Origin of the sequence: Bradyrhizobium sp. I1.14.4, assembly GCF_050435825.1 — a bacterium.
In the GTDB taxonomy this organism is placed as follows: domain Bacteria; phylum Pseudomonadota; class Alphaproteobacteria; order Rhizobiales; family Xanthobacteraceae; genus Bradyrhizobium.
The window spans coordinates 115,344-228,821 of the sequence record NZ_JBNDLA010000004.1 but is presented as its reverse complement, the minus strand read 5'-3'; the positions used below and the strand labels follow the sequence as shown (position 1 = coordinate 228,821).

The window sequence follows — 113,478 nt, the reverse complement described above, 5'->3', positions numbered from 1 at the left end:
AAGCCGAGCACGGCATAGGACACCCGCCCGCTCTTCTTGTCGATCATCACGCGTTCGATCGAGCCGATCCTGCGCTCGTCGGATCCATAAACCGCGGTCCCCTCGACCTTGTCGCTGCCGATCAGGTTTCCGAGCTCCTTCTCGCCCATCGCCATGTCAATTCTCCATTGATCTTCGAGGGCCAACGGGGGAGCTGGATCATCGTTCCTTCCGCGTTGCCGCGGTTGCTGCACAGCGAAAAGCCGCTCAGCCTGGCGGGGGATCGCCGCGATCGTCTGATGTCAGCCGAATCCCCGAGGCTTGTCCGCGTCGTTCACTTTCGGATCGTGCATCGCTTCGCGCGTTCCATTTTCGCGGATCGGTCTGGTGGGCGGTCTGAGCGCGCTCCTTGTCGGTCGGCTGCTCCTGACCTTTGGTGTCCTTCACGATGCCCTGATTGGAATGTGCCATTACGATATCCCTGGCTGGCTTCCCTAAAGACATGCGGGCCCCGGCGATGAAATTCGCCGAGGCCCGTCACCGGAACGGTCCGCCGTTTTCGGGGAGCAAAGCAGCGAACGCATGGATGTTACGCGTAGCGCCGGGGATCGTTCCTGCGAGCGCGACGACGATTTCGACCGACCATTGTCATGGGTTAACGACCGCATCCGGGGACCATGCCTAGTATTGCGGGCTCCGGTTCGGAGACCACATGATCAAGAAGGAACGGAACAGGTCGCGACCTTCCGGATCGTTTGAGCATGCTTGCAAAAATTCGCCGAAGATGCGCGCATTGCAGCACAAAAGCTCCCCGGGAGGGGAACGTGAGACACTGATGAAGAAGGCAAGGCGACCGAGACTGTAATGGAGGTCAGCGACTTGCTGATGCAACGCAAAATAGCTGGGCCTCGGACGAGGCCGACGAGGGACAGCTATGATGATCGAAGAAAGATTTGATTCACGCACGCTTGCCGCCATGAACCTTGCACTCGATCGCGTATGCGCCGATGCGGTTCACGGCGAGGAACATGACACCCGCAAGCGCGTTGCCAGATACATCATCAAGTGCGCCAAGAGCGGCAGGACGACGCTTCCCGACCTGATCGAGGCCGGGCAGCAGGCGCTGGCCAAGGTCATCGCCGCGGCGTAATCGCCAACGTCAGCTTGCTCCGCTGCTCTCGGCCTTCGGCGGAGGCAGATACGCATGCGCGTCGCAATCAGCATCGGCCTGCTGGCCTTCTTGGTCGCCGTCGGCGCCTACGCCTATGAGGGGCTGACCGTAGATGCTCCGATCCCGACCTATGGCATCGTCATGTTCACGATCGGAATTGCAGTTCTGGGCGCGGTCTGTATCGGCCTGATGGGCCTGCTGTTCTATTCCAGCCGCCGCGGCTACGATGAGCCGCCGCACATCAAGCGGTAGATTGCGGCGCTGGCAATGCCCCAGACCCGTTCCCGCGCAAAGGCTTCGCCTTTGTCGCTGGAGGCGCTCGCGCGGCAACCGGTCGCCGAGCTCCAAATTCCTTCAACCCGACGCCGCCGCCGGCGCCCGCGCGCGAATCTCCGCGATCTTGCGCTTCAGCGCGACCTGCCGCGGATCGGGCATGATGGCGGCGCGGGCCTCGGTGATGGCGCCGGCGAGGTCGGGCAGCACGAGCACGCCGTCGAAGGTCGGCTTGACCAGTCCGTCGATGATCACGTGCCAATCCGCGATGCCCTGGCGATAGGGGTCGCCGTAGCCCTGGATCATGGTGGCGGTCTGCACGACCGCCGAGGCGGCGGCCGGCTGCTTGGTCAGGCTGCGGTCGATCATGTGCAGCCAGCGCTCGACCCAGATGCGCTCCTTGGCGTAGCGCCCCGAGAACAGCCGCCAGCGCTTCAGGCCCGCCTCGATCCTGAGCCGGCGAACGCTGAAGCGGTTGTTGGCGCTGAAGCGGATGGAGACCCGGCGACGCCGCCAGCCGAACTGATCGAGCACGGCAAGGATCGGATCGGCGACCATCGCCGGCAAGGCGTCGATCAACTCGTCGAGGCGGAGTTTCTTGACGTCGTCGGCCGAGCGCGCCGCGAGACGGCCCGCCGCATTGACGTCGCCAAGCTTGAGCTGCGCGATGCGGATCGCGTCCTCATAGGCCATGCGCTCCGCCATCAGCCGCGCGATCTCGGCGAGCAGCGCATCGTCAACGCCGCGGCGGCCGACGAAGCGCTTGAGCCGATCGATATAGAGCTGGGCGTAGCTCGTGCTCTGATAGGCGATCAACAGATGGATGGCGTCGGTGACCGCAGGCCCGAGATGATCCGGGCAGGCCTCAGGCAGCACCGGCGGCCCCTCGTCCTCATCGCCGATGACATCGGCAAAGAGGTAACGGAGCGAAGCCAGCAGACTGTCGTCATCCGGCACTGCGGCGCCTCCAGGACTCGTCGCGGGGCTCATGCAGGCTTTGGCTCCGCGACCTGCGGGGTGGCGTGCTGCGCGAGCCGCTGCTCGAGCGTCGAGATATTCTGGAACAGGCGGGCGCTGAACAGACGCAGGAGATAGAAGCCGAACGCCGGGTTCTGGACGTAAAGCTGCTCGACCTGGTCATAGGTCACCGACAGCACCATGCCGGTTTCGACGCACTCCAGCGTCTGGGTTCGCGTGTTCGACGGCGACAGCATGCCGAACTCGCCGACGAGGGAGCCGACCGGCAGCTCGATGCCCGATTCGACCAGGCGGAAGCGGCCGCTGACAATGTAGAACATGCTGTCAGCCTTCTCGTCCTTGTAGAACAGGACTTCGCCGGCCGTGCATTTGCGTTCCGTCGTGAACGGCCTGAGCCAATCCATCGACAGATCGCTGCTGACCGATCTCTTCACGTTGCGGACCAGCTGCAGCATCTGGTGCAGACGATAGGTGTTCACCGGCAACAGCACGGCGTGCAGGATCAGCGTCGCGTAATTGTGGGTCGGGACCGCGGTCGCGATCAGGATGATGTTGGTCAGGATGGCGAACACGCGCAACGGGATCATGGTCCGCATCGACAGCGTGGCGACCACGAAGATCGATGCGAAGAAACTGCCGGCGGCGCCGGCGTGCTCCGCGAGATGTGAGGTATCCATCGGAAACCAGCCAATTCTCAGGAAGTGAATAAGATCGTCTTGTTAGTCGCTTCATTCCGGCCAAGGTCGCATCGGCGGGCCAGCATCCCTGATATAAGGCGAAAAAGCGACGATTTGTCTGATTTCTCACATTCGCGGGCGCAAAAACGGGCCAACATGGTTAGGCCATTTGTCCAACATCTGGGACTTTCGCCGCGATCATCCCACCACCGCCTGCGCGTTGACGGCCTCAATCGGGAGAGGCAGGTTGTGACCTCGGCTCCGCCGCTCGCAGGGCCTCAATTCCAGCAGTTGATCGACAGGCAAGCTCCGTTCCGATGTCCAAGCGGCTCGTCCTTCCGGCTTTGACGCGCTTCGTTTCCGCCACCGCCGGCCGCAACATGACCACGGCGGCCTATGTCGCGGTCGCGGCCGGTGTTGCCATGATGACGCTGCTGACGGTCGCGCCGGCCTATGACGCGGTCCCGCGCTGGGTCGATGCGCTGCTGTGGGCCTGCCTTGCCTATTTCGTGTTTGAATGGCTGGTGCGGCTGCGCCATATGCGGCGGCAGGACAAGCTCTGGTTCTACGCGCTATCAAGCGCAGGGGTAGTCGATGCGATCGGCGCGCTGGCGGTGCCGCTGGCCCTGCTCTGCGGCGCCGAGCCGAAAACCGCATGGCTGCTCGGCGTGCTCTGGGTGCTCAAGGTGGTGCCGGGCATTCCCGGCCTGCGCCAACTCCGGCGCGTGCTCGTGGTGGAGTCCGGCCCGCTGCTCAGCGTGCTCGTGATCTTCCTGATGGTGGTGTTCCTGGCCTCCGTCGCCGAATACTTCCTGGAGCGGGACGTCCAGCCGCAGACCTTCGGCAGCGTACCGGCGGCGCTGTGGTGGGCGGTGGTGACGCTGACCACCACCGGCTATGGCGACGTGGTGCCGATCACCCCGCTCGGCCGCATGGTCGCCGCCATGGTGATGATCTCGGGCCTCGGCGTGTTTGGGCTGTGGACCGGTATTCTGGCGACCGGCTTTGCCGCGGAAACCCGCCGCGACAATTTTCTGAGAACCTGGGAGACCGTCAGCAAAGTGCCGTTCTTCGCGCATCTCGGCCCGGCCGCGATCGCCGACGTCACCCAGGTGCTGCGGACCATGGACCTGCCGCCGCGCACCATGATCATCCGCAAGGACACCAACGGCGACTGCATGTATTTCGTCGCCGCCGGCGAGGTGGAGGTCGACCTGCCCGGGCGCAAGGTGAAGCTCGGCGAGGGCGCGTTCTTCGGCGAGATGGCGCTGCTCGGCAACGCCAAGCGGGGCGCCAGCGTCTCGACCAGCAAGGTGACCAGGCTGTTGGTGCTTGACCTCGTCGATTTCCGCCTGTTGATGGCAAGGCATCCCGATCTCGCCGAGACCATCGACGCCGAGGCGAAGCGGCGCGAACGCGAGAATCAATGATGGAGACTGATATGGCCGAGTTGGCCGACACTGCCAGCGGACCCGTGCTCGAGATTGCCGGCGCACGCGCCACGATCCGCCTCAACCGGCCGAAGCACCTCAACCGCCTGCAGGCCGAGGACCTCGGCGAGCTCTTAAAACTGTTCGACCGGATCGAGGCCGATCCTGCGATCCGCGTGCTGGTGCTGACCGGAACCGGCCGCGCGTTTTCTGCCGGCTACGACCTCAACTCGGTGGCCGAGCGCGCGGCGAGCGCGAGCGAGCAGCAGAGCGCGGGCTCGGCCTTCGAGGTCGTGGTCAACCGGCTCGAGGATCTGAGCGTGCCGACGATCTGCCGGCTCAATGGCGGCGTCTATGGCGGCTCGACCGACCTCGCGCTCGCCTGCGACTTCCGCATCGGCGTCGATACCGCGGAGATGTTCATGCCGGCGGCGCGTCTCGGGCTGCACTACTACACAAGCGGCATCAGGCGGTACGTCACACGCCTCGGCGTCGACAATGCCAAGACGCTGTTCCTGACCGCCTCGAGGATCACCGCGCCGGAGATGCTGCGGATCGGCTATCTCACCGCGATGGTGTCGCTCGACCTGCTCGACGAGGAGGTCGACAGGCTTGCCACGATCCTGGCCGGCAATGCGCCCAAGGCGATGGCCGGCATGAAGCGCGCGATCAACGAATTCGCCCGCGGCGAGCTCGACGAGGCCGCCGCCGACGCCCGCCACCGCGACAGCATGCGCGGCGACGAGATCAAGGAAGGCATCAAAGCATTCGCCGAGAAGCGGCCGCCAAGGTTTTAGCGATCGGTCGCCCTGCACAGCCGATACCGTCACCCCTGAGGAGCGCGGAACGCGCGTCCCGAAGGGTCGACGGCCCCGGCTGGTGGCCGTGCATCCTTCGAGGCTCGCTCCGCTCGCACCTCAGGATGACGGGACTAGCTGCGCGCGAATCGGCGCGATCATTCGCCACCGCTCACGCGCGCTTGCTCCGCATCGCACGAACCTGCGCGACCTCGGGGTTCGCGGCGAGCGCCTGGTAGCGCTTGCTGTCGACGGCGTAGAGCGCGATGCGGCCTTCGGCGTCGGCGTGGACGCCCCAGCCGAAACGCTTGCCGAGCGGCGAGGCGCGCATGCAGGCCTGGCCGCGCGAGAAGAACGTCTCGCGGGCGAGGCTGCGCTCTTTCTTCGCCGCCTTCGCACCGAGCGCGCGGCCGGCCGACGATGTCGCGAACACCACGTCATCGGATGTATATTTGTACGGCGCGCCTGATAACATCCGGTATTGCAGCACGGCGACCGTCGGTTGGCCGCCGCGCAGCTGCGGCTCCTCGCCGCTCCGCGCCGGGCAATCCTCGGCGACGCGGATCAGCGTGTTGAAGCAGTTGGTGCTGTGAAGCGCGTTGTGCAGTTTCATGGCCATCGCAATACTCGTATCACACTCCGGCGGCCGCGGCATGCTGCGCCGCCATCTCGTCGTCGGCCTTCGAGATCCGTATGAAAGACGGGCGCGCAGCGATGCGTTCGGCGTAGCGAACGAAGACGTCCCTTTTGGGCACGATGCCGAACATCATGGTCCAGCTGAACGCGATGCCCCAGAGAATGTCGGCCGCCGTGATCTGCTCACCGAGCAGATAGGGCCCCTTTGCCAGCTGTGCCTCGAGCGCGCCCAGCATCGTGTCGTAATCGGAATAGGGCGACTGCGTGATCGGCGCCGGCTCGCGCTTCATGAAATGGTCGATCACAGCCGGCTCGAACGACGAGCCGTAATAGGCGATCCAGCGCAGATACGGGCCGCGGCGCGGGTCGTTCAGCGCCGGCGTGAGGCCGACCTGCGGAAACAAATCGGCGAGATAGATGAAGATCGCGACCTGCTCGGTCACCAGCGCGTCGCCGTGGCGGATCGCCGGCACCTTGCCGAGCGGATTGATGGCGAGATAGGCGTCCTTGCGCTGCTCGCCCGCCTTCATGTTGAGGACGTTCAGGTCATAGGGTGCCCCGAGTTCCTCCAGCAGCACGCGGGTGCCGGTGGCGCGGCTCTGCGGCGAGTAATACAGCGTGACGCGGTCGGTGGGTGCAGCGGTGGTCATCAGCGGGTCTCCTTGCGCCGTCAGGGGCGTAGCCTCCTTATGTCCGCCTATACCTGACATCTTGTGTCAGGTATAATCACGCCATGCGCGCGAGCCGGCTGTTTTCCATCCTCACCACCCTGCAGGCGAGGGGGCAGGTCACCGCGCCCGAACTGGCCGAGGCCTGCGAGGTCTCGGTGCGCACGATCTATCGCGACATCGATGCGCTCTCGGCCGCCGGCGTCCCCGTCTATGCCGACCGCGGCGCCGAGGGCGGCTACCGCCTGCTCGACGGCTATCGCGTGCGGCTGAACGGCCTGTCGCAGGGCGAGGCCGAGGCGCTGTTCATGGCGGGCCTCCCCGGCCCCGCCGCCGCACTCGGCCTCGATGCCGCGATGGTGGCGGCGCAGACCAAGCTGATGGCGGCGCTGCCCGAGAATCTGCGGTCCAACGCCAGAGGGATGCAGCAGCGCTTCCATCTCGACGCGCCCGGCTGGTTCGGCGAGACCGAGGAGCCGCAGCACCTGCGCGCCATTGCAGCCTCCGTGCTGCGCGAAAATCTGATCGAGATCCGCTACCAGAGCTGGAAGGCAGAGAAGCGGCGGCGCGTGGCCCCGCTCGGCCTCGTGCTGAAGGGCGGCAGCTGGTACCTCGCGGGACTCGTCGACGGCAATGTGCGCACCTACCGGGTCGCCCGTGTGCTGGATTGCACCGCGCTGGAGACGCCGTTCGCGCGGCCGGCGGAGTTCGACCTCGCCGCCTACTGGCGTACCTCGATCGCGCGGTTGGAGGCCGAGCTGCATCCGAACGAGGCCACGGTGCGGCTGTCGCCGTTCGGGCTGAAACTGTTCGATGGGTTGGCCCATCCTTACGTGAAGGCACGCATGCGGCTTGCTGAAGCCGCCGACGCCGACGGCTGGCGGGTCGCCACCATGCCGGTCGGCAAGACGATGTGGCATGCGGCGACCGAGCTGCTGCGGCTCGGCGCCGAGGCCGAGGTGATCGCGCCCGAGGGGCTGCGCGAGAAGATGGCCGAGCTGACCGGCGCGATGGCCGCGCGCTATGCCGACGCACCGCCGCGTCACGCTGCCCGCCGTTAATACCGGCTGTCGGAGCTGATGACGAAGCGGTCGACAAAGTTGACGGGCAGGATTTCGAACCGGTCCAGCGTAAGCGTAATCCCGGTCACGAAGTCTACGCCCTTGATCGTGCCATGGAGATCGATCCGCCGACCGCGGCGCAGACCGCGCGTTTCCGGATGTTGCTCGATGTCGATATAGGCGTAGATCGGATTGTCGAGCCGCGCATGGCGGTGCCAGCCGCGTTGCAGGAAGCTGAATTGCAGCACCGAGCCCGCGCCCCAGTCGATCACATCGAAGAAGCGGGTCTTCCAGGCGACGGGCTGTCCCAGATAATGCGCGGCGACGAACGCGTCGCGCTCAAGCGCAGGGAGACGGTGCAGCTGCCAGCTGATCTCAGCTGGCGTCAGGGAGGCGTTATTCGCCATTGTTGTTCTTGACGCTTTTCTTGTCGCTTCTTCTTTTCCTCGGCGGGAGAATCAAGTCCCGCCTTGAGGAAATTATACATCCACAAATGTGACGGTATCCGCCACGGTCGCGCGCGACGTGCGGTAGCTGTTCACCTTGTGCGCGTTATCCGCATAGCCGAACGAGATACCGCAGACAACCCGGCGATCCTCGGCCAGGTTGAAGTGACGGCGGATCAGGCCGGAATGACGCGCGATCGCGGCCTGCGGGATGGTGCCGAGCCCGAGCGCTTGCGCGGCCAGCATGAAGTTCGAGACATAGCCGCCGCAGTCGATCGCACCATAGATGCCGAGCGCCTCATTGGTGTGGATCACGGCAATGTGTGGCGCGCCGAAGAAATTGTAGTTCTCCAGCGCCTGTTTTGCATAGGCCGCCTTGTCGCCGCGCGCGATGCCGAGCGTGTTGTAGAGCTGAAAGCCGCTTTCGCGGCGGCGCTCCAGATAGACCCCGACATATTCGCGCGGCGGCGTGAAGTCGTAATCCTCGCCGAGACCGCGCGACGCCTCGGCATAGATCGCCTTGCGGAAACGTTCCTTGGCCTCGCCGGAGACGATCAACACTTCCCAGGGCTGGCTGTTGCACCAGGACGCGGTGCGCTGCGCGGTCGCCAGCACATGCCCGATGATTTCGCGCGGCACCTCGCGCGGCTGGAAGGCACGCACCGAGTAGCGCTCGTTGAGCAGCTCCTCAAGCGCGCCGATGCGATCGTCCGTCGCGTAACGCGGCTTGGTCACGGCATCCATGTTTAGCGCCCCTTGGTCGGGATCTTGTTGTAGGGCACCTCCTTGTCGACGCGGATATCGCCCGGCAGACCCAGCACGCGCTCGGCGATGATGTTGCGCAGGATCTCGTCGGTGCCGCCGGCGATGCGCATCGAGGGCGAGGACAGCAGCATCTGCTGGAACTGGCCGTTCGCCTGCTCCTCATCGGTGCCGGTGAGGCTGCCCGCGGCGCCCTCCAGGTCCATCGCATAGGTCGCGATGTCCTGCAGCATCAGGCCGGAGACGAGCTTGCCGATGGAATTTTCCGGACCCGGCCGCTCGCCCTTCGACAGCGCCGAGATCGCGCGGTAGCTGGTGTATTTCAGTCCGCTCGCCTTCACCGCCCAGCTCGCGAGCTTCGAACGCACCGCCGGATCGTCGATCGCGAGGCCGTCTTCCAGCATCAGGTTGGAGCAGAACTCGAACATCTCGGGCACGCCGGTCGCGAGCCGCGAACCGATCGACATACGCTCGTTCATCAGCGTGGTCAGCGACACGCTCCAGCCCTCGCCGACCGCGCCGAGGCGCTGGCTGTCCGGGATCACGACGTCGCTGAAATAGACCTCGTTGAACTCCTGCATGCCATTGGCCTGCTTGATCGGCCGGACCTCGACGCCGGGGCTCTTCATGTCGAGAAAGAACATCGTGAGGCCCTTGTGCTTGGGCACGTCAGGATCGGTGCGCGCGATCAACAAGCCGTAGTCGGAGTAATGCGCGCCGGAGGTCCAGATCTTCTGGCCGTTGACGAGCCAATTGTCGCCCTTCTTCTCGGCGCGGGTGCGCAGGCCCGCGACGTCCGAGCCGGCCGACGGTTCGGAGAACAGCTGGCACCAGATCTCCTCGCCCGAGGCGAGTTTTGGCAGATAGCGCCGCTTGGCGTCTTCAGAGCCCCAGGCCATCACGGTCGGGCCGCACATGCCCTCACCGATCTGGAACGGCTGGGTCAATTTGCCGTAGACGCCCTCTTCCTGCTGCCAGATCACGCGCTCGATCGGGGTCGCGCCGCGGCCGCCATATTCCTTCGGCCAGTGCAGGCAGGCCCAGCCGCCCTCGGCCTTCTTCTTCTGCCAGGCCTTGCCGACCTCGACCATGTCGTGCCTGGCGAGCCTGATACGGCCGAGCGACGACTTCGAGAGTTCTTCCTCGAACTCCTTCGGCGCATTGGCCGCGATCCAGTTGCGGGCAATGGCGCGGAATTCGGCTTCCTGCGGCGTGTCATCGAAATTCATGGCGACCTCTTTTGATTTTCTGCGCGCTTACGCGCGGCCCTTGGTCGGGATCTTGTTGAAAGGAACGTCCTTGTCGACCCTGATGTCGCCGGGCAGGCCCAGCACCCGCTCGGCGATGATGTTGCGCATGATCTCGTCGGTGCCGCCCTCGACGCGCGTACCGGGCGCACGCAGCAGCATCGCCTGGAATTTGCCGGCGACCTCGGCATCCCCGGGTCCGTTCAGCGCGCCTGCGGCGCCCTGCAGGTCGAGCGCGTAAGTTGCAACGTCCTGGATCATCGAACCGGCGACCAGCTTGCCGATCGAATTCTCCGGCCCGGGACGTTCGCCGCGCGACAGCGCGGAGATCGCGCGCATGCTGGTGTATTTCAGCCCGCTCGCCCTCACCGCCCAGTTCGCAAGTTTCGAGCGCACAGCGCGGTTCTCGATCGCGGGGCCATCCTCCAGCATCAAACTGTTGCAGAAATCGAACAGCTCGGGGAAGCCGGTGGCGACGCCGGCGCCGATCGACATGCGCTCGTTCATCAGCGTGGTCAGCGATACGTTCCAGCCGTCATTGACATTGCCGAGCCGCTGCGAGTCCGGAATGCGCACGTCGGTGAAATAGACCTCGTTGAAGTCGGAGGCGCCGCTCGCCTGCTTGATCGGTCGCACCTCGACGCCCGGGCTCTTCATGTCCAGGAAGAACATGGTGAGGCCCTTGTGCTTCGGCACGGTCGGATCGGTGCGGGTCAGCAGGATGCCGTAGTCGGAATAATGAGCACCCGAGGTCCAGATCTTCTGGCCGTTGATCACCCATATGTCGCCATGCTTCTCGGCGCGGGTGCGCAGGCCGGCGACGTCGGAGCCGCCGGCCGGCTCGGAGAACAGCTGGCACCAGATCTTCTCGCCCGAGGCGAGCGGCGGCAGATATTTGCGCTTCTGCTCCTCGCCGGCGAACGCCATCATGGTCGGGCCGCACATGCCGTGGCCGATGATGAACATCGCGCTGAGGCGGCCGAACGGGCCCTCCTCCTGCTGCCAGATCACGCGCTCGATCGGCGAAGAACCGCGGCCGCCATACTCCTTCGGCCAGTGCAGGCAGGCCCAGCCAGCATCGGCTTTCTTCTTCTGCCAGGCTTTCGCGACCTCGAGAATATTGGCGCCCTTGAGCTGAAAGCGACCGAGCGAGGCCTTGCGCAGCTCGTCCTCATATTGCTTGGGCGCATTGGCCGCGATCCAGGCTTTCGCCTCGGCGCGGAATGCGGCCTCCTGCGGGGTGTCGTCGAAATTCATGACGGTCCCCCGCTTACGCCGCGTTCTTCTTGCGCATGCGGTCGATCAGCGCGTCTTCCCAATAGGACAGACTGCCGAGGCCGAGCGCCACCGCGTTGGCGCGGCGATAGTACATGTGGCAGTCGAACTCCCAGGTGAAGCCCATGCCGCCGTGAACCTGGATGTTGTTCTTGGCGCAGTGCTGGAACGCCTGCGTCGCGCTGATGCGCGCGGCAGCCGCCGCTTCCGGCAGTTCGCCGGCATTGGTCGAGAGCGCCCAGGCGCCGTAGTAGCAGTTCGAGCGCGCCAGGGTCGCCGACACATACATGTCGGCCAGCATGTGCTTGACGGCCTGGAACGAGCCGATCGGACGGCCGAACGCGATACGGTCGAGCGCGTAGTCGCGGCCCATCTCCAGTGCACGGTCGGCGCCGCCGACCTGCTCGAACGCGGTCAACACGGCCGCACGATCCAGCACCTGGGTGATGACGCTCCAACCCTCGCCGGTGGCGCCGAGCGGCTCGGCCTTGCAATCCTTGAAGGTAATCTCGGCCTGGCCGCGGGTGAGATCGATGTTGGTCAGCGACTTGACCTCGACACCGCCGGCCTTGAGATCGACAATGAACAAGGAAATGTCGGAATCACGCCCGCTCGAGCCGGTGCGCGCGGCCACCACGGCGAAATCGGCGATCGCGCCGTCGGCGACCGGCTTCTTGACGCCATTGAGCACGCCGCCATTGGCTGACACCTTGATCGCCTTCGGCGAAGGATTGCCCTTGCCCTCGAACAGCGCCAGCGTGCCGATGGCATCGCCGGAGGCGATCTTCGGCAGCCACTTCTGCTTCTGCGCGTCACTGCCTGCGATCAGGATCGCCTCGGCGGCGAGATAGACCGTCGAGGAGAACGGCACCGGCGCCAGCGCGCGGCCCATTTCCTCCGCGATCACGCAGAGCTCGAGATGGCCGGCCCCCGCGCCGCCGAACTGTTCCGGGATCGCGACGCCGAGGAAGCCCATCTCGGCGAGGCCCTTCCACAGCGCCTTGTCGTAGGGCGCCTTGCCGTCGAGCACCTCGCGCACGGCCTTCGGCGGGCATTGTTCGGCGAGGTACTTCCGCGCCTCGTCGCGCATCTGCTTCTGTTCGTCGGAGAAATCGAAATTCATGGCGTTTACCTTTTGGTTCTTGTCGTTTCAATTCGCCGTCATTCCGGGGCGCGCGAAGCGCGAGCCCGGGGTCCATAACCACGATCGGGAGCATGGATTCCCCGATGCACAATTGCGCATCTGAGGCCTACGCCCAAGTGGGCGCATCCCGGAATGACGAATGGAGAGAGCATCAGCTTCATCACAGCATGATCACCTCGTCGCCGGGCTTGCCGGCGTAGAGTTGCTCGACCAGTGCGGCGCGACGTTCGAGGCCGGCGCGCTGGTTGATGTAGCCCTTGTCGGTGAGCTCGTTGCCGTCGATCGACGGCGGCTCGGCCATCAGCATCGCACGCGCGATGCGCATGCTGCTGCCGGTGGTAGATGCATTGTGCGCCTGCAAGCCCTTCCTGAGACAGGCGACCACCTCGGGATGCCGGATCACGTCCTCATAGCTGGCGTCCGCGTTGCCGACGAGCTGGCGGCAGGCATGCAGGTTCGGCCAGCACAACAGGCCGATGAACTCACGGTCCTGCCCCGCGACCAGCGCGTCATGCACCACCGGCGTCGCGGCTGATATCGCATCGGTGCGCAGCGAGCCGACATGGACGAAGGTGCCGGTGGTCAGCTTGAAATCCTCGACCACGCGGCCGGAAAAGATGATGCCCTGCAGCGGGTCCGCAGGGTCCACGAACACGCCGGCGTCGCCGATGCAGTAGAAGCCTTCCTCGTCGAACATCCTTGCCGTGAGGTCGGGCTGGCCGAAATAGCCCGGCGTGACGTTGACGCCGCGCAGCCGCAATTCGTATTTCGAGCCACACGGCACCATCTTCAGCTCGACGCCGGGGAACGGCAAACCGATCAGGCCGACGCGCTCGGTGTCCCAATAGGTGCCGGTGGAAGTCGGCGCGGTCTCGGTCGAGCCCCAGCCGGTGTAGAACACGATGCGCTCGCCTGTGGTTTTCACCGCCAGCGCCTGCATGCGATCATAGAGATCGTCGGGCAGCCGGGCGCCGCCATAGGCCATAATCGAGAGGTTTTTGAAGAAGCTCGCGCACAGCGCCTCGTCCTTCTCCATCGCGGCCGCGAGCGCCGCATAGCCGGCCGGCACATTGGCGTAATAGGTCGGCGACACCTCGCGCAGGTTCCTGATGGTTTCCTCGAGCTGGCCCGGCATCGGCCGGCCATCGTCGATATAGAGCGTGCCGCCGTCGACCAGCACCGGATTGAATGCGGCGTTGCCGCCCATGGTGTGATTCCACGGCATCCAGTCGAGCACGGTCGGGATCGGGCCCGCCGTTTCGCGCGGGCGCACCTGCATCATCATCGCCGCGTTGGCGCACATCATCTGCTGGGTGTTGATGACGGCCTTGGGCATGCCGGTCGAGCCCGAGGTGAACAGCAGCTTGCCTGTGGTGTCGGGCGTGATCTTCGCAATCGAGGCGCCGACATCGGCCGTGACCGGCGTTGCCGCGAGCTCGGCAAAGGACACGCTCCTGATGCCCTCGCAGGGACGCAGCACGTGAACGACCGTGATGCCGGTGAGATCGATCGCCTTCAGCGCCTTCTCGAAGGTCGGGCCGTCCTGCACCATCACGACGGCAGGCTTGATCAGGTTGAAGAGATATTTGAGCTTGAGATGATCCTGGCTCATCAGCGAATAGGCCGGCGACACCGGCGCGGCCGGCAGCCGTGCCTGCATCGCGGCCTGCGTCATCAGCGCATGCTCGATCGAATTGCCTGACAGGATCGCGACCGGCCGGCCGTCGCCAACGCCGAGATCGAGCAACCCTTGCGTCAGCGCATCGACAGTGTGCTTGGCTGCACCATAGGAGACCTTGCGCCATTGCCGGTCGGGACCGCCGCGCTGCGCCAGCCAGATCCGCTCCGGCGCCTGCGCCGCCCATTTGGCGAGATAGGCCGGGATGTGGGTCTCATAGGCTTGCAGCGGAATCCGCGACTTCAGGACGACGGTACCGTCGGCGCGCCGCTCGACCGCGATGTCACGTGCGAGCCAGTCCACCTTGCGAAAGGCGGGTTTCGTCAGCATCGCCGCGTCTCCATCCATTTTGCGTCTCCCGGAATTCTTGTCCTTTTGAGGATCTGTTCTCAGCGCCTGATATAGACAGGCTTTCGTTTCTCGAGAAAGGCCCTGATGCCTTCCTGGAAATCTTCCGAGCGGCTGCACAGCACCTGATTGCGATCTTCCATCGCGATCACGGCCTCGATCGAGCCGGCATCGACGCTCATGTTGATGCATTCCTTCGACAGACGGAGACCGACCGGCGAGGCCGTCATCATCGCCTCGACGTAAGGATTGGCAGCAGTGTCGAGAGCGGCGGCCTCGACCACCTCGGACACCAGGCCGACGGCCAGCGCGCGGTCGGCATGGATGAAGCGCCCGGTGAGGATCAGTTCGGAGGCGACCGACACGCCGACGAGGCGCGGCAGGAAGTAGCTGGTGCCGATGTCGCAGCCACCCAAGCCGAGCTTGATGAAGGCGCAGTTCATCCGCGCGTTTGTCGCCGCGATCCGGATATCGGCGGCGAGCGCCAGCGCAAAGCCGCCGCCGGCGGCCGCCCCCTGCACCAGCGCGATGATCGGCTGCGGAGCGCGCCGCATCAGCATCACGATGTCGGCGATGCGGCGCTGCGAATCCAGCGACTCCGTGACGCCCGGCGGCTCGGTCTGCCCGCCGCGACGCGCCATCGCGTGCTTGAGGTCGAGCCCGGCGCAGAAATTCGCACCGGCGCCCTTCAGCACCACGACGCGGGTGTCGCGGTTGCGTTGCAGTCCCTGGAAGTAAGTGTTGAGCGCATCGATCAGCGATGGATCGAGCGCGTTGAGGCTTTCCGGACGATTGAGCGTGACCCAATCGACCCCGTCGTGATGTTCGATCCGCAGCGGTTGAGACACGCTTCACACTCCTGCATCTGCGGATGCGGTGCCGGTTACTGCGCCCTCTCCCCCTGCGGGAGAGGGCATGTGCGGCCGTACCGCGCGCTCATTTCGGAGAGGGGTGTTCGTGGAGGCACCCCCTCTCCCGGCAGCCTACGCTGCCGCCCTCCCCCGCAAGGGGGGAGGGCAAGCGGCAGAATTCGCCGTTAGCGCGGCGCCATGCGGATGGCGCCGTCGAGGCGGATGGTCTCGCCGTTGAGCATCGGGTTCTCGACGATGTGGACGGCGAGGTTGCCGTACTCCGACGGGTCGCCGAGGCGGGCCGGATGCGGCACCTGGGCGCCCAGGCTCTTGCGCGCTTCCTCGTTAAGACCCATCAGCAGCGGTGTCAGGAACAGGCCCGGCGCGATGGTGTTGACGCGGATCTTCAGGCTGGCGAGATCGCGCGCGGCCGGCAGCGTGAGACCGACGACACCGCCCTTCGAGGCCGAATAGGCGATCTGACCGATCTGGCCTTCATAGGCCGCGACCGACGCGGTGTTGATCGCGACGCCGCGCTCCTCGCCGATCGGGGCTTCGGTCGCCAGCCGCTCGGCGAACAGGCGCAGCACGTTGAAGGTGCCGATCAGGTTGACGTTGATGATGCGGACGAACTTCGCCAGCGGATAGACGCCGTCCTTGCCGACGATGCGCTGCGAGCCGCCGATGCCGGCGCAGTTCATCAGCACGCGCGCGATGCCGTGCGCGGCCTCGGCCTTGGCGATCGCCGCCTTGATTGCTTCCTCGTCGGTGACGTCGGCATGCAGGGCAACGCCCTTCACTTCGGCGGCGACCTTCTCGGCGTTTTCCTTGTTCTGGTCGATCACGCCGATCCTGGCGCCCTTGGCGGCCATGGCACGCGCGGTCGCGGCACCGAGGCCGGAGCCACCGCCGGTGATGAGAACGGCAACGTCTTTCAACTGCATGGGAACAACCTTTCCTTGGGCGTTTCTTCTCTAGACTTGTTATGGCGAATGGTGAGTAGCGGATAGCGAGTGGAAGAGATGACCTCTCTCCATCCGCTACTCGCTACTCACCATTCGCAATTCCTTCGCTGCCAGCACGCCGCCAAAGATCAAGGCTTCCATGTGCTTGATGTACTCGCGGCAGACCTCGTCGGTGACCGGACCGACGCCGACCGCGCGCGACATCGCGTGGCGGCCGAAGAACAGGTGATCGCAGGCGCCGATCAGGCTGGTGTAGAACAGCACGGGATCGATCTTGCGGAATTCGCCGGCCTTGATGCCTTCTGCGAGCAGCCGGCGGTGAAAATCCAGCAGCGGCGCGACGAAGAATTTCGACACCTCGTTCGCGGCGGCAGGCGAGCTCTCGTGCAGGAGATAATGGATCAACCGGTTCATGTAGGGGAACTGGTGATAGGCGCGGATGATGCCGCCGATATGCAGCCGCAGTTTCGCCGACGGCGTGATCGGCTGCGCCAGCAGATATTCGAGATGCGAAATCTCGGTTGCGGCGTCGCGCGCCAGCAGCGCCAGCAACAGCCCGTCCTTGTTGCCGAAATGATATTTCACCAGCGCGGCGTTGACGCCCGATTTCTGCGCGATGTCGGACAGCGAGACCTCGATCGAGGCGCGCTCGATCATCAGCTCGCTCGCTGCGACCAATAGCTTGTCGGCGGTGGCATTTTTGCCGGCCGGAAGTTTCGTCGTCACGCTGGTATTCAACTGCGCTCTGGTCCCGCTCTGTTCCCCGCACCGTTCCTAGACTGGCCGGGAAATCGAGGCCGCACATAAGCCCATGGCGGGGCTGCACTCAAGAGTTAATTGATTGATTGACTAAATGCTGAGCCGCCCCTTAAATCCGGCCCAACTTTCAAAACCGCCCAATCCAGAAACATCAGGGAGATCAGACATGGCCGAGGCATTCATCGTCGCCGCCGCTCGCACCGCAGGCGGCCGCAAGGGAGGGCGTCTCGCCGGCTGGCATCCGGCCGATCTGGCCGCGACCGTGCTTGATGCGCTGGTCGAGCGCACCGGTGTCGACCCCGCGCAGGTCGAGGATGTGATCATGGGCTGCGTGATGCAGGCCGGCGAGCAGTCCAATAACGTCGCGCGCAACGCGGTGATGGCCTCGAAGCTGCCGGAGAGCGTGCCCGCGACCTCGATCGACCGCCAGTGCGGGTCCTCGCAGCAGGCGCTGCACTTCGCGGCGCAGGCCGTGATGAGCGGCACGATGGACTGCGTGATCGCCGCCGGCGTGGAATCGATGACCCGCGTGCCGATGGGGCTCGCCTCCTCGCTGCCCGCCAAGAACGGCTTCGGCCACTACAAGAGCCCGGGCATCGAGGCGAGATATCCCAACATCGTGTTCAGCCAGTTCATCGGCGCGGAGATGATGGCCGAGAAGTACGGCCTGTCGAAGGACGAGCTCGACGAATACGCCTACAACAGCCATCAGCGCGCGATCGCGGCAACGCAAGCCGGCCACTTCAGGGACGAGATCGTGCCGGTGAAGATCGCGCGCGCCGACGGCTCGACCGACACCCACCATATCGACGAAGGCATCCGCTTCGACGCCAGCCTCGACGGCATCAAGGGCGTCAAGCTGATCGCCGAGAACGGCAAGCTGACGGCCGCCAGCGCCAGCCAGATCTGCGACGGCGCCTCCGGCGTGATGGTCGTCAACGAGAAAGGCCTGAAGGCGCTCGGCGTCAAGCCGATGGCGCGCATCCATCACCTCACCATGATGGGCGGCGACCCCGTGATCATGCTGGAAGCGCCGCTGCCGGCAACCCAGCGCGCGCTGCAGAAGGCCGGCATGACAATCGACGACATCGACCTGTTCGAGGTCAATGAGGCCTTCGCCTCGGTGCCGACCGCGTGGCTGAAGACCACCGGCGCCGATCCGGCCAGACTGAACGTCAATGGCGGCGCGATCGCGCTCGGCCATCCGCTCGGCGGCAGCGGCACCAAGCTGATGACGACGCTGCTGCATGCCCTCAAGCAGCGCAACAAGCGCTACGGTCTGCAGACCATGTGCGAAGGCGGCGGCATGGCGAACGTGACGATTGTCGAGCGGCTGTAAGAAACGTTCGGTCAGGCCGTAGCCGCCTCCACACAACAGATGTCGTCCCTGCGAAAGCAGGGACCGATAACCACAGATGCCTGTGGTTAGGCCTGGCTGGGGCACAATTCAGTCCAACAACAAAAATCGGTGGTTATGGGTCCCCGCTCCCGTGCGCAATTGCGCACTAGGCGGGGACGACCACTACTGATGCCATGAGGAAACGTCTGTGACCCATCCCTCCATCCACGCGCGTAATCATCCGAACAAGATCGCCTACCAGATGGCGGGCAGCGGCAAGGCCATCACCTATCGTGCGCTCGACGAGCTCTCGAACCAGGGTGCGCATCTGTTCCGCTCGCTCGGCCTGAAGGCCGGCGACCACATCGCGCTCTTGATGGAAAACCGCCTCGCCTTCATGGAGATCTGCTGGGCCGCGCAGCGCTCGGGTCTCTATTACACGGCGATCAGCCGCTACCTGACCGAAGAGGAGATCGCCTACATCATCAAAGACTGCGGAGCCAAGGTGTTCATCACCACGCCGCAATGCGCCGACAAGGTGAAAGGCCTGATCAGGGGCGAGCCCGGCGAACCGCTGTTCTACATGATGGACGAGCCCGCACCAGGCTTCCGCTCCTATGACAAGGAGGCCGGCGCGCAGCCGACCACGCCGGTTGCCGACGAGGTCGCGGGTTACGACATGCTGTATTCCTCCGGCACCACCGGCCGGCCGAAGGGCATCAAGAAGCAATTCGAGGGCAACCGGATCGACGTCCCGAACCCGTTCCTGCGGATTCTTACCGCCGATATGTGCGGCATGAACGCCGACTCTATCTATCTGTCGCCGGCGCCGCTCTATCACGCGGCGCCGCTGCGCTTCAACATGATGGCGACCGTGCTCGGCGGCACCTCCGTCATCATGGAGCATTTCGACGCCGAGGAATTTTTGAAGCAGGTCGAGAAGCACAAGGTGACGCAGTCGCAGCTGGTGCCGACCATGTTCGTGCGCATGCTGAAGCTGCCGGACGATGTGCGCGCCCGCTACAAGGTGTCATCGCTGAAAGGCGCGATCCACGCCGCGGCGCCCTGCCCGGTCGACGTCAAGGCCAAGATGATCGAATGGTGGGGACCGATCCTGATCGAGTATTACGCGGGCTCCGAAGGCAACGGCGTCACCGTCTCGACCTCGCAGCAATGGCTGACCCATCGCGGCACGGTCGGCCGCGCCGTGGTCGGCAAGGTCAAGATCCTGGACGAGAACGACGAGGAGGCGCCGACCGGCCAGATCGGCCAAGTCTATTTCGCCGACGCGCCCGCGTTCACCTATCACAACGATCCCGAGAAGACGAAGAAGGCCTACAACGCCAAGGGCTGGTCGACGCTCGGCGATGTCGGCTACCTCGACGAGGAGGGCTTCCTCTATCTCACCGACCGCAAGAGCTACATGATCATCTCCGGCGGCGTGAACATCTACCCGCAGGAGACCGAGGACGTGCTGATCACGCATCCCGCGGTCTCCGACGTCGCGGTGTTCGGCGTGCCGAACGAGGAGATGGGCGAAGAGGTCAAGGCCGTGGTGCAGCCGCACGACATCGCCAAGGCCGGCAAGGAGCTCGAGGCCGAGCTGATCGCGTTCTGTAGACACCATTTATCGCCGATCAAATGCCCGAGGAGCATCGATTTCGAGACGGAGCTGCCGCGTACCCCGACCGGGAAACTGGTGAAGCGCCATCTGCGCGACCGCTATTGGCCGAAGGCAGCAGGGAAAGCGTAAGTTCTCTCATCTTCCCCTTCAGGAAAGCGTCGATTGTGATCGCCTTCCCCTGAAAGGGGAGGGTTAAGGACGCACCGCGTGTCAGAGACACGCTACAGACCTACAACTCCGCCGCCGGCTCGCAGGCAGCCGACGCCGCCGCGCGCAGATGCAGTTGGCCGTGCTTGCCTGATGCCGTGGTGGTCCACTGCGCGTCGATCTGCTGCAGGTCCTCCGACAGCTTGCCGCGATGGCTGCCCTTGGTCTCGAACGCCCCGTTGTCATCGGGCGACCGTTCGACAATTTCGACCTCGAGATCGGACAGCCGGATGAACATCTGCACGCCGATCTTGGTTACGCGGCGGTCGACCTCGTATGAACCGCAGCCGAGCGCTTCCGCGTTCTGCTCGTTCAGGCCCTGCACCTTGTCGAAGGTGATGACGACATTCTGCACCGTGTTGTCGCCGTCCCACAGGAATTCACCGATGTAGGCGCGCGGCAGCTTTTCAGTCAGATCCTTGAGGTCGGCGGCACGCACCGCTGACATCAGCAAGAGGCCCGCGGCCACGATCGTCACACCGAGACGCGACATCCGGCCGGGCAGCTCTGCAATTCTCGCGTGGCGCATGTGGTATGCATCCCGTTGGCAAAATTGCTATCGTGAGACAATGGCCGCCAGCATACAGTGAAATGCGCTGGTTGTGCGGCGATGCCAAACAGGTGATCTGCACGATGGAAGCCCTCCCCGACGTCCCGCTCCCCTCCACCATCCGCTCGCGTTATGTCGACGGGATCAACGGCCTGCGCATGCACGTGCTGGAGGCAGGCTTCGAAACATCCGGCCGTCCCTGCCTGTTGCTGCTGCACGGCTTTCCGGAGCTGGCGTTTTCCTGGCGCAAGGTGATGCCGAAGCTTGCCGCGGCAGGCTATCACGTAATCGCGCCGGACCAGCGCGGCTATGGCCGCACGTCGGGCTGGAGCGCGGATTATGACGGCGACCTCGCTTGCTTCCGCCTGCCCAATCTGGTGCGCGATGCGCTCGGGCTGGTGGCGGCGTTCGGCTACAATCACGTCGATGCCGTCATCGGGCACGATTTCGGATCGTCGGTCGCGGCGTGGTGCGCGCTGATCCGCCCCGACGTGTTCCGCGCGGTCGTGATGATGAGCGCGCCGTTCTCGGGACCGCCGTCGCTGCCGTTCAACACCGCCAATGAGCCGGCGAAGCCCGCGGGCGAGGACCCCGTGCATCGCGAGCTCGCCGCACTGCCACGGCCGCGCAAGCATTATCAGTGGTACTATTCGACGCGTCCGGCCAATGGCGACATGCATCGCGCGCCACAAGGCGTGCACGACTTCCTGCGCTCCTACTACCATCACAAGAGCGCGGACTGGACCGACAACAAGCCTTATCCGCTGCAATCCTGGTCGGCGGGCGAACTGGCAAAGCTGCCGACCTATTACGTGATGGATCTCGCCAAGGACATGGCCGCGACCGTCGCCGAGGAGATGCCGTCACGCGAGGCAATCGCCGCCAACACATGGCTGCCGGACCGCGAGCTCGCCTATTACAGCGCGGAGTATCAGCGCACGGGATTCCAGGGCGGGCTGCAATGGTACCGTTGCGGCACGTCGGGCGCGTTCACGGCGGAATTGCAGACCTGGAGCGGCCGCACCATCGACCAGCCGTCCGCCTTTATCTCGGGTAAACAGGATTGGGGCACCTATCAGCGACCTGGCGTGCTCGAGGCGATGCAGACGAGGGCCTGCACCAATATGCTCGGCTGCTACCTGGTCGACGGCGCCGGCCACTGGGTGCAGCAGGAACAGCCGGAAGAAGTGAGCCGGCTGCTGCTCACATTCCTGCGAGAAGCCGGCGCCCAGAAGTAGACCCTCGTTCGCATACGCTCCCATCCCATTGATCTTGGGCGTGTTACTTCGCCCAACCTGCGCTGCCGGCCGACTTGGCGGCAGCGGATCCAGGAAGGTCCGGATTTGACCGGCCGCCGCCGGTCTCCTATAGTTTAGAACTATTCTAATTCTAAACTCGGTGAACAAGGCGCCATCCGTGAAGAATTTTGCCGATCTGACCGAGCGCGAGGTGCTGGCGGTCGCGATTGCCTCCGAGGAGGAGGACAGCCGCATTTACATGTCTTTCGCCGAGGACCTCGCCGGACGCTATCCCGATACCGCAAAGATCTTCGAGGAGATGGCGGAGGAAGAGCGCGGCCATCGCCACCGGCTGCTCGAAACCTATGAGCAGCGCTTCGGTCCGCATCTGCCGCCGATCCGGCGCGAGGACGTCAAAGGCTTTCTGCGCCGGCGCCCGATCTGGCTGACCAAGAACCTGCCGCTCGACACCATCCGCAAGGAAGTCGAGACCATGGAGCTGGAGGCCGAGCGCTTCTATGCCAAGGCGGCAGAAAAGGCTGAGGATACCGGCGTACGCCGCCTCCTCGGCGATCTGGCCGAGGAGGAGAAGGGCCACGAGAAACTCGCGGTCAAGCTGACCGGCGATATCCTCAAGCCCGATGTGCGCGCCGAGGAAGACCGCACGCGGCGGCGGATGTTCGTGCTGCAATATGTGCAGCCGGGTCTCGCCGGATTGATGGACGGCTCGGTCTCGACGCTCGCGCCGCTGTTCGCCGCCGCCTTCGCCACCCATCACAACTGGCAGACCTTCCTGGTCGGGCTCGCCGCCTCGATCGGCGCCGGCATCAGCATGGGCTTTGCCGAGGCGCTGTCGGACGACGGCTCGCTGACCGGCCGCGGCTCGCCCTGGCTGCGCGGCCTGACCTGCGGATTGATGACGACGCTCGGCGGCCTCGGCCACACCATTCCCTATCTGGTGCCGGATGCCTGGCCGAACGCATTCTGGATCGCGACCGCGATCGCCGGGATCGTTGTGTTCTTCGAATTGTGGGCGATCGCCTTCATCCGCTCGCGCTACATGGACACGCCATTCCTGCAGGCGGTGTTCCAGATCGTGCTCGGCGGCGCGATCGTGCTCGCGGTCGGCATCTTGATCGGCGCGGCGTAGCACGACGAGGTCTCCCGATGCGATCCCGGCGCCGATGTCGAGATATGGCCCGCGCGGCGCTGATTGCGCTCGCCGTGGTCGGATACAACAGCCGTGCGCAGGCGACCGACGAGATCCAGGTCTACAATGCCGGCATCGCGGCGGTCGGCCAGCTCACCATCCAGCAGCACCTCAACTATGTCGGCATCGGCCAGAAGGACCCGCCGTTTCCTGGCGGCTTCCCGTCCAACCACAGCCTCAACGGCACGCCTGAGTTTGCCTATGGCATGACGGACTGGTGGGAGCTCGGGCTCTATCTGCCGTTCGCGGTCCAGGACCGGCAATTCCTGTCCGACGGCTTCAAGCTGCGCACCCTGTTCGTCTCGCCGAACGCCGATAAACGCAACCTGTTCTACGGCATCAATTTCGAGCTGAGCTACGAGATGCCGAAATTCGCTCAGACCCGCTGGGGCCTGGAGATCCGGCCGATCATCGGCGTGCGCAACGCCGACTATGAATTCATCGTCAACCCGATCGTCGATGTCGGCTTCGGCAAGTACGGCGAGGCCGATTTCGCGCCCGCCGCGCGTGTGGCGCGTAAGCTCAAAGACGATGTGTATGTCGGGCTCGAATATTACGCCGATTTCGGCAAGATCGGCGCCTTCAGCCCGCTCGCCGAACAGCAGCACACATTGTTTGCGGTGACCGACTTCAAGCTGGGCGATGTCGACATCGATTTCGGCGTCGGCTACTGCCTGACACGGGCGTCCGACCGGCTCGTCGTCAAGACCATCATCGGATACGCTTTCCCGGTGCCCGGGACCAAGGAGAACGGCGAGCGCGCCAGCGCGAGCGGCCCCATCAATCCAATGGCGCATCTGTCGGCGCGCAGCACGTCTTATTAGGCCCGCGTCGGGACTCGTCGGCATCAAGCAGAACCCGATGATCACGATCGCGTTAGGCGATGTGTGACGTCGACGCTGTGCGTCGGCGCAATTGCGATCAAGCCGGCCTTGCCCGCCCGCTCCATTCTGCGCATGATCGCCGCCAAAATCAGGGAGCACGCCGTGGCCAAATCGCAATACAGTTTCAAGACCGCCGTCGAACTGTCGGAGGCGCTGCGCAACAAGCAGGTCTCGGCCGTCGAGCTCGCGCAGGACGCGATCGGCCGCATCGAGCGTCACGACGGCAAGGTTAACGCGGTCTGCGTGCGCGATTTCGAGCGCGGTCTCGCTGCGGCCCGCGCCGCGGACGCTGCAATCGCGCGCGGCGAGCAAAGGCCGCTGCTCGGCATCCCCATGACGGTGAAGGAATCCTTCAACGTCGCGGGATTGCCGACGACCTGGGGTTTCCTGCCGCAAAAGGACTTCATCCCGACCGAGGACGCGCTCTCGATTCAGCGTGTGAAGGACGCCGGCGGCGTGATCCTCGGCAAGACCAACGTGCCGGTCGCGCTCGCCGACTGGCAGAGCTACAACGAGATCTACGGCACCACCAACAACCCCTACGACCTCGGCCGCACGCCGGGCGGCTCCTCCGGCGGATCGGCGGCGGCGCTCGCCGCGGGCTATGGCGCATTGTCGCTCGGCTCCGATATCGGCGGCTCACTGCGCGTGCCGGGATTCCACTGCGGCATCTATGCGCACAAGCCGACCTTCGCGCTGCTGCCGTCGCGCGGCCACACCCCGCCGCCGCTGCCGCCACTGCCATTCGATCGCGATCTTTCCGTGATCGGCCCGATGGCGCGCGGCGCGGCCGACCTCGCGCTCGTGCTCGACGTGATGGCCGGCCCCGACCCGCTCGAAGCGGGCAAGGCCTACCGGCTGGACCTGCCGGCGGCGCGCCACACCGCCTTGAAGGATTTCCGCATCCTCGTGATCGACAGCGATCCGGTGCTGCCGACCGACAAGGTCGTGCGCGGCACGATCGACAAGGTCGCGAGTAACCTCGACAAGGCTGGCGCCAGCATTTCGCGCGCGAGCCCGCTGTTGCCAGACTTCGCCGCGTCCTCGCGGCTTTATATGCGGATACTGCTGTCGTTCCTCGCGGCGACCTTCCCGCCGGAGGTCTATTCCGGCGCCTGCGCCGCGGCGGCCGCGCTGCCGGCCGGTGACATCAGCCTGCAGGCCGAACGGCTGCGCGGCATCGCGCTCAGCCATCGCGACTGGGTGATCGCCGACGGCGGCCGCGCGCGGCTGCGCGCGCAATGGCGCGAGCTGTTCAAATCGTTCGACGCGGTGATCTGCCCGATCATGCCGACGACGGCCTATCCGCACGATCATTCGCCCGATCAGGAGCAGCGGCGGATTTTGATCGACGGTGAGCCGCATGTTTACACCGACCAGCTCGCCTGGCCCGGCATCGCGACCCTGCCCGGCCTGCCCTCGACTGCGATCCCGACCGGCTTTGCGCCCGACGGACTGCCGGTCGGCGTGCAAATCGTCGGCCCCTGGCTCGAGGACCGCACGCCACTCAAGCTCGCCGAGCTGATCGAGCGCGAATTCGGCGGCTTCGTGCCGCCGAAGATGTTCGACGATTAAGTTAGTTGCTGCCGTCATTGCGAGCCAACAGGTCGCGCGAACGCGGCGCCCGATGATAAACTCGGCGAAGCAATCCATATATCAACATGCGCGGAACGATGGATTGCTTCGTCGCTCCGCTCCTCGCAATGACGAACAACAGGGAGGAAAACCAATGAGCAAAGATCTCGAGGAGCTGACGAAGCTCAACAAGGATTATGTCGATTCGGTTCAGAACTGCGACGTCAAACGCTTCGATGAAATCCTGGCGCAGGACTTCTACTGCAGCAATCCCGACAAGAGCCTCGTCGACCGCGCCGCCTTCCTGAAACAGACGGCCATCCCGGTGAAGATCAGGGGCCTGAAGGCCGAGGACGTTAAGATCCGCATCCTCGGCGATTTCGCCATCATCCACGCCCAGACCAGCTACACCAACGCGGATGGCCAGCCCGCACACGGCCGCTACACCGATTGCTGGGCGAGGCAGAACGGAAAATGGCTCGCGGTGTCCGCGCATGTGTCGCGGTAGCTGATTGGACGAGCCGCCACGCTCCGCTGTCATGCCCCGATTCATGCGGGGCATCCAGTACTCCGCGGCGCCAGTTGACGGCACAATTCCGGCCGCGGCGTACTGGGCGGATTCGCCCGGTCGAGCCGGGCGACGACAGCCGGAATCTCAGCTATCGAACATGATCACGCTGCGCAGCGTCTTGCCGGCCTTCATGTTGGCGAAGCCCTCGTTGATCTCGCTGAGCTTCAGCTTGGCCGAAATCCAGTCTTCCAGATGCAGCCTGCCGCGCATGTAGAAATCGACGAGACGCGGCATGTCGACGCGGAAGTGGTTGGAGCCCATCGACGAGCCCTGGATGCGGCGCTCGCGCAGGAAGTCGAAGCCGTGCAGCTCGATCTTCTGGCCAAACGGAATCATCCCGACGACGGTCGCGGTGCCGCCGGCAGCCAGCATGGCGAAGGCCTGCTCGGCGGTTTCCTTGCGTCCCAGCACCTCGAATGAGTGATGCACACCGCCGCCGGTGAGCTCGCGCACCTGCTGGACCACGTCGCCGCGCGCCGGATCGACGATGTCGGTGGCGCCGAGCTTGGTCGCGAGCTGCAGCTTGGCCGGGTTGGTGTCGATCGCGATAATGCGGCCGGCACCCGCGATCTGCGCGCCGTTGATCGCGGCCATGCCGACGCCGCCGCAGCCGATGACCGCCACGGTCTCGCCGGCGGTCACCTTCGCGGTGTTCACCACGGCGCCGTAACCGGTGATGACGCCGCAGCCGATCAGCGCGGCGAGCTCGAGCGGCATTTCCTTCTTGATCTTCACGATGGCGTTCTCGTGCACCAGCATCTGCTCGGCGAAGGACGACAGATTGAGAAACTGGTTGAGCTTCTCCTTCCTGTTCCAGGACAGGCGGTTGGAGGCGCCCGGCAGCATCTTCACTGTCGTATCCGTGCACAGCACGGTGCGACCGGTGGTGCAATTGTCGCAGGTGCCGCAGAACACCGACAGACAGGTGACGACGTGATCGCCGGGCTTCACGTAATTCACATCGGAGCCGACCTTCTCGACCACGCCGGCCGATTCATGGCCGAGCACCGCCGGCAGCGGATGCGGATAAAGCCCTTCCATGAAGTGCAGGTCGGAATGGCAGAGGCCCGCAACCGAAGTGCGGATCAAGACCTCGCGCGGCCCCGGATTGGGCACGCTGACATCCTCGATCACCAGCGGCTGATTGACTTCATGCAGGACGGCGGCCTTCATCGGGGTCTCCCTTATCGTTTCCTTGGCGTTTTTGATTGTTTGAACGGTGCGCTCGGGGGGCAGCCTACGCTGCCGATAGCAATTCGCCAACCTCGGCCATTCCGACGGCGCGATCACCGAGCAGGTGGTCGGTCATCCTGCGCTGAACGGTATTTTCCGTTAGCCGGAACGGATCGCCCGGCATCACGCGGTGGTCGATCACCATCCGCGACAGCAACAGCCGGCGCGCGTCGCCGCGCATCTCGTGGATGCGTCCGCCCTCCCACGCCAGCGCCACGGCACTTGCGACATGATAGACCAGGCTGGTGGCGCGCCGCGCATCGCCCTCATTGTCTATGCGGCCGGCGACCTCGCGCGCAAACGCGACCGCGCGGTCGCTGAGATCGCGCAGCCGGTTGCGCCAGGCCTGCGGGACATTCGGGCTGTCATCGAGCCGCGCATGCAAATCGGCGGCGAGCGCATTGTCGGCACCGTGGCGGCCGACCGCGCGCTTCAGCGCATCAATCGCAACGATGTTGCCGGTGCCCTCCCAGATCGAACCGAGATGCGCGTCGCGCAAGAGCCGCGGCGTGACGAATTCCTCGATGTAGCCGATGCCGCCGCGCATCTCCATCGCATCACCGCAGACCTTGCGGGCATCGCGGGTGGCGCGGAATTTCAGCGTCGGCGTCAGGATGCGGAGCAGCGCCGCCGCGTCCTGGCTGCCGGCCTCGGCGCGGTCGAGCGCATCGGCGGTCAGGAAACTCATCGACAGGGCCTGCTCGGTCGGCAGCATGATCTTCATCAGCTGCCGCCGCGCCAGCGGCAGGTCGATGATGCGGCTTCCGAACACCACACGGCCCCGCGCGACAGTCATCGCGTCATGCCAGGCGCGGCGCATCAGCGCGGTCGACTTCACGCCGTTGGACAACCGCGACGAGTTCACCATCTCGGCCATCTGCACGAAGCCGCGGTCGAGCTTGCCGACGGCATACGCGATCGCACCGTCGAGCTTGATCTCGCCCGAGGCCATCGAGCGGGTGCCGAGCTTGTCCTTCAAGCGCACGATCCGGTAGTGGTTCTGCGAACCGTCGTCGAGGAAACGCGGCATCAGGAACAGGCCGACGCCACGCGTACCCGGTCCCGCGCCTTCCGGCCGCGCCAGCAGCATCACCACCTTGGCATCGGCGTTCGAGCAGAACCACTTCTCGCCATAGAGCCGCCAGTGGTCGCCCTCCTGCACGGCGCGCGTGGTCAGCGTGCCGACGTCGGAGCCGCCTTCCTTTTCGGTCATGAACTGGCCGCCCTGCGTCAGCTTGCTCATGTCGGTCTGGGTCAGGCCGTCGAGATATTTCGCCTTCAACGCCTCGCTGCCGAAATTCGCCAGCAGCTTTGCGCACCCATCGGTGACGTTGATCGGGCAGCCCATGCCGAATTCGGTCTGGTTGAACAGGAAGGTGAAGGCGTGCTTGGCCACCACAGGATATTTGTCGGGCCAGCCCATGATGCCCTTGCAGATCGACAGCGCGTGAATGCCGAACTCACCGAAGGCGACCTTCTCGATCTCGTGATAGGCCGGATGATATTCGATGTGCTGCACGTCGCGGCCGAACTTGTCGCGCTGATGCAGCACCGGCGCATGCCGGTCGGCAAGCCGCGCGCATTCGTCGAGCGTGCCGCCGGCCAATCCGCCGAGCCGATCGAGATGCGGCTCGATGTGGCGGAACAACGCCTCGGGCAGATGCAGCTTCAGAAGATCGGTCAGCGCGGGATCGGCCCGGTAGAAATTCATTCCCGTCGTATCGGGCGCCAGCAGCCCCGGCTGGCTGGTGGATGACGTTATCGGATCCTGCTTGTGCGGCTGCATTGAATTCCCGGCTGCGGTGCTCATTTGTTTGGGCACGACTATCCTCCTCCGGCCGAGCAAAGGAAAGCCCAATGGATATTCCGAAATACAAGATCGCCCTGATCGTCGGTGCCGGCGAGGGCCTGAGCGCCTCGCTGACGCGGTTATTTTCGCGGGAGGGAATTCGCGTCGCGCTAGGCGCCCGCAGCATCGAGAAACTCGGCGCGCTCTGCACGGAAACCGGCGCGCGCGCCTATGCCTGCGATGCCACCAAGGCCGAGGATGTCGAGCGGCTGTTCGGCCTAGTCGAGCGCGAGATCGGAACACCCGACCTCGTGGTCTATAACGCCTCCGGCCGCTCGCGCGGGCCGTTCGTCGAGCTGGTGCCCTCCGAGGTCGAGCAGGCGATCGCGGTCTCGGCGTTCGGCGGCTTCCTGGTGGCACAGCAAGCGGCGAAGCGCATGCTGCCCAACAAGAAGGGCGCGATCCTGTTCACCGGCGCTTCGGCCAGCGTGAAGGGCTATGCGCAATCGGTACCGTTCGCGATGGGCAAGTTCGCGTTGCGCGGGCTGGCACAGAGCATGGCGCGCGAATTGTCGCCGCAGGGCATCCATGTCGCGCATTTCGTGATCGACGGCGGGATCCGCAGCGCCGCCCGCACCGAGCCCGCCGACCGGCCGGACTCGATGCTCGATCCCGACGCGATCGCATTGAGCTACTGGAACGTGCTGCAGCAGCCGCGCAGCGCCTGGTCCTGGGAGCTGGAATTGCGGCCCTGGGTTGAGAAGTTTTGAGATGACGGAGATCATGCAAGCGGCGTAGGCTTGGTGCCGAGCATCACCACGCACGTCATTGCGAGCGGAGCGAAGCAATCCATGCCACCGCAAGCGGAAGAATGGATTGCTTCGTCGCTTTGCTCCTCGCAATGGAGAAGAAAACAGGGGAAGGAAACATGACCAGCGAAATCAAGATCGAGACCGGCACCGACGAACTGCTCTGCGTGATCCGCGACCGCGTCGCCATCATCACGCTGAACCGCCCGGACGCCCGCAACTCGCTGTCGGACACGCTGACGCCGGCGCTGCGCACGATGATCCGCACCTGCGGCGAGAACCCCGAGGTCGGCGTGTTGCTGCTCACCGGCGCCGGCAAGGCGTTCTGCGCCGGCGGCAACGTCAAGGGCATGGGCGCGCATCGCGACCAGAAGAAGCTCGAAATGTCCTATGAGGACAAGGTCGCGGACTTGCAGGAGCGCCAGCGCCTGCTGACCGGCGCGCTGGCCTCGGTGCGCAAGCCGACCATTGCCGCGCTGCCCGGTCCTGCCGTCGGCGCCGGGCTCGCGATCGCGATGGCCTGCGACATCAGGATTGCCGCGCAATCGGCGTTCGTCTCGACGGGTTATTTGCGCGTGGCGCTGAGCGGCGATTACGGCATGGCCTGGCTCTTGACGCGGCTGGTCGGCACCTCGCGCGCTCGCGAATTGATGTTCACTTCGGAGAAGGTCGACGCTACGAGGTGCGAACAGATCGGCCTCGTCAACCGCGTGGTGCCGGACGAGACGCTGCACGACGAAGCTTTTGCGCTGGCGAAATCGATGGCCGAAGGCCCGATCTTGGCGCTGCGCTACATGAAGGACAATCTCGACGAGGCACTGCAGTTCGACTTCGCCACCGCGCGCGACCACGAGGCCGAGCGGCTGATCCGCCTCACCATGACGGCCGATCACAAGGAGGCGGTGCAGGCCTTCATCGAGAAGCGCAAGCCGGTGTTCCGGGGGAGTTGAGCCCAGTTCGATGTCCCGTCATTGCCGGGCTTGACCCGGCAATCCGTCGCAAGAAATGCTTTTGTTTGCTGGATGCGCGGGTCAAGCCCGCGCATGACGGGCGGAAATCGCGGCAAAGGCACGGGTTAACGAAAAGGGCCCGGTTCTGGAGGGGCCAGAACCGGGCCTAGTCAGTCAAACCGCAAGCGAGGACATCGCGGCCAAGCGGGAAGTGGCGGCAAGCCGCCAGCTGGCACAGGGAATGTCTTGCGGTTCGACATGGATCTCCTTCGCAAAGCGCACCAGCTTCCAGTCGCCGGGGCTTGCAGTGAAAGCATAGCCAGACTTGCGGGCGAGACCGATCATGGTCGCATTGGACCGCAAGGTATCGCCGAAGATGCGCTCGGCTCCGAAGGACGCCGCGCGACATTCGAGATTCTTCAGCAGTGCCTTGCCAATGCCGTGGCCCTGCCACCGGTCATCGATCGACAGGCCGAACTCGACGCTCGACGTATCGGCATGGAAGGCGTAGCGGGCTTCGCCGACGATGGTCTCAAAACCATCGACCAGCATCGTCGCGACCACCGTGAACCGGTCAGCCTCGCCGACATGGATGAAACGCTCGAGCTCCGTCTTCGGCAGCTCGCTCAACGCGCCCAGGAATCGACTGTAACGGGACCCCGCGGAGAGCGAGCGGATGTAGCTCTGCAGCTCTTCGCGGTCGCGCGGCTCGACGAAGCGCACCCTGATCTCACTGCCGTTCCTGGCGCGCAGCACATCGGAATATTGCTTGAGATTGTCGAGATGCAGCGCAGTCATGACCCGCTCCTCGGGTGAAAAATTGGCCGGCGCCCCTCCATTGAGGCGACGCCAACGGTGACGTCCTCTTTAGGCCCGCCAGAACGGCTTCTCGGTCTCGAAAACGATGTCGCTGCGGGACATGCCGATGTCGTGCAGATCGCGCTCGGTCCACTGCGAGAGCTCGCGGCGGCGCTCGTAGCGCTCCCACCAGACATGCAGCGTTTCGCCGACCTGGTTCAGCAACCCAGGCGTATGATGATTTGTCATCGATTCATGGGTGAAAATGGACATTTGCGACTCCTGTCGGTAACCTGTTATCGCCAATATCGGAGCCATTCGGCCTGTTCACAAACGACACTTTGTACCGTTTCGGATGAATTAAAGTCATGTATTTGGAGTCTATCCAGGGATGACCAGCCGCCTGCCTTCGTTGAATGGCCTCAGGGCGTTCGAGGCCGCCGCGCGGCACATGAGCTTCACTCTGGCGGCATCCGAATTGAACGTGACGCAGACCGCGATCAGCCATCAGATCCGGCGGCTGGAGGAAGAACTCGGCGTCCGCCTGTTCATCCGCCAGAACCGCTCGCTGAGCCTGACGCCGGAGGCTGCCGAATACCTCCCCGGCGTCCGCGCCGCGTTCAACGACCTGCGGCTTGCGACCGACCGCCTGCTGCGCCGGGACGACGATCACGTGCTGACCGTCTCGACCCTGGCATCGCTCGCCGCCAAATGGCTGCTGCCGCGGCTGTCGGCATTCCAGGAGGCCCATTCCGGTATCGACGTCCGCATCACCACCTCGACCAGCCTGGTCGACTTCCAGCGCGACAAGGTGGACGCGGCGATCCGCTATGGCCGGGGCCAATGGGCCGGCCTGCGCGCGGACTGGCTGATGGCGGATGAGCTGTTTCCGGTGTGCAGCCCGTCGCTTCTGCAAGGAACCAAGCCGCTCAAATGCCCTGAAGACCTCCGGGATCACGTATTGCTGCATACCAGCAATGCCAACAGCGACGACTGGCGGCTGTGGCTGACCGCGGCGGGACTGCCGACCGACATCTCCAAGCAGCCCGGCGCGACCTTCGACCTGCTGTTCGTGACGATCCAGGCCGCGATCGACGGCATCGGCATTGCGATGGGCCGCACCTCCTATGTGCAGGACGACATCGCCAAGGGCCGCCTCGTGGTTCCCTTCAAGATCGCGCTGCCGGCCGACGCCGGCTTTTATCTGGTCTCGCCGCAGGGACGCGCCGATTCACCGAAGCTCTCGGCATTCCGGTCCTGGCTCGGCGCCACGGCGCATACGTGATGCGGCGTACTCGGCGCAAGCGGAATCCACCCACGGCTTTTTTCCGATAGCGGCGGCGCGATTTCGGGTTGGTCGCGCCGGACAGCCGTGCCAAATTGCCGCATATGGCAGTTAACTGCCTTGGCCGGCGAGACAATTTGCGCCGGCCGTTTTGTCACGGGGAGGAAAGGGCGTTATGTCGCAGTCGAGTTCATCGCAAGTCCCGCAAATCAAGTCACGTCTCGGCGCCATCCTGCGCGCGACCAGCGGCAATTTCCTCGAGCAATTCGACTTCTTCCTGTTCGGCTTCTATGCGCAGGCGATTGCGAAAGCCTTCTTCCCCTCCGAGAACGAGACCGCGGCACTGCTCAACGCCTTCGGCGTGTTCTGGCTCGGCGCGCTGATGCGCCCGGTCGGCGCGATCGTGCTCGGCGCCTACATCGACAAGATCGGCCGTCGCAAGGGTCTTATCGTGACCCTGTCGATCATGGCCATCGGCACGGTGGTGATCGCGCTCTGCCCGAGCTATGCAACGATCGGCATCGCGGCGCCGGTCATCGTGCTGATCGCGCGCCTGCTGCAGGGCTTCTCCGCCGGTGTCGAACTCGGCGGCGTCTCGGTCTATCTCGCGGAGATCGCCACGCCCGGCAATCGCGGCTTCTACACCTCGTTCCAGTCGGCGAGCCAGCAGGTGGCGATCTTCGTCGCCTCGATCCTCGGCTTCATCCTGAGCGAGAGCATGCCGGCCGCGACCGTCGCGGACTGGGGCTGGCGCATTCCGTTCTTCGTCGGCTGCCTGATCATTCCGGTGATCTTCTTCCTGCGCCGGACGCTGGAAGAAACCCCGGCGTTCCTGGCGATGAAGAAGCATCCGACCGCGCGCGAGGTGTTTGCCTCGGCGCTCGCCAATTGGCGCATCGTCATTCTCGGCATGATGATCGCAGTGCTGACCACCACGACTTTCTATTTCGTGACGGTCTACACACCGACCTTCGGCAAGACCGTGCTGAAGCTTTCGAGCCAGGATGCGCTGCTGGTGACGCTGCTGGTCGCGGTGACCAACTTCATCTGGAATCCGGTCGGCGGCGCGGTGTCCGACCGGCTCGGCCGCAAGCCGGTGCTGCTTGCAATCGCCTGCCTGTCCCTCGTGACGGCCTATCCGGCGCTGCACTGGCTGGTCGCCAACCCGAGCTTCGGCAAGATGCTGGCCGTCGAGATGATGTTCTCGTTCTATTTCGGCGTCTACAGCGGCACCATGCTGGGCTCTCTGGTCGAGATCGTGCCGGCGCACGTCCGCACCACCTGCTTCTCGCTCGCCTTTGCATTGGCGGCGGGGCTGTTCGGCACTTTCACGCCATTCGCCTCGACATGGCTGATCCAGCACACCGGGGACAAGGCTTCGCCCGGCTACTGGCTGATGTGCGCGGCCGTGCTCGGCATCGTCGCCGCGCTGATCGTCTATCGTGACGGCCAGACCATCAAGCAGCGCGAGCCGGTCGCAGCCTGATCATCCGCATGCAATTGGGGCAGACTCTTTATTTGAGCATGATCTTTCGGAAAACCGCTACACACTTTTCCGGATCATGCTCATTCGCCCGCCCCTGTTGCTTTCCATGCCAACAACGATAACAAGAGCGCATGGTTGATCTGACGCGCAGGTTCGACGTGCTGGTGATCGGCGGTGGCAACGCCGCGCTCTGCGCGGCGATCAGCGCACGGCGCGCCGGCGCCTCCGTGCTGGTGCTGGAAGGCGCCCCTAGATTCTACCGCGGCGGCAACACCCGCCACACCCGCAACATGCGCTGCGCCCATGACGCCGCGACTGAAATCCTCACCGGTCCCTACACCGAGGAGGAGTTTTGGAAGGATTTGCTGCTGGTGACCGGCGGCCAGACCGACGAGGAACTGGCACGCTTCATGATCCACGAATCCAAGGACATCCTGAACTGGATCGTCGAACAGGGCGTGCGCTGGCAGCCCTCGCTCGGCGGCACGCTAAGCCTTGGCCGCACCAACTCGTTCTTCCTCGGCGGCGGCCGCGCGATGTTGAACGCGCTCTATCGCACGGCCGAGGAGCTCGGCGTCGACGTCCTGTACGATGCCGAGGTCATCGATCTCAAGATCGAGGACGGCATGTTCCTCTCGGCCCAGCTGAAGCAGCCGGTCGGCGGCAAGACCGAAGTGCGCGCCTCGACGCTGGTCGCGGCCGCCGGCGGCTTCGAGGCCAACATCGAATGGCTGAAGCAATATTGGGGCGAGGCCGCCGACAATTTCCTGATCCGCGGCACGCCCTACAATCGCGGCGCGATCCTGAAGATGCTGCTCGCCAAGGGCGTGCAGGAGATCGGCGATCCCACGCAATGCCATGCGGTGGCGATCGACGCGCGCGCGCCGAAATTTGACGGCGGCATCATCACCCGCCACGACTCTGTCGTGTTCGGCATCGTCGTCAACAAGCACGCCGAGCGGTTCTACGACGAGGGTGAGGACATCTGGCCGAAGCGCTACGCGATCTGGGGCCGCCTGGTCGCCGCGCAACCGGACCAGATCGCCTACATCATCTTCGATTCGACCGTCGTGACGAGCTTCATGCCGACGCTGTTTCCGCCGATTGCAGGCGCGACGATCGCCGAGCTCGCCGGCAAGCTCGAGCTCGACGCGGCTGCGCTGGAACAGACCATCACCGAGTTCAACGCCGCGGTGCAGCCGGGCACCTTCGACCACACCATCCTCGACGACTGCCGCACCGAAGGCATCACGCCGGCAAAGACGCATTGGGCGCGCAGGATCGAGACGCCGCCCTATCTCGCCTATCCGGTGCGGCCCGGCATCACCTTCACTTATCTCGGCACCCGTGTGAACAAGCAGTCGCGGATGCTGATGAAGGACGGCAAGCGGTCCGCCAACATGTTCGCGGCCGGCGAGATCATGGCCGGCAACGTGCTCGGCAAGGGCTACGCCGCCGGCATCGGCATGACCATCGGCAGCGTGTTCGGCCGCGTCGCCGGACGGGAAGCGGCGAAGAATGCGCGGAACTGACACCGCAGCTTGTTCACCTCGCCCCGCTTGCGGGGAGAGGTCGGATCGCATCGAAGATGCGATCCGGGTGAGGGGGAGTCTCCGCATACACTCGTCTTTCGAATTCTTCGGGACAGCCCCTCACCCCACCGTCTCGCCGCTAAGAGCGGGGAGAGAGAAGAAAGACAGGAGAAGCGATGCCACGCCTTGCAATCATCGCCGCCGTGACGCTCCTGACGGCATCGGCCGCGAGCCACGCCGCCGAGCCGATCGCGCTGCGCGACATGGGTTCGTTCCATGTCGGCGGCCGCCTCGTCGAGATCACGGGCAAGCCGGTCAAGGACGTCACCTTCACGCCCGGCGGTGTACCCGCGAAAGTCGATCCGAACGGCACCTACCAGGTCGAGCAGATGTACGTGCAGTACTTCCTGCCCTCGAGCGAAAAGGGCGCCTATCCGCTGCTGCTGTGGCATGGCGGCGGCCTGACCGGCGTCACCTATGAGACGACGCCTGACGGCCGCGAGGGCTGGCTGAACTATTTCCTGCGCAAGGGCTGGAGCGTCTACAATTCGGACGCCGTCGAGCGCGGCCGCGCCGGCTGGGCGCAATACCCCGACATCTTCAAGGGCGAGCCGGTGTTCCTGACGACCGCCAATCCGTTCGAGCGCTTTCGCATCGGCGATGGGCCGGGCTCCTACGATCCAGATCCGGCGAAACGCAAGCTCATGCCCGGCAGCCAGTTCCCGAACGAAGGCTACGAGAACTTCGTCAAGCAGAACGTGCCGCGCTGGACCACCAACGATGACGCGACGATCGCGGCCTACATCGCCGAGATCGATCGCGTCGGCCCCTGCATCATCCTGTTCCACAGCCAGGCCGGCACATTCGGCTTCAAGGTCGCGCAGGCGCGGCCCGACAAGGTCAAGGCGCTGATCGCGATCGAGCCGGCCGGCATGGGCGATCCGGCCAAGGTCGACGCGCTGAAGAACATCCCGACGCTGATGATCTATGGCGATTACATCGAACGCGATTCGCGATGGCCGAAGATCCGCGCCACCGGCGGCGCCTTCGCCGACGCCATCCGTGCCGCCGGCGGCAGCGTCGATGTGGTCGACCTGCCCAAGGCCGGCATCAATGGCAATTCGCACATGATGATGATGGACAAGAACAACGCCGAGGTCGCCGGCCTGATCCAGACATGGCTGGAAGGCAAGGGACTGACCAAGAAATAGGAAACCAACACGCGATGCACCGGACGAGGATCTTGCAGGAAGCCGACCGTCTGATGACGGTGTGCAATTCCTGCCGCTATTGCGAGGGCCTGTGCGCGGTGTTTCCCGCGATGGAGATGCGCCGCGCCTTCTCCGACGGTGACCTCAACTATCTCGCCAATCTGTGCCACGCCTGCGGCGCCTGCTACACCGACTGCCAGTTCTCGCCGCCGCACGAGTTCAACGTCAATGTGCCGAAGACGCTCGCGGTCGCGCGCGCCGAATCCTATGCCGCCTATGCCTGGCCGCGCGCGTTTGCCGGCGCGTTTGCGCGCAACGGCCTCGTCATCAGCCTGATCGCCGCGCTGAGCGTCGCCGCCTTCATCTTCGGCTTCGCCGCAATCAACGACCGCGGCGTGCTCACCGGCATCCACACCGGCCCCGGCGCGTTCTACAAGTTGATGCCGCACAATGCGATGGCCCTGCTGTTCAGCGCCGCCCTGCTCTACGCCATCGTGGCGCTGGCGATGGGCGTGCGCGCGTTCTGGCGCGCGATCGGCGAGCCGGTCGGCATGACGACGGACGCGAAATCGCTGCTGCAAGCGGTCCGCGACGCCGGGAACTTGCGCTATCTCGACGGCGGCGGTGTCGGCTGCTTTAACGAGGACGACCACCCGACCGACCGCCGCAAGCTGTACCACCACTTCACCTTGTACGGTTTCGCGCTGTGCTTCGCCGCGACCTGCGTCGGCACGCTGTACCATTACCTGCTGGCACGCGAGGCGCCCTATGCGTGGTGGGACCTGCCCGTGGCGCTCGGCACGCTCGGCGGGGTCGGGCTCGTGGTCGGCCCAATCGGGCTCCTATCTGAGAAATGGAAGCGCGACCGCGTGCTGGTCGACGAGCAGCAGATGGGCATGGACACCGCGTTCATCCTGATGCTGTTCCTGACCAGCGTCACCGGCCTTGCCTTGCTGCTGTGGCGCGAGACCGCCGCGATGGGACCGCTGCTGGCGCTGCATCTCGGCGTGGTGTTCGCGCTGTTCATCACCATGCCCTACGGAAAATTCGTGCACGGCATCTACCGCTTCGTCGCGCTGGTGCGCTACGCGCGGGAACGGCAGATGATGGCGGAATGAACACGGGTGGGTTAGCTGCATCGAATCGCCCGACAAGCTCATCCTGCGCCGGGCTTTGCCGCCAGGGCGCAAAACCACTCATCGGCCTCCACGAGGCGGGCGTTCGTGAAGCCAGCGGCTACCAGCTTTTCCACCACCCCTTCCTTGGCCTGTCCGGAATAGGGCGTAAAACCAAGTGCGATCCTGCCGCTCGGTTTGATCACGCGCCGTATCTCGCGTAGTCCGGCGACGGCATCCGGCCAAACCTGCATCGAGTTGATCGCCAGCGCCTTGTCAAAGCTGTCTTCATCGAACGGCAGGCGCTCCACCGAGCCGAGCCGCAACTCGGTATGACCGTCCCGGATCGCGGCTTTGTTCCGAGCACGAGCTTGCTCAACCATCTCCTGTGACACATCAATGCCAGCGACGCGCCCCGCCGGCATCAATTTCGACAGGCGTTGAATGACGACTCCGGGGCCGAACCCCACTTCCAGCACACTGTCGTCCGGTTCGACTTCAAGAAGACCCGTCACCCACGCGCCACAGTCGGCATTGGCACGCGCCATGATCACGCCGCCCAGCCTCCCGAGGAGGCCTCGAGGGCGGCCAAACGCGCGCAGGAAAATGCTTCGCATGAGGCTCACGGAGTGCGATCTCCGGTGAACTGGATTCCGGGACGATCGCGGCTACAGATCCACCACCACGTAGTCGCTCTCCACCGCGACCTTGATGGTCTCGGCGACATATGGTCCCTTCACCACGTTGGTACCCGGCTCGACGCTGACCGGATAGGCCCGCACGCGAAAGCGGCGCGGGTCGCAATAGGACTGGCCGGTGCGGATATCGAACTCCCAGCCGTGCCAGGGGCAGCGCAGGATTTCGCCGAGCTTCGTGTATTCGATCTCGCCAGGGTCCGACGACGACGCGAGCCCGATCAGCGGCCCCTCGCACAGCGCCGCGCCCTGATGCGGGCAGCGGTTCAGCAGGCCGAAGAACTCGCCCTTGACGTTGAAGACGGCGATCGGCCGTCCGTCGATCTCGAGGAATTTTCGTGACCCCGGCGGCAGCTCATCCACCGGGGCGATTACATGCCTTGCCATCAGTTGTTCTCACGCATGATCTGATTCGGAAAACCGGTTCCCACTTTTCCGGATCATGCGATACCGTAAAGCTGCTTCGCGTTGTCGAGATAGAACGCCTGGCGGTTGGCGTCGCTGACGCCGGCCGGCAGCACGCGCGACGGTTCGTCGTAATCCCAGTGCGGGTAGTCGGTCGCGAACAACAGTCTGTCCCAGCCGATCCATTCGATGGTCTGCAACAGGTGGTCGCGGCTCTCCGGGTCCTCCATCGGCTGCGTCGTCCACCAGATGTGGTCGCGGATATACTCCGACGGCTTGCGCTTCAGATGCGGCACCTCGGCGTGAAGTCGCGCAAACACCTTGTCGAGCCGCCATGCCAGCGACGGCGCCCAGCCGAACCCGGCCTCGACCATCACCATCTTCAGTTTCGGGAAGCGCTCGAACACGCCCTCGAGCACCAGGCTTGCCAGCGCAGTCTGCTGGCACTGCGAATGTCCGACCATCTCCTCGATGTAATAGCTCGGCCAGCCCGACGCGGTGATCGGGTTGCCGCCGAAGCCGAACGCGTGCACGCCGATCGGAAGCCCGGCCTCCTGCGCCGCCTCGTAGATCGGCCAGTAGCGGCGCTGCCCGAGCGGCTCGACGTTGCGGCTCAGCAGCAGCACCTGGACGAAATTCTTGTCCCCTGCCCGCTTGCGTATTTCTGCGGCGGCCGATACGCCGTCCTCATTGGCGACGACGACCGAGCCCTTCAGCCGCGAGTCCTTGCTGGTCCATTTCTCGATCTGCCAGTCGTTGATCGCCGAGCAGATCGCGCCGGCGAGATCCTGGTTGCGGATGCCCTGCCCGGTATTGAGCGGGTTGAGCACGCCGAGCGCGACATTGTTGGGATCAAGATGCTGCTTCTGCATGAAGGACAGCGACGAGCCCTGCGGCCCGCCTTCCGGCGGATAGGCATCGCGGCGCGAGGCATTGGGCTGCGCCTTCGGATAGGGCGGGCCTTCCATCATGCCCTGATAGGGATGGACGCCGAAGGTTTCGAGATGGCTGTGCCAGCGCTTGGCCAGATAAGGATACAACTCGTCCCTGGTGGCGCGTGCCGGATGGATGTCGCAATCGGCGATCACGGTCTTGATGCTGGTTGACGATGCCGCTTCCGGGCGTTCACGAACCTGGATGTTCATCGCGTCGTCTCCTTCACCTTGAGGCGCGGATAGGTCGCATGCGGATTGTCGATCATGATCTTGCGGACCAGATCCTGCGACAACCCCTTTGGCAGCACCTCGTCACCGTCGAACTGCCAATGCGGGTAGTCGCTCGAGAATAGGATCAATTCGTCCGACTGCATATGGTCGAACAGCCGGTTCAGCGTGTCCCCTTCCGGCGGCGCGTCCACCGGCTGCAGCGAGAAGCGGATGTTGCTGCGCACAATCTCCAGCGGTGCACGGTCGACCCACGGCGTCTCCATGCGCACCCCGCGCCAGAACTTGTGCAGCCGCCACAGGAATGGCGGCAGCCAGGTAAAACCGGACTCCAGCATCACCATTTTCAGGTTCGGATGACGCGCGAACACGCCCTCGACGATCAGGCTGGTGACCTGGGTCTGGAATGCCTGCGCCTGCGCGACATAATCCTCGATGTGGTAGGAGCCCCAGCCGACCGAGGTCGGCGGGTTGTGATAGGCGCTGCCGGCATGGATGCCGATCGGCAGGCCGAGCCGTTCGGCCGCGGCGTAGATCGGCCAGTAGTGACGCTTGCCGAGCGGCATGTCGCCCATCACGAGCATCAGCACCTGCACGAAGCGCTTGTCCTGCGCACAGCGTTCGATTTCGGCGACCGCCTTCTCGATGCTCTGCACGGGGATCACGATCGAGCCGCGCAGCCGATCGTCCTTGTCGAGCCATTCCTTGACCAGCCAGTCGTTGAGCGCGCGGCAGAAGGCATCGGCCATGTCTTCGGAAAACACCATCTGCACGCCGTAGAGCGGATTGCAGATGCCATATGCCGCGCCGAACCTGTCCAGCGCCTGGTGCTGCATGTCGGCCAGGCTCGAGCCCGGCTTGCCCTGCGCGGGGCGCCAGTCCGGCCGCGACGAGATCGGCGAATTGGCGGGATAGGACTGCGAGATCAGATCGGTCATGCCGCGCGTCGTCACCTGGTCGAGCCAGTAATCGTTCATGTACGGCAGCAGGCTGGTGAGGTAAGGCACGGCGGGATGCAGATCGCAATCCACGCCGCCCGCGATCGGCGACGTCATGATGTTTCCTCCGCGCACGCTCTCACGACAATTTGTCGGGCGCCGCTTGGTTCTTGTCAGGCATTCAAGCAGGCCAAGTTGCGGTCCGCAACTCGGCAGAGGCCGATGTGGTGTGCTAGGAAGGCAGAACGCCCCACGGGAATTTCATGGCAAGCAACGAGAAAGAGCGCCGATGAACGCACTCACACCCATCGCTGAACAGGTCGCCGCAAGACTGATCGCGAACAAGCAGACCATTGCGGTCGCGGAATCATCCACCGGCGGATTGATCTCGGCATCCCTGCTCGCGGTTCCCGGCGCGTCGGCCTATTTCCTCGGCGGCGGCGTGATCTACACCCGCGACGCGCGGCGTGAGCTGATGGACATTCCCGACGACGCCATGCGCGGCATCCGTTCGGCGTCGGAGCCCTACGCGCAACTGCTGGCGCGCCGGATCCGCGAACGCCTCGCGACCGACTGGGGATTGTCGGAGACCGGCGCCGCAGGCCCGACCGGCAACCGCTACGGCGATGCCGCCGGCCATAGCTGCATGGCGGTCGCCGGCCCGCAGCAGCAGGTGATCACCCTGGAAACCGCCAGCGGCGACCGGCAGGCGAACATGCAGGCGTTCGCCAAGGCGGCGCTGGAGCTGTTGCTGAAGAATCTGTCGCAATAGCCAACGGTGTCGTCCCGGCCAAGCGAAGCGCGAGCCCGGACCCACAGCTGGAGCCGCAGCGTGCTCCAACAACGCGATCCAGTGTTTATGGGTCCCTGCTTTCGCAGGGACGACTTGGGGAAGGAGTTTTCCTAGACAAAGACCACCAAGCCCGGATGGAGCGAAGCGAAATCCGGAGCAGCTGCATCTGTCGCACTACCGTTCCCGGATTTCACTGCGCTACATCCGGGCTACGAAGATGTCGCGAGACCTTACTTCTCGCGGAACGAGCGCATGAACTGATCGCTCATCGGCTTCATCAGATACGACAGCATGGTGCGGTCGCCGGTCTGGACGAAGGCCTCCACCGGCATGCCCGGGATGATCTTCACCTCGCCGCCGAGGCGCGCGACTTCTTTCGCCGGCATCGAGACGCGGATCGTGTAGTAGCTCTGCCCGGTGCGCTGGTCGGTGTTGACGTCGGCGGAGACGCGGGTGACGACGCCGTTCAGCTCCGGCGTAGTGCGCTGATTGAAGGCCGAGAGCCGCAGCACGGTCTTCTGTCCGACCTGCAGCTTGTCGATGTCCTGTGGATTGACCTTGGCCTCCACCGACAGGTCATCGGCCCTCGGCACAATCATCATGATGGCATCGCCCGCGGTGACGACGCCGCCGACCGTGTGCACGGTCGATTGCAGCACGACGCCGTCCTGCGGCGCGCGGATGTCGATGCGACGGAGCTGGTCTTCGGCGGTGACCTTGCGCTCGACGAACTCGCCGATCTTGTCATTGGCCTCGCGCAAGTCCTTCGAGACCTCCGAGAGCATGTCCTTGTCGACCTGGATGACCTGCAGCTCGGTCTCGGTGATCTTGCCCTTGGCTTGGGCGCGCGAAGCAATGTACTGCGCACGCTCGCCGGAGAGCCGTGCCGCGTCGCGCTCCAGCGTGGTCAGCCGGGTGAGCTGCACCAGATGCTGCTCATAGAGCTGGCGAACGCCGACCAGCTCCTGCTGCACCAGCGCGATCTCCTTGTCCTTGGCGATTTCCTGCGCCTGCAGGCCGGAGATTTCCTCGTTGAGCTGGGTGACGCGTTCGCGCAGCTGCGCCTTCTGGCCGGCGCGGCCGTTGACGCGGACCTCGAACAGCTTGGTTTCGCTCGCCATGATGTCGCGGACGTCGGGATCCTTGGCCTGATCGGTGAGCTGCGGCGGAAACACGATCTTGTTGAGGCCCTGCTGCTCGGCCTGGAGCCGGGCTGTGCGCGCATAGAGGCCGTTCAGCGTCTTGACCACGATCGCAAGGCTTGCCTTCACGACGGTCTCGTCGAGGCGCACGACGACGTCGCCCGCCTTGACCGTATCGCCGTCTCGCGCCAGGATTTCACCGACAACGCCGCCGGTCGGATGCTGCACCTTCTTGACGTTGGTATCGACCACCACCGAGCCGGGCGCGATCAGCGCGCCCGAGATCGGCACCGTGGCGGCCCAGCCGCCGACGCCGCCGCCCAGAACCAGAACCACGACGAGGCCGACCACGAGGTGCTTTCTGATCGAAGCATGTGCGTTACGCGGTTGATCGGTCATGCGGTCGCTCATGACTTGGCCACCCCCGCGTCGGCGACGATCTTGATCGGCGTCGGCACCGGTGGCGCCACGCGCTGCAGCACCTGCGCGAGCACGGCCTCCTTCGGCCCGAACGTCTGCATGCGGCCGTCCTTCAGCACCAGCAGCTGGTCGACGCCCTCGATGCCGATCGGCCGGTGCGCGACCACGATGACAACAGCGCCGCGCTCGCGGGCGCCGCGCACCGCGCGGGTCAATGCCTCGTCGCCTTCGCTGTCGAGATTGGAGTTCGGCTCATCCAGCACGATCAGGAACGGATTGCCGTACAGCGCACGCGCGAGCGCGACGCGCTGCGCCTGGCCGGCGGACAACGCGGTGCCCTGCTCGCCGACCTGGGTGTCGTAGCCCTCGCGCATCTTGATGATCATCTCATGCACGCCGGCCTCCTTGGCCGCCGCGATGATGCCATCGGATTTCGCGTCAGGATCGAACCGGCAGATGTTCTGCGCGACCGTGCCGGCGAACAGCTCGACGTCCTGCGGCAGATAGCCGACATGGCGGCCGAGCTCGTCCGACGACCACTGATCGAGCGCGGCACCGTCGAGCCGCACCTTGCCGCGCGCCGGCACCCAGACGCCGACCAGCGCCCGGATCAGCGACGACTTGCCGGAGCCGCTCGGGCCGATCACGCCGACGCCGCTGCCGGCTTCGACAGTGAAGGTGACATCCTGCACGATGGCGCGCTGGTCGCCGGGCGCGACCATGGTCACCGCCTCGACCGAGAGCTTCTTCTCCGGCGCCTGCAGCAGCGTCTGCTCAGGCCGCGCCGGAATCTGCTGCAGCAGGCGGTTGAGGCGTTGCCAGCTCTGCCGTGCGGCGACGAAGCCCTTCCAATGCGCGATTGCGAGATCGACCGGCGCCAGTGCCCGCGCGCTCAGGATCGAGCCCGCGATGATGATGCCGCCGGTGGCCTCCTGGTGGATCACGAGATAGGCGCCGACCGCGAGCACCGCGGACTGCAGCATCATGCGCAGCACCTTGGCGACCGCGCCGAGCCCGCCGGTGACGTCGCTCGCACGCTGGTTGCCGGTCAGATACTCCTCGTTGGCTTCGTTCCAACGCTTGTTCATCCGCCCGGCCATGCCCATCGCCACCAGAACCTCGGCGTTGCGGCGGCTGGAGGCGGCGAGATCGTTGCGCCGCGCCGCGAGCGACATCGCTTCCTTGGCCGGCGTGCGCGACATGTATTCGGTGATCAGCGTCAACGTCACCAGAATGATGGCGCCGACCAGCGCCGTGACGCCGAGCAGCCAATGGAACGCGAAGCAGATCAGCATGTAGAACGGCAGCCAGGGCAGGTCGAAGAACGCACCGGGGCCCATGCTGCCGAGGAAGGAACGCACATTGTCGAGATCGCGCAGCGGTTGCAGCCCCTCGCTACGATTGCCGGCCATCAGCGGCAGCCGCACGACGGTGTCGAACACCCGCGCATTGAGCGCTTCATCGAGCGAGGTGCCGACGCGGCCGAGGATCCGTCCACGCAGGAGATCGAGCACGCCCTGGGCCATATAAAGGACCGCGGCGATGACCACGAGGCCGACCAGGGTCGGAACGCTGCGGCTCGGCAGCACGCGGTCGTAGACCTGCAGCATGAACATCGAACCTGTCAGATACAGCAGGTTGATCATGCAACTGATGAAGCCGACGCCGATGAAGGCACTGCGGCATGCGCGCAGCGCCTCAGCCAGTTCGGAACGCCGGACAGCGGGCGCGGCTGCCATGAAAACTGATCTCTGCAAAACAAAAGAGCTACGTGATCGCCACGTTGTACAGACGTTTGCGACCATCGTCCATTTTAAGTCGCGTCAACCAAAGCATGGTTCGCGACCCATTTTTGTGATCGCACAGACAGTTGAGGGAATAATTAGGGTTAACCGGCCGCGGAACCCTTGCCCGAAGCGGGCGCGCCTCTCGGAAAGGGCACGAGAATGACCGATATCGAGGCCCGGCCGATCCCGCCATCCACATCGAGCAACACCCCGCTGCCGACGCCAAGCCCGGCCTCCGGGCGCCAGCGCGCCTCGGCGCGAACGGTACAACTGGACCGCGAGGTTCGGATTTTGGGTCGGCATCGGTGCGGACCTGATTGGCCCGCGGATGGCGCAGCGGGAAATGCGATCTGCAGCTCAGCGTTCCGTAAAAACCCGGGTGTCGTTCGCGCGACGCGGGCGCGCGCAGCGCGGCATGCGCGGTTCCCAGCGCTCACTAAACCGTGGCTGCGGCCGGCTCTGCCAGGACGCAGCGTGCCAAATGGCCGGGAGCGACCTGCACGCTCGGCGGCAGGCTCTCACTGCAGCGCGGCTCGGCGAACTTGCAGCGCGGTGCAAACGAACAGCTGGCCGGCGCATGGTCGAGCGAGGGCGGCGTGCCCGGAATGGTCTCGAGGCGCTGGCCGCGCATCGCGCCGTGAATGGTCGAGGCCAAAAGGCCCTTCGCATAGGGATGCACCGGCGTGCGCACGATGTCGCGCAGGGCGCCCTGCTCCACGATCTGGCCGGCATACATCACCGCGACGCGGTCGCAGATCTCGATAGCAACGCCAATGTCGTGGGTGACGAAGATGACGGACATGCCGAACTCGCGCTGCAACTCGCGCAGCAGAAGCAGGATCTGGATCTGGACGGTGGCATCGAGCGCCGTGGTCGGCTCGTCCGCGAGCAGTATCTTCGGCTTGCAGGCCAGCGCCAGCGCGATCATCGCGCGCTGGCGCATTCCGCCCGACATCTCATGCGGAAAGGATTCCAGCCGTCGCTTCGCGGAGGGGATCCGCACCACATCGAGCATCTCGAGCGCGCGCGCCGTTGCGTCGCGCTCGCTCTTGCCCTCGTGGCGCATCACCGTCTCCGCGATCTGGCGGCCGATGGTGTAGACCGGATCGAGCGCGAGCGCCGGTTCCTGGAAGATCATCGAGACCGTCTGGCCGCGGAATGCGGACAGCGCCTCGTCGTCCATCGCCAGCACGTCCCGGCCGAGCACATTCACGCTGCCGGAGATCTGCGTGCGCTTCTTCGGCAATAGCCGCATCAACGCGCGCAGCGTCACGCTCTTGCCCGAGCCGGACTCGCCGAGCAGCCCCAACACCTCGCCCTCGCCGAGCGACAGGCTGAGATCGTTCACGGCATGGACCGTGCGATCACCGGTGAAGCGGATGTTGAGGTTGTTGATCTCGACAAGGTTGGTCATGCGAGCTTGGGGACCCTGGCGTGGAAATCGGTCGCGCGCTGGAAGGCAGCGCCGATCCGCAGCAATGTGGCTTCCTCGAAGGAGCGGCCGATCAGCTGCATGCCGACCGGCAAGCCCGCTTTGGTGAAGCCGGAGGGAATCGAGAGCGACGGCAGGCCGAGATAGTTGACCGGACGGGTGAATCGCGTCAGGCGCTGCAGCACCGCGTCGGCGCCCGGACCGTTGCCGACATCGCTCTCGGCAATCGTCGGCGCCGGCACCGGCGACGACGGCGCGATAACAGCATCCACGCCGCCGACCGCCGCGTTGTGCGCGGCGAGCGCGGGGCCACGCCAGCGCATCGCTTCGAGATAGGTGACCGCCGGAATAGTCAGGCCGTTCTGCAGCCGCATCAAGACCTGCGCGCCGTAATCCTGCGGCCGCTCGATCATCCAGCGCTTGTGGAAGGCGGCGGCTTCGACCGCGAGCACCAGTTGCGACGCCGAAGAGAGCTGGCGCTGATCGGGCAGCTCGACCTTGACGATCTCGGCGCCCTCCTTCTTCAGGGTCGCGACCGTCTCGTCGAAGATGCGCGCCACCTCGGGATCGAGGTCGTCGACATAGAATGCCGTTGGGACGCCGATCTTCAGACCCTTCAGCGACTGTTGGGTCGCGGCCATGTAGTCCGGCACCGGCTGCGCCGAGGCCGTCAGATCCTCGGGGTCGGCGCCGGCCATCAGGCCGAGCAGCAGCGCGCAATCCTCCGCGGTCTGCGCCAGCGGACCGACGGTATCGAGCGACTGCGACAGCGGCATCGCGCCGGCGCGGCTGACGCGCCCGACCGTCGTCTTCAGGCCGGTGACGCCGCAGAAATGTGCCGGCATCCGGATCGAGCCGCCGGTGTCGGAGCCGAGCGCCGCAGAGGTGAGCCGCGCGGCAACCGCCGAGCCCGAGCCCGACGATGAGCCGCCGGTGATGTGCTCGACATTCCAGGGATTGCGCACCGCGCCGTAATGCGCGTTGTGGCCGGTCGGCCCGTAGGCGAACTCGACCATCTGCAGCGAGCCGAGCCGAACCTGTCCGGCATCCTTCAGCCGCTGCAACGCCGTCGCGGTCGTCTTCGGCACGAAGTCGCGGCGGATCAGCGAGCCGCAGGTCACGACCTTGCCGGCGTCGTAATACATGTCCTTGTGCGCCAACGGCACTCCGTGCAGTGCGCCCCGGCTGTTGCCTTTGGCGAGCGCGGCATCGGCTTCAGTGGCAGCGGCCAGCGCCTGTTCGGATTCGATCGCCATATAGGCGTTGAGGCGCGGCTGCCACTCGGCGATCCGGTGCAGCACGGCGCGCGTCACCTCACGCGAGGAGACCTTCTTGTCGGCAATCGCCTTGGCGACCGCGGTCAGCGTCATCAGGGCCGGTTCGGTGCTCATTTCGACACCTTCTCAATCTTCTGCGCGATCTGCGCCAGCAGGAAGCTCGCGGGTTCTAGATCGAAGGGCAGCGTACCGGAGATCGGTGCGAAGCCGTCGAATGCGGGCCCGATCGAATTGGCGATACGGGTGGTGACTTCGTCGTCAGCGGGCACGTCGGCGAGGTGCGCAATCACCTTGACGTCCTTAGGCGTGGGTCTGGTCATGCCGCGTTTTCTCCTTTTGCTTTTGCCGGCGCGCGGCTGTGCCCCGAGCCAGGAATGGCCATGTAGCACGCCGCTTGATGGCCCATTGTATCGAGATCGCTGAGCTTTGGTGTGTCGTTTGCGCAGAGCGGCTCCGCGAACGGGCAACGGGTGTGAAACCGGCAGCCCGGCGGCGGATCGATCGGATTCGGCGGATCGCCCGAGATCGGCGGCACCTCGGTGCGCTTGTCGGGATCGGATGACGGCATCGCCGCCAGCAGCGCGCGGGTATAGGGGTGCGCGGGCGCGTCCCAGACCGCATCGACCGGGCCGAGCTCGACGACCTCGCCCAGATACATCACCAGCACGCGGTCGGAGATGTAGCGGACGACATTGAGATCGTGGCTGATGAACAGATAGGTCAGGCCGAATTCGCGCTTCAGGTCGGCGAGCAGATTGAGCACCTGCGCCTCGACCGACTTGTCGAGCGCGGACACCGCTTCGTCGAGGATCACGAGCCGCGGCGACAGTGCCAGTGCGCGGGCAATATTGACGCGCTGACGCTGGCCGCCGGACACTTCGTGCGGATAGCGATTGGCAAAAATCTCGGGCCGCAATCCGACCTTGCCGAGCAGCTCGCGCGCCAGCGTCCGCGCCGTGTCATCGGCCATGCCGTGAACCTTTGGTCCAAAGGCGATCGAGTCCTCGATGGTGAGGCGCGGGTTGAGCGAGGCGTAGCTGTCCTGGAACACCATCTGCACGCCGCGCCGCAAATCGCGCAGCGAGAGCGACGGGCCGACCTGCCTTCCATCATAGATGATGTCGCCGGCGTCGCGCGCCATCAGGTGCATCAACAGCCGCGCCGTGGTCGACTTGCCGCAGCCGGATTCGCCGACAATGCCGACGGTCTCGCCCTTCATGACCGCGAACGTAACGTCGTCGACGGCACGCACGGTCTTGCGCGGGCTGAACAGGCCGCCGCGCACCGGGAAGTGCTTGGTCAGTCCGGTGACCTGCAGCAGCGGCTGCGCGGCGCCGCCGATGTCGGCGACCGGCTCCAGCATGTCGGCTGGGAGATTGGCTTCGGTCATCGCACTAGTTCCTGATGTCCATGGCGCTGCGCATGCCGTCGCTCAAGAGATTGAAGCAGATCGAGACCGCGAAGATCATCGCACCCGGCAGCGCCGCAACCCACGGATTGACATAGATCGCGGTGCGCAGCGTGTTCAGCATCAAGCCCCATTCCGGCTCCGGCGGCTTGGTGCCGAGTCCAAGGAAGGATAGGCCGGCGGCGAGAATCATCGACACCGAGATCAGGCCGGTGGCGTAGACGAAGATCGGGCCGAGCACATTGCCGAGCATGTGCACCCGCATGATGGTGAATGGACCGGCGCCGGAGGCACGCGCCGCCTCGACGAAATCCATGTTGCGGACGCCGGTGGTGACGCTTTCGGCGACACGGGTGATCTGCGGCACGAACACGATGGTCAGCGACACGATCGAATTGGTGATGCCGGCGCCGAGCGCGCCCGAGATCGCGATCGCCAGCAGCACCGACGGGAAGGCGTAGAACACGTCGACGGTACGCATGATCGCGGTGTTGAGCTTGCCGCCGACATAGCCGGCAACGAGGCCGAGCGAGGTACCGATCACGAAGGCGAGGATCACGGGCAGGATGCCGATGACCAGCGACAGCCGTCCGCCATAGATCAGCCGCGCCAGCATGTCGCGGCCGAGTTCGTCGGTGCCGAGCGGGTAACCCGGCGTGCCGATATGGCGGAGACGGCGGATCATCGAGCCCTGATAGGGATCGGCTAAGTGCAGCCACGGCGCCAGCAGCGCCGAGGCAAAGATCAGCACCAGGATGATGGCGCAGGCCATGCTGACCTTGTCGCGCCTGATGCGGCGCGCAACCGTCGCCCAATAGCCGCGCGCCTTGGTCGCGGGTGCGGCCTGCAATGCAGTGTCTGTCATCGCACTCATGGCTAGCTCCGCTTGATGCGGGGATCGATCGCGGCTTGCGCGATGTCGACCAGGAGATTGAGCAGCACGAAGAACAGCGCCAGCACCAGGATCGTGCCCTGCAGCAGCGGCAGATCGCGCTGGAAGATGGCCGAATTCAAGAGCAGGCCCGACCCGGGCCAGGAGAACACGGTCTCGATCAGGATCGAGCCGCCGAGCATATAACCGAGCTGCAGGCCCATCACCGCGAGCGCGGTCGGCGCCGCGTTCTTGATGACGTGACGAAACACCCCGGTCTCACGGAGTCCCTTGGCGCGCAGCGCTTCGACAAAGTCCTGACTCAGGATATCGCCGGTCAGCGCGCGCACGGTGCGGGTGACGATGCCCATCGGGATCACCGAGGTGGTGATCGCCGGCAGCACCAGATAGCGCAGATGCTCCCAGTCCCACGCCCAGGCGCCGGAGCCGCCGGGCCCGGCGCCGACCGCGGGCAGCCAGTTGAGCTGCACCGAGAAGATGATGACAAGCACCATGCCGAGCCAGTAATGCGGCAGCGAGACGCCGGCGATGGCAATGGAGGTCGCGACCTTGTCGACCCAGGTGTCGCGGAAATAGCCGGCGATCAGGCCAAACAGCAGGCCGAGCGTGAAGCCGATCATCGCGGCCGCAATCGCCAGCATTACGGTGTTGCCGACCGCGCGCATCACCTCGGACAAGACGGGCCGGCCCGTTGCGATCGAATTGCCGAGGTCGCCATGGATCGCGCGCCATAGCCACAAACCGAATTGCACGGGCAGCGGGCGATCGAAGCCGTAAGCGCTGCGCAACTGCGCGGCGAGCTCCTGCGAGGCATCGGCCGGCAGCACCGCGACCAGCGGGTCGCCGGGCGTGATGTGCACCAGCAGGAAGCACACCAGCGCCACGCTGAGCACGATCGGAATGACGTAGACGATCCGTCTGGACGTATAGGCGAACACGGGTCAACCTTCGAAAATTGGATAGCGCGCTCTCTCCTTCGTCATGCCCGGGCAGAAGCGCGAAGCGCGTCTTCGCGCTAGATGACCCGGGCATCCACGCCCTCGTTGCTTCGTGGCCAAGACAGTGGATGGCCGGGTCAAGCCCGGCCATGACGAGAGAGCAAGATCAGCGTCACGGCACGACCGTGACCGGCGAGAAGTCGACGAACCAGCTCTTCGGCTGCACAAAGCCCTTGACCTTCGGGCTCATCGCGCGCGGCGCAACGTCGTGAGCGACGTAAAGGAATGCCGCATCATCGACCGAGGCGGCGTGCAGCTCGGCGAGCGCAGCGTCGCGCGCCGCCGGTTCGAAGGCCTGACGGGCCTTCTTCACCAGCTCATCGAACTTCGGATTGTTGATGAAGCCCCAATTGTTCGAGACCGGCGGCGCCATGCCGGATTGCAGGAAGCGCACCAGCGCGAAGAACGGATCCATCGCCGCATAGGTGACGTTGGTCGCATTGGAGCCGTTGGCGGATGGATCCTTGGTGCCGCGCCGCCAGTTGGTGAACAGCGTATTCCATTCGATGACGTCGAGCTGCACATCGAAATAGCACTCGGCCAAAGCCTGTTGCAGATACTCGTTCATCGGCAGCGGCAGCATCTGACCCGAACCCGACGCCGAGGTCTGGATCTTGACCGTCAGCTTCTTGTTCGGACCGAAGCCCGCCTCCTGCATCAGCTTCTGCGCGGCCGGCTTGTCGTACTTGATCTGGAAGGTCGGATTGCCCCGCCAAGGATGGCCGGGCTCGAACGTGCCCGTCGCCGGCACCATCAGGCCCGCGAGCAGGCCATCGCGGAGCCCTTCGCGATCGATGCAGAGATTGGCGGCCTTGCGGACGCGGATGTCATTCCACGGCGAGCCCTCGACGCGCGAGAACTGCCACGGCCAGACATGCGGCTCCTCGTTGGAATAGAGATTGAAGCCACGCTGCTTGATCTCGGGCAGCGCGTCCGGCGCCGGCGCCTCGATCCAGTTGACCTGCCCCGACAACAGCGCCGCGGTGCGCGCGTTGGCCTCCGGCATCGGCAACAGCACCATCTTGTCGGTCTTCGGCACGCGAGCCTTGTCCCAGTAGTTCTCGTTCTTTAAGAGTTCAAGCCGCTCGCGCGGGGTGAAGCTCGACATCTTCCATGGGCCGGTACCCGAAGCGTCCTTGGCGAACGCGGCCCACGCGGCCTGCGACTTCGCCTTGGCATCGGCGCCTTCGGCCTTGTCGTAGAATTGCTGCCACTTGGCCGGGCTCGCCATGAACAGGTTGGTGAGGTTGATCGGCAGGAAGCTGTCTGGCTCCTTGGTGGTCAGCTCCACCGTCATGTCGTCGATCTTGCGCGCCGTGACCAGCGTCGGCATCCGCGAGGCGGTGACGCCGACCTGGCTCGCATCGTATTGCGGCGCGTCCTGCTTCAGCACCTTGTCGACATTCCAGACCACCGCGTCGGCATTGAACGCCGAGCCGTCGTGAAAGGTGACGCCGGAACGCAGCTTGAAAACCCACTTGGTCTTGTCGGCGTCGTCGACCTTCCACTCGGTGGCAAGGCCCGGGATTAGTGCGCTCGCCTTGTCGGACGACGACAGGTCCCACATCGTCAGCGCGTCATACATCGTAAGCCCGGTGAAGCGATTGCCCTCAAAACCCTGGTCGGGCTGTCCGAGCGTGCGCGGAATATCGGCAGCCGTCATGCCAATACGCAGCACGGTCTCGGCACTGGCGATCGTCGGCACACAAGTGGCCATCGCAAGCGCCAGCATGATCGCCGTCGCATTGGTCTTCCTGTTACGCATCTGAGCAGCCCTTCGAGTCTGGTGACGTTTTGGTGATTATTTCTTGGGCAAGCGTATGCAATGCCCGTGCCAAGGGGAATAGTTCTTCAGCAAATTACCGCTGGGCGCGTCATTTCTTCCCACTTAACGCTCGATCGGCGCGAAGATGCCTATTCTGGCATCATGCTTGCAAGATTCGGCTCCGACTTCTCACCGATGGAGCCTTTATATGCGTGCGCGCAATTCAATCCTGATGGCGGCAATGGCGCTTGCCCTGACCGCGGGCTGGCCGGCGATGTCAGCGGGAGCAGAGTCCATTGTGCGCTACGGCATCTCGATGGCCGACATTCCGCTGACGACGGGCCAGCCCGATCGCGGCGCCGGCGCCTATCAGTTCACGGCCTACACGATCTACGATCCGCTGGTGGCCTGGGAGATGGACGTTGCCGACCGGCCGGGCAAGCTGGTGCCGGGGCTTGCGACCGAATGGAAGGTCGATGACAACGACAAGACCAAGTGGCGCTTCACCCTGCGCAAGGGCGTCAAATTCCACGACGGCAGCGACTTCAACGCCGACGCGGTGATCTGGAATCTCGACAAGGTGCTGAACGACAAGGCACCGCAATTCGACAAGCGGCAGAGCGCGCAGGTCAAGACCCGCCTGCCCTCGGTTGCGAGCTACGCCAAGATCGATGACTTTACCGTCGAGATCACGACCAAGACGATCGACTCGTTCTTCCCCTACCAGATGCTCTGGTTCCTGGTCTCGAGCCCCGCACAATACGAAAAGCTCGGCAAGGACTGGGACAAGTTCGCCAGCCAGCCCTCGGGCACCGGCCCGTTCAAGCTGACCAAGCTGGTGCCGCGCGAGCTCGCCGAGTTGACGAAGAATCCGGACTATTGGGACAAGAAGCGGCTCGCGAAGGTCGACAAGATGATCCTGATCCCGATGCCGGAAGCATTGACCCGCACCAACGCGCTGCTGGCCGGCCAGGTCGACCTGATCGAGACGCCAGCGCCCGACGCCGTGCCGCAGCTCAAGGCCGCCGGCATGAGGATCGTCGACAATGTGACGCCGCATGTCTGGAATTATCACCTGAGCGTGCTGCCGGGTTCGCCCTGGACCGACATCCGGCTGCGCAAGGCACTTAATCTCGCGATCGACCGCGACGCGGTGGTTGGCCTGATGAACGGGCTGGCCAAGCCAGCCAAGGGCCAGGTCGACCCGTCGAGCCCGTGGTTCGGCAAGCCGAGCTTCGAACTGAAATATGACCTCGCGGCCGCAAAAAAGCTGGTGGAGGAAGCAGGCTATTCCAAGGACAAGCCGCTGAAGACGACCTTCATCATCGCCCAGGGCGGTACCGGGCAGATGCTGTCGCTGCCGATGAACGAATTCCTGCAGCAGAGCTTCAAGGAGATCGGCATCGATATCGACTTCAAGGTGGTCGAGCTCGAGACGCTGTATTCGCACTGGCGCAAGGGCGCGGCGGACGAGATGAACGCCGGCATCACCGCCAACAACATCGCCTATGTCACGTCGGACCCGCTCTACGCCATCGTGCGGTTCTTCCATTCCGGCCAAGTGGCGCCGACAGGCGTCAACTGGGGCGGCTACAAGAATCCGAAGGTCGACGCGCTGATCGACGAGGCCAAGCAGACCTTCGATAGCGCCAAACAGGATGCGCTGCTGGCGCAGGCACACGCGCTGATCGTCGACGATGCCGCGCTGGTGTGGGTGGTGCACGATACCAACCCGCATGCGTTATCGCCCAAGGTGAAGACCTTCGTGCAGGCGCAGCACTGGTTCCAGGATCTGACGCAGATCGGGCTGGAGTAGATATCCCGATCGTCGTCCCGGCGGGACCCATAACCACGAATGGGTGTTGTTGAAAAGCCGTCTGGCCGCTTGCCCATTGCGCCAGCCGCGGCGTATGGGTCCCGGCCTTCGCCGGGACGACACCGGCTTTGTGGCGCCTACTTCGTCAACAGCGCAAAGGCCCCGTCCCAGTCGTCCGGCGGGGGCTCCTTCTGTAAGGCGCGGATGCGCGCCTCATAGAGGCGGTAGAGATATTGCAGCGTCTGCGCCTCGTCGGTCTTGCGGCCACGCTCGATCGCAGCGAGCGCGCCGTCCCAATCGCGGCCGCGGTAGCAGGCGAGCATCTCGATGGTCAGGTTGCGCAGCCGCTGGAAGCGGCCTGATTGCGCAACGTCCTCGCGGCCGGCGATCGCGTAGATCACCTCGGGCTCCTTCTTGCCCTTGACCATGATGAAGTCGAGTTCGAGGATCGCAAACTTCTCCTTCACCGCGAGCGCGGTTTTCGATCCCACGATGATCGGGAAGCCGTACTCCTTGGACTGCCCCTCCAGGCGCGCGGCCAGATTGACGCTGTCGCCCAACACCGAATAATTGAACTTGAGATCAGAACCCATGTTACCGACCACGCAGCTGCCGGTGTTGAGGCCGACGCCGATGTTGAGCGGCACATAGACGCGGCCGCCCTCCTGCGCCTCCTGCTCGCGTTCCTGGTTAAGTTCGTCGACACGCTCCAGCATGTCGAGCGCGGCATCGCAGGCATTGAGGTGGTGCTGCTTGTCGTCGAGCGGCGCGTTCCAGAACGCCATGATGGCGTCGCCCATGTACTTGTCGATATAGCCCTTGCGGGCGAGAATCGCGTTGGTGAGCGGCGTGAGAAAGCGATTCATCAGCGCCGTGAGGCCCTGCGGATCACTCTTGTAGGTTTCCGAGATTGAGGTGAAGCCGCGCATGTCCGAGAACATGATGGTCATCTCGCGCTCCTCGCCGCCGAGCACGAGCCGTTCCGGAGCATTAGCAAGCTGCTCGACCAGCGCGGGCGACATGTACTGCACGAACTGCGACCTGATCTGACGGCGCTGGTGCAGCTCGCGCACGAAGGCGGAGAAGATCAGCGTCAGATAGATCGCCGTGGTCGACATCAGCGGATAGGTGAAATCGATCAACAGGCGGTGCTGGGAGTAGAAATACCAGGACGCGCCCATCAGCACCGAGGCAAACAGCCCGCCGACGGCTACCAGCGTGACCGGGCCGAACTTCGGCGCGAAGGCGATCACCAGCAGCCCCATGATCAGCGCGGCGAAGAACTCGATGCCGATGCCGTAGTTCGGCTGCGCAACGACGTCGCCGGTCAGCGCGCTCTCCAGCACCTGGGCATGAACCTCGACGCCAGGCATCGCCGGCGTCACCGGCGTCGTCTTGATGTCGTTCAGACCGACCGCTGAGGTGCCGATCAGGATCAGCTTGCCGGCGATCCTGTCCGGCGGAACGCGCCCGTCCAGCACATCGACGGCCGAGACATAAATCGAGGGGTCGCGGCGGGCGTAGTGGATCCAGAGCTGGCCGTGGAGATCGGTCGGGATCGCAAAGCCCTTGAGGCCGAGGCTCTGGATACCGGCCTTGTCGGTCTTGATCAGGATGGTGCCCGAGCCGCTCGCCACCCGCAGCATCTCGAAGCTCAGCGACGGCATGGTGATGCCCTGCGCAACCATCATCATCGGCACCCGCCGTACGATACCGTCGCGCTCCGGCCGGATCGTGAACAGGCCGCGCCCGGCCGCGGCCTCCTCAAGCACCGGCACGTTGCGCAACAATCCGGGAAACTGGAACAGGAAGCTCTGCGGCTCCTCGCCGAGCGTCGCAAGTCCAGTGACCGGGAGCTTTTCGTTGAGGTCGGCGCGCACGTTGGGGCCGCCGGACTCGCCGAGCACCACGCGCGAGTTCTTGATGGCGTCGGCCAGGATGCTGTCATTGCTCGGCAGCTGCCGCAGCCTGGCGCGCATCTCCTCATCGAGGCTGCTGAACGTATCGGCCGCGATATCAGGGTTGAGACGGTCCGGCTCGGAGAACACCGCGTCGAACGCGATCACCACGGCGCCGAGCCGGGTGAGATTGATGACGATGTCGGCGAGCCGGGTTCGCGGCCACGGCCATTGCCCGAGCCGGGGGTCGGCGAGGCTCCTCTCGTCGATATCGACGATGGTGACGGGCCGCGCGGTCTTCTGGCGGGGTTCGAGCACCTGGAATGTGTCAAACGTCCTGACGCGAAGCTCCTGCACCGGAGCCGGATCCGCGACCCGCAACGCGGCAAAGCCGATGAGCAGCGCCACGCAGGCCAGCCGCCCGTAACCGAAGCGCCGTGCGAACCACCTTCGTATCGCCTTCTGCCGTTTCATGCCGTCTGGATATCACGCGCGGAGAGTTGTTCCAATCGAGCAAGCATGCGCAATGCACAATCAGCCCGGCCAATCGCACCGCCAACGGCGGCTCGGCCGCGCATCCATCACGTGACGTGAAGCAGGAAATCGTTGTGGCCGAGCTCTGCGGGGGTGACGTTGCGAAGCGTAATGGTGTCCGCGCTGTCGATGGTGATCAGCGTATCTGCCGGGTTGGTCGGCGACACCGAGACATGCTGGCTGATCCAGGTATCGACACTGCCGGTCGATACGACCGCGCTGAGGTCGATCTGATCGAGGCCAGGCTTGAAGTTCAGGATCGTGTCGTGGTTGAAGTTCGGCGCGAACACAAACTGGTCCTGGTAACCCGCCGTCCCGAACAGCACGTCCTTGCCACCGGTGCTCGTCAACGTCACCGGCGCGGTCGGATTTTGCTGAACGTTGAAGATCAGATTGACGGCATCGCTGGCGCCGTTGCCGTCGGTGACGGAGAGCGTGACGGTGTCGGTCGGCGCGGTGCCCGGGTGATAGGTGAGGACGGACGATGCGAGCGCTGCGTTGATATCAGCCAGGTGGCCCGCTTGCGCCGGGGGCGTCACGCTGCTGCCCGAACCAGCCGTCGTGGCCGCCAAAGTGAAATTCTCGACGGCAGTTGCATCGGCATCCGTGACGGTCAGGCCGGAGATCGTTTCGGTCCCGTTGGGATTTTCGGTGATACTGACATTGTCGGTATGGATCACGGGCGCGTCGTTGGCGCCGATGAGGTCGACTGTCAGCGTGGCTCTTCCGACTGCACCCTGCGCGTCGATCGTCTCGACGGTGAAGATGTCAGCATAGGTCCCCTTGGCCAACGCATTGATCGCGGCAGCGTCGGGAGCATAGCTGTAGGAGCCGTCCGGATTGACCGTGAGCAAGCCGTAGAGGCCCGCGATCTGCGTGACCGCCGCGTGGTCCGAATTGACGGCGGCATAAGTCAGCGTCGCAGTCTCGCCATCGTCGACGTCATGGCCATGGAGCGTCCCGGTGAGCGCGCTGAACGTGTCGTTCGCAGCGCTATCGGTGAGCGCGCCGGCGTTGACGCTGGCGAGCGTCGGCGCGTCGTTGGCGCCGTTGATCGTGATCTTCACGGGCTCGGTGATGACGCCGCCATGATGATCGTCGATCTGGATCGTGTAGGTCAGCGTCAGCGTCTCGCCGGCGGCGAGGTAGTCGAAATTCTGGTCCGCGGCCGAGAAGGTCCAAGTCGACGATCCGATCCCGCCATTGGTGGCATCCGTCAACGTGCCCAGCGACAGCCAGTTCAGGATGGTGGACTCGTCCTCGGGCAAGCCCGTGGTCGTTCCGGCTTCAGTCACGCCGGTGATGGACACCGCGTGGGTGTCGCTGAGGTCCACATCGGCGAACGTCACCGTGCCCGATACACCGTCCGGCATGGATGAGCCCGTCGTGTCTGGTTGCTCGGCGATGGTGGCCGCCTGCGCCTCCGATGTGACGATCGGTGCATCATTGCTGCCGGTAATCGTGATCGTCACCGGCTGACTGATCACGCCGCCATGATGATCGTCGATCTGGATCGTGTAGGTCAGGGTCAGCGTCTCGCCATCGGCGAGGTAATCGAAATTCTGATCCGCGGCCGAGAAAGTCCAGGCCTGCGACCCGATCACCCCGCCGGTCGAATCCGTCAGCGTCCCCAGTGAGAGCCAATTGAGAACAGTGGACTCGTCCTCGGGCAGGCCCGTGGTCGTTCCGGCTTCAGTCACGCCGGTGATGGACACCGCGTGCGTGTCGCTGAGATCGACATCGGCGAACGCCACCACGCCGACGGCGGTATCCGGCTTGATCGATCCGGTCTCGCCGATCATCTCGGGGATCGTGACGGTCGACGGCTCCGATGCGAACGTCGGGGTGTCATTGGTGCCCGTGACGGTGATCGTGACGGCCTGGGTGACGAGGCCGCCATGATGGTCGTCGACCTGGATCAGATAAGTCAGCGTCAGCTTCTCGCCGGCAGCGAGATAGTCGAAATTCTTGTCGGCGGCCGAGAACGCCCAGGCGCTCGATCCGGTGACGCCGCCGGTCGAATCTGTCAGCGTGCCGAGCGACATCCAGCTCAGCATCGTCGCCTGATCGGGAAGCCCTGCGGTAACGCCCGTTTCGGTGACACCAGCCACGGTGACGCTGTGGGTGTCGCTGAGATCGACATCGGTGAAGGTCACCGTACCGGACGCGGCATCCGGCTGCACCGAACCGGTGACCCCCCCGGCCTCGGTGATGGCTGCCGCCTGGGCCGGCGACGTGACGACCGGCTTGTCGTCGGTGCCGACGATCGTGATCGTGACGGGGAGCGTGACGACGCCGCCCTGATGATCGTCGATCTGGATCGTGTAGGTCAGCGTCAGCATCTCACCGGCGGCGAGGTAGTCGAAACTCTTGTCGGTGGCCGAGAACGTCCAGGAGCGCGATCCGGTCACGCCATCGGTCGAATCGGTCAGCGCGCCCAGCGACAGCCAGCTCAGCACAGTGGCCTGGTTGGCAAGTCCGGTGGTGACGCCGACCTCGGTGACGCCGGTGATGGTGACCGTGTGCGCGTCGGTCAAGTCCGCATCGGTAAACGTCAGCGTGCCGTGCGCCGTATCCGGCGCGGCGGAGTTCGTCGTCCACGGCAATTCGGTGACCGAACCGACCTGCGCCGCGGACGTCACCACCGGCGTATCATTGGTGCCGGTGATCGTGATGGTGAAGGTCTTGAAAGTGGTCTCGTTGCTCGGCGCGAAATTATTGTCGACGCGCGCGACATAGGTCAGCGTCAGCGTTTCGCCGGCGGCCAGGAAGTCGAACGCGCTGTCGGCAAGGCTATAGGTCCAGTTCGCCGAACCGACGTTCTTGTTATTCGGATCCGGTTCGAGCAGCAACGGGATCTCGACGGCCTTGATGGCCGCGAGCTGCTCCGCCGTCAGCGACGAGGTGACGTCGCCGCCCTTGGCGTCCCGGTAGCTGAACGCGGCGAAGTCGACCTTCGCACTCGGGGTGTCGCCGAGATTGAGGTCCAGCCATTTGATCTGGCCCGTCGCCGTGTCGAACAGCCCGCTATGGGTCAGCCCCGCCTGTTCGGTAAATGCCGCATCCTGCGTCACGACTTGCGGCGGCCCGGGGATGTGGTCGAGCATGGTGTTGGGAATGCCGCCGGCCTGAGGTCCGCTATTGTTGACGAAGGTCAGCAGAATGACGATCGGCGAGCTGTTGTCGCCGCCGGCGAGCTTGAAGCTGGTCGACACCGGTACGACGCTGTCCGTGAAGTTCGTCGTGAGCTTGGTGTTGGGATTCGAATTGTCGGTGAACTTCAGCGCGAAGACGTCAGAGACGAGCTTCTGCGCGTCGGCCGACAGTTGAGCCGAAGAGACGAAGCTAACGCTGCCCTGGCCGTTGACGATGGTCTGGGTGCCCGCCTGATCGACGGTCGCGATCGGATTCAGCGTCGTCTTGTCGAACAGGATGTAGGAGCCGGTGGTGCCGTCAGGCTCGACCAGCACCTGGAATTTAGCCGGCGGCACGCCGCCCGTGCCCTGCACGTCGAAATCGATCTCGACCAGCACCGCGGTGCCGCGGATGCCCATGGTCGCGACCGGCGTATCGACCTTCATGTCGCCATGCTTGGCAGTCGCGCCGGCAACGAACGAGATGGTGCCCGAGACGAGGCTCATCAGCGACGAATTGCTCGACCCGTTCGGGTCGTAGATCATCTCGTTCAGCACCATCTTGGCGTTCGGTCCGAGACCGAACACGGTGCCGTCGATGAAGGTGATGCCGAGCGTCGAGTCGCCGCCGGACTGCACCACGTCACCCTTGTTGACGTTGTCGCCCTGGTTCAGGACGATCGCAACGCCATTGCGAATTGCGGTGGCGCTACCGGTCAGCTTGGTGACATGGCCGATGACCTTGGCCGGCTCCGCCGCGCCGCCGGCCTGGGCATATTGAGTGTAGCCGGTGAGTGCGTTGACGAGGTCGCCGGTGAGATGCGCGCCATCAGGCGACGCCAGCGCCGGGCGTTTCTCGCCCTTGAAGTAGTCGTGCAGGACGAATTCCCGATCGTCCTTCGAAATGACGAGGTCGAGCCCGGTCCGCTTGAAGTCGCCGGTGAACAGCAATTGTCCGTCGTCGACGGTGATCGCACCGGGCGGCGCATGCGTGGAAACGCTTTCGACATGTACCGATCCACGGGCATAAGCGTCCATGCTCGGCAAATAGCCGTCGAATTTATCGACAAAGTTCACTGCGGATCACCGCACGAGGGTTAATATTGGTAGAATATCCGAATGATTACGCCTGCATATCATCGGATAAAGCTTGGCGAAACCATCCTTTGCTTTCGCAAGGTGCTCTGGTCGCGCGGTTTGACTGGGTGTGACTTGGCTCACTCTGTCATGAGTCGTGTAGTCCGAACTTACCCGACGGTAACATGAGATGGGATTCGAGCCAAGATGCGTACTGAGCCACGTATTCGTGGTATTGATTGGCATTTCTGTACTTGCCTTTATTTCCCCTCAGCCCCGAGGGGGCATATGACCCCAATTTCCCGGCTAAAGCTGTGACTTGGCTTACAAATCGCAGCAATCCTATGCGCGGACTGGCCGGGTTAACCAGAAGGCAAGGATGAGGCGCAACACGGTGGAAAAAGGTTCGCCGGTTCGTTTCACAAACCGGTAAAGTTTTCGGGACCCGGACCACGCGCCCTTTAGTCTGCTGTCCGGATTCCCCACATCTTAAGTCGATTCGAAGAGATCGTTGGCCATGCTGGCGGCATGAAACGATCCGGTCGGGTGTGCGGTGTAATGTCCACCCGCCGATGAGCGGACAGGGGGTGTCGCATGGGATTCTCGCTTCGCTCGTTTGCACTGCGCGCCGTCATGCTGGGCTTCGGCCTGGCCGTGGCCGTACCAGTTGCCGAACTCAATGCCGCTTCGCTGCTTTCGCCCGGCCCGGCGATAATGCTCAGAAAGTCGACCGAGCCGTTCGGCTTGGCGACCAGCCTGCTTGCCGACGGCGGCCTGCACGACAAATGGCTCGGCGTGCAACGCGAGCTTGTCGACGAATTGGTGCAACTCGCAGCCTGCGAGAGTGACCGCGCGGGTTGCGCTTCGCAGGAGGCGCTGCGGTTCCTGGCGATCGTCGATGCCGGCCGGTCGCGCCAGGGCCGCGCCCGGCTCGGCGAGATCAACCGCGCGATCAACCTCGCAATCCGCCCGGGCAGCGATCTCGCCACCTATGGCGAACCCGACGTCTGGGCCACGCCGCTCGCCACGTTCGCCCGCGGCAGCGGTGATTGTGAGGACTATGCGATCGCGAAATTCGTGGCGCTGCGCAAGGCCGGCGTCGCGCCGGAGGATTTGCGGATCGTGGTCATGCATGACCTGCTCGGTGGCGAGGACCATGCCGTCGTCGCGGCGCGGCTCGACGGCCACTGGCTGACGCTCGACAACCGCCGCATGGCGATGATCGAGGACACCGACATCAGGAGTTTTCGGCCGACCTTCGTGATCGGCCAGGATGGCGTCAGCCGCTATGTCGACGCCCCGCTCGTCGCCGAGGCTGCGTGGCGGCCGGCAGCGGGGGTGAACTGAGAGACATTCGATCCGCCATCGCCGCGAGATGCGGACGACCAAGACCGTCATTGCGAGGAGCGAAGTGACGAGGCAATCCACATTCTCTTTTGGGAGCTATGGATTGCTTCGCGGAACCTGTCATCCGGCGGCGCTGCGCGCCGACCGGGTGGCTCGCAATGACGGAGTGCTGGACCGTCGCTCAGAACATCAGATTATCCTTGACCAGAACCCAGCGGCCGCCCTTGACCTGCTGCACCTGGGTGATGGTGTTGGCGAGGTGATCGGTCTTTGAGAACTTGGTCGGCGGCGAGCTGAAGATGTCGAGGAATTTGTCGCCCGACTCCAGCGAGTCCAGCATCTTCTGGCCGGTGAGATCCTTGCCCGCCTTCTGGGCGTAGAAGGCGAAGGTCATCACCGCGTTGTAGCCGATGATCGCCTGGGTGTTGGCGTCGGTGTTGAACATCTTCTTGTAGTTGGCGAGCCAGTCCTTCACCTTGCCCTTGGCCGTATCCTCGTAGGGAATCTCGAAGCCTGACGCCGCATAGAGCCCTTCGACCGCTTCCTTGCCGAGCGCCGGCACTTCGAGCACGTTGGTCGGGGTGGCGCCGAGGAAGGTCACGTCCCAGCCGAGCTTCCTGGCCTCATTCATCGCGCCGATGGTCTCGCGGATCACGGTGCCGAGCACGACGAGATCGCAGCCGTCAGACTTCATCTTGGCGACCTGCGCCGAGAAGTCGGAGGCGCCGCGCTTGTAGCTCGTGACCGAGGCCGGCTGCACCTTCATCGCACCAAGCTGCTGGGTGAAGCCGTCGAGCACGTTTTTGCCGTACTCGTCGTCCTGGTGCATGATGCAGGGCTTCTTGAAGTTCTTCCAATCCATCATGTATTTGAGCGCGGCGCGCGTGCTCTCGACATAGGGCAGCAAATTGTTGAACTTCAGCCGCTCCTGCGGCTTGGCGGGATCGAACTTGAAGGTGAATTCGGCGGCGGTCAGCGGGAACAGCTGCAGCACGCCGGCGTCGAACAGAATGTCCTGTGCGGCGAGCACGGTCGGTGACCCCATCGGGCCGATCATCGCGAACACCTTGTCGCGCTCGACCATCTTCTGCGAGGCCAGCACGGCTTTCTTGGGGTCGTAACCGTTATCTTCCAGGATCATCTTGATCTTGCGGCCGTTGATGCCGCCGCTGGCGTTGATCTCCTCAACCGCCATCTTCATGCCGTTGGACACCGGAACGCCCCAGACCTTGATCGGGCCGGACAAATCCTGATGTGTTCCGATCACGATCTCGGTCGGCGAGATGCCTTCATTGGTGACCTTGGTCTGGGCTGCGGCCGGCAGACAGGTCAGCGCCAGCGCGCTCACCGCAAGACCCAGCGCCTTCAGCGATTTCGACATTGCAGTCTCCTCCTTACAAAGGCCCCTGTTGAGCGAAGGGTCGGGCCTGCTCGCTCCCTCGCCGATTCCTCGTCGTCGAATCCTTTCTTTGAGCATGATCTCCGCGCAAGCGCTGCGCGCTTGTCGCGAGGGAAAACCGCTTCACACTTTTCCGGATCATGCTCTATGCCACCGCCCGCGCGCCATACATGGCGTCGATCTCGGCCGCGTAGCGCTTGTTCACGAAGCTGCGCTTCAGCTTCATGGTCGGCGTCAGCTCCTCGTCCTCGGGCGTGAGCTGGCGCTCGATCAGGTAGAATTTCTTGACGGTCTCGACGCGCGCGAATTTGACGTTGACCGCCTCGACCTCGCGCTGGATCAGGTCCTGGATTTCGCGGGCACGGCACAGGCTCGCATAATTGGTGAAGGGGATGTCCTGGTCCTGGGCGTATTTCTCGACGTTCTCCTGATCGATCATGATCAGGCAGGTGAGATACGGCCGCTTGTCGCCGATCACGACCGCATCCGAGACGTAGGGCGAGAATTTCAGCTGATTCTCGATCTCGGACGGCGTGATGTTCTTGCCGCCGGAGGTGATGATGATGTCCTTCATCCGGTCGGTGATCTTGACATAACCTTCATTGTCGATCGCACCGACATCGCCGGTGTGCAGCCAGCCCTTCGCGTCGATCGCCTCGGCGGTCTTCTCCGGCTGGTTGAGATAGCCCATGAACAGGAAGTCGCCCTTGATCAGGATCTCGCCCTTCGGGCAGATCATCACCTCGCCCCAGGGCGCGGCCTTGCCCACCGAGCCGAGCTTGATGCGGTCGACCGGCATCATGGTCGCGACGCCGCAATTCTCGGTCTGGCCGTAGACCTCGCGCATGTCGATGCCGAGCGCGAGATACCAGCGGATCAGATCCGGCGAAATTGGCGCAGCACCGGTCAACGCGATCCGGCAGCGGTCGAGCCCGAGCATGCGGCGGATGTTGCGGAACACCAGCCAGTAGGCCGCGCGGTTGGCGAGCCGCAACGACAGCGGCGGCGTCTCGCCCTCCAGCCGGCACTCGGTCATCCGGTCGCCGATCGTAAGCGCGCGGGCGTACATCCATTTCTGGAACGGGGTCGCGTCCTTTAGCGCGATGGTGATGCCCGAATAGAACTTCTCCCAGATCCTGGGCACCGCCAGGAATGCCGTCGGCTGCACCTCGCGCAGATTGTCCGGCACCGTCTCCGGGCTCTCGGCGAAATTCATCACCGAGCCGAGTGCGAGCGAGATGTAATAGCCGCCGACCCGCTCGGCGACATGGCAGAGCGGCAGGAACACCAGCCGCTCCTCGCTGTCGGTCGAGGGATAGAGATCGTTGGCGTGGCGCATCTGGTGCGTCACGCTGCGGTTGGAATGCATCGCGCCCTTGGGCGGGCCCGTCGTGCCCGAGGTGTAGACCAGGATCGCGAGATCGGAGGCGGTGCGACTACCGGTCATTTCATCCCACAAGGCGTCATTGCCCTGCGCATGATTGCGGCCGAGCGCCGTGAACTCGGCAAGCGACAAGACCATCGGATCGGAAAAGCCGGTGAGGCCCTCCATGTCGAACACGACGATCCTTTCCAGCGTCGAACAGCGCGACCGGCAGGTCAGCACCTTGTCGAGCTGCTCCTCGTCCTCGACGAAGATCACCCGGGTGCGGGAATCGTTGACGAGGTATTCGACCTGCGCCGCCGAATCGGTCGGATAGATGCCGGAGGAGACGCCGCCGGCGCACAGGATGCCCATGTCGGCATAAACCCATTCCGGCACTGCGTTGGCGATGATCGAGGCGACGTCGCCAGGGCGGAAACCGGTCGCATGCAGGCCGAAGGCGATGTCCCTGGAGATCTGCAGCCATTCGCGCCAGCTGGTCGGCTGCCAGATGCCGAACTTCTTCTCGCGGATCGCGGGCCTGTCGCCACGCGTTTGAACCGCGAGCAGAAAGCTCCTCGCGATCGTGTCGGAAACCGTCAGCACCGCCGGTCCTGCCATGCGCGCTCCCTCCTCTGCCGCCTGCCTCACGCGCCGGCTCCTGCGCCGGTCTTGTTCGCGAAACAGGCCTGAAATCTAGCTCCGATACCTCTCAACGCCAACCTTCCTCAACGCCAACCTTCGTCAACGCCAAGTCTTCTTCTTTTTCCAGCGCCGCTCGCCCCGCGCGCCCGCTTCCTTGGCGCCGAGATAGAACTCCTGGATATCGGGTGCATTCAGCAGCCGCTCGCAGGTGTCGTTCATGACGACGCGGCCGATCTCCAGCACATAACCGTAATGCGCCGTCTCCAGCGCGATCTTTGCATTCTGCTCGACCAGCAGGATCGACATGCCCTGCTCCTGATTGACGCGGCGGATGATGGCGAAGATCTCCTTCACCAGGATCGGCGACAGCCCGAGCGACGGCTCATCCAGCAGCAGCAGCGTCGGCCGGTTCATCAGCGCGCGCCCGATCGCAAGCATCTGCTGTTCGCCGCCCGAAAGCTGCCCGGCCGGCTGGCCGAGCCGCTCCTTCAGACGTGGAAAATAGCCGTAGACGCGTTCGAGGTCCTGCGCCACACCGTCGCGGTCCTTGCGCAGATAGGCGCCCATCATCAGGTTCTCGCGCACCGACAGGAACGGAAACACCTCGCGGCCTTCCGGCACGTGGCTGAGGCCGAGCCGCACGATCCGGTCGGCCTCCATGCGCTGGATCGGCTTGCCCAGGAATTCGATCGAGCCCTTCTGCGGGTCGAGGATGCCGGAGATCGTCTTCAGCACCGTGGTCTTGCCGGCACCGTTGGCGCCGAGCAGCGTCACGATCTGGCCCCGCGGCACCTCGAGGCTGATGCCGCGGATGGCCATGATCGGCCCGTAATAGCTTTCGATGTTGGAGAGCTTCAGGATGATGTCTGCCGTGCTCATGCCATCATCCTCATGCGCCGAGATAGGCCGCGACGACGTCGGGATGGTGCTGAACCTCGGACGGCGAGCCCATCGCCAGCACCCGGCCGTAGTTCAGCGCGATGACGCGGTCCGAGACGCGATTGACCAGCGTCATGTCGTGCTCAACCATCAACACCGTGATGCCGAGTTCGTTCTTCATGTCGCGGATCCAGAACGACATGTCGTCGGTCTCCTCGACATTGAGCCCCGACGACGGCTCGTCGAGCAGGATCAGCTTCGGCTCCGAGCACAGTGCCCGCGCCAGCTCGATCACCTTGCGCACGCCGTAAGGCAGGCCCGAGATCAGCTTGTCGCGGTACGGCTCGAGATCGAGGAATTCGATCACCTGCTCGACCCGGCGGCGGTGCGCCTTCTCGCCGGCGCGGACGCTCGGCAGGAACAGCAGCTCCTGCCAGAGCCGGGTGTTGGAATGGCGATGGCGGCCGACCAGGAGATTGCTCAGCACCGTCGCGTTCTCGAACAGCTCGATGTTCTGGAAGGTGCGCGCGATGCCGAGCCTGGCGATATCGTAGGCCGGCTCCTGGGTGATGTCCTGATCCTCGAAGAAGATCCTGCCCGAGGTCGGCGGATAGATCCGCGAGATCAGGTTGAAGATCGAGCTCTTGCCGGCGCCGTTGGGTCCGATGATCGAGAGGATCTCGCCCTTCTCGACCGCGAAGCTGACGGCATCGACCGCCTTGAGGCCGCCGAAATGCAGGGACAGGTTCTCGGCGCGGAAATAGCTCATCTGTTCCGCTCCGATTTCACATAGATCTTCTGCCGCTTGAAGGTCGCGCGCTTGTACAGCGGGAACAGCTGGAAGAAGAGCTTGATCTTGAGCCAGCGGCCATAGAGCCCCAGGGGTTCAAAAAGCACGAACACCACGATGATGATGCCGTAGATCGCACCCTTCAGCCCGTTGGCGGAGGCAATGGCTGCGACCGCGTCCTGGATGTGCCCCGCGCGTTCCGTGCCGGCCCCCAGGGTCGCCGCGACGCCGCCGATCACGCCGGGCATGTCGTCCTTCAGATAGGTCAGGAACGGATCGATCATGACCAGGAAGATCGCGCCCAGCACCGCGCCATGCAGGCTGAACGTGCCGCCGATCAGGATCACGATGATGAACTCGATCGAGAGCTGCAGCGTGAACATCTCGGGCGAGATGAACGAGAGCTTGTGGGCGAACAGCACGCCGGCGAAGCCCGTGATCGCCGCCGAGATCGCGAACGACTTCACCTTGTAGAGCGCGACATTGATCCCCATGCTGCGCGCCGCGGTCTCGCTGTCGCGGATCGCGACAAAGGCGCGCCCGGTCGGCGAGCGCAGCAGGTTAAGCGTGCCGACGATGGTCAGGACCAGGACCGCGAGGCAGAGATAGTAGAAGGTCGGGCCGTCGCGCGACACCGTGGTGCCGAGCAGTTGCATGGTCTTGACCCGCATGCCCTCGTTGCCGTTGGTCACGCTTTCCCAGCGCGCCAGGATCTCCTCGACGATGAAGGCAAAGGAGATCGTCGCGATCACGAGATAGATGCCCTGCAGCCGCAGCGCCGGAAATCCGACCAGCGCGCCGACCACGCCGGTCAGCAGCCCCGCGGCGAGGAAGTAGACCGGGAATGGCACGTTGAATTGCTGCAGGTAGGCCGCGGTATAGGCGCCGATCGCGAGAAACGCGGCATGGCCGAGCGAGGCCTGCCCGGTGAAGCCGGTCAGGATCATCAGCCCGACGCCGACGGTCGCATAGATGCAGACGAAGACCAGCTGGCTCATCAGATAGCTTGAGAGCACATGGGGCGCGATCAGCAGCACCGCGAGCAACAGGCCGTAGGAATAGATGTAGCCCGAATGCGGGAATAGCCTGATGTCGTCTTCGTAGTCGGTCTTGAAGAGAAACCGCATGCTTCCTCCTCAGACCTTCTTGCGGACATGAAGGCCGAACAGGCCCTCGGGCTTGAGCAGCAACACCGCGAGCAGCACGATGTAGGGCGCGACGTCCTTCCATCCCTGCGGCAGGTAGAAGCCCGCCATGCTCTCGATCACGCCGATCAGGACGCCGCCGACCACCGCGCCGGGGATCGAGCCGAAGCCGCCGAGCACCGCGGCCGGAAACGCCTTCAGCCCGAGCACCAGGCCGACATTGGAATGGATGAAGGTGATCGGCGCCAGCAGCACGCCGGCGCAGGTGGCGACCGCCGCCGAGATCGCCCAGACGATCGAGACCACGCGCTTGACCGGGATGCCCATGTAATAGGCAGCCAGCATGTTCTCGGAGCTGGCGCGCATCGCGGTACCGAGCGTGGTGCGGTTGAAGAACAGATAGAGCAGCGCGCATAGGATGATGGTCGCCGCGATCACCGACAGCTTGTCATAGGCGAGCACCAAGCTGCCGATTCGCAGCACCCCCTGGCTGAACGGCGTCTCGATCTTGAAGTCGTCGGTGCCCCAGATCATGCCGGAGACGGAGCGCAGGAAATAGCCGAGCCCGATCGTCGCCATAATGATGGAGAACTGCGGATAGCCGAGGATCGGCCGCACCACGAGCCGCTCGGCCAGCATGCCGAACAGCGCCATGCAAATCACCGCGCCAGCGAAGCCGACCCAGTAGTTCAGCCCGAGTATGCCAATGAAGGTGAAGGCGAAAAAGCCGCCCAGCATCATCAAATCGCCCTGCGCGAAATTGACGACCTCGGTTGCCTTGTAGACCAGCACGAAGCCAAGCGCGATCAGGCCGTAAACGCAGCCGAGCGCAATGCCGCTGACGAGCTGCTGAACAAAGTCCAGCATCGTTCCCTCCCCGATGCCCGGCGATTCTTTCCGATCGCTCGCTGCATCCCGCCTGCGCGCCCCTGTGTCGGAAGCGCCGAAAGCCGCCTATGTCCGCCCCGATTGAGCCAAAAGGCCCGATCCCTGTCAACAAACCGCTGATCTGCCTGTATCATCACATTTGCGGAGATTTGCCGCAGCACGGACTAATACGGATATCGCTGTCGATTTGCCCCGTGCGATTCACTGCACCGAAACGGTTTTTGTCCAAGCTTACGCAACCGACGAGCGAAATCCCGGATCGCCACATAGCATGACATCGGAACTGTCCGCACTCGCGGTGCGAGCGTTAACCAAGCGTTTTGACCGCCCGGCGGTCGACGCGCTCGATCTCACCATCCGTGTCGGCGAGTTCTATGCGCTGCTCGGGCCGAACGGCGCCGGCAAGACCACGACGCTGCGCATGGTGGCAGGGCTGCTGCGGCCCGATGCCGGCTCGGTGTCGATTCTCGGCATCGATGCGCTGGCCGATCCGGTCGCTGCCAAGCAGATCATGGCCTGGGTGTCCGACGAGCCGATGATCTACGACAAGCTGACGCCGCTGGAATATCTCGAATTCGTCGCCGGCCTGTGGGGCATCGATCCTCGCACGTCGGAGAGCTCGGCGCGCAATCTCCTGGTATCGCTCGGGCTCGAGCCGCATCTCAACGAGCGCTGCGAGGGCTTCTCCAAGGGCATGCGCCAGAAGGTGGCGCTCGCCGGCGCGCTGGTGCACGATCCACGCCTGATCATTCTCGATGAACCGCTGACCGGCCTCGACGCGCTGTCGGCGCGTCACGTCAAGGGGCTATTGCAGGAGCGCGTCCGCGACGGCTGCACCGTGATCATGACGACCCACATTCTCGAAGTCGCCGAGCGCATGGCCGACCGCATCGGCGTGATCGCGGCCGGCAGACTGATCGCCGAGGGCACGCTGGCCGAGCTGCGCGAGCAGAACGGCCGCAACGACACCACCCTCGAGGACATGTTCATCGCGCTGGTCGATACCGAAGCGGCGGCCGCGTGAGCGCGGTCGCCCATCTCACCTGGTTCGCCCGCCACGAATTCCGCCTGGCCTGGCGCGAATGGCTGGCGATGATGACCGGCGGCCGGCGCCGGCGCAATCGCGCCGTGATCGGGCTGCTGATCTTCGCGGCGATCCTGCATCTTCCGGCCTATGCCGTGGTGAGCCGCTACGTCGACCTGCGGTTTCCGCTCGATCCGTCCTCGTTGATCGTGCTGACCGCGACGATCTTCCTGTCCTGGGCGCTGATGCTCTCGCAGGCGATCGAGTCGGTGACGCGCGTGTTCTATGCCCGCGCCGATCTCGACCTGATCATGTCGTCGCCGGCCAAGCTCACCAACATCTTCTCGATCCGGATCGCCGCGATCGCGCTGACGGTGAGCAGCATGGCGCTGCTGCTGTCGACGCCGTTCATCGACGTGCTGGTGTATCTCGGCGGCCCACGCTGGTTCGCCGGCTTCGGCGTCGTGCTTGCGATCGGGCTGTCGGCGGCAGCCGCAGCGATCGCCGTCACCGCGCTCCTGTTTCGCCTGATCGGGCCGAACCGGACGCGGCTCGTGGCGCAGATCGTCTCCGCCGTCATCGGCGCGGGCTTCGTCATCGCGCTGCAGGTCGTCGCGGTGCTGTCCTACGGCACGCTGTCGCGGTTTGCCTTTCTGACCTCGGATACCGCGGCGCGAATTGCTCCGGCACCCGACAGCCTGCTGTGGTGGCCGGCGCGCGCATCACTCGGTGATCTCGAAATCATGATGCTGCTGCTCGCCGCGGCGCTCGTGATGCTCGGCGTCGTGATGGCGGTGTTCGTGCCGCGGTTTGCCGACACCGTCGCAAGCGTCGCCGCCAATCCGGCTGCGGTCACGCAGGGCCGCGCCCGCGCGTTCCGGGCCGGCTCGCGGCAGCAGGCGCTGCGGCGCAAGGAGTTCTTGCTGCTCTGCCGCGATCCGTGGCTGCTGTCGCAGAGCCTGATGCAGATGCTCTATTTGCTGCCGCCGGCCCTGATGCTGTGGCGAAGCTTCTCCGGCACATCGACCGCGATCGTGCTGATTACGCCGGTCGTGGTGATGGCCGCAGGCCAGCTCGCCGGCGGGCTTGCCTGGCTGACTATCTCGGGCGAGGACGCGCCCGATCTGGTGGCGACCGCGCCGCTGCCACCGTCACGCGTGACCCGCGCCAAGGTCGAGGTCGTCCTGATCGCCATTGCCGCAGTCTTTGCGCCGCTGGTGGCCGCGCTCGTGTTCGCCTCGCCGCAGCAGGCCGCGGTCACGGCGATCGCGATCATCATTGCGACCGCATCCGCCGCCGCGGTCCAGCTCTGGTTCCGCGCGCAGGCCAAACGCAGCCAGTTCCGTCGGCGCCAGACCTCCTCGCGCATCGCCACCTTTGCGGAAGCCTTCTCCTCGATCGGCTGGGCCGCAACCGCGGCGCTGGCCCTGACGATCCCGACGGCCGCGCTCGTCAGCGGCATTCTGACCATGTTGACGCTCGTCATTGCCTGGAAGATCAGCCCGCGGCGCGCGTAAGAACCACGCTAGCCCTTCATCACCTCCATCACCGCCGCGGTGAACGCCTCCGGCGCTTCCTGCGGCAGGTTGTGGCCGGCGCCCGGGATCACGCGATAGGCGCGGCGGGCAGTGTATCTGACCGCGCTGGCGCTGCCGTCGGCGGCAGCCGTAACCCCGTCATCGGCGCCGTCGAGCGTGATGGTCGGAACCGTAATCACCGGCAGCGAGTCCAGCCGCCGCTGCAAATCCGCATATTGCGGATCCCCGGAGACAACGCCGAAGCGATGCCGGTAGCTGTGGATCACCACGTCGACATAATCTGGATTGTCGAATGCAACCGCGGTGCGCTCGAAGCAGGCATCGTCGAACGCCCAGCTCGGCGACCATTGCGACCACAATAACCTTGCGATGCCGCGCCGGTTGGCAGCGAGCCCCGCGCGACCGCGCTCGAGCTGAAAGTAGTATTGATACCACAGCGGCACCTCGCGCTCCGGGCGCGCCGGAACCATCGCATGCGCGATGTCCTGGATCATATAGCCATTGGTGCAGACGAGCCCGATGCATCGTTCCGGCCACAGCGCCGCACCGATCGATGCAGCACGGCCACCCCAGTCATAGCCGACGAACACCGCGCGCTTGATGCCGAGCGCGTCCATCAGCGCCATCAGGTCGGCCCCGACCGCCGCCTGCTCGCCCGAGCGCGGCGTCGCCTTGTCACGGAAGGCCGTCGGTCCGTAGCCGCGCAGATAGGGCACGATGACGCGGCAGCCCTGCGCCGCCAGGTTAGGCGCGACATCCACATAGGAGTGGATGTCGTAGGGGAAGCCGTGCATCAGCATCACCGCCGGGCCATCGGCCGGACCCGCCTCGTAATAGGCGATGTCGAGCACGCTTGCGTCGACATGGCGCAATGGCTCGAGCCGTTTGGTCGATGATGCCCGCGGCGAAGCGACGATGTCAGTCACGCATAACTCCCTGATCTCCATTATCTGCGCGGCATGGTAGCGCGTCCCGACACAATAATCGCCCGGATCGTGTTGCAGCCAGCGCCATGGAGCGATGCGCCGGCCTCATCATGACGGCGCGCCAATTGCGCGATAGTCTCGCGTCCGCGGACATTGCCGGAGGCGGAACAGGTCATGCTGAGATTGCTCGCCGCGCTCGTCTTGCTGGGACCATTGACCGGTCACGCCTTCGCGCAGGACGCCCAGCGCAGCGAATGCTTGGCGATGGCGAATGCGCCGGCGCGCACCGTCCCGGTTAGCACCCGGCGCGTCGCCGGCAAGGCCGACGAGGTCGCGATCACCTATGCCGGCCATTCCACTTATTACATCGACACGCCCGGCGGCATCAGGATCGCGACCGACTACAACGGCGTCTATCGGACCGGGCGGCTGCCCGACGTCGCGACCATGAACCGGGCGCATGAGACGCATTACACGCTGTTTCCCGACCCAAAAATTCCCTACGTGCTGCATGGCTGGGGCGAGAACGGCCAGGCCGCGCATTACGCGGAGCGGATCGGCGACGTCTATATCCGCAACGTCACCACCGACATCCGCCGCTATTGGGGCGAAGGCCCCGGCGGCGAGATGATCAAGGACGGCAATTCGATCTTCATCTTCGAGGTCGCGGGCCTGTGCATCGGCCATCTCGGCCACCTCCACGTCAAGCTCGACGACAGCCATTTCGCGGCGATCGGCCGGCTCGACATCGTGATGGTGCCGATCGACGGCACCTATACGATGTCGCTGGACGGCATCTCCGAGATCACCAAACGGCTGCGTGCTGCGGTCGTGCTGCCGATGCACCGCTTCGCCACCCCGCTCGACGAGTTCATGCGCCTGATCGGCCAGCAGTTCGAGATCGACCGCCGCGGCGGCGAGCGTACTTTACGGATTTCGCGCGACACCTTGCCGGCGACACCGACGGTGATCATCCTCGACGGCGTATAAGGCGCCCGACAGCCGCCCCTGACACGATTTCGTGCGCCGGCATTTTCGCGCTTGACCTAGAGTGCGCTCTAGCATGTTCACTCGGCTCACTACGGCAAGCACCCAGGCGAGCGATTTGCCGTCGGCGCGATGAAGGGCGGGTCGATAGATGACAGAGGTCCGGACAGCACAGGCGCCGAGCGCGCTCCACATCGGTGACATCGCGCGCCGCTCCGGCCGTAGCGTGCACACGATCCGCTGGTACGAGACGCAGGGCCTGATGCCCGGCGTCGCGAGAGATCGCGGCCGGCGGCGCGTCTATAGCGATTACCATATCGGCTGGCTCGACCTGATGGAGCGCTTGCGCTTGACCGGCATGTCGATCCGGCAGCTCCGCGAATACACCGCACTGGTGAAGCAGGGTAGCGCGAGCCTGCCCAGGCGCCGCGCCCTGCTCGCCGCGCATCAGCTCCGCGTGCATACGATGATCGCCAAATGGACCGAGGCGCTGACGCTGGTCGACGCCAAGATTGAATTCTACGACGAATGGCTGGCGGGAGGCGCGCGCCCCGCAGTCTCGCCCCAGCAGCGAGCCCGCGCCAGGCGCCCTGCGCCCAAGGTCTGAGCAGGGCCCGAGCGCGCTCATCAACTCAAGAGAACGGAATCCGCGATGGACGATATGCTTCGGCGTAAACCCTTAGCCATGCGCGCATCGCAGCGGCTGACGCTGCTGACCCTGTGTTTGGCCGTCACGGTCGCGCACATCGATACGTTCATCGTCAATCTCGGCGCGCGCGCGATCGGCGATCATTTCGGCGCCGGCGTGGACGAACTGCAATGGATCGTCGACAGCTACAATCTGGTCTACGCGGTCTCGCTGCTGACCGGCGGGATGCTCGCGGACAGATACGGCCGGCGCCGGATCCTGATCTGCGGCGCACTGATCTTCACTTTCGCATCGCTGCTGTGCGCGGCCGCGCCGTCCGCGCTGGTGCTGATCGGCGGACGTGCCCTCACCGGCGCCGGGGGCGCGCTGATGATTCCGGCCTCGCTTGCGATCATCCGGGTGGTCTGGGACCGGACGGACGAGCGTGCTCGCGCGCTCGGCATCTGGGCCGCCTGCAACGGCGTGGCCATGGCACTGGGGCCGAGCCTTGGCGGGCTGCTGATCCCCTGGTTGGGCTGGCGCAGCATCTTCCTGGTCATCGTGCCGTTCGGACTGCTCGTCGCGCTGATGGCCGAATCCACGGTCCCGGAATCATCGAGCCCGCAACGCCGCGCATTCGACGCTCCGGCGCAGTTTTGCGGCGCGCTCGCGCTTGGAAGCCTGACCTATGCGGCCATCGGCGCGCAATCGGCGCCGGGCGCGATGATCGCCGCGCTGGTCGTCGCCACGCTATCGGCAACACTGCTGATCGCTATCGAAAGCAGAAAAGGCTCCGAGGCGCTGCTGTCACCGGAGATCCTCAGGGCGCGCCAGTTCCGCGCCGCCATGATCGCAACCTCGGGCATGACATTCGGCGGGTACGGCATGGTCTTCGTGCTGCCGCTGGCATGGCAGGCGAGCGGGCGGCTCGACGCGGCAGCAAGCGCCGCCGCGCTGCTGCCGATGTCGCTGGTGTTCGTCCTGGTCTCGCCGTTCTCCGGCATGCTCTCGGAAAAGCTCGGGCTGCGCGCGGCCACCTCGGGTGGCGTGACGCTGATGGGCGCCGGCCTCCTGATGATCGGCCTTGGTGGCCTGCAACCGGACATGGCCCTGGCCGAGTTCGGGCTGGCCCTCACAGGGCTCGGGCTTGGCCTCGCGGCCGGTCCGCTCTCGGCGATGGCCGTCGGCGACGTCGCCGCTGCGCGGGCCGGTACGGCGGCGGCGCTGATCAACGTGGCCCGCATCAGCGGTGCGACGATCGGGGTTGCGGTGCTCGGCGCATGCTACGCGGCAAACGGCGGCGGCAGCCACGGCCTGCTGCTCGCGATGATCGCCGGAAGCCTCGTCCAGTTCGCTGGTGCCGGCGCGGCATGGACGATGACGCGGCAGGAAGCGACGGGGCTGCGCATTTGACCTGTTCGCGCGCGGCTCGTTATCCTTCGCAGAGCCGACATCGGATCGGCGGCCAGCAAGAGCAAGAACAGGGAGCATCATCCATGGCCAGCACTCTGCCCGCCTCAGCCAGCGGGCTCTATGCCAATCCGCGCGAAGATTGGCTCGCCCAATATACCGAGGAGATCATCGATCCGGCCCGGCCGATCGTCGATCCACACCATCATCTCTGGGATCGCGGAGGCTTGCGCTATCTGATCGAGGAGATGCGCGATGACATCGCCTCCGGCCACAAGATCGTGGCGACCGTCTATGTCGACTGCCGGTCGATGTATCGCGCCGACGGACCGGAGGCGTTCCGCCCCGTCGGCGAGGTCGAGTTCGCCAACGGCGTCGCGGCGATGGCGGCAAGCGGCGGCTATGGCAAGGCCGCGATCTGCGCCGGCATCGTCAGCCACGTTAACCTTCTGATCGGCGACCAGGCGAAGGCCGTGCTGGAGGCGGAGATTGCCGCCGGCAACGGCCGGTTCCGCGGCATCCGCCACTCCTCGGCCTGGGATGAGGATCCCAACGTCGCCCACATGTATGCGAACCGCCCGAAGGGCATCTTGCTGGATACCACCTTTCGTAGGGGGTTCGCCTGCCTGGCGCCGCTCGGCCTCAGCTTCGACGCCTGGTTGTTCCATCCGCAGATCGGCGAGCTCACCGACCTTGCCCGCGCCTTTCCCGACACCCGGATCGTGCTCGACCATTGCGGCGGACCGGTCGGCACCGGCCGCTTCGCCGGCAAGCGCAGCGAGACCTTCCCGGTCTGGAAGGCGTCGATCCAGGAAATCGCCAAATGCCCGAACGTCGTGGTCAAGCTCGGCGGGTTGGCGATGTGCCTGCTTGGCTACGACTTCCACCTCCGCCCCAGGCCGCCCTCGTCGGAGGAACTCGCCGCAGCCTGGCGGCCCTATGTGGAAACCTGCATCGAGGCGTTCGGGCCGAGCCGTTGCATGTTCGAGAGCAACTTCCCACCTGATAAGGGGCAGTGCAGCTATCAGGTGATCTTCAACACGTTCAAGCGGCTTGCTTCACAATATAGCGAAGTCGAGAAGACGGCGTTGTTCTTGAAGACGGCAAAGGATGTCTATCGGCTCGATATCGGGTAAACTCTCGACTCATGGATGACAGCATCACCATCCGGCCGCTTCGTGAGGCTGATGCAGAAGCGGTGGTCGAACTCTACGCCAAGGCTGCTGCGGTGGAACCGCGGCTGGGCCCTGTCACGCTGCCGCAGTGGGACCAGTTCTTGAAACTGCCGCAAAACCGTGGCGGCCGCGACTTCCGCATTGCCGAGCGGAATGGGCGGCTCATCGGCTTGGCCGAATCTTCGTTGCGCGATCAGGGCGCGCATCATTCCCGGTTCCTCAAGATCGTCGTCGCGCCCGAGCTGCGGCGCCGCCGGATTGGCCTCGCGCTGTTCGACGAAGTGCTTGCGATCGACGGCGATCCCGATCTCACCGTACAGACACTGGTGAGCGGCGATTGGCCGCCAGGAATGGCCTTCGTGGCCGCCTTCGGCTTTGTTCATGTTGAGTCCGAAATCGGGATGAAGTGCGTCGAGCCGTTGCAACCGGCGCGCACCCTCGCGGCGGCCCGCGCCACCATCGAGCAGGTCACCGACGTGACCGCCTGCGCGGCCGAGGTCGCCCGCATCCACAATGCCGCCTATGCCTCGGACGCCGCGTTCCGCCTGTACTCGCCGGAGGAGATGGCGCAGGTCCTGACCGAGAGCGAAGTCTGGATCGCGTCGGAGGATGGACAGATGTCGGGCTTCTGCCTGACCGAGCCGGAGCGGAACTCGATGTGGATCGAGTCGATCGCCGTCGACCCGGCGCGGCAGGGACGCGGGCTCGGCCAGCTGCTGGTCTATCGCGTGCTCAGCGCGCACGACGTGTCGGTCGAGCATCCCTGCTGGCTCAACGTCTCGAGCCGCAACGCGCCCGCGCTGAAGATCTATCGCCGGCTCGGCTTCCGGCCGCAGCACGAAACCTGCCGTTTCAGCGCGCCGCGAGGCGAACTGATCGCCGCGCGCGAGCGGCGGTTTCCATAGCGCGCGAACTGCCCCCTCGCCCCGTTCTTACGGGGAGACGGTTGGGGTGAGGGGCCGCCTTCACGTATTCGGTGATAGCTGCGTTTGCGGAGACCCCCTCACCCGGATCGCATCTGACGATGCGATCCGACCTCTCCCCGCACGCGGGGCGAGGTGAAGCGGAGTCCGCCGCTCCAGCTGCGGGCGGCTGCTACGCCCACTCGCCTTTGCGGAACACCGGCACACTGCGGCCGTCGGCGTGGATACCGTCGATGTCGGTGTGAGCCGAGCCGATCATCCAGTCGATGTGGATCAGGCTCTTGTTGCCGCCCTGCTCGGCGATCTGCTGCGGCGTCAGCTTGTCACCATTGACGAAGCATTTTGAATAGCACTGGCCGAGCGCGATGTGCGAGGCGGCGTTCTCGTCGAACAGCGTGTTGAAGAACAGCAACCCGCTCTTCGAGATCGGCGAGGAATGCGGCACCAGCGCGACCTCGCCGAGGCGGCGCGCGCCCTCGTCGGTGTCGAGCACCTTCTTCAGCACCTCTTCGCCGCGCGAGGCCTTGGCCTCGACGATGCGGCCTTCGTCGAACTTGACCGAAATATTGTCGATCAGCGTGCCCTGATAGGACAGCGGCTTGGAACTGACGACGTGACCGCTGACGCGGTGGCAGTGCGGTGTCGTGAACACCTCTTCGGTCGGGATGTTGGCATTGCAGACGATGCCGTTCTTGGCGGTCGAGGCGCCGCCTTCCCATTCATGACCATCGGCGAGGCCGATGGTGAGGTCCATGCCGGGACCGGAATATTTCAGCGCGTGGAAACGCTGGCCGTTCAGCCATTCGGTGCGCTCGCGCAGCCGCGCATTGTGCTTGTCCCAGGCGGCGACGGCGCCGTCCTGATCGACCCGGGACGCGGAGAAGATCGCGTCTGCAAGCTTGGCCACCGCGACGTCCTCGGCATCATCGGGGAACACCTGCTTGGCCCAGGACGTGCTCGGATAGGCGATGATGTTCCAGTTGGTGTCGAAATTGACGATCTTCTCCAGCGCCGGCTGGTAGGCGATCGAATTGGCCTTGCTGGCGCGCGCCACCTTGGCCGGGTCTTCGCCCGACAGTAGCATCGGATTGTCGCCGACGATCGCAAGCCGCGCGGTCTTGGCGCCGAACGCCTTCGCCATGCCCTCGTAGAGCCAGCCCGCGGCACGATCGAAGCTTGCGTCGTTGGCGTAGCGATAGCGCGCCAGTGTGAGCTCTTCATCCGAGAAGAACGGGGTCACGAGGCCCGCGCCGGCCTTGTAGGCATGCTCCACGACGCGCCGCACCAGCGGCATTGCCGCGGCAGGCGCCGTCAGCAGCAAATCCTGCCCCGGCTGCAGCTGCAGGCCGACCTTGATCGCGACTTCTGCAAGCCGATCGAGCTTCGCGGGATCGATTGAGGCGGCAAAGTTGCGTTGATGTGCGGGCATGAAGCGTCCGGCCGTGTCGTTTGAGGATGTTGAGGATTCGTAGTCCAATTCGATCAGCATCCGCAAGGTTCCTGCCGGCCGCGCCGATCACGCGACGGCGAGCAATTGCCTCGAATTTTACCGCTTCACCGAAGCCAACACCCGGTCGACCATCTCGGGCGCGAGGCCGAGGTAGTTTTTCGGCGCGGTGAGGCGGTCGATCGTCGCCCGGTCGATCCGGCTCGCGACGCGCTGATCCGCGGCCAGCGCTTCGGCCAGCGTGAGGCCCTTCTCGTTGGCGACACGGCAGGCGTCATAGACCACGTCATGCGCCTCCTGCCGGCCGATTGCGGGCGCGAGACCCATCATCACGGCCTCAGCAACGATCAGCCCGCGGCTGATGTCGAGATTGTCGGCCATCCGTTTCTCGTCGACGATCAGGCCGCCAAGCGCGAATCTGGCCTGGTGCAGCGCGCCGGCGGTCAGCACGAAACTTTCGGGGATTGCGATCCATTCGGCGTGCCACGGACCGGTGGCGCGTTCGAAATCCTGCACTATCGCATCGAGCATCAGGCCGGCATGCTGTCGCACCGCCTTGGCGGCGGCGAGCATCAGCTCCGACGAAATCGGGTTTCGCTTCTGCGGCATGGTCGAGGACGCGCCGCGCCCCTTCACGAACGGCTCGTAGACCTCGGCGAACTCGGTCGAGGCCATGATCATGATGTCGAGCGCGATCTTGCCGAGCGTTCCCGTGACCAGCGCGAGAAAGTTCACCGCTTCCGCCAGACCGTCGCGCGCAACATGCCAGCTGGAGACGGGCACGCCGAGGCCAAGTTGCTCGCACAGCGCCGTCTGGACGTCGAATCCCTTGTCGCCGAGCGAAGCCAGCGTGCCGGCGGCGCCGGCGAACTGGCCGACCAGCACGCGCGGCTTCAGCTCCGCCAGGCGCGCGGCGTGGCGATCGAAGGCGGCGAGCCAGATCGCGGTCTTGTAGCCGAAGGTCACCGGCAGCGCCTGCTGCAGATGGGTGCGGCCGGCCATCGCCGTGTCGCGGTACTTTTTCGACAGATCGGCGAGGATGCCGCGCAACGCAGCGATGTCATCCTCAATGATCTGGAGACCATCGCGCAGCTGCAACACCACGGCGGTGTCCATGATGTCCTGCGTGGTTGCGCCCCAATGGACGTAGCGGCCGGCCTCGCCGCACTGCTTCGCCATCTGGTGCACCAGCGGCAGGATCGGGTAGCCGACGATGTCGGTCTCTTGCCGCAGCAGATCGATATCGAACGCGGCGGCATCGGTGCGGTCAGCGATCTCCTCCGCGGCGTCCGCCGGGATCACGCCGCAGCGCGCTTCGGCCTGTGCCAGCGCGACTTCGACCTCGGCATAGCGCGAGATCAGCCGCAGGTCGGAAAACACCTCGCGCATCTCGCGCGTGCCGAAGGCATCGCGAAACAGTACGGAATCGAGCACGGTCGTCGAAGTCGGGAAGCCGGACATGGGCACATCCTGTTGCTGATCGCAGTCGGCAACGTCCCTATCACGACGCAGACCTGTGCCCTACCCCTCCGGAGGCGCCTCGCCGAACACCTCGGCTGCAATCTTGCTGGTCTCGATCGCAGCCGGAATGCCGCAATACATCGCGACCAGCAGCAGCACGTCCTGCACCTGCGCGGCGGTGCAGCCGTTGGCCAGCGCGCCCTTGGCATGCACGCGGAACTCGGTGGGCTTGCTGCTCGCCGCAGTGATGGCGAGCATCACGAGGCTGCGGATCTGGTCGGACAGGCCGCTGCGCTCCCAGACGTCACCATAGACATAGGCATTGATGATGTTCTGCAGCGGCGTGCCGAAATCGCCCGCAGCCGCCATCCGCTTGGCGACATCGAGCTCGCCGAACATCTTCAGGCGCCGGCGCAGCCCGCGCGCATGGAGATCGCTGGTGTCGACCATCGTCGTCTGGCTCCCCTGTACTGGCTAGTTATACGGATAAATATGGCACACCTCAATGTTGCCATAGGCCTGACGCTTGCCTTTCCGACATATTTGTCCGTATAAATTCATAAAAGCACGGAGGGGACCGGGATGGAGTTACGGCTGGGGCTGCTCGTCGTCCTGCTCGCGGCGCTCTCGGCCCCGCCGGCTTTCGCGGCCGACGATTTCCCGCAACGGCCGCTCAAGATCATCGTGCCCTTCCCGGCCGGCGCCGGCCCCGACAATGTCGCGCGGCTGGTCGGCCAGCATCTGCAGGACGCGTTCGGCCAGACGGTGCTGATCGAGAATCGCGCCGGCGCGCTCGGCAGTATCGGGGCCCAGGAAGTCGCCCGCAGCGCGCCCGACGGCTACACGCTATTGATGGGCACCAACACGACCCACGCCAGCAACGTCGCGACGCTCAAGAGCCTGCCCTATGACCCGGTGAAGGATTTTGCGCCCGTCATCCGCACCACCACGACGGCGATGGTGCTGCTGGTCAACCCGAAGCTTGCGGCCAAGGACCTGCCGCAGTTCCTGGCTTATGCCAAGGCTACTCCCAATTTGACCGCGGGCTACGGCTCGGGCGCGTCGCAAATCTCGATCGCGCAGTTGCAATCGCGCGGCGGCCTGTCGCTGATCGCGGCCTCCTACCGCGGCGTGCCGCAGGCGATGACCGACGTGATGGCGGGGGTGATCGACCTGACCTTCGGCGACTTTTCGGTCGCGATCCCGCAGATGCAGGGCGGCACCTTGCGCGGGATCGGCGTGACCTCGGCGACCCGCAATGAGCTGACGCCGGGCTTGCCCGCACTCGCCGAGGCAATGCCGGGCTTCGAGGCCACGATCTGGTACGGGCTGTTCGCGCCGGCCGGTACACCGGAGCCGGTGGTCAACAAGATCTACTCTGAATGCGCCAGGTTCCTCGCCATGCCGGAGACGAAGAAGAAGCTCGCCGATGTCGGTGTGATGGTGGCGCCGCTGGCGCCGGCCGAGTTCGGCGCCTTCGTCAGGAGCGAGGTCGTGCGCTGGTCGGCGGAGGTGAAGGCGGCCGGCATCCAACCGCAATAGACCAGAGCTCCGTCGCATCATGGCTCGCGAGACACCTGTCGGCATGATTGGCCTGGGGCTGATGGGATCAGCGCTTTCCGCGCGGCTGATCGACGCCGGCGTCGGGGTGATCGGCTTCGACATCGATGCGGCGAAGGAGGACGATCTGAGAGCCAGCGGCGCCGAATTCGCTGCCTTTGCCGCCGACGTGGCGGCGCGCTGCCGGACCATCGTCATTGCGGTGTACGACGCGGCTCAGGTCAAGGGATTGCTGCCGGACCTCGCGAACGCCGAGTTGCCGCCGCTCGTCATCTGCACCACCACCTGCGCGCCGGGCGAGATCGCTGTCATCGCCGAATTCGCCGCGCGCTCGCGCCTTGCCTTCATCGAAGCGCCGATCTCGGGCACCAGTACACACGTCCGTGCGGGCACGGCCACCGCGCTGGTCGCCGGCGAATCCGACGTCATCGCAACTGCCGCGGCGACGCTCGACATCCTCTGCCCGCAGCGGATCAGTGTCGGGGCGATCGGCAATGCGAGCCGCACCAAGCTCGCCATCAACCTGATCCTGCAGAACAACCGCGCCGCGCTGGCCGAAGGCATGGCCTTTGCCGAGAGCCTCGGCCTCGACAGCGCGGCCTTCCTTGCGACCGCACGGCAATCGGCGGCATATTCCAGGGTGATGGACAGCAAGGGACAGAAGATGCTGACCCGGGATTTCTCGCCGCAATCGCATATCGCGCAGACCTTGAAGGACGCCGAACTGATTCTGCAGGAAGCCGGCCGGCACGGCCTGCGCTTGCCGCTGACCTCAGTGCAGGCCGATCTGCTGCGTGCGGCGATCGCGCTCGCGGGCCCGGACAGCGACAGCGCCGCTGTCATCGAGGCGATCCGGGCCGGACGCGATCAGGACAAGGAACATTCATGATCAATTGTGCGATCGTGGGCCTCGGCCGGTGGGGCCGCGCGCTGGTCGAGGCCGCGCGCAACGAGCCCCGGCTCAGGATCGTCAGCGCGGTGGAACCCGACACCAACAGCGCTGCGAGCTTTTGCGCCGCGCACGGCCTGTCGCCTGCGGCCAGCCTCGAGGCCGTGCTGGCCGAGCCCGCCATCGATGCGGTGCTGCTGGCAACGCCGCATTCGCTGCACAAAACGCACGTGGTTGCGGCCGCCGCAGCCGGCAAGCAGGTGTTTTGCGAGAAGCCGCTGGCGCTTCGGCGCGACGATGCGGCTGAGATGTTCGCGGCCTGCCGCAACGCCGGCGTGACGCTCGCGGTCGGGCATAACCGCCGGTTCTGGCCGTCGATGCGGGCGCTGCGCGCGATCACGGCTAGCGGCGAGCTCGGCACGATCCTGCATGTCGAGGGCCACAACAGCAACGAGAACTCGCAGAGCATCACGCAGGGCTGGCGGCTGTCGCCCGGGGAGTCGCCAGGCGGCGGGCTGACCGGCGCGGGGCTGCACGTGCTCGACGGCTTCGTCAGCCTGCTCGGCCCGGCGCGCCAGGTTTATGCCCGGTTGAGTGAACGCGGGGCCGGACCGCCGCCGCTCGACACTGCAACTTTAGCGATTGAATTTGTGAATGGCGTGAGTGCAACCCTTGCGACTGTCCGCGCAACACCGTTCTATTGGCGCGTGCATGTGTTCGGAACGAAGGGATCTGCAGAGGTGCTCGACGAGACGACGATGGTGCTACGGAATTCCGGCGAGGCGCCTGTGACGAGACGCTTCCCGGCGGTCGACACGCTCACCGCGGAACTTTCCGCCTTTGCCGACGTGGTCGAAGGCATTGCGCCGTTCCCGGTGCCCGAAGCAGATGTGCTGGCGACGCTCGCCGCGTTCGAGGCCGCGCTGCAGTCGATGCAGTCGGGACATCCGGTCGCCTGCCATACGGCATACCAGTGATCCGCCATGTCTGAGCAACCGGACAGGGCGAGATCGTCCCGCTACCGCGACATCGCCACCGGACTGCAGAAGGACATCCGTCTCGGCACCTACGCGGTCGGCAATCTGCTGCCGACCGAGACCGAGCTGATGGCGAGCTACCAGGCGAGCCGGCAGACCGTGCGCGAAGCGCTGCGCATCCTGATCGACCAGGGCCTGATCGTGCGCCGCGCCGGCCTCGGTTCGGTGGTGATCGCCGCCGAACCGCCGGTGCTGTTCACCCACAGCGTCAAGTCGCTCGGCGAGTGGCTGCGCTATTCCAACGAAACCTACCGCGACGTGGTTGCCAGCAGCGACATCGTCGCCGACCGCAAGCTGGCTGGGCTCTTGAAATGCGAGCCCGGCAAGAGCTGGTTCCTGATCGAGGCGGTGCGCCGATCCGACCAGTTCGCTGCCCCGCTCGGCTGGACCGAGATCTACGTGCTGCGACGCTTCGCCGATGTCGTGACCCGCAGCGACCACGGCCGCACCCCGGTGCACGAGCAGATCGCCAAGATGTACGGCCAGGTTACCGAGCGCGCGCAGATGGAAATCTTCGTCCGGGGCATGCCGGCGCCGATCGCCAAGGCGCTCGGGGTCAAGGCCGGTTCGCCGGCGCTGACCGTGGTACGCCGCTACTACGGCCTGCGCGAGGAACTGTTCGAGGTCACCATCACCACGCACCCCGAAGGCCGTTACACCTACACGATGGATATGCAGCGCTCGCTGCGGCCGAAGCTCTAGGCTTCCGTTTGACGCGTTTTCTTGACGCGAACCGGGATCTGCTTCGCTCGAAAACGCTCTATCGCACGCGAGCCAGATGCGTGCTGGCGGAGGTATGTGCCATCTGCGGGGTGCCGCTCACGCCCCAGATCGCGACCGCAATCAGCGCGGCCGCCCAGACATATGGCACAGCATTCAGCTTCTTCATTTCCGAGATCATCCCCAACGTCTCAGGAGGGCTGACTGACTTCACGACCTCGGTCGTGATCTAACGACCTCGGTCGTCAGCGTCTCACCAGGCACCTGTCCTTCACAACGCTACTAAGGTTAGACCTTGTCGGTTTCAGGACGTCTTCGTGCGATTCCGGAAATGATTTCGCGGGAACCGGGCTCTCTCATCCGAATTGATGAGATCGCGGGCTCAACGACTTCGGCTCCAGTCGCGACGAGACCGGGGAGAATTTCCTGCTTAAATTTGAGTCAGATGCGCAGCAAACCTTCCAAAGGGCGCCCGCTGAATTCTTTTTGATTGTCCGCCGGACTCGGGTCATGGCATCAGGGCGTGTGACACCGTGATGACAAGGGTTTTCCCGTGACCGCCCAACCGGCCAAACCGCAAGGCGGCTCCCGCCGCCACTCCAAGGAAACGCAGGACGAGGTTGCGCGGTCGCTGGAACGGGAGCTGAAGTTCTTGACGGAAGAGCGCCAGGAGCGCGCCCTCCGGCTCGGCCTCGACTTTGCAGGCAAGACGCCGAAGGTTGACCAATAGGGTTCGCTGCTGCGTCTCGAGCCTCGGTCGCGTCGGGCTGATTCGCGCGACCGTCTGCTGGCCCGCACGCCTTCGTTTCTGACGAAACTGTCAAACAGCCAAGTTCTCTATGTCGTCACCCGCGAATGCGGGTGATCCAGTATTCCAGAGACGCCAACGCTTGAATCGAGAAGCCGCGGCGTACTGGATGCCCCGCATGCGCGGGGCATGACAACCGAGAGGATGTGAGAGCGCAATCTCGCGACATGATTTGCCCGAGTTTTGCATTTCGTTCCGCCCTCTCTGGAAGAGGGCGCAGGGAAAGCCGGGTGCCGATCGCACCCATGGGCCCCGAGCAAAAGGTAGAAAGCTCGGGGGTAGGACCACAGGTGTAACCGGAGCAATCCGGCTTTCCCTGCGCGATGGCTTACGGCTTACTTCGTGCTCTCCCCGGCGAGACTGGGCTTGTTTGTCACCGCCTTTGCAAAACGCTTGCGCGTTTCACATGAGGACACCTGCCACTAGGGCGTCAGGACCACACGACTTCACCGTCCGCTTCATGCGCACTCGTCAGTTGCGCAATCGGCGTCCACCGCATCTCGACCCACGTTCGTGACGACCGCGAAGCGCCCCTCGATCGGGTGAGACGAGCGAACCATACACCGAGTTGCACTTCGGATAAAGCGAAATATTTTTGCAATAGAGGCTTGCGCCGTCGGGCAACTCAGTGATTGGCACGTGAGAGAGGCACCGCGCTCCCTCCCCTTGCGGGTCCTTACGGGGGAGGTGCCACAGAACGACGGCCATGCCGTCTAACGCTGCCGTTGCGCGAGATAGAATCCGGCCAATACGGTCACCAATCCGGCCGCCTGCAACGTGGTCGGTGGCTCGCCAATCAGGAGCCACCCCAACAGCAAGGTCAGCACCGGAACGGTCGCAGGAAAAACAGCCGCGCGGGCTACTCCGAGCCGCTGGATCGACAGTGCAAACAAATACATTGCCGCGGGCCCGGCCAGGATGCCCTGGCCGACGGCTTGCAGCGCATTTTCGTTCAGGCCGATGGCGGCATCGCGAGCGAGCCCACCCGAGGCGGCATACAGCGGAAACAGCGACAGCGACAGCACGCTGATGACCGAAGCGACAGAGAACGCAGAGACACGCCAATAGCGCACCAGCGTGGCGAAGCTCGCAAACATCAATCCGGTCAGGACAAAGATCAAGTCGCCCATTACGGCGCTCGATCCCATATGGCCGATCGATTCGCTGCCGATCACAGCAAGGCCGAGCACGATGACGAGCGCCCCGGCGACCCGCGAAAGCGAGATCGATTCCTTGAGCAGGACGACCGCGAGAAACAGTCCACCAAGGGTCGCACAGGACGGCTGGATCACGCTGCCGTGCCCGAGAGGCACGAACACGAAGCCGGCATAGCTGATCAGCGACATCACCGGCCCGCCCAGCAGCATCAGCGCCATGCCGCGGCTCCATCCGATGCCGCAGAGATCGCGGAGGCCGGCGCGCACAACGAGCGGCAGGAAGGCGATGCCCGACCACAGGAAGCGATGCATCAGCAGGTCGACAGGTGTGAACCCGACTTTCAGGCCGTGCCGCGTCGCCACGAAGCCGAGCGCCCAGCAAAGCGCTGCGCCGAGACCGCATCCGACCCCGAGCAGCATGGCTTTCGTACCTGGAGGGGCTGGAATCCTGGCGCCGGTTGTGCATTCGCTCATCGCGAACGACTACGTTAGCTCACAAAGCGGATCAACCCACTGGTCTGCAGAGCTGATGGGCGCCGGCCTGCCGGGGTCTGCTTCGGGTCAGAAAACCGACTTCGGCGAATCCCGGCTGGAGATCCGCTTTGGGCCAACAACCGAAGTCGTCGTTCTTACTTCATGCCTCATCGGCGCGGGCGAAGCAGAACACAGATTGGCAGCCCAGCGCTCCTAGCGCTCGCGTTCCCAAGTAAGGCTTCCTACCACTCTCTTTCCGGGAAAAACGGAGCTGACTTGTTCAGCCGTTCGAATGGTCAGCTTATCACCTTCCAGCTTGAAAAATCGTATTTGGTCCTGTCCGGTGAGAAGCTCATTCCCCGATATGTCCACTTTGGTTGTAAACTTGTCTCCTTCGATCATAAATTTTCCGGTGTAAGCAAGGAGCGACTTCAGAAGGGCTGCCAACTCCTCATTGCTTGTTGCCGGTTTACGATTTGCCGCCACGATGACGAACGTCACGTACCCGTCCGCCGCGAAGATCGCCCTGCCTTTGGGATTAGGACCGAAAGGCTCAGTAGCCTCTCCACCGATAATCTGAATCGTCCATGAGCTTAGCTTCCAACTACCTGCGAGTTGCCCCGCTGTATCCTCGGCAAGGGCAAATTCAGCTTGAAAACAGAGGCATACAACAGCAGCGGCAAGCACACGGAGAAGTACCATATCTTCCTCCCTCTCAGCAGATAACCGGGTGCATTCAAACAATGCCCAGACTAGCTGTGAGAGACGAAATCCGCGAGAGCGAAGGGTCCGGGGAGAGGTCCGCGGTGGGTCAAACTCGGAAGTCGGAACGCGTAACCGTAACGTCCGCTTCACCCCGACACCGGACTTTCGATAGCCAGCGCGGCATTTCCGAAAGGGCAAAGTGCTGACTTGGCGCAATCAATTCGAACGCTTCCAAGTTACGTTAACTGGGTCACCGGCCGGAGGACGAACCGTCAGCGTCAGCTGGTCTCCCGCAATCGCGACAAAGCGCTTCTGGTCCGCGCCATTCCAGTTTGGAAAGGAACTGCCTTCGACGTGAATTGCGATGCTGCTATCCGCCTCGATTATCGAATATGTTCCGAAGTAAGTTATCGTGCCGTCGGCCGTTTCCTTGTTTTCGTCAGCGGTACCCTGCCAGAGGGCATTGCTGGCGTATCTGGCGCGATCTGATCGCATCACGGTGATGATGTATCGCCCGCCCGCATCAAAGAAGGCGATGCCCTTCGGGGTGGTCCCATAACGCTCGACCTTGGTGCCGTCGCCTTTCCTTTGCTCCCACGAGAGTAGCGTCCAAGTACCGATCAGCTGCTCTTTCAACGATTGGTTCTGGCCGAGCGCATCGAATGTCATCATGGACGATCCAAAAGCCGCGAAAATGCATGCAACAAAAATCACCCGCAAATTCATTGGTCTCTCCCGAAGAGAAGACTGATAGCGTTTGTCGAGCACTACAATCCCGGACGTTTACGACTCTCGTGCGAAACAAGTAAGACCGAGAGCCGGCATGTCCGTTCCGAGTCAAAAAGCTGACATCTGCCGACGGTCGGACCATGTCTGCCGAGGGCTACAAGCGGACTTCTCCATGCGCGCTTATTCGGCCCGCTTGAACACGGCCTCAAGGGTTACGTTTTTTACAAACGGTCTGTTGAACTTCAATTCGTTCTCAGTCAGTGACGTGACGTTGCGCTTTTCTGAAGGATTTCCGGTCAGATTTGCGAATGTGCTGGCCTGAATATCGAGGCTAAGAACCATGCTGGTTTCATCTAACGAGTATTTGCCGAAATAAGCGATGGAGTTGGCGATCACCGCTTTCGCCTCTTCAGGCGTCGCTTTGGACGGCAAGCCGGATTTGAGCTTGGGAAGATCAACGCTCGCCTGCATGAGTGTAAAATAGCCATCGGCAGTATAGATAATCATGCCTTTTGCATTTTCCCCGTAGAGCGGGCGCCTCGTGCCGTCAGCGGAGACGGTATCAAGAGAGGTCTGAACCCAGGTGCCAACGAGCGTATCCTTGGGAGACTTTTTCAACCGAGTTCTCCTTCGATAGTCGGTGCCGTCCATTAAGGTGTTGCGATTGTGCGCCAGCGGACCCGCCCGAACAAGGTGGATATCCGCTTCGGGTCACGCCCGGAAGTCGGGTGGGCCTTCCGCCGAAGTCCGCTCAAGCCCGGCGAGCAGACATCTGCAGGCCGTGGGACGAGGACCGAAATAGGCCAGAGGCGAACTCATGCATCGCAGAAAGCTTGGTTCACGTCCAGCGAAGCCGCGCCAGGATCGCGCGGCCCATGATCCAGTCCTTGTCGCTTTCGGTGAGGAACGGAAGCTCCTCTGTGAATTGCGTCACGCGCTGCCGGTAGGTGGCCCGGGCGAACGAATTGGTTACGTCGGTCCCCCAGTGGCAGCGCTCCGGGCCGTAGGCGTCGAATAGGCGGTGGATATGCGACGTCACGTCACGGAATGGATATGGCTCAGTCGAAATCAGCGGCACCGACGACAACTTCACCGACACATTCGCATATTTCGCGAGCGCGACCGACTGGGCAATAGCTTCCGTCACCGTGTTGTTTCTCACGGATTCCGATGAATCAGGACGAGGGCGCAGGCCCGCGCCGACGCCCATGTGGTCGATGATGAGCGTAAGTTGCGGGTGTCGCTCGGCAATGCGGGCGAACAGCGACGTCTGGCCCGACGTGAGAAACATCACAGGCAGGCGGGCCTTCTCCGCCGCCGGCCAGAACCAGTCCGCGGTCCCGTCTGTCAGCCACGCAGCTTCGCCGGGGCCGAAGTTCAACCTTACGCCCAGCACGCCGGGCTGGTCGCGCCAAGTCGCAAGCCGTGCCGCGCGGTCGGGCTTGTCGAGGGCGACACGCGCCATGATGGCGAAGCGGCCCGGGTACCGTTTGACCGCCTCTTGGGCATAGTCGACGCGCTCGCCTTCGAGCGATGCCGGCGGAACGATGACGACGCGATCGACGCCAGCCTCGTCCATCAGGGGAATTATTCGCTCGATGGTAAAGGGCTCCAGAAGCTGCGGTTTGGCACCGGGGAGCCATGGTCTTTCCGGGGTGCTCGCCGGCCACAGGTGAACCTGCGAATCAACGATCACTCGTTTTTGCTGCGCGACTGCCGCCGCGGCGTGCTGCGTTGACAGCGCGACACCGGTCGCGACGGTGCCGGCCAGAAAGCTACGGCGTGAAGGCATGTGATGTCCTTCCTGTTCTATAGTTTAGTCACGACATGATGGTGATCGACACGGCCTCCCTGAGCAGGGATCACAGCAAATTGGCTCGCAATATTGAGGATCACATCAGGAAACTGCGACCATAGAAATAGGGTTCAAAGGTCAATTTGCGCCGCAACAATCTTGAACCGCGCATGTGTCAGTTCCGCGCCGCCGCGATGTCCGCTTTGGACCAGAGCAGACGTGGGTCGAAACCTCCTGATGTCGCGGCCGTTTTTGGTGGACCGCCGGCAGCAAGGATTCCGGGAGGCTCGCCGTGTTCGCGCCGTGCCGGCTTCCATCGCCTTTCTCATAAAAGATCGTCAGAACATCAGGCGGCGCTGTAGCCGCCGTCGATCACATGCGATGCGCCTGTCATGAAGGACGCCTTGTCCGAGCACATCCAGACCACGGCTTCGGCGATTTCCTCCGGCATGCCCAGGCGGCGTACCGGCACCTTGGCGATGATCTCGTCGTAGCGTTCGTCCATCGTTTCCTGGGTCATGGGCGTCTTGATGTATCCGGGATTGACGCAGTTCACGCGGATGCCGTCCTGGGCATATTCGATCGCCGCAGACTTGGTCAGCCCGACGACACCGTGCTTGGTCGCGACATAGTGGCCCGACGTGGCGAGGCCAACCAGCCCGGCGATCGAGGCCGTGTTGACGATGGCGCCGCCCCCGCCCTGCTTGAGCATTTGCGCGACTTCATATTTCAGGCACAGGAAAACGCCCATCAGGTTCACCGAAAACATCTTCGCGACCGAGGGCTGCGTGAGTTCGTGAATGCGCTGGCCGGGCGGCCCGACGGAGCGCCCGGCAACGCCGGCATTGTTGAACGCACAATCGATGCGGCCAAACGCCGAAACCGTGCGGGCCACCATGTTCGCGACATCGGCCTCGTCGGTGACATCGCCCTGGATCGCGATCGACTGGCCGCCGGCGGCGTTGATAAGCGCGACCGTCTGTTCGATTCCATCCTTCGAGAGGTCGGACACCGCGACGCGCGCGCCTTCGCGCGCCATGGCAATCGCCGTTGCCCGGCCAATGCCCGAGCCGCCGCCCGTCACCAATGCAGCCTTGCCGTCCAGAATGCCTGCCATGATAACTCCTGCGGAAGGGTTAGCGCTTTCCTTCGATTGCGATCTCGACGAGGTATGGCCGCTGGGCCGCGACAGCCGTTGCAACTGCGCCGGCGATGTCGTCGGCTTTCTCGACTCTGACCGCCTCGACGCCCATGCCGGCTGCGAGATGCACAAAGTCGAGCGCGGGGCCGGTGATATCCATGTTCTGATAGGGATGCTGGGTGCCGGCTTCGAAGTTCTGCCGCCAGACATCCACATTGTGCTTGAGGATGCGGTACTCGCGGTTCGCCAGCACCACGAACACAATCGCAAGCTTATGGTGCGCGGCCGTCCACAGCGCCTGGATCGCATACATCGCCGAGCCGTCGCCGGAGATGGCGACAACCGGACGATCCGGCATTGCGACCTTGACGCCGATCGCGCCGGCAAGGCCCTGGCCGATGCCGCCGCCACGACCGCCGAAATAATCGCCGAAGCCGCGATAGTCGAAGGCGCGCGCGAGATCGAGGCTCGCCGTGATGCTTTCATCGACGATCACGACATCATCGGGCAGGCCGCGGCGCAGCTCCGCGGTGACACGCGGCATCGAGCCGGGCTGGCGGTTCCAGCTTTTCTCGACGCGCGCGCGATAGGCTTCCTTCTCTTTCGCCTGCAATTCGGCCAGCACCGCATTGCGGTTTTGCGCGGCATGCTTGAAGTCCGCACTCGCCTTTGCGCGCAACGCGTCCGTCAATGCGCTGAGGCTGACGGCGATGTCGCCGACGATGCCGGCATCGAGCCGGTTGTTGAGCGCGAGACGCTCAGCCGAGGCCTCGATCTGCAGCAAGGACGCGCCGTCGGGAATGTGGCTATCAGGCGCAAACCAGATGTCCTCAAAGAACGGACCGCCGATGAGCAGCACGAGATCGGCATCACCGAGCGCCTTGCGCACCTGCCGGGCGTCGCCGGGGAGCGACTGACGATAGCTCGGATGGCTGGTCGGGAACGGCGCGTGATGCCGCAGCCCTTCGAACCACACGGTGGCGCCGATCGCTTCCGTCAGCGCCACCAGCGCCTGCTCGCCGCCCGAGCGTGCCACGTCGTCGCCGGCGATGATGGCTGGATTGTTCGACATCAGGAGCAGCGCGGCCAGCGCTTCGATGCCGGCCGGATCGGGGCGCGTCGATCGCCACAAATGGTCCGGCGTCGACGCATCGACCGCGGTCTCCTGCTCAAGAACGTCGATCGGCAGCGACACGAACACCGGTCCCTGCGGCGCATCGGTCGCCACCTTGAACGCGCGGCGCATGATCGGCGCGATCTCGTCGGCGCGCTCGATCTGCACGCTCCACTTCGTCACCGGTGCTGCCATCGCAACGAGGTCATGGCCGAGCAGCGGGTTCTTGAGCCGCATCCGCGTATCCTGCTGGCCGGCCGTCACGACCACGGGCGAACTTGCTTTGAGCGCGCCGTAGAGCGAGCCGATGCCGTTGCCGAGGCCGGGCGCGACGTGCAGGTTGGCGACGCTGACGCGTCCCGACGCCTGCGCGTAGAAGCTGGCGGCGCTGACAGCGATACCTTCATGCAGCGCCATGATGTATTCGAGTTGCGGAAATGCCGGCAGGCTGTCGAGCAGCGGCGTTTCCGTCGTGCCGGGGTTGCCGAAGATATGACGCACGCCGTGCGACACGAACGATTCCATCAGCACACGGCGCCCGCGCATTCGCTCCCTCTCGATCGGCCTTGATCCGTTTTGTGCATCATCGGCCGGGGAGCGGCCCATGGCAACCGTGCGAGCCGGCTGGCGTCCGCGCGGCCGGCTGCGTCTTCCGCATGGCTTCAAGGTGCGAGCGCGCCGGCGCGAAACTGCAACGTTGCCTATCCCGCGGCTAAGCCGGCCATAGATCAAAAGGGCCACCCTGTGGGTAGCCCTTGCTGCTCATTTCTTCAAGTCTGCGGCAAAGAACTTGGCCGCCTCGGCCTTCGATTCCTGATCCGCCTTGGCGTCGTATCTGATCGGGATGTTGAACTTCTTGCCGAGCTCGGTGGCTTCGGGGTTCGTGAACGCGTGCACCGCGCCGGGATACTCGATGATCCGATAACTGACTTTCGCTGCGTCGAAATCCTTCTTCAGCGCATCGTACTGCTCGCGCTTCACGAACGGGTCGTCCGCGCCGTTCATGATGAGCACTTTCGCCTTGACGGTGTCCGGCGCCGGCGCCGGCGTGTTGAGGCCGAGCGATGCGTGAAAGCCCGCAACGGCGGCGAGATCCGCGCCGGCGCGCGCCATGTTGAGCACCACCGCGCCGCCGAAGCAGTAACCGACGGCGCCGATCCGCTGCGGATCGACCGAGGCCCGCTTGGCGAGTTGCTCCCGCGCAGCGTTGAAGCGAGACTCCATCACCTTCGGGTCTTTCATCACCGATGACGAAAGCCCGCCGGCGTCCTTCGGGTTGTCGGCGGTCCTGGCGTCGCCATACATATCGGCGATCAGGACCGTGTAGCCCTGTTGCGCGAAGTTCCGCGCCTCGTTGTGGATGTGCTTGGTGATGCCCCACCATTCATGCACCATCACGATCCCGGGTTGCTTGGCCGCGGCCGCATCGTCGTAGACGACAAAGCCCTTCATCGTGGCCTCGCCGTCCGAATAGGTGACCGGCTCTTCCCGGACCGCTGCGTGCGCGCTCGCAACCATTGCGATGGCGCACAGTGCTCCCACCATGTTCGTTATGTTCGTTCGCATGCTGACCTCCCGCGGGTTTGGCACGACGTCACATTGGCATACCAGCGATTCCTGCGCTAGGTCCTGCGCTCATCGAGCTATCGCGCGCTCTCCCCGAACATCACCGGCGTCCCTTTCGCGACACCGGCCGCGACCCGCACCGCATCCCAGTTCGTCAGCCGGACGCAGCCATGGGACTCCGCCTTGGAGACCTTGCCGGGATCGGGAGTACCGTGGATGCCATAACCTTCCGCCGAGAGGTTGATCCAGATCGAGCCGACCGGGTTGTTCGGGCCAGGCTTGATCGTGAACGGCTTCTTCGATTTGACGCCCTTGAACCGATATTGCGGATTGTAGCGATAGGTCGGATTCTTGTTGATCGCCGTCACCTTCAGCGTACCGCTCGGCGTCGGCTTCTCCGTGCTGCCGACCGTTGCGGGATAGAAGGCGATGAGCTTCCCCGCCGCATCGAACGTGCTGAGCGTCTGCCGCGTCTTGTCGACTTCCACGCGCGCGATCGGCGCCGGTTTTCCGGCGTCCAGCACGTTCGCAACCGCAATGGTGTCGCCGGCTTTGTCGAACTTCTGCCCGGGATTGAGCGCCTGCAACAGCGCCTCGCTCATGTGGAATTTCTCGGCGAGCGCTTCGCGCGGGCTGGTGTAGTTCAGCGCAGGCAAGCTCTTCATGTCCTCCATTTTTGCGGGGACCTTGTTCAGGAACGGTCCTTTCACATCCGCCTCGACGATCGTGTAGGTGACGATCGCGGCTCCTTCGCTGGCAGAAGCAAGCTTGCTCCAGAGATCCGCCGTCACCGTCTTGTCGAAGGATAATCCGTTTGCCTCGGCAAACGCCGCGAGCGCCTTCTGCGCATTCTCGCCGAGCTTTCCGTCGATCTCGCCGGGGGAGAAATGCGCGCGATCGAGCAGGATCTCGAGCTTGGCAATGGCGGCGCTGACCTGGTGACGGCCAGGCAATTTTCCCGCCGGCGCCGCCGCGTCGTTGATCGCGGCGGTATCGAGACCGGCTGCCATCGCCGGCGCGGCCGACACAAGCAGGAGTGCAATGGCAAAGGGCCGGAACATCGTGCATCCCAACGGACCACCTTCCGTAACGTTACGGGAAGCTTCGAAGTTCCAATGCAGGCCGCCGCGCAGTTCCGCGGCGGAACAGCGAAGATCGCTGCTTCGCCGCAATCGTCCCGCTAAAAAGTCGTTATCCGCGGTGCATTTGCGCGCAGCTCACACCACAATTCAGGTCTCTTGAAGCAAATGCGATTCGTCATCGCGGCGCTTGCCGCATTTCTTGTCTTGATGCTCGACGTCGATCGTTCGCCACGCCCGCTCCAAGCCTCAACAAGCCAAGCCCCAACATTCTCGCACGACGCAGCACCGGACGCCGTCCCCTTTGCCGCGCGCTTCATCGGAAGCGCGGACGCCAGCGAAGCGCCCGATGCGAGGATCGAGGACAAGACGCCCGCGGCCGAGCCGAGCGAGGCTGCAGCCGAGCCACAGGCATCCGCGATCGATACGTTCTGCCGCACCTTGAAGGACGCTGCCCAGGCGAGCGAGATCCCGGTCGCGTTCTTTGCGCGCCTGATCTGGCAGGAGAGCCGCTTTCGCTCGAACGAAGTCAGCCATGCCGGCGCGCAGGGCGTTGCGCAGTTCATGCCCGAGACAGCCGCTGAGGTCGGTCTCGACGATCCCTTCGATCCGCAGAAGGCGCTGCCCGCTTCGGCCAGACTGCTGCGCAAGCTGCGCGACGATTTCGGCAATCTTGGCCTTGCGGCTGCCGCCTACAACGCCGGCGGCGGCCGCATCCAGAAATGGCTCGCCAGGCAGAGCGAGCTGCCGCGCGAGACGCGCGAGACGCGCGACTATGTCTGGATCATCACCGGAACCAAGGCTGAAGACTGGATCGAAAGCGTCGACACGCTCGCCATTCGCATCGATCTGCCGAGCGAAGCGCCTTGCGAAGGAACCGGGGGCCTCTCGAAGTCGAAGGATGTCGCGTTCGTCCCGGCATCACTGGCGTCTGCCGTGAGCATGATCATCCGCAAGGCCGAGGCAGCTCGGCAGGTGGCAAGGTCTGGCGCCGGCCGCGCGGGCAAGCGGCTCGCACTCCTGCTCAGGAAGAGCTCGCCGGGTGCGGCCCGGCTCGGCAATGGGCGCCCAGCCGTTGTCGCAGCCAAGGCGAGACCCGCGAAGGGACGCGCCGTTCGCGTGGCCTCGCGCGCGCGTTCGTCGAGCTGAGGCCGCTTCAGGACGCGTGCTCCGCCTTGAGCGCGGGCCGGCCACATTTCCGCTCAAGAAAATGAGCGCGCTGGTGTATGTTGCCGGTCGTTTTCAGATCAGTTTGCTTGCAATTCATTTTCCAGTAGGCGCTGTCATGACATTCATCGATGGCTTGGGTTACCTGGCGTCGGCTCTCGTGTTGCTGACGTTCTGCATGAGCACGATGTTGAGCCTGCGCACCGTCGCGATATTCAGCAATCTGGCATTCATCAGCTATGGATTGGGCGACCGGATCTACCCGGTGCTCATCCTGCACATCATTCTGCTGCCGCTGAATGTGGTGTTGCTGTTCCAGATGGTTCGGCTGCTTCGCAAGGCCAGGCGCGCTGCGGCGACTGATCTTTCTCCGAACTGGCTGCAGCCGTTCATGCGACCGAAGCACGTCAAGGCGGGAGAAACAATTTTCAGGAAAGGCGACGACGCCGACCTGCTCTACATGGTCGTATCGGGCGAGGTCAGGTTTCCCGAGATCGATCGCGGGGTCTCGGCGGGCGAATTGTTCGGCGAGATCGGACTGTTCTCACTCGAGCGCCGCCGCACGCAAACGGCGCTGGCAGCGACCGATGTGGATTTGCTGTGGATCAGCGACGGCGCGCTAAGCAAGCTGTGCGAGCGCAATCCAGGATTGTCGCTGTATTTCCTGCGGCTGACGGCGACCCGGATGACTGAAAATGCCGCCCGCGCAATCGGGATTGGCGCGGCGACGCCAAATCGGGCGTAAAGCGCCGGGAAATGCGTCGCATGCCGATCCTACGGCGCGGACGATGCCGCAAGGCCCGGCAGCGGCGCAAACTGCATCTCTGCAACGGCCGAGCCGGCGTATGCACTGGCGATCAGGATCATGACTCGAATGGCGACGAACATGGTGCCTCCTCGGTGTTTTTCTTGGTCTCTCAATGCCAGAGACTTCTTTCCCGCCGGTGAGGAAAGCTGGTTGCCGCAACCTTGAAGGCATTGGTAAGCGAGCCGTTTACGCAAGCCCGCGTTCATGAGTTGAGAACCGTATCGGCCGATCGACCGAAGCGCTAAACGCGCGGTTCACCGTCGCCGGGCATTGTTCGCCGCAATCAAGAAGGCGCAATCACAATGCCGATTTTCAGGGCGATCCTTGTTGTCGTATCGATTTTTCTCGCTGTTTTGTACGTCTACGATGCCAGCCGCAGCGACGCCCGCTCCATGCCGGCTTCGGCAAACGATGTCCTTGCGCGGCGGTGGCCGGAACCGGATGAATTTCGTCCCCCGGCTCCCCCTGCTCCCGCGCGCGCCGCCGACGCGACACCGGCGGCGCGCGTTAGGGAAACGTTTGCGATGTTCATCCCCAGGGATGCGCGACGCCATGTGATGCAGCGCAGCCTCTAAAGCGTTTTCGAGCGAAGTGGACCCCCGGTTCGCGTGAAGAAAACGCGTCAAAACAAGAAATCTAGCGCCTTCGGTTCAGCCTAGGGATACGCCGGCCTTGGCGCGGCTGATTCCGAGCGTCACAATGCGATGCAGCAGATCCGGATAATCAAGCCCGTCATGCCCTGCGGCGGTCGCGAACTCCTGGCTCTTGGCAATTTCGGGATTGGGATTGGCTTCAATGAAGTACGGAACGCCGTTGGTAGACAGGCGGAAGTCGATGCGCGCGTATCCATCGAGCCCCAACGTCCGGTAAATCCGTTTCGCCAGTCGTTGAATATGGGCGGATAGTTCCGGCGTAAGATCCTCGGCCGGCCCATCCGCAATTCCGACGCGCTCCTGATAGCCGGTATCGTGTTTGACTTTTTCGGTGGCGATTTGCCGCGCCGCGGGGCCGCCCATGCTGCCGAATTTCAGTTCCCACACCGGCAGGACCCGCAGCCTGTTGTTGCCGAGCACGCCGACATAGAGCTCGCGTCCTTCGATGAACTGCTCGGCGATCGCGGCCGTTCCGATCCGCTCATGGATGAAGGCGACGCGCTCCACAAGCTTCTCGTCGGTATCGACGATGGACGCCTGCGAGATACCCAGCGATCCATCGCTGCTCAGGCTCTTGACGATCAGCGGCAGCGCAAGACGCGGCGGCCGTTTGACCTTGCGGCGCATCGGGAATACGGCGAAGGCCGGCACCGCGATCCGGCGATGATGCACCAGCGTTTTGGACAGATCCTTGCCGCGCGCCAGGATCAGGCCGCGCGGGTTACACCCGGTATACGCGATTTTCATCAGCTCGAGATAGCTCGCGATGTGCTGGTCGTATACGACGTCGTAGTGAAACTCCTCCAGCAGCGTGAACACCACATGCGGCTTGAAGCCCTCGATCTCGTCGCGCACCGGCTTGATTTCCTCCTGCACGCCGAGCGGACGAACCTCGTGGCCGGCCGCGCGCAGGGTACTCACGACGTCGTACTCTGTTTTCCATTCATTGATTTCCCGCGCGGAGTATCCATCGCTGGAGTCCGGCGGCACACAATCGGGATGCATGAGCACCAGAATGCGAAGGTGTTTCATAGCGCGATCCATTTCCGGCGCGACGGGCCGAACAGCGCGTGCATGGTCTTGGCGGTCAGCAGGATGGTGAAGTTGGTCACAAGCTTCTGCTCGGGGCCGACGGCACGCAGATTGAGCTCGCGGCAGCGCGAGATCATGTTGTCAAGCACGGCATCCAGCGTCAATTGGTTCTCGCCGGTCCACCGCGCGACCAGCTGCCTGATCTGGGCGCGGTGCCGCCTGATGAAGGCCGCAGCCGGCGGATGCCGATGGTGCCGTGGATCGGCGGAGAACAGCTTGGAAAGGTCGCGGTCGTAGGTCTTCGGCGGCGTGAAGGCGTAGAACGCCTGCTTCTTCTTGTAATGCTCGCCGAGCGTCTGCTTGAGCTCACGCAGCGGATCGATCCGCTCGCGCGTCGTGAGCAGCGGCCGCTTGCCCGCAATCTCGCCCATCAGCTCGTCGACATATTCGAGCTTCTTCAGCGCGGGCCAGCCGGCATACCGCGTCCGCCAGTTCGAGCGCGGCCGCAGCCACACCGCGAAGGTCTCGGCGAAATCCTCGTCCGGATGGCTCTGCGCGTACCAGAGCCGCAGGTGCTGGACATAGTTCCGGCTGGCCGGATTGGGCCGGTAGTAGCGCGGGTAGTGTTTCGACGACGGGCCGAACAGCTGCTGCCAGCGCCGGCGGCGTTGCAACTGGTAGCCATGCTGCACGGCATGGCCCGCCTCGTGGCGAAGAATGGCCATGCACTCGGACCACGACGCGCCCTCGACGTCGAGCATCATCTTCTTCTCGAGCTTCATCAGGCGGGGATGGGTGAGATAGAAGGGGACGGCGATGCCGGGTACATCCGCCGGACTGAACCATTCGCTCGATATCCAGGCGTGCGGCCGCAGCCGGATGCCACGCTCCTCGAGCTCTTCATTGAGCGTGGCGAGACAGTCCTCGAGCCAGGTGCCCTCGATCGTGACCCTCAGACTGCTGAGGCGCTGCTTGAGCAACTGGTCGTCCGTCAGCTTCTCCCAGGCAAATTTCCGGCGCGGCATAGGTCTCCAGAAGCCATGGCAATTCGGAATTTCGAATGTTGTCATAGATCGGTTGGGGCTGGCAACAACCGCCGGGCGGTTGGGGCTGGCAACAACCGCCGGGCCGTCGCGGCATGCCGCGGCCCATGCGGCGACCTGCCGCCGGACCCTAGGGCCTGACCCAACGCTGCACGGCCGCGGCGGTGTCGGCCGGCTTGGTATTGAAGCAGATGGCGGCATCGGGGGCGAGCCGGTGCACCAGATTGAGGATCTGCTCGAACAGTAACAGCCGTTCCGGCGGTTCGCGCAGCCCGGCACCGATCACGACGCAATCGTAGCGTCGCGCGCCGAGGGCCGCCGCCGTCACCGCTTCCGCCGTTTCACCGAGATCGACCAGGCAGCTCTCGACGTCGTAGCCAAGCGTCCGCAGGCCGTCGATCTGCGCGTCGATGTAGCTGCGCACGAGTTCGGGTGTGAACTGCGGGACGACGGAGAGATCGACGAAGGTTGGGTCGAGGCCGATCGCCAGTACGGATGGCTTCGTCATGGTCGCAGTTCCCGATCAGATTGCCGTGCCGCGAACATGGCTGCGCTTTGCGTCGAAATCGCGAAGCCATCACCGCTGGCCGTGCTCCTGCGCGGCGCGCGCGGCGACCGCCGCGCGCCGCTTGAGGAACTCGCGCTCGCGCGCGTTGCCGGCCAATGCGGCGGCGGCCTCGAACGCGGCGTGCGCCTCCGCGAAGCGGCTCAGCCTGTGCAGGAGGTCGCCGCGCACGCTCGGCAGCAGATGATAGGATTTCAGCGCCGGCTCGTCCGCGAGACCATCGACGATCGCAAGCGCGGCCAGCGGCCCTTCCGCCATGCCGATCGCGACCGCGCGGTTGAGCTCGATCACGGGCGAATGCACCAGCGCGGCAAGATCGCCGTATAGGGTGGCGATGCGGCTCCAGTCGGTCGCGTTGGGCGTCCCGGCCTCGGCGTGGCAGGCGACGATCGCTGCTTGCAGCGCGTAGAAGCCGCCGGCGCCGCCGAGCTCGCGGGCACGCGCCAGCGCCAGCTGCCCGCGGCGGATCTGCAGGCGGTCCCATCGGGCACGGTTCTGGTCCATCAGGAGGATCGGCTCGCCGCTTGCATCGGTGCGCGCCGCCATCCGCGAGGCGTTGAGCTCCATCAGCGCGAGCAGGCCGTGCGCCTCCGGCTCCTGCGCCGCGATCGCGGTCAGCACGCGGCCGATGCGCAGGGCCTCGTTGCAGAGCTGTGGTCGCAGCCATTCGTCGCCGGTTGCCGCCGTGTAGCCCTCGTTGAAGATCAGGTAGACGACCTCGAGCACGGAGGCGAGCCGTTCGCACAACTCCTCACCGCGCGGCGTCTCGTAGGCAAGGCCGGATTCCGACAACGTGCGCTTGGCGCGCACGATGCGCTGGGCGATGGTCGCCTCCACCTGCAGGAAGGCGCGCGCGATCTCCTCGGTGGTGAGGCCGCAGATCATCCGGAGCGCCAATGCGGCACGGGCTTCGCGCGACAGGCGCGGATGGCAGGCGGTGAAGATCAGCCGCAGCAATTCGTCGCCGATGTCGTCGTCGAGCGCGGAATCAAAATCGGGCATGGTCTCCCGCTCCCGCGCCAGGTCGTGCGCAAGCATGCCGTGCCGCTGGCTGAGCATGCGGTTGCGGCGCAGATGATCGAGCGCACGGCGCTTGGCTGTCGCCATCAGCCACGCGCCGGGCTTTTCCGGCACGCCATCGGCCGGCCAATGCTCCAGCGCGGCAACCAGCGCTTCCTGGGTCAGATCCTCGGCGAGCGGCACGTCGCGCAGCATCCGCGACAGGCTGGTGATCAGCCGCGGCTGCTCGTTGCGCCACACCGCAAGGATCGTGGCCTGGATGTCGGCGGCCGTCATCGCCGCCGACCCGGATTCTTGTTTTGACGCTTTTTCACGCGGACCGGAGTCCACTGCGCTTGAAAACGCTCTGTCCGCGCTGCGCATCAGGCGCAGGCGGACACATCGACCTGACAGCCGCCGTCGGCGCCCATGGCCGCGAAGGGTCGAACTTCGCAGGTCCCGTCCCAGCCCGGCATATGCTCCTTGTGCAGCTGCATGAACTCCACGGCGGCGGCCACCGCCTCTTCCTTGTTGTGGAGCTCGAAGATCGCGTAGCCGCCGATCATCTCCTTGGCCTCGACGAACGGACCGTCGATGACGTTGAGCTTGCCGTCGGTGATGCGCACCTGGGCGCCCATCGCGACCGGCAGCAGCCCGCCATTGTCGATCATGCGGCCGGCCTTGATTTCCCGCTCGGCGAGCTTGCCCATCGCCTCCATCAGGGCCGGCGTCGGCGGCCGTTGGGGCTGGGAGGAGGTGACGATATACATGAACCGCATCGGAAAACTCCTGTTGGGCGAGACGCGGCGATGATCGCCGCGAAACGGCTCGCTACAGGGGACGACGATCCGGGAGGGACGGGATCGACATGGGGGCGGGAATTATTTTTTGGTTAGTCACTACGGGGGCTCGTCATGCCCGGGCTTGTCCCGGGCATCCACGTCTTAAGGTGCCGCGCAAAGGTAAGGAAGGCGTGGATGGCCGGGACAAGCCCGGCCATGACGGGCTGCTCAGTGCAGCCCCAAACTGCCGGGCAAAGCCCGCCGTCCCTACTGCTCCCGCAGCATGATCAGCGGGTCGGCGCTGTCAGGGACGCGACGCCACTGGGCGTTGTCGTCGGCCTCGAACTGCCAGGTCTCGCCCTTGGCCGACATCAGGATCATCTGGCCGTGATCGAGCCGCCACAGCGTCGGGTTGAAGGCCGCGACCGCGGGATCGCACTTGCCTTTCAGGAACAGCTGGAAATTGTCGTTGCCGGCGTCGGTGTTGGTCAGCACCAGCGAGCAGATCGCCTGGCCGTTGCCGCGGACCATCGACCAGTCGCCGATCATCTGGTCCATCGACTTGGCGAGCGAGCGCGCCGCGGCGAGGTTTTGCAGGATGTAGACGCCCTCGTTGGTGCGCATCCCCTCGAAGATGCCGGTCTCGACCTCGGTGAAATCGATCACGGCCTCGCCGGCCGCGTTGTGCAGCCGCACGATATCGCCCAGGCCCTTGATGCTCCAGCCCGCAATGTCCTTGGTGAAAGGCAGTGCGACGGCGCAGGCCGGCTCGAGCTCGAGCTCGAAGCCTTGCGGCGTCGCATCGCTCTTCAGCGTCACGACGCAGGTCTTGCTGCGCTCGGTGGTGGAGAGCTCCCACTGCCCGATCATGTCCCTCTTCAACGTCGTGACATCCTGCGCGGCTGCCGGACCGCACGCGGCCAGCAGCACAAGCAGCACGACGTTGAAGCGGGACAACGACATCAGCGGCCCTTCACCGGCGTTTCGGCAACCGGCGTCAGCGGCGGCTTGCCGGCGAACCAGTTCTTGATGTTGTCGACCACGAGCTGGTCCATGGCATTGCGCGTGACCACCGAGGCCGATCCGATATGCGGCAGCAGCACGACGTTCTGCATCGCCTTCAGCTCGTCCGGCACGTTCGGCTCGGCGGCGAACACGTCGAGGCCGGCCGCCAGGATGGTGCCGGATTTCAGCGCCGCGACCAGTGCCGGCTCGTCGACCACGGAGCCGCGCGCGACATTGATCAGCACGCCGCGCGGGCCGAGTGCCTTCAGCACGTCGGCATTGATCATCTTCGCGGTCGACGCGCCGCCCGGAACGATGACGATCAAGGTGTCGACCGCCTTCGCCATCTCAATCAGATCGGGATAATGCTTGTAGGCGACGTCCTTGGACGGATTGCGCGAGTGATAGGACACCGGCACCCGCGAGGCTTCGAGCCTGCGCCCGATCGCCTGACCGATCCGGCCCATGCCGACGATGCCGATCTTGCGGTCGCGCAGCGAGCCGACGCTGAGCGGATAATTCTGGGTCTGCCACAGGCCGGAGCGCACATAGCGGTCGGCCTTGACGAATTCGCGCAGCGTCGCGATCAACAGGCCCATCGCGACGTCGGCGACTTCCTCGGTCAGCACGTCGGGCGTGTTGGTGACCACGATATTGTGATCGCGCGCATAGGTGGAATCGATGTGGTCGTAGCCGACGCCGAAGCTGCCGACGATCTCCAGCTTGGGAAACTGCGCCAGCGCGGTCTTGTCAGTCGCCATCGTGTGATAGGTGACGGCGATGCCGCGGATCTTGCCCATCGTCTCTGACGTCAGGCGTTCGAGGTCGCCGCGGCTTTCGGCCCGGTGCAGTACGTACTGGTCGGGAAAGCCGTTTTCGAGGATTGGCCTGATCGGTCCATAGATCAACAGATCGATCTTTTCGGAAGAAATCGGGGCCATCAATTGTCCTTTCCTAACGCGCTTTCATGCCAACGCCGCAACAAGAGGTGCGAAACTAGCGCCAGCACCCCATAGATGACAATCCCGGCCAGCGATAGCAGCAGAAGTGCCGCAAACATGCGGGGAATATTCAGCCGGTAGCCTGATTCAGCAATCCGGAAGGCAAGGCCCGAGCCGGCTCCGGCGCTGCCCGCCGCGATCTCCGCGACCACGGCGCCGATCAGCGACAGCCCGCCGGCAATCCGCAGGCCGCCGAGGATATAGGGCAGCGCCGACGGGAGCTTCAGGAGCAGCAGCGCCTGCAGCTTCGATGCGCCATAAAGTTGAAACAATCCGGCGAGGTTGCGATCGACCGAGTTGAGGCCGAGCGTGGTGTTCGACAGCACCGGAAAGAACGCCACGATCCAGGCACAGACGATCACGGCGGTCTGCTGTTGCAGATAGATCAAAAGCAACGGCGCGATCGCGATCACGGGCGTGACCTGCAGGACCACGGCATAGGGAAACAGCGAATATTCCAGCCATTTCGATTGATTGAACAACAGCGCCAGCACGACGCCGCCGATTGCGGCGGCAACGAAGCCTTCGAGCGTGGTCAGGAGCGTGACGCCGAGCGATTGCGACAGCACCGGCCAGTCCGCAACCAGCGTCTTCAGCACCAGAAGCGGGCTCGGCATCACATAGGGCTGGATGCCATAGGTGCGGACGATCGCTTCCCAGAGCACGAGGCTGGCTGCAAGCACCGCGACCGGAGCCAGAAAACGAACGAGGTCTTGCGGAGACTTCATGCGCCTGCCTGTCCTGCATAAGACGGCGCCAGCGCGGCCGAGACCTCGCGGCAGAACGCGGCATATTCGGCCGAGGTGCGGAACGCCTCGCCGCGCGGCTCGGAGGAGGTGATGCGAAATTCCGCGCCGATCCGGCCCGGGCGCGCCGTCAACACGATCACGCGCTCGGAGAGATAGACCGACTCGAACACCGAGTGCGTCACGAAGATGACGGTCTTGTGCAGGTTGCGCCACAGCGACAGCAGATCGTTGTTGAGGCGAAAGCGCGTGATCTCGTCGAGCGCAGCGAACGGCTCGTCCATCAGGAGAATATCAGGGTCGGTCACCAGCGCGCGCGCCAGCGATACCCGCATCTTCATGCCGCCGGACAATTCGCGCGGATAGGCGCCGGCGAACTCCGCAAGCCCGACCTGGTCGAGCGCAGCCTCGATGCGCGCATCGGCATCGGATGCCGGCGCGCGGGCGAGCTTCAGCGGCAGGCGGACATTGTCGCGCACGGTGGCCCACGGCATCAAGGTCGGCTCCTGAAACACGAAGCCTACCCTATGGCTGCCACGCTGCTCCGCGCCGTGATGCGACAGCTCGACCGTGCCGGCGCTTGGTGTGACGAGGCTTGCAACAAGCCGCAGCGCGGTCGATTTGCCGCAACCGGACGGCCCGAGCAGCGAGACGAACTCGCCTCGCCCCACATCGAGGTCGAGCGGCCCGAGCGCCGTTACGCCGCTGTCATAGGTCTTGGTGACGCCGCGCAGGCGCACGGCCGATCCGGCATCAGATCCAGACAACGCAGGCTCCGCCATCGCGCGTCGGCACCCGTCAGTTCTTCGGCCTGAACTCGGCGCCGACCGCCTTGTTGACGAAGCGCAGCGTGTAGCCCTGGCGATAGTCGATGGTGCTCTTGACCACGCCTGCGCGCACCATCTTGTCGAAGAAGCTCGCCATCCGCTCGTCGGTCATGGCGCCGATGCCGTTCTTGACGGAATCGCCGGAATCGACGATGCCGTGCTCGCGCATCTTGGCGACGCAATAGGCGAGCAGCTCGTCGTTCATGTCCGGATTGAGTTTCTTGATCATCGCATTGCCGGCCGAGTTGTCGCCATAGACGTAATGGTACCAGCCGACAACAGAGGCGTCGACGAAGCGCTGCACCAGATCGGGCTTCTTGTCGACCAGATCGCGGCGGGTCTCGATCAGCGTCGAGTAGGAGTTGAAGCCGTAATCGGCGAGCAGCAGCACGTTCGGCTTGAAGCCGGCGGCCTTCTCGACCGCATACGGTTCGGAGGTGACATAGCCCTGCATCGCGGTCTGCTTGTTCACGATGAAGGGCTGCGGGTTGAAGGTGTAGGGCTTCACCTTGTTCTCATCAAAACCGTATTCGGATTTCAGCCACTGGAAGTAGCTGGTGATTCCCTCCTTCGAGATCAGCAATGTCAGCGGCTTCAGATCCTCGATCTTGCCGACCTTGACCTCGGGATGGGTCAGGAAGACCTGCGGGTCCTTCTGGAACATGGCGGCGACGGCAACCAGCGGCACATTGTTGGTGACTGCGTCGAAGGTCTGCAGCGAGTTCGCGCTCATGAAGAAGTCGAGCTTGCCAGCGATCAAGAGCATGCGGTTGTTCTCGTTGGGACCGCCGGGCACGATGGTGACGTCGAGGCCGTATTTTTTGTAGGTGCCGTCGGCAAGCGCCTGGAAGAACCCGCCATGCTCGCCCTCGGCGACCCAGTTGGTGCCGAACGAGACCTTGTCCAGGGTCTGCGCTCGTGACGGGACGAGAGCCGCGGAAAGGCAAACGGAGACGGCCAGAAGGCCCGTGGTTAACGCTCGCGGCAAAAAGGCCCGGATCATGGTTGGACTCCGTCGATTATTATGGCCCATGATGGAAGGGCCAGGGCGTGGAACACGCCCCGGCGACGAGGATCGCGCCCGGAGACGCGATCGGGTCTATGATGTTGAACAAACTACCCCGCAAATCCATCCAATGAAACGCTTGTGTTGAAACGACTGGCTTGATGACTTCTCAGCTTCCGCCCCGTGACTGGACCGCCATCCACTGGCCTGATCTCGCCAAGGGTGCGGCCGCGCGCTGGATCGCGGTGCTGCCGCTGGCCGCGACCGAGCAGCACGGGCCGCATCTGCCGCTCGGAACCGACGTCATGATCGGCGAGGCCTATCTGGCACGGGTGCGCGAGCTGCTGCCGGCGGCCATCCCGGCGACATTCCTGCCCCTGCAACCGGTCGGCATCTCCACCGAGCACATCGATTTTCCGGGCACGCTGACCCTGCCGACCAAGGTGGCTCTGAACAGCTGGATGGCGCTCGGCGAGAGCGTGGCGCGGGCCGGCGTCAGGAAGCTCGTGATCGTGACCAGCCATGGCGGCAATTCCGCCGCGATGTCGCTGGTGGCACAGGATTTGCGCGCGCAACATAAGATGCTGGTGGTGACCACGAGCTGGTCGCGCTTCGGTACGCCGGACGGGCTGTTCGACGCCGACGAATTGCGCCACGGCATCCATGGCGGCGCGGTCGAGACCTCGATCATGCTGGCGAAATATCCGCAAGCCGTGCGCCAGGATGCGATCGCGGACTTCAAACCCGCGAGCGTACAGATCGAGAAGGATCATCGCTTTCTGTCGACGCAGCGGCCGGCGCCGTTCGCATGGCAGGCGCAGGACCTCAATCCGGGCGGCGCGATCGGCGATGCGACCAAAGCCTCGGCCGAAAAGGGCGAGAGGCTGATCGAGCACGGCGCCCGCGCGTTCTGCGAGCTGCTTGCCGACGTCGACAGGTTCGATCCGAGCGTATTTCGCGGCACCTGATCGGATGGCTTCGTCCCGACAGCGGCGACGAAATTCAGGAAACCACGTTGCCGGCCGCGTCTTCGGACCGGAGCCGGAGAGCCCGGCTATCCCGCCGGGCGGGTCAATTCTTGAGCACGCGGTCACAGATATTTGGCGACCAGCCGGAAGTCGCGCAGCACGGTGCGGCCCTTCGGGCCCGATGCCTTCAGCGTCTCCTCCAGGCTGTGGCCGATGTGATCGTGGATCAGCGCCTTCTTGGCGCTCTCGATCGCGCTCTCCACCGCCTGCAATTGCTGGGCGATCTGCGCACAGGGCCGGCCCTGCTCGATCATCTCGACGATGGTCTCGAGATGGCCGTTGGCACGCTTCAGGCGCCGGGCGATCGCGGCGTGCGGATGGTCGTCGGACATGCGGCTCTCTCCTATCCTCCCCGGAGGATAATCGTGATCCTCCCCGGAGGATAGGAGAATCGGCTTGACAGGCCATTGTCACGGGCGTAGTGCCCGATTGCCGGAACATTGGTTCCGCGCCGGGGTTTTACCCCAGACACCGACCAGACCAAGAGCCAACACAGAAGGCACATGGGCAGTAGCAACTCAGGCGACAGTAGACCGGCGATGCCCGGACGATTGACGCCGCAACACAGCAAGACTGATCGCGCAGATCTCGCCTGCGTGGATGGGTGGTCGCGCCCTCACTGACCACCGCTCCTCACCGGCCTGCCGCGACCAGCGGAAAGTGGAGGTGAGCGATGTTCGAGAAGCTCGCAAGATTCCGGCAAGCAAGCCCGCGGCGCGTTGTCGAGCCGCGGCGCATGCCGCGGCAGGCGGCCATTCATTCCAATGACAATCTGCCGGGCTTTCGCCGCCCGGCGGGCCGCCGCCGGCGTCCGCCCCCGGCCTGTCATTGGATTTTGATCGATGGCCGGCTGGAATGCCGGTGGACCATCGACGACAGCAGCGGTGATCTCGATCATCAGCGGCGCGCGGACCGGTGTTTCGGCCCGCGTGCAACAACCGTGCATCACGCCGCGGCAAAGCCGCGGCGGTGCGCTTAGGAGGCTCGATTGGACGAAGGACCTAGTCGTCCCGTTGCGCGCCGTCGCAGCGCGGTAACGGGAGTTTTGAACTGCATCACATCTGGAAGTGCCGCTGCTCACGGCAGCGGAGACATGCGCGCCTAGCGGCGCCGCGTCCCTCCCGCCGTGCCCGAAAGGCGGCGAGGAGACGCGAAATGACCGAAAGCAAGACCACCCAAACCGCCATCCTCGATACCGCGCATGCCGGCGACATCCACGGCGCGCTCGGCAGCATCGCTCGCGACGACACTGCGCCGCGCGCGACATGGCTGGCCCGGCTGAAAACCCTGCTGGCGATCGTCGGCCCCGGCCTGATCGTGATGGTCGGCGACAACGACGCCGGCGCGTTCGGCACCTACACCCAGGCCGGACAGAATTACGGCACCACGCTGCTGTGGACGCTGCTGTTCCTGATCCCCGTGCTCTACGTCAACCAGGAGATGGTGGTGCGGCTCGGCGCCGTCACCGGCGTCGGCCATGCGCGACTGATCTTCGAGCGCTTCGGCAAGTTCTGGGGCGCCTTCAGCGTGATCGACCTGCTGGTGCTGAACGCGCTGACCATCGTCACCGAATTCATCGGCATCACGCTCGCGCTCAGCTTTCTCGGCGTCTCGCAGTTCTGGGGCGTCTTGGCTTCGGCGGCGATCGTGATGCTCGCGGTCTCGACCGGAGACTTCCGCCGCTTCGAACGCTTCGGCATCGTGCTGGTCGCAGGCAGCCTGCTGCTGGTGCCCGTGATCCTGATGGTGCATCCGCCGATCGGACAGATCGCGGCGGATTTCTTCGTGCCGAGGATGCCGCAAGACGCCAAGCTCAGCGAGGTTATGCTGCTGATCGTCGCCATCGTCGGCACCACGGTGGCGCCGTGGCAATTGTTCTTCCAGCAGAGCTACATCGTCGACAAGCGGATCACGCCGCGCTTCATCCGCTATGAGCGGATGGATCTGTGCATCGGCATCGTGCTGGTCGTGGTCGGTGCCGTCGCAATGATCTCGTTCTGTGCGGAAGTGTTCGCCGGACGGCCCGAATTCGGCAATTACACCGATGCGCTGGGGACCGCGGTCGGGCTCGAGACATATGCCGGCCGGCTGCCCGCTATATTGTTTGCCCTCGCGCTGCTGGATGCCTGCATCATCGGCGCGGCGGCGGTCTCCCTCGCAACGGCTTACGCGATCGGCGACGTGTTCGCGGTCAAGCACTCGCTGCACCGCAAGCCGTGGGATGCGAAGGGCTTCTACAGCGTCTATTGCGGGCTGATCGTGCTCGCCGCGGCGCTGGTGCTGACGCCGGGCACGCCGCTCGGACTATTGACCAACGCGGTTCAGACATTGGCCGGCGTGCTGCTGCCGAGCGCGACCGTGTTCCTGCTCTTGCTGTGCAACGACCGCCACATCCTCGGGCCCTGGGTCAACTCAACCCGGCTGAACCTATTCACCGGCGCCGTGGTCGCCGCGCTGGTGATGCTGTCGGTGATCCTGACCGCCGCGGTGCTGTTCCCCGACCTCGGCGAGGCCTGGATCATCGGCATTCTCGTTGGCGGCAGCGTGCTGGCGCTCGCGGTCACCGTGCTGGCCAAGCTGTCCGAGATGTCGTCGCGCCGCCATGCGTCGTTCCGCTTCAAGCGCAAGCCGCCGCTAGACCCTCTTCCGTTCCGAAGGAATCGGAGCGGGGCTCCAGATTCTTGTTTTGAGGCGTTTTCTTTGCGCGAACCGGTGGCCACTTCGCCCGAAAACGCTCCGGTCGATCGCGACAGCTGGCGGATGCCGCCGCTCGACCGGCTGCCGCCGGCGCGGCTCAGCCCGCTGAGCCGGATCTGGATGCTGGTGCTGCGCGGCTTGGTCGTCGCAGCCGGGCTCGTGCTGCTGCGGATCGTGCAACTCGCCACGGTGGGGGCGTGACCGCGCTTCGCCGCGGCCGGCGATGGAGCGCGATTCGTGCTGTTCAGGCTGGCAAGCGCCATCGTGCGCGGCGCGGCCGCGCTCCATCAGCGACAGATGATTTCAGGCGCCGAGCTGCGAACGGCGCTGTCCATGGCGCGGTGCGTCGAACGGGCCGGCGCGAGGGTCGTGCTCGGCAGGACATCGCGGCCGGCATTCATCAAAACAAAGGGCAAGGACGATGCTGGCATCGATTGAACGGTCGGGTCTCGACCGATTTGCCACAGATGCGTGGCCGATCGCAGCGGACGAGGCCCGCCGCCGCGTGCTGTTGCGCGACTGTCATGGTGGCGTGCAAATCGGAGAGGTACCCGGAGCGCCTCAGTTGCTATTGCGAATTATTTGCAATAGCCAACAGAGGATGCTAGGTGCTGATCTGGCTTTGGTGGAACGATACGGATCGGACCGGGGACGGCGGGCGATGACTTCAAATCTCGGGTGGCAAGCGGCCGCCAAATCTGCAGTGATGAGGGGCGAAACCGCCAAACGTTCGCCGAAAGCCGCGTCATGACCTGCGTCCGTCTCTTCCGGGTTCAGATCGCCGCGGGCGCAGCGCTCGGTGCGGCCACCTTCGGCACGCCGGCGGGCGCGGCCGACCTGCCCCTCAAGTCCCCGGCCGCCAAGGCAGTCTACAGCTGGACCGGCTTCTACGTCGGCGCCCATGTCGGCTATGGCGACGGCAACCTCGGTCCCGGCACCAATCCGATCCTGGAACAGGGCGTGTTCTTTCCGCCCACGATCACCGGCGGCATCGGCGGCTTCCAGGCCGGATACAACAAGGAATTCGCCAACCGCTTCGTGCTCGGCGTCGAGGCGGATGCGACCTTCACCGGCCCGACCGACCTGCCGCGGCGCGTGCTCGGCCCCTTCAATTCATCGATCGACTATGTCGGCACGCTGCGCGGCCGCGCCGGTTACAGCTTCGGCAGCTGGATGCCTTACGTGACCGGCGGCTTCGCCTGGGGACACACCGAGGTCAGGCTCAATGATGCCGCCGGCACCGTG

Annotated in this window: 108 protein-coding genes (2 of these 108 running past the window's edge); 43 read left to right on the top strand and 65 right to left on the bottom strand. The window is 64.5% G+C overall.

The window, feature by feature from the left end:
* Positions 1-155, bottom strand: the 5' end (the start) of a protein-coding gene (locus ABIB78_RS10885) for a PRC-barrel domain-containing protein (RefSeq protein WP_429024240.1). Its footprint begins 208 nt before the window's first position; 155 of the gene's 363 nt are visible here — the first part of the coding sequence; it begins with the start codon at positions 153-155; its stop codon lies off the left edge, out of view.
* Positions 156-916: 761 nt separating this feature from the next.
* On the opposite strand from ABIB78_RS10885, the gene ABIB78_RS10880 reads away from it, so the two are divergent.
* Together ABIB78_RS10880 and ABIB78_RS10875 are read left to right on the top strand one after the other, a co-directional pair.
* Positions 917-1,129, top strand: coding sequence for a hypothetical protein (locus tag ABIB78_RS10880; RefSeq protein WP_429024239.1), 213 nt, complete (start codon positions 917-919; stop codon positions 1,127-1,129).
* A 54-nt stretch (positions 1,130-1,183) separates the two neighbouring features.
* Positions 1,184-1,402 carry a hypothetical protein gene (locus tag ABIB78_RS10875; protein ID WP_429024238.1) on the top strand — a complete coding sequence of 73 codons (219 nt, stop codon included), beginning with the start codon at positions 1,184-1,186 and terminating at the stop codon, positions 1,400-1,402.
* Positions 1,403-1,504: 102 nt separating this feature from the next.
* Here the strand turns inward: ABIB78_RS10875 and ABIB78_RS10870 are convergent, their stop codons facing one another.
* A complete protein-coding gene (locus tag ABIB78_RS10870) occupies positions 1,505-2,413 on the bottom strand; it encodes a DUF6537 domain-containing protein (protein WP_429024237.1) in 909 nt (302 codons plus the stop codon).
* Positions 2,410-3,078: a Crp/Fnr family transcriptional regulator gene (locus tag ABIB78_RS10865; protein ID WP_429024236.1), complete on the bottom strand. Its 669-nt coding sequence runs from the start codon at positions 3,076-3,078 to the stop codon at positions 2,410-2,412. The genes ABIB78_RS10870 and ABIB78_RS10865 overlap by 4 nt, the downstream gene beginning before the upstream one ends.
* A 317-nt stretch (positions 3,079-3,395) precedes the next feature.
* Here ABIB78_RS10865 and ABIB78_RS10860 point away from each other — a divergent pair, with 317 nt between their 5' ends.
* Positions 3,396-4,508 carry a cyclic nucleotide-gated ion channel gene (locus ABIB78_RS10860; RefSeq protein ID WP_429024235.1) on the top strand — a complete coding sequence of 371 codons (1,113 nt, stop codon included), beginning with the start codon at positions 3,396-3,398 and terminating at the stop codon, positions 4,506-4,508.
* Positions 4,509-4,519: 11 nt separating this feature from the next.
* On the top strand, positions 4,520-5,305 hold the full coding sequence (locus ABIB78_RS10855; RefSeq protein WP_429024234.1) for an enoyl-CoA hydratase/isomerase family protein: 786 nt from the start codon (positions 4,520-4,522) through the stop codon (positions 5,303-5,305).
* 172 nt (positions 5,306-5,477) lie between these two features.
* On the opposite strand, the gene ABIB78_RS10850 is transcribed toward ABIB78_RS10855, so the two are convergent.
* Positions 5,478-5,924 carry a DUF6157 family protein gene (locus tag ABIB78_RS10850; protein WP_429024233.1) on the bottom strand — a complete coding sequence of 149 codons (447 nt, stop codon included), beginning with the start codon at positions 5,922-5,924 and terminating at the stop codon, positions 5,478-5,480.
* A gap of 13 nt (positions 5,925-5,937) precedes the next feature.
* On the bottom strand, positions 5,938-6,591 hold the full coding sequence (locus ABIB78_RS10845) for a glutathione S-transferase family protein (RefSeq protein WP_429024232.1): 654 nt from the start codon (positions 6,589-6,591) through the stop codon (positions 5,938-5,940).
* Between the two features lie 83 nt (positions 6,592-6,674).
* Here ABIB78_RS10845 and ABIB78_RS10840 point away from each other — a divergent pair, with 83 nt between their 5' ends.
* Positions 6,675-7,670 carry a helix-turn-helix transcriptional regulator gene (locus ABIB78_RS10840; RefSeq protein WP_429024231.1) on the top strand — a complete coding sequence of 332 codons (996 nt, stop codon included), beginning with the start codon at positions 6,675-6,677 and terminating at the stop codon, positions 7,668-7,670.
* On the opposite strand, the gene ABIB78_RS10835 is transcribed toward ABIB78_RS10840, so the two are convergent.
* From ABIB78_RS10835 to ABIB78_RS10795, 9 genes are all read right to left on the bottom strand, one after another.
* The gene (locus ABIB78_RS10835; RefSeq protein ID WP_429024230.1) at positions 7,667-8,077 is read right to left on the bottom strand and encodes a hypothetical protein; all 411 of its coding nucleotides are present in this window, start codon (positions 8,075-8,077) and stop codon (positions 7,667-7,669) included. The two genes, ABIB78_RS10840 and ABIB78_RS10835, sit on opposite strands and share 4 nt — an antisense overlap.
* Before the next feature lie 72 nt (positions 8,078-8,149).
* On the bottom strand, positions 8,150-8,860 hold the full coding sequence (locus ABIB78_RS10830) for a nitroreductase (RefSeq protein ID WP_429024229.1): 711 nt from the start codon (positions 8,858-8,860) through the stop codon (positions 8,150-8,152).
* A gap of 2 nt (positions 8,861-8,862) precedes the next feature.
* Complete coding sequence (locus ABIB78_RS10825) at positions 8,863-10,107, bottom strand: acyl-CoA dehydrogenase (RefSeq protein WP_429024228.1); 1,245 nt, start codon at positions 10,105-10,107, stop codon at positions 8,863-8,865.
* A 27-nt stretch (positions 10,108-10,134) separates the two neighbouring features.
* Entirely contained in the window at positions 10,135-11,382 is a 1,248-nt protein-coding gene (locus ABIB78_RS10820) for an acyl-CoA dehydrogenase (protein WP_429024227.1), read from the bottom strand.
* A 13-nt stretch (positions 11,383-11,395) separates the two neighbouring features.
* Positions 11,396-12,523: an acyl-CoA dehydrogenase family protein gene (locus ABIB78_RS10815; RefSeq protein WP_429024226.1), complete on the bottom strand. Its 1,128-nt coding sequence runs from the start codon at positions 12,521-12,523 to the stop codon at positions 11,396-11,398.
* A 181-nt stretch (positions 12,524-12,704) separates the two neighbouring features.
* Positions 12,705-14,570, bottom strand: a complete 1,866-nt coding sequence (locus tag ABIB78_RS10810) for an AMP-binding protein (protein WP_429024225.1) — start codon at positions 14,568-14,570, stop codon at positions 12,705-12,707.
* Positions 14,571-14,611: 41 nt separating this feature from the next.
* Positions 14,612-15,418, bottom strand: coding sequence for an enoyl-CoA hydratase/isomerase family protein (locus ABIB78_RS10805; RefSeq protein ID WP_429024224.1), 807 nt, complete (start codon positions 15,416-15,418; stop codon positions 14,612-14,614).
* Between the two features lie 188 nt (positions 15,419-15,606).
* Positions 15,607-16,365, bottom strand: a complete 759-nt coding sequence (locus tag ABIB78_RS10800) for an SDR family NAD(P)-dependent oxidoreductase (protein WP_429024223.1) — start codon at positions 16,363-16,365, stop codon at positions 15,607-15,609.
* A gap of 96 nt (positions 16,366-16,461) precedes the next feature.
* Positions 16,462-17,124, bottom strand: a complete 663-nt coding sequence (locus tag ABIB78_RS10795) for a TetR family transcriptional regulator (RefSeq protein WP_429024222.1) — start codon at positions 17,122-17,124, stop codon at positions 16,462-16,464.
* A gap of 187 nt (positions 17,125-17,311) precedes the next feature.
* On the opposite strand from ABIB78_RS10795, the gene ABIB78_RS10790 reads away from it, so the two are divergent.
* Together ABIB78_RS10790 and ABIB78_RS10785 are read left to right on the top strand one after the other, a co-directional pair.
* Positions 17,312-18,484 carry an acetyl-CoA C-acetyltransferase gene (locus ABIB78_RS10790; RefSeq protein WP_429024221.1) on the top strand — a complete coding sequence of 391 codons (1,173 nt, stop codon included), beginning with the start codon at positions 17,312-17,314 and terminating at the stop codon, positions 18,482-18,484.
* A 208-nt stretch (positions 18,485-18,692) separates the two neighbouring features.
* A complete protein-coding gene (locus ABIB78_RS10785) occupies positions 18,693-20,237 on the top strand; it encodes an acyl-CoA synthetase (protein WP_429024220.1) in 1,545 nt (514 codons plus the stop codon).
* A 100-nt stretch (positions 20,238-20,337) separates the two neighbouring features.
* Here the strand turns inward: ABIB78_RS10785 and ABIB78_RS10780 are convergent, their stop codons facing one another.
* Positions 20,338-20,844: a hypothetical protein gene (locus ABIB78_RS10780; RefSeq protein WP_429024219.1), complete on the bottom strand. Its 507-nt coding sequence runs from the start codon at positions 20,842-20,844 to the stop codon at positions 20,338-20,340.
* A gap of 104 nt (positions 20,845-20,948) precedes the next feature.
* On the opposite strand from ABIB78_RS10780, the gene ABIB78_RS10775 reads away from it, so the two are divergent.
* The 5 genes from ABIB78_RS10775 (at position 20,949) to ABIB78_RS10755 (ending at position 26,280) form a co-directional block, all read left to right on the top strand.
* A complete protein-coding gene (locus ABIB78_RS10775; protein ID WP_429024503.1) occupies positions 20,949-22,103 on the top strand; it encodes an alpha/beta fold hydrolase in 1,155 nt (384 codons plus the stop codon).
* 178 nt (positions 22,104-22,281) lie between these two features.
* On the top strand, positions 22,282-23,253 hold the full coding sequence (gene mbfA, locus ABIB78_RS10770) for an iron exporter MbfA (protein WP_050422995.1): 972 nt from the start codon (positions 22,282-22,284) through the stop codon (positions 23,251-23,253).
* 44 nt (positions 23,254-23,297) lie between these two features.
* Positions 23,298-24,137 carry a hypothetical protein gene (locus ABIB78_RS10765; protein ID WP_429024218.1) on the top strand — a complete coding sequence of 280 codons (840 nt, stop codon included), beginning with the start codon at positions 23,298-23,300 and terminating at the stop codon, positions 24,135-24,137.
* Positions 24,138-24,299: 162 nt separating this feature from the next.
* On the top strand, positions 24,300-25,772 hold the full coding sequence (locus ABIB78_RS10760) for an amidase (RefSeq protein WP_429024217.1): 1,473 nt from the start codon (positions 24,300-24,302) through the stop codon (positions 25,770-25,772).
* A gap of 154 nt (positions 25,773-25,926) precedes the next feature.
* On the top strand, positions 25,927-26,280 hold the full coding sequence (locus tag ABIB78_RS10755; protein WP_429024216.1) for a nuclear transport factor 2 family protein: 354 nt from the start codon (positions 25,927-25,929) through the stop codon (positions 26,278-26,280).
* Between the two features lie 147 nt (positions 26,281-26,427).
* On the opposite strand, the gene ABIB78_RS10750 is transcribed toward ABIB78_RS10755, so the two are convergent.
* Positions 26,428-27,516, bottom strand: coding sequence for a Zn-dependent alcohol dehydrogenase (locus tag ABIB78_RS10750; protein ID WP_429024215.1), 1,089 nt, complete (start codon positions 27,514-27,516; stop codon positions 26,428-26,430).
* Between the two features lie 64 nt (positions 27,517-27,580).
* The gene (locus tag ABIB78_RS10745; protein WP_429024502.1) at positions 27,581-29,362 is read right to left on the bottom strand and encodes an acyl-CoA dehydrogenase family protein; all 1,782 of its coding nucleotides are present in this window, start codon (positions 29,360-29,362) and stop codon (positions 27,581-27,583) included.
* A gap of 71 nt (positions 29,363-29,433) precedes the next feature.
* Here ABIB78_RS10745 and ABIB78_RS10740 point away from each other — a divergent pair, with 71 nt between their 5' ends.
* A complete protein-coding gene (locus ABIB78_RS10740; protein ID WP_429024214.1) occupies positions 29,434-30,135 on the top strand; it encodes an SDR family NAD(P)-dependent oxidoreductase in 702 nt (233 codons plus the stop codon).
* Positions 30,136-30,293: 158 nt separating this feature from the next.
* The gene (locus ABIB78_RS10735; RefSeq protein WP_429024213.1) at positions 30,294-31,124 is read left to right on the top strand and encodes an enoyl-CoA hydratase; all 831 of its coding nucleotides are present in this window, start codon (positions 30,294-30,296) and stop codon (positions 31,122-31,124) included.
* 174 nt (positions 31,125-31,298) lie between these two features.
* On the opposite strand, the gene ABIB78_RS10730 is transcribed toward ABIB78_RS10735, so the two are convergent.
* Positions 31,299-31,922, bottom strand: coding sequence for an N-acetyltransferase family protein (locus ABIB78_RS10730; RefSeq protein ID WP_429024212.1), 624 nt, complete (start codon positions 31,920-31,922; stop codon positions 31,299-31,301).
* A 69-nt stretch (positions 31,923-31,991) separates the two neighbouring features.
* Complete coding sequence (locus ABIB78_RS10725) at positions 31,992-32,195, bottom strand: DUF1127 domain-containing protein (RefSeq protein WP_028339130.1); 204 nt, start codon at positions 32,193-32,195, stop codon at positions 31,992-31,994.
* A 118-nt stretch (positions 32,196-32,313) separates the two neighbouring features.
* On the opposite strand from ABIB78_RS10725, the gene ABIB78_RS10720 reads away from it, so the two are divergent.
* The 5 genes from ABIB78_RS10720 (at position 32,314) to tcuB (ending at position 38,554) form a co-directional block, all read left to right on the top strand.
* Complete coding sequence (locus tag ABIB78_RS10720) at positions 32,314-33,207, top strand: transcriptional regulator GcvA (protein ID WP_429024211.1); 894 nt, start codon at positions 32,314-32,316, stop codon at positions 33,205-33,207.
* Positions 33,208-33,382: 175 nt separating this feature from the next.
* The gene (locus tag ABIB78_RS10715) at positions 33,383-34,693 is read left to right on the top strand and encodes an MFS transporter (RefSeq protein ID WP_429024210.1); all 1,311 of its coding nucleotides are present in this window, start codon (positions 33,383-33,385) and stop codon (positions 34,691-34,693) included.
* Positions 34,694-34,824: 131 nt separating this feature from the next.
* A complete protein-coding gene (gene tcuA / locus ABIB78_RS10710; protein WP_429024209.1) occupies positions 34,825-36,225 on the top strand; it encodes an FAD-dependent tricarballylate dehydrogenase TcuA in 1,401 nt (466 codons plus the stop codon).
* Positions 36,226-36,401: 176 nt separating this feature from the next.
* The gene (locus ABIB78_RS10705; RefSeq protein WP_429024208.1) at positions 36,402-37,436 is read left to right on the top strand and encodes an esterase; all 1,035 of its coding nucleotides are present in this window, start codon (positions 36,402-36,404) and stop codon (positions 37,434-37,436) included.
* Between the two features lie 14 nt (positions 37,437-37,450).
* Positions 37,451-38,554 carry a tricarballylate utilization 4Fe-4S protein TcuB gene (gene tcuB / locus ABIB78_RS10700; RefSeq protein WP_429024207.1) on the top strand — a complete coding sequence of 368 codons (1,104 nt, stop codon included), beginning with the start codon at positions 37,451-37,453 and terminating at the stop codon, positions 38,552-38,554.
* Between the two features lie 38 nt (positions 38,555-38,592).
* Here the strand turns inward: tcuB and ABIB78_RS10695 are convergent, their stop codons facing one another.
* From ABIB78_RS10695 to ABIB78_RS10680, 4 genes are all read right to left on the bottom strand, one after another.
* A complete protein-coding gene (locus tag ABIB78_RS10695; RefSeq protein WP_429024206.1) occupies positions 38,593-39,099 on the bottom strand; it encodes a class I SAM-dependent methyltransferase in 507 nt (168 codons plus the stop codon).
* Positions 39,100-39,219: 120 nt separating this feature from the next.
* Positions 39,220-39,633, bottom strand: coding sequence for a Rieske (2Fe-2S) protein (locus tag ABIB78_RS10690; protein WP_016846808.1), 414 nt, complete (start codon positions 39,631-39,633; stop codon positions 39,220-39,222).
* Between the two features lie 53 nt (positions 39,634-39,686).
* Entirely contained in the window at positions 39,687-40,796 is a 1,110-nt protein-coding gene (locus ABIB78_RS10685) for an amidohydrolase family protein (protein ID WP_429024205.1), read from the bottom strand.
* Complete coding sequence (locus ABIB78_RS10680) at positions 40,793-41,869, bottom strand: amidohydrolase family protein (protein WP_429024204.1); 1,077 nt, start codon at positions 41,867-41,869, stop codon at positions 40,793-40,795. The genes ABIB78_RS10685 and ABIB78_RS10680 overlap by 4 nt, the downstream gene beginning before the upstream one ends.
* A 172-nt stretch (positions 41,870-42,041) precedes the next feature.
* Between ABIB78_RS10680 and ABIB78_RS10675 the strand changes: the two genes are divergently transcribed.
* Positions 42,042-42,524, top strand: a complete 483-nt coding sequence (locus tag ABIB78_RS10675) for a CinA family protein (RefSeq protein WP_429024203.1) — start codon at positions 42,042-42,044, stop codon at positions 42,522-42,524.
* Positions 42,525-42,775: 251 nt separating this feature from the next.
* Here ABIB78_RS10675 and ABIB78_RS10670 read toward each other — a convergent pair whose 3' ends face one another.
* The 9 genes from ABIB78_RS10670 to ABIB78_RS10630 all read right to left on the bottom strand — a co-directional run bounded on the left by ABIB78_RS10670 (position 42,776) and on the right by ABIB78_RS10630 (position 53,666).
* The gene (locus tag ABIB78_RS10670; protein WP_429024202.1) at positions 42,776-44,086 is read right to left on the bottom strand and encodes an HlyD family type I secretion periplasmic adaptor subunit; all 1,311 of its coding nucleotides are present in this window, start codon (positions 44,084-44,086) and stop codon (positions 42,776-42,778) included.
* Between the two features lie 8 nt (positions 44,087-44,094).
* Positions 44,095-45,846 carry a type I secretion system permease/ATPase gene (locus ABIB78_RS10665; protein WP_429024201.1) on the bottom strand — a complete coding sequence of 584 codons (1,752 nt, stop codon included), beginning with the start codon at positions 45,844-45,846 and terminating at the stop codon, positions 44,095-44,097.
* Between the two features lie 484 nt (positions 45,847-46,330).
* A complete protein-coding gene (locus ABIB78_RS10660) occupies positions 46,331-47,308 on the bottom strand; it encodes an ABC transporter ATP-binding protein (protein ID WP_429024200.1) in 978 nt (325 codons plus the stop codon).
* Positions 47,305-48,717 carry an amidase gene (locus ABIB78_RS10655; protein WP_429024199.1) on the bottom strand — a complete coding sequence of 471 codons (1,413 nt, stop codon included), beginning with the start codon at positions 48,715-48,717 and terminating at the stop codon, positions 47,305-47,307. Before ABIB78_RS10655 ends, ABIB78_RS10660 begins: the two co-directional genes overlap by 4 nt.
* The gene (locus tag ABIB78_RS10650) at positions 48,714-48,923 is read right to left on the bottom strand and encodes a hypothetical protein (RefSeq protein WP_429024198.1); all 210 of its coding nucleotides are present in this window, start codon (positions 48,921-48,923) and stop codon (positions 48,714-48,716) included. Before ABIB78_RS10650 ends, ABIB78_RS10655 begins: the two co-directional genes overlap by 4 nt.
* On the bottom strand, positions 48,920-49,993 hold the full coding sequence (locus ABIB78_RS10645; RefSeq protein WP_429024197.1) for an ABC transporter ATP-binding protein: 1,074 nt from the start codon (positions 49,991-49,993) through the stop codon (positions 48,920-48,922). Before ABIB78_RS10645 ends, ABIB78_RS10650 begins: the two co-directional genes overlap by 4 nt.
* A gap of 4 nt (positions 49,994-49,997) precedes the next feature.
* Complete coding sequence (locus ABIB78_RS10640) at positions 49,998-50,885, bottom strand: ABC transporter permease (RefSeq protein WP_429024196.1); 888 nt, start codon at positions 50,883-50,885, stop codon at positions 49,998-50,000.
* 2 nt (positions 50,886-50,887) lie between these two features.
* Positions 50,888-51,841 carry an ABC transporter permease gene (locus tag ABIB78_RS10635; protein ID WP_429024195.1) on the bottom strand — a complete coding sequence of 318 codons (954 nt, stop codon included), beginning with the start codon at positions 51,839-51,841 and terminating at the stop codon, positions 50,888-50,890.
* Positions 51,842-52,013: 172 nt separating this feature from the next.
* Positions 52,014-53,666, bottom strand: a complete 1,653-nt coding sequence (locus ABIB78_RS10630; protein WP_429024194.1) for an ABC transporter substrate-binding protein — start codon at positions 53,664-53,666, stop codon at positions 52,014-52,016.
* 208 nt (positions 53,667-53,874) lie between these two features.
* Here ABIB78_RS10630 and ABIB78_RS10625 point away from each other — a divergent pair, with 208 nt between their 5' ends.
* A complete protein-coding gene (locus ABIB78_RS10625; RefSeq protein ID WP_429024193.1) occupies positions 53,875-55,482 on the top strand; it encodes an ABC transporter substrate-binding protein in 1,608 nt (535 codons plus the stop codon).
* Positions 55,483-55,619: 137 nt separating this feature from the next.
* On the opposite strand, the gene ABIB78_RS10620 is transcribed toward ABIB78_RS10625, so the two are convergent.
* Positions 55,620-57,854 (bottom strand): CHASE2 domain-containing protein, encoded by a 2,235-nt coding sequence (locus ABIB78_RS10620; protein ID WP_429024192.1) that lies wholly within the window; start codon positions 57,852-57,854, stop codon positions 55,620-55,622.
* A gap of 107 nt (positions 57,855-57,961) precedes the next feature.
* Positions 57,962-62,125, bottom strand: coding sequence for a VCBS domain-containing protein (locus tag ABIB78_RS10615; RefSeq protein WP_429024191.1), 4,164 nt, complete (start codon positions 62,123-62,125; stop codon positions 57,962-57,964).
* A 594-nt stretch (positions 62,126-62,719) separates the two neighbouring features.
* Here ABIB78_RS10615 and ABIB78_RS10610 point away from each other — a divergent pair.
* Positions 62,720-63,472, top strand: coding sequence for a transglutaminase-like cysteine peptidase (locus tag ABIB78_RS10610; RefSeq protein ID WP_429024190.1), 753 nt, complete (start codon positions 62,720-62,722; stop codon positions 63,470-63,472).
* A 181-nt stretch (positions 63,473-63,653) separates the two neighbouring features.
* Here ABIB78_RS10610 and ABIB78_RS10605 read toward each other — a convergent pair whose 3' ends face one another.
* From ABIB78_RS10605 to ABIB78_RS10580, 6 genes are all read right to left on the bottom strand, one after another.
* Positions 63,654-64,853, bottom strand: a complete 1,200-nt coding sequence (locus tag ABIB78_RS10605; RefSeq protein ID WP_429024189.1) for an ABC transporter substrate-binding protein — start codon at positions 64,851-64,853, stop codon at positions 63,654-63,656.
* 163 nt (positions 64,854-65,016) lie between these two features.
* Entirely contained in the window at positions 65,017-66,855 is a 1,839-nt protein-coding gene (locus tag ABIB78_RS10600; RefSeq protein WP_429024188.1) for an AMP-dependent synthetase/ligase, read from the bottom strand.
* A 123-nt stretch (positions 66,856-66,978) separates the two neighbouring features.
* On the bottom strand, positions 66,979-67,758 hold the full coding sequence (locus tag ABIB78_RS10595; protein WP_429024187.1) for an ABC transporter ATP-binding protein: 780 nt from the start codon (positions 67,756-67,758) through the stop codon (positions 66,979-66,981).
* A 10-nt stretch (positions 67,759-67,768) separates the two neighbouring features.
* Positions 67,769-68,527, bottom strand: a complete 759-nt coding sequence (locus ABIB78_RS10590) for an ABC transporter ATP-binding protein (protein WP_429024186.1) — start codon at positions 68,525-68,527, stop codon at positions 67,769-67,771.
* Complete coding sequence (locus ABIB78_RS10585) at positions 68,524-69,675, bottom strand: branched-chain amino acid ABC transporter permease (RefSeq protein WP_429024185.1); 1,152 nt, start codon at positions 69,673-69,675, stop codon at positions 68,524-68,526. The genes ABIB78_RS10590 and ABIB78_RS10585 overlap by 4 nt, the downstream gene beginning before the upstream one ends.
* A 9-nt stretch (positions 69,676-69,684) precedes the next feature.
* Entirely contained in the window at positions 69,685-70,560 is an 876-nt protein-coding gene (locus ABIB78_RS10580) for a branched-chain amino acid ABC transporter permease (protein ID WP_429024184.1), read from the bottom strand.
* 292 nt (positions 70,561-70,852) lie between these two features.
* Here ABIB78_RS10580 and ABIB78_RS10575 point away from each other — a divergent pair, with 292 nt between their 5' ends.
* Together ABIB78_RS10575 and ABIB78_RS10570 are read left to right on the top strand one after the other, a co-directional pair.
* Positions 70,853-71,605, top strand: coding sequence for an ABC transporter ATP-binding protein (locus ABIB78_RS10575; protein WP_429024183.1), 753 nt, complete (start codon positions 70,853-70,855; stop codon positions 71,603-71,605).
* Complete coding sequence (locus tag ABIB78_RS10570; RefSeq protein WP_429024182.1) at positions 71,602-73,122, top strand: permease; 1,521 nt, start codon at positions 71,602-71,604, stop codon at positions 73,120-73,122. Before ABIB78_RS10575 ends, ABIB78_RS10570 begins: the two co-directional genes overlap by 4 nt.
* 8 nt (positions 73,123-73,130) lie before the next feature.
* Here ABIB78_RS10570 and ABIB78_RS10565 read toward each other — a convergent pair whose 3' ends face one another.
* The gene (locus ABIB78_RS10565) at positions 73,131-74,015 is read right to left on the bottom strand and encodes an alpha/beta fold hydrolase (protein ID WP_429024501.1); all 885 of its coding nucleotides are present in this window, start codon (positions 74,013-74,015) and stop codon (positions 73,131-73,133) included.
* 228 nt (positions 74,016-74,243) lie between these two features.
* On the opposite strand from ABIB78_RS10565, the gene ABIB78_RS10560 reads away from it, so the two are divergent.
* The 5 genes from ABIB78_RS10560 to ABIB78_RS10540 all read left to right on the top strand — a co-directional run bounded on the left by ABIB78_RS10560 (position 74,244) and on the right by ABIB78_RS10540 (position 79,174).
* The gene (locus ABIB78_RS10560) at positions 74,244-75,059 is read left to right on the top strand and encodes an MBL fold metallo-hydrolase (RefSeq protein ID WP_429024181.1); all 816 of its coding nucleotides are present in this window, start codon (positions 74,244-74,246) and stop codon (positions 75,057-75,059) included.
* A 148-nt stretch (positions 75,060-75,207) separates the two neighbouring features.
* Entirely contained in the window at positions 75,208-75,663 is a 456-nt protein-coding gene (locus ABIB78_RS10555; protein WP_429024180.1) for a MerR family transcriptional regulator, read from the top strand.
* A 45-nt stretch (positions 75,664-75,708) separates the two neighbouring features.
* A complete protein-coding gene (locus tag ABIB78_RS10550; protein ID WP_429024179.1) occupies positions 75,709-77,097 on the top strand; it encodes an MFS transporter in 1,389 nt (462 codons plus the stop codon).
* Positions 77,098-77,180: 83 nt separating this feature from the next.
* On the top strand, positions 77,181-78,230 hold the full coding sequence (locus ABIB78_RS10545; RefSeq protein ID WP_429024178.1) for an amidohydrolase family protein: 1,050 nt from the start codon (positions 77,181-77,183) through the stop codon (positions 78,228-78,230).
* 11 nt (positions 78,231-78,241) lie between these two features.
* On the top strand, positions 78,242-79,174 hold the full coding sequence (locus ABIB78_RS10540; RefSeq protein ID WP_429024177.1) for a GNAT family N-acetyltransferase: 933 nt from the start codon (positions 78,242-78,244) through the stop codon (positions 79,172-79,174).
* 190 nt (positions 79,175-79,364) lie between these two features.
* On the opposite strand, the gene ABIB78_RS10535 is transcribed toward ABIB78_RS10540, so the two are convergent.
* From ABIB78_RS10535 to ABIB78_RS10525, 3 genes are all read right to left on the bottom strand, one after another.
* Complete coding sequence (locus ABIB78_RS10535; RefSeq protein ID WP_429024176.1) at positions 79,365-80,621, bottom strand: aminopeptidase; 1,257 nt, start codon at positions 80,619-80,621, stop codon at positions 79,365-79,367.
* Positions 80,622-80,738: 117 nt separating this feature from the next.
* A complete protein-coding gene (locus tag ABIB78_RS10530; protein WP_429024175.1) occupies positions 80,739-82,100 on the bottom strand; it encodes a class-II fumarase/aspartase family protein in 1,362 nt (453 codons plus the stop codon).
* A 60-nt stretch (positions 82,101-82,160) separates the two neighbouring features.
* Complete coding sequence (locus tag ABIB78_RS10525) at positions 82,161-82,550, bottom strand: carboxymuconolactone decarboxylase family protein (RefSeq protein ID WP_429024174.1); 390 nt, start codon at positions 82,548-82,550, stop codon at positions 82,161-82,163.
* Positions 82,551-82,682: 132 nt separating this feature from the next.
* Between ABIB78_RS10525 and ABIB78_RS10520 the strand changes: the two genes are divergently transcribed.
* From ABIB78_RS10520 to ABIB78_RS10505, 4 genes are read left to right on the top strand one after another with little or no spacing between them, the layout of a single operon-like run.
* The gene (locus ABIB78_RS10520; protein WP_429024173.1) at positions 82,683-83,642 is read left to right on the top strand and encodes a Bug family tripartite tricarboxylate transporter substrate binding protein; all 960 of its coding nucleotides are present in this window, start codon (positions 82,683-82,685) and stop codon (positions 83,640-83,642) included.
* A 19-nt stretch (positions 83,643-83,661) separates the two neighbouring features.
* Positions 83,662-84,549 (top strand): NAD(P)-dependent oxidoreductase, encoded by an 888-nt coding sequence (locus tag ABIB78_RS10515; RefSeq protein WP_429024172.1) that lies wholly within the window; start codon positions 83,662-83,664, stop codon positions 84,547-84,549.
* The gene (locus tag ABIB78_RS10510) at positions 84,546-85,526 is read left to right on the top strand and encodes a Gfo/Idh/MocA family protein (RefSeq protein ID WP_429024171.1); all 981 of its coding nucleotides are present in this window, start codon (positions 84,546-84,548) and stop codon (positions 85,524-85,526) included. Before ABIB78_RS10515 ends, ABIB78_RS10510 begins: the two co-directional genes overlap by 4 nt.
* 6 nt (positions 85,527-85,532) lie before the next feature.
* Positions 85,533-86,288, top strand: a complete 756-nt coding sequence (locus ABIB78_RS10505) for a GntR family transcriptional regulator (protein WP_429024170.1) — start codon at positions 85,533-85,535, stop codon at positions 86,286-86,288.
* Positions 86,289-86,346: 58 nt separating this feature from the next.
* Here ABIB78_RS10505 and ABIB78_RS10500 read toward each other — a convergent pair whose 3' ends face one another.
* The gene (locus tag ABIB78_RS10500; RefSeq protein ID WP_429024169.1) at positions 86,347-86,475 is read right to left on the bottom strand and encodes a hypothetical protein; all 129 of its coding nucleotides are present in this window, start codon (positions 86,473-86,475) and stop codon (positions 86,347-86,349) included.
* Between the two features lie 384 nt (positions 86,476-86,859).
* Between ABIB78_RS10500 and ABIB78_RS10495 the strand changes: the two genes are divergently transcribed.
* Positions 86,860-87,036 carry a hypothetical protein gene (locus tag ABIB78_RS10495; RefSeq protein ID WP_429024168.1) on the top strand — a complete coding sequence of 59 codons (177 nt, stop codon included), beginning with the start codon at positions 86,860-86,862 and terminating at the stop codon, positions 87,034-87,036.
* Positions 87,037-87,827: 791 nt separating this feature from the next.
* Here ABIB78_RS10495 and ABIB78_RS10490 read toward each other — a convergent pair.
* A complete protein-coding gene (locus ABIB78_RS10490; protein ID WP_429024167.1) occupies positions 87,828-88,691 on the bottom strand; it encodes a DMT family transporter in 864 nt (287 codons plus the stop codon).
* Between the two features lie 40 nt (positions 88,692-88,731).
* On the opposite strand from ABIB78_RS10490, the gene ABIB78_RS10485 reads away from it, so the two are divergent.
* Positions 88,732-88,962 (top strand): hypothetical protein, encoded by a 231-nt coding sequence (locus ABIB78_RS10485; RefSeq protein ID WP_429024166.1) that lies wholly within the window; start codon positions 88,732-88,734, stop codon positions 88,960-88,962.
* On the opposite strand, the gene ABIB78_RS10480 is transcribed toward ABIB78_RS10485, so the two are convergent.
* The 8 genes from ABIB78_RS10480 to ABIB78_RS10445 form a co-directional block, all read right to left on the bottom strand.
* On the bottom strand, positions 88,959-89,447 hold the full coding sequence (locus ABIB78_RS10480; protein ID WP_429024165.1) for a lipocalin-like domain-containing protein: 489 nt from the start codon (positions 89,445-89,447) through the stop codon (positions 88,959-88,961). The two genes, ABIB78_RS10485 and ABIB78_RS10480, sit on opposite strands and share 4 nt — an antisense overlap.
* 219 nt (positions 89,448-89,666) lie before the next feature.
* Positions 89,667-90,176, bottom strand: a complete 510-nt coding sequence (locus ABIB78_RS10475; protein ID WP_429024164.1) for a lipocalin-like domain-containing protein — start codon at positions 90,174-90,176, stop codon at positions 89,667-89,669.
* A gap of 183 nt (positions 90,177-90,359) precedes the next feature.
* Complete coding sequence (locus ABIB78_RS10470) at positions 90,360-90,830, bottom strand: lipocalin-like domain-containing protein (RefSeq protein WP_429024163.1); 471 nt, start codon at positions 90,828-90,830, stop codon at positions 90,360-90,362.
* 187 nt (positions 90,831-91,017) lie between these two features.
* Positions 91,018-91,971: an amidohydrolase family protein gene (locus ABIB78_RS10465; RefSeq protein ID WP_429024162.1), complete on the bottom strand. Its 954-nt coding sequence runs from the start codon at positions 91,969-91,971 to the stop codon at positions 91,018-91,020.
* Positions 91,972-92,320: 349 nt separating this feature from the next.
* Positions 92,321-93,091, bottom strand: a complete 771-nt coding sequence (locus tag ABIB78_RS10460; protein WP_429024161.1) for an SDR family NAD(P)-dependent oxidoreductase — start codon at positions 93,089-93,091, stop codon at positions 92,321-92,323.
* Positions 93,092-93,110: 19 nt separating this feature from the next.
* On the bottom strand, positions 93,111-94,775 hold the full coding sequence (locus ABIB78_RS10455; protein WP_429024160.1) for a thiamine pyrophosphate-binding protein: 1,665 nt from the start codon (positions 94,773-94,775) through the stop codon (positions 93,111-93,113).
* 216 nt (positions 94,776-94,991) lie between these two features.
* Positions 94,992-95,795, bottom strand: coding sequence for a dienelactone hydrolase family protein (locus tag ABIB78_RS10450; protein ID WP_429024159.1), 804 nt, complete (start codon positions 95,793-95,795; stop codon positions 94,992-94,994).
* A gap of 77 nt (positions 95,796-95,872) precedes the next feature.
* A complete protein-coding gene (locus ABIB78_RS10445) occupies positions 95,873-96,856 on the bottom strand; it encodes a L,D-transpeptidase family protein (RefSeq protein WP_429024158.1) in 984 nt (327 codons plus the stop codon).
* A gap of 186 nt (positions 96,857-97,042) precedes the next feature.
* Here ABIB78_RS10445 and ABIB78_RS10440 point away from each other — a divergent pair, with 186 nt between their 5' ends.
* From ABIB78_RS10440 to ABIB78_RS10430, 3 genes are all read left to right on the top strand, one after another.
* A complete protein-coding gene (locus ABIB78_RS10440) occupies positions 97,043-98,023 on the top strand; it encodes a lytic transglycosylase domain-containing protein (protein WP_429024157.1) in 981 nt (326 codons plus the stop codon).
* Between the two features lie 61 nt (positions 98,024-98,084).
* Positions 98,085-98,786 carry a Crp/Fnr family transcriptional regulator gene (locus ABIB78_RS10435; RefSeq protein WP_429024156.1) on the top strand — a complete coding sequence of 234 codons (702 nt, stop codon included), beginning with the start codon at positions 98,085-98,087 and terminating at the stop codon, positions 98,784-98,786.
* A gap of 365 nt (positions 98,787-99,151) precedes the next feature.
* Complete coding sequence (locus ABIB78_RS10430; RefSeq protein WP_429024155.1) at positions 99,152-99,424, top strand: hypothetical protein; 273 nt, start codon at positions 99,152-99,154, stop codon at positions 99,422-99,424.
* Positions 99,425-99,499: 75 nt separating this feature from the next.
* Here ABIB78_RS10430 and ABIB78_RS10425 read toward each other — a convergent pair whose 3' ends face one another.
* From ABIB78_RS10425 to ABIB78_RS10380, 10 genes are all read right to left on the bottom strand, one after another.
* A complete protein-coding gene (locus ABIB78_RS10425) occupies positions 99,500-100,534 on the bottom strand; it encodes a D-alanine--D-alanine ligase family protein (protein ID WP_429024154.1) in 1,035 nt (344 codons plus the stop codon).
* Entirely contained in the window at positions 100,531-101,559 is a 1,029-nt protein-coding gene (locus tag ABIB78_RS10420) for a putative zinc-binding metallopeptidase (protein WP_429024153.1), read from the bottom strand. Before ABIB78_RS10420 ends, ABIB78_RS10425 begins: the two co-directional genes overlap by 4 nt.
* Before the next feature lie 148 nt (positions 101,560-101,707).
* Positions 101,708-102,085, bottom strand: a complete 378-nt coding sequence (locus ABIB78_RS10415; protein WP_429024152.1) for a hypothetical protein — start codon at positions 102,083-102,085, stop codon at positions 101,708-101,710.
* A gap of 69 nt (positions 102,086-102,154) precedes the next feature.
* Positions 102,155-103,438, bottom strand: a complete 1,284-nt coding sequence (locus ABIB78_RS10410; protein WP_429024151.1) for an RNA polymerase sigma factor — start codon at positions 103,436-103,438, stop codon at positions 102,155-102,157.
* Between the two features lie 86 nt (positions 103,439-103,524).
* On the bottom strand, positions 103,525-103,920 hold the full coding sequence (locus ABIB78_RS10405) for a YciI family protein (protein ID WP_429024150.1): 396 nt from the start codon (positions 103,918-103,920) through the stop codon (positions 103,525-103,527).
* A gap of 270 nt (positions 103,921-104,190) precedes the next feature.
* Positions 104,191-104,886, bottom strand: a complete 696-nt coding sequence (locus ABIB78_RS10400) for an AprI/Inh family metalloprotease inhibitor (RefSeq protein WP_429024149.1) — start codon at positions 104,884-104,886, stop codon at positions 104,191-104,193.
* Complete coding sequence (locus ABIB78_RS10395; RefSeq protein WP_429024148.1) at positions 104,886-105,869, bottom strand: 2-hydroxyacid dehydrogenase; 984 nt, start codon at positions 105,867-105,869, stop codon at positions 104,886-104,888. The genes ABIB78_RS10400 and ABIB78_RS10395 overlap by 1 nt, the downstream gene beginning before the upstream one ends.
* Positions 105,869-106,657, bottom strand: coding sequence for an ABC transporter permease (locus ABIB78_RS10390; protein WP_429024147.1), 789 nt, complete (start codon positions 106,655-106,657; stop codon positions 105,869-105,871). Before ABIB78_RS10390 ends, ABIB78_RS10395 begins: the two co-directional genes overlap by 1 nt.
* Complete coding sequence (locus ABIB78_RS10385; protein ID WP_429024146.1) at positions 106,654-107,457, bottom strand: ABC transporter ATP-binding protein; 804 nt, start codon at positions 107,455-107,457, stop codon at positions 106,654-106,656. The genes ABIB78_RS10390 and ABIB78_RS10385 overlap by 4 nt, the downstream gene beginning before the upstream one ends.
* Positions 107,458-107,473: 16 nt before the next feature.
* A complete protein-coding gene (locus ABIB78_RS10380; RefSeq protein ID WP_429024145.1) occupies positions 107,474-108,505 on the bottom strand; it encodes an ABC transporter substrate-binding protein in 1,032 nt (343 codons plus the stop codon).
* A 164-nt stretch (positions 108,506-108,669) separates the two neighbouring features.
* Between ABIB78_RS10380 and ABIB78_RS10375 the strand changes: the two genes are divergently transcribed.
* Positions 108,670-109,476 (top strand): creatininase family protein, encoded by an 807-nt coding sequence (locus ABIB78_RS10375; RefSeq protein WP_429024144.1) that lies wholly within the window; start codon positions 108,670-108,672, stop codon positions 109,474-109,476.
* Positions 109,477-109,598: 122 nt separating this feature from the next.
* On the opposite strand, the gene ABIB78_RS10370 is transcribed toward ABIB78_RS10375, so the two are convergent.
* Positions 109,599-109,868: a metal-sensing transcriptional repressor gene (locus ABIB78_RS10370; protein ID WP_429024143.1), complete on the bottom strand. Its 270-nt coding sequence runs from the start codon at positions 109,866-109,868 to the stop codon at positions 109,599-109,601.
* A gap of 341 nt (positions 109,869-110,209) precedes the next feature.
* Here ABIB78_RS10370 and ABIB78_RS10365 point away from each other — a divergent pair, with 341 nt between their 5' ends.
* From ABIB78_RS10365 to ABIB78_RS10350, 4 genes are all read left to right on the top strand, one after another.
* Positions 110,210-110,515, top strand: a complete 306-nt coding sequence (locus ABIB78_RS10365) for a hypothetical protein (protein WP_429024142.1) — start codon at positions 110,210-110,212, stop codon at positions 110,513-110,515.
* Positions 110,516-110,691: 176 nt separating this feature from the next.
* A complete protein-coding gene (locus ABIB78_RS10360; protein WP_429024141.1) occupies positions 110,692-112,434 on the top strand; it encodes an Nramp family divalent metal transporter in 1,743 nt (580 codons plus the stop codon).
* A 36-nt stretch (positions 112,435-112,470) separates the two neighbouring features.
* On the top strand, positions 112,471-112,671 hold the full coding sequence (locus ABIB78_RS10355) for a hypothetical protein (protein ID WP_429024140.1): 201 nt from the start codon (positions 112,471-112,473) through the stop codon (positions 112,669-112,671).
* A gap of 309 nt (positions 112,672-112,980) precedes the next feature.
* Positions 112,981-113,478, top strand: the start of a protein-coding gene (locus ABIB78_RS10350) for a carbohydrate porin (protein ID WP_429024139.1). 1,497 nt of this gene lie beyond the right edge of the window; the window shows 498 of its 1,995 coding nt (coding positions 1-498); the start codon lies at positions 112,981-112,983; its stop codon lies beyond the right edge, outside the window.

Bases quoted from the DNA above. Each gene is read 5' to 3' on its own strand.
- ABIB78_RS10880 (WP_429024239.1), top strand. From the start codon at position 917: ATGATCGAAGAAAGATTTGATTCACGCACGCTTGCCGCCATGAACCTT.
- ABIB78_RS10875 (WP_429024238.1), top strand. From the start codon at position 1,184: ATGCGCGTCGCAATCAGCATCGGCCTGCTGGCCTTCTTGGTCGCCGTC.
- ABIB78_RS10870 (WP_429024237.1), bottom strand. From the start codon at position 2,413: ATGAGCCCCGCGACGAGTCCTGGAGGCGCCGCAGTGCCGGATGACGAC.
- ABIB78_RS10865 (WP_429024236.1), bottom strand. From the start codon at position 3,078: ATGGATACCTCACATCTCGCGGAGCACGCCGGCGCCGCCGGCAGTTTC.
- ABIB78_RS10860 (WP_429024235.1), top strand. From the start codon at position 3,396: ATGTCCAAGCGGCTCGTCCTTCCGGCTTTGACGCGCTTCGTTTCCGCC.
- ABIB78_RS10855 (WP_429024234.1), top strand. From the start codon at position 4,520: ATGGCCGAGTTGGCCGACACTGCCAGCGGACCCGTGCTCGAGATTGCC.
- ABIB78_RS10850 (WP_429024233.1), bottom strand. From the start codon at position 5,924: ATGGCCATGAAACTGCACAACGCGCTTCACAGCACCAACTGCTTCAAC.
- ABIB78_RS10845 (WP_429024232.1), bottom strand. From the start codon at position 6,591: ATGACCACCGCTGCACCCACCGACCGCGTCACGCTGTATTACTCGCCG.
- ABIB78_RS10840 (WP_429024231.1), top strand. From the start codon at position 6,675: ATGCGCGCGAGCCGGCTGTTTTCCATCCTCACCACCCTGCAGGCGAGG.
- ABIB78_RS10835 (WP_429024230.1), bottom strand. From the start codon at position 8,077: ATGGCGAATAACGCCTCCCTGACGCCAGCTGAGATCAGCTGGCAGCTG.
- ABIB78_RS10830 (WP_429024229.1), bottom strand. From the start codon at position 8,860: ATGGATGCCGTGACCAAGCCGCGTTACGCGACGGACGATCGCATCGGC.
- ABIB78_RS10825 (WP_429024228.1), bottom strand. From the start codon at position 10,107: ATGAATTTCGATGACACGCCGCAGGAAGCCGAATTCCGCGCCATTGCC.
- ABIB78_RS10820 (WP_429024227.1), bottom strand. From the start codon at position 11,382: ATGAATTTCGACGACACCCCGCAGGAGGCCGCATTCCGCGCCGAGGCG.
- ABIB78_RS10815 (WP_429024226.1), bottom strand. From the start codon at position 12,523: ATGAATTTCGATTTCTCCGACGAACAGAAGCAGATGCGCGACGAGGCG.
- ABIB78_RS10810 (WP_429024225.1), bottom strand. From the start codon at position 14,570: ATGGATGGAGACGCGGCGATGCTGACGAAACCCGCCTTTCGCAAGGTG.
- ABIB78_RS10800 (WP_429024223.1), bottom strand. From the start codon at position 16,365: ATGCAGTTGAAAGACGTTGCCGTTCTCATCACCGGCGGTGGCTCCGGC.
- ABIB78_RS10790 (WP_429024221.1), top strand. From the start codon at position 17,312: ATGGCCGAGGCATTCATCGTCGCCGCCGCTCGCACCGCAGGCGGCCGC.
- ABIB78_RS10780 (WP_429024219.1), bottom strand. From the start codon at position 20,844: ATGCGCCACGCGAGAATTGCAGAGCTGCCCGGCCGGATGTCGCGTCTC.
- ABIB78_RS10775 (WP_429024503.1), top strand. From the start codon at position 20,949: ATGGAAGCCCTCCCCGACGTCCCGCTCCCCTCCACCATCCGCTCGCGT.
- ABIB78_RS10765 (WP_429024218.1), top strand. From the start codon at position 23,298: ATGGCCCGCGCGGCGCTGATTGCGCTCGCCGTGGTCGGATACAACAGC.
- ABIB78_RS10755 (WP_429024216.1), top strand. From the start codon at position 25,927: ATGAGCAAAGATCTCGAGGAGCTGACGAAGCTCAACAAGGATTATGTC.
- ABIB78_RS10750 (WP_429024215.1), bottom strand. From the start codon at position 27,516: ATGAAGGCCGCCGTCCTGCATGAAGTCAATCAGCCGCTGGTGATCGAG.
- ABIB78_RS10745 (WP_429024502.1), bottom strand. From the start codon at position 29,362: ATGCAGCCGCACAAGCAGGATCCGATAACGTCATCCACCAGCCAGCCG.
- ABIB78_RS10740 (WP_429024214.1), top strand. From the start codon at position 29,434: ATGGATATTCCGAAATACAAGATCGCCCTGATCGTCGGTGCCGGCGAG.
- ABIB78_RS10735 (WP_429024213.1), top strand. From the start codon at position 30,294: ATGACCAGCGAAATCAAGATCGAGACCGGCACCGACGAACTGCTCTGC.
- ABIB78_RS10730 (WP_429024212.1), bottom strand. From the start codon at position 31,922: ATGACTGCGCTGCATCTCGACAATCTCAAGCAATATTCCGATGTGCTG.
- ABIB78_RS10725 (WP_028339130.1), bottom strand. From the start codon at position 32,195: ATGTCCATTTTCACCCATGAATCGATGACAAATCATCATACGCCTGGG.
- ABIB78_RS10720 (WP_429024211.1), top strand. From the start codon at position 32,314: ATGACCAGCCGCCTGCCTTCGTTGAATGGCCTCAGGGCGTTCGAGGCC.
- ABIB78_RS10715 (WP_429024210.1), top strand. From the start codon at position 33,383: ATGTCGCAGTCGAGTTCATCGCAAGTCCCGCAAATCAAGTCACGTCTC.
- tcuA (WP_429024209.1), top strand. From the start codon at position 34,825: ATGGTTGATCTGACGCGCAGGTTCGACGTGCTGGTGATCGGCGGTGGC.
- ABIB78_RS10705 (WP_429024208.1), top strand. From the start codon at position 36,402: ATGCCACGCCTTGCAATCATCGCCGCCGTGACGCTCCTGACGGCATCG.
- tcuB (WP_429024207.1), top strand. From the start codon at position 37,451: ATGCACCGGACGAGGATCTTGCAGGAAGCCGACCGTCTGATGACGGTG.
- ABIB78_RS10695 (WP_429024206.1), bottom strand. From the start codon at position 39,099: ATGGCGCGTGCCAATGCCGACTGTGGCGCGTGGGTGACGGGTCTTCTT.
- ABIB78_RS10690 (WP_016846808.1), bottom strand. From the start codon at position 39,633: ATGGCAAGGCATGTAATCGCCCCGGTGGATGAGCTGCCGCCGGGGTCA.
- ABIB78_RS10685 (WP_429024205.1), bottom strand. From the start codon at position 40,796: ATGAACATCCAGGTTCGTGAACGCCCGGAAGCGGCATCGTCAACCAGC.
- ABIB78_RS10680 (WP_429024204.1), bottom strand. From the start codon at position 41,869: ATGACGTCGCCGATCGCGGGCGGCGTGGATTGCGATCTGCATCCCGCC.
- ABIB78_RS10675 (WP_429024203.1), top strand. From the start codon at position 42,042: ATGAACGCACTCACACCCATCGCTGAACAGGTCGCCGCAAGACTGATC.
- ABIB78_RS10670 (WP_429024202.1), bottom strand. From the start codon at position 44,086: ATGACCGATCAACCGCGTAACGCACATGCTTCGATCAGAAAGCACCTC.
- ABIB78_RS10665 (WP_429024201.1), bottom strand. From the start codon at position 45,846: ATGGCAGCCGCGCCCGCTGTCCGGCGTTCCGAACTGGCTGAGGCGCTG.
- ABIB78_RS10660 (WP_429024200.1), bottom strand. From the start codon at position 47,308: ATGACCAACCTTGTCGAGATCAACAACCTCAACATCCGCTTCACCGGT.
- ABIB78_RS10655 (WP_429024199.1), bottom strand. From the start codon at position 48,717: ATGAGCACCGAACCGGCCCTGATGACGCTGACCGCGGTCGCCAAGGCG.
- ABIB78_RS10650 (WP_429024198.1), bottom strand. From the start codon at position 48,923: ATGACCAGACCCACGCCTAAGGACGTCAAGGTGATTGCGCACCTCGCC.
- ABIB78_RS10645 (WP_429024197.1), bottom strand. From the start codon at position 49,993: ATGACCGAAGCCAATCTCCCAGCCGACATGCTGGAGCCGGTCGCCGAC.
- ABIB78_RS10640 (WP_429024196.1), bottom strand. From the start codon at position 50,885: ATGAGTGCGATGACAGACACTGCATTGCAGGCCGCACCCGCGACCAAG.
- ABIB78_RS10630 (WP_429024194.1), bottom strand. From the start codon at position 53,666: ATGCGTAACAGGAAGACCAATGCGACGGCGATCATGCTGGCGCTTGCG.
- ABIB78_RS10625 (WP_429024193.1), top strand. From the start codon at position 53,875: ATGCGTGCGCGCAATTCAATCCTGATGGCGGCAATGGCGCTTGCCCTG.
- ABIB78_RS10620 (WP_429024192.1), bottom strand. From the start codon at position 57,854: ATGAAACGGCAGAAGGCGATACGAAGGTGGTTCGCACGGCGCTTCGGT.
- ABIB78_RS10610 (WP_429024190.1), top strand. From the start codon at position 62,720: ATGGGATTCTCGCTTCGCTCGTTTGCACTGCGCGCCGTCATGCTGGGC.
- ABIB78_RS10605 (WP_429024189.1), bottom strand. From the start codon at position 64,853: ATGTCGAAATCGCTGAAGGCGCTGGGTCTTGCGGTGAGCGCGCTGGCG.
- ABIB78_RS10600 (WP_429024188.1), bottom strand. From the start codon at position 66,855: ATGGCAGGACCGGCGGTGCTGACGGTTTCCGACACGATCGCGAGGAGC.
- ABIB78_RS10595 (WP_429024187.1), bottom strand. From the start codon at position 67,758: ATGAGCACGGCAGACATCATCCTGAAGCTCTCCAACATCGAAAGCTAT.
- ABIB78_RS10590 (WP_429024186.1), bottom strand. From the start codon at position 68,527: ATGAGCTATTTCCGCGCCGAGAACCTGTCCCTGCATTTCGGCGGCCTC.
- ABIB78_RS10585 (WP_429024185.1), bottom strand. From the start codon at position 69,675: ATGCGGTTTCTCTTCAAGACCGACTACGAAGACGACATCAGGCTATTC.
- ABIB78_RS10580 (WP_429024184.1), bottom strand. From the start codon at position 70,560: ATGCTGGACTTTGTTCAGCAGCTCGTCAGCGGCATTGCGCTCGGCTGC.
- ABIB78_RS10575 (WP_429024183.1), top strand. From the start codon at position 70,853: ATGACATCGGAACTGTCCGCACTCGCGGTGCGAGCGTTAACCAAGCGT.
- ABIB78_RS10560 (WP_429024181.1), top strand. From the start codon at position 74,244: ATGCTGAGATTGCTCGCCGCGCTCGTCTTGCTGGGACCATTGACCGGT.
- ABIB78_RS10555 (WP_429024180.1), top strand. From the start codon at position 75,208: ATGACAGAGGTCCGGACAGCACAGGCGCCGAGCGCGCTCCACATCGGT.
- ABIB78_RS10550 (WP_429024179.1), top strand. From the start codon at position 75,709: ATGGACGATATGCTTCGGCGTAAACCCTTAGCCATGCGCGCATCGCAG.
- ABIB78_RS10545 (WP_429024178.1), top strand. From the start codon at position 77,181: ATGGCCAGCACTCTGCCCGCCTCAGCCAGCGGGCTCTATGCCAATCCG.
- ABIB78_RS10540 (WP_429024177.1), top strand. From the start codon at position 78,242: ATGGATGACAGCATCACCATCCGGCCGCTTCGTGAGGCTGATGCAGAA.
- ABIB78_RS10535 (WP_429024176.1), bottom strand. From the start codon at position 80,621: ATGCCCGCACATCAACGCAACTTTGCCGCCTCAATCGATCCCGCGAAG.
- ABIB78_RS10530 (WP_429024175.1), bottom strand. From the start codon at position 82,100: ATGTCCGGCTTCCCGACTTCGACGACCGTGCTCGATTCCGTACTGTTT.
- ABIB78_RS10525 (WP_429024174.1), bottom strand. From the start codon at position 82,550: ATGGTCGACACCAGCGATCTCCATGCGCGCGGGCTGCGCCGGCGCCTG.
- ABIB78_RS10520 (WP_429024173.1), top strand. From the start codon at position 82,683: ATGGAGTTACGGCTGGGGCTGCTCGTCGTCCTGCTCGCGGCGCTCTCG.
- ABIB78_RS10515 (WP_429024172.1), top strand. From the start codon at position 83,662: ATGGCTCGCGAGACACCTGTCGGCATGATTGGCCTGGGGCTGATGGGA.
- ABIB78_RS10510 (WP_429024171.1), top strand. From the start codon at position 84,546: ATGATCAATTGTGCGATCGTGGGCCTCGGCCGGTGGGGCCGCGCGCTG.
- ABIB78_RS10505 (WP_429024170.1), top strand. From the start codon at position 85,533: ATGTCTGAGCAACCGGACAGGGCGAGATCGTCCCGCTACCGCGACATC.
- ABIB78_RS10500 (WP_429024169.1), bottom strand. From the start codon at position 86,475: ATGAAGAAGCTGAATGCTGTGCCATATGTCTGGGCGGCCGCGCTGATT.
- ABIB78_RS10490 (WP_429024167.1), bottom strand. From the start codon at position 88,691: ATGCTGCTCGGGGTCGGATGCGGTCTCGGCGCAGCGCTTTGCTGGGCG.
- ABIB78_RS10480 (WP_429024165.1), bottom strand. From the start codon at position 89,447: ATGGTACTTCTCCGTGTGCTTGCCGCTGCTGTTGTATGCCTCTGTTTT.
- ABIB78_RS10475 (WP_429024164.1), bottom strand. From the start codon at position 90,176: ATGAATTTGCGGGTGATTTTTGTTGCATGCATTTTCGCGGCTTTTGGA.
- ABIB78_RS10470 (WP_429024163.1), bottom strand. From the start codon at position 90,830: ATGGACGGCACCGACTATCGAAGGAGAACTCGGTTGAAAAAGTCTCCC.
- ABIB78_RS10465 (WP_429024162.1), bottom strand. From the start codon at position 91,971: ATGCCTTCACGCCGTAGCTTTCTGGCCGGCACCGTCGCGACCGGTGTC.
- ABIB78_RS10460 (WP_429024161.1), bottom strand. From the start codon at position 93,091: ATGGCAGGCATTCTGGACGGCAAGGCTGCATTGGTGACGGGCGGCGGC.
- ABIB78_RS10455 (WP_429024160.1), bottom strand. From the start codon at position 94,775: ATGCGCGGGCGCCGTGTGCTGATGGAATCGTTCGTGTCGCACGGCGTG.
- ABIB78_RS10450 (WP_429024159.1), bottom strand. From the start codon at position 95,795: ATGCGAACGAACATAACGAACATGGTGGGAGCACTGTGCGCCATCGCA.
- ABIB78_RS10445 (WP_429024158.1), bottom strand. From the start codon at position 96,856: ATGTTCCGGCCCTTTGCCATTGCACTCCTGCTTGTGTCGGCCGCGCCG.
- ABIB78_RS10440 (WP_429024157.1), top strand. From the start codon at position 97,043: ATGCGATTCGTCATCGCGGCGCTTGCCGCATTTCTTGTCTTGATGCTC.
- ABIB78_RS10435 (WP_429024156.1), top strand. From the start codon at position 98,085: ATGAGCGCGCTGGTGTATGTTGCCGGTCGTTTTCAGATCAGTTTGCTT.
- ABIB78_RS10430 (WP_429024155.1), top strand. From the start codon at position 99,152: ATGCCGATTTTCAGGGCGATCCTTGTTGTCGTATCGATTTTTCTCGCT.
- ABIB78_RS10425 (WP_429024154.1), bottom strand. From the start codon at position 100,534: ATGAAACACCTTCGCATTCTGGTGCTCATGCATCCCGATTGTGTGCCG.
- ABIB78_RS10420 (WP_429024153.1), bottom strand. From the start codon at position 101,559: ATGCCGCGCCGGAAATTTGCCTGGGAGAAGCTGACGGACGACCAGTTG.
- ABIB78_RS10415 (WP_429024152.1), bottom strand. From the start codon at position 102,085: ATGACGAAGCCATCCGTACTGGCGATCGGCCTCGACCCAACCTTCGTC.
- ABIB78_RS10410 (WP_429024151.1), bottom strand. From the start codon at position 103,438: ATGACGGCCGCCGACATCCAGGCCACGATCCTTGCGGTGTGGCGCAAC.
- ABIB78_RS10405 (WP_429024150.1), bottom strand. From the start codon at position 103,920: ATGCGGTTCATGTATATCGTCACCTCCTCCCAGCCCCAACGGCCGCCG.
- ABIB78_RS10400 (WP_429024149.1), bottom strand. From the start codon at position 104,886: ATGTCGTTGTCCCGCTTCAACGTCGTGCTGCTTGTGCTGCTGGCCGCG.
- ABIB78_RS10395 (WP_429024148.1), bottom strand. From the start codon at position 105,869: ATGGCCCCGATTTCTTCCGAAAAGATCGATCTGTTGATCTATGGACCG.
- ABIB78_RS10390 (WP_429024147.1), bottom strand. From the start codon at position 106,657: ATGAAGTCTCCGCAAGACCTCGTTCGTTTTCTGGCTCCGGTCGCGGTG.
- ABIB78_RS10385 (WP_429024146.1), bottom strand. From the start codon at position 107,457: ATGGCGGAGCCTGCGTTGTCTGGATCTGATGCCGGATCGGCCGTGCGC.
- ABIB78_RS10380 (WP_429024145.1), bottom strand. From the start codon at position 108,505: ATGATCCGGGCCTTTTTGCCGCGAGCGTTAACCACGGGCCTTCTGGCC.
- ABIB78_RS10375 (WP_429024144.1), top strand. From the start codon at position 108,670: ATGACTTCTCAGCTTCCGCCCCGTGACTGGACCGCCATCCACTGGCCT.
- ABIB78_RS10370 (WP_429024143.1), bottom strand. From the start codon at position 109,868: ATGTCCGACGACCATCCGCACGCCGCGATCGCCCGGCGCCTGAAGCGT.
- ABIB78_RS10365 (WP_429024142.1), top strand. From the start codon at position 110,210: ATGTTCGAGAAGCTCGCAAGATTCCGGCAAGCAAGCCCGCGGCGCGTT.
- ABIB78_RS10360 (WP_429024141.1), top strand. From the start codon at position 110,692: ATGACCGAAAGCAAGACCACCCAAACCGCCATCCTCGATACCGCGCAT.